Here is a 113,764-nt window from a genome sequence, read left to right as displayed (position 1 = left end):
ACGCTAGCGGCAAGCGGCCAATTTTAGAAGACGGGGAATTTTGCCCTTTCCCGTATCTCCCCGCATTTTCCCTCACGCGAGCGCTATTTCGTTTCCGCCGCGCGCGACCTCTGCTATCACCCGCACCATGGTGAAAGACACATCGAAATCGACGGCTGCGGACAAGGATACCGATGCCGACCCGGACGCGGACAAGGGCGAGCGCATCGCCAAGGTGATGGCGCGCGCAGGGCTTTGCTCGCGGCGCGAGGCGGAAGGCTGGATCGCCGCCGGCCGCGTCGAACTCAACGGACGCACCCTCACCACCCCCGCCGTCACCGTGACCGCGCGGGACACTGTGATGGTGGACGGCAAGGCCCTGCCGACGCGCGAGCGCACGCGGTTGTGGCTCTTCAACAAGCCCAAGGGCTTCGTCACCACATCGCGCGATCCGGAAGGCCGGCCGACCGTTTTCCAGCGGCTGCCGAAGGATCTGCCGCGCGTCATTTCCGTCGGCCGGCTCGACATCAACACCGAAGGCCTGCTGCTGCTGACCAACGACGGCGGGCTTGCCCGCGTTCTGGAACTTCCCGCAACAGGCTGGCTGCGCCGCTACCGCGTGCGCGCCCACGGCAAGGTGACCCAGGCGGATCTCGACGCGCTGAAGAATGGCATCGCCATCGACGGCGTCTTCTACGGCGCGATCGAGGCCGAGGTCGACCGCGAGCAGGGCTCCAACATGTGGCTGACGCTGGGCCTGCGCGAGGGCAAGAACCGCGAGGTCAAGCGCGTTCTGGAACATCTCGGGCTCTCGGTGAACCGCCTCATCCGCATTTCCTTCGGCCCCTTCCAGCTCGCTGACTTGCCGGAAGGCACGGTGCGCGAGATCCGCGGACGCGTGCTGCGCGACCAGCTCGGCGACAAGCTCGCGCGCGAGGCAGGCGCCGACTTCGAAGCGCCGGTCAACCAGCGCGCACAGGACCAGAAGAAACAGGCCGCCGGCGCGAAGACCGCGAAGAAGGCCGGCGGCAAGCCGCGCAAGACCGAGCCCGGCTGGATCAGCGCCAAACAGGGCGAGCAGGCGCACGCCAAGGCCCATCCGAAGCACAAGGCAGCCGGAACGAAGCCCGCTCTCCGCTCGAAACCTGAAACCGAAACGGCGGCGTCTGCGAAGGGGCAAGGGGCCGGCAGCCGGCTTCCTGCAAATGCGCGGCCCGGTGGCACTGGCGGACGCGGACCGACCGGAAGGGGGCCGGCACGCGAGGGATCTGCCGGCAAGGGCACCGGATCGCGTGGGGCGGGAAGCCCGAAACCGGGAAGCCGGGGACCGCGTTCGCGGCCGCCGAAATCGTAAGGCCGACGTCCCATGCGCATCGTTTCGGGCCGCTTTCGCGGCACCCATCTCGCAACGCCCAAGGGCGAGGGCACACGCCCAACGTCCGACCGGCTGCGCGAGACCATCTTCAACATTCTCGCCCACGGCCACGATGACGCCGTGGTCGACGCCCGCGTGCTCGATCTCTTCGCCGGCACCGGCGCGCTCGGGCTGGAAGCGCTGAGCCGCGGGGCGCGGGCCTGTGTGTTCATCGAGGATGCGGTGGAGCCGCGCGGCCTTATCCGGCGCAACGTGGAGACGATGGGGCTGACCGGCGTCACCAAGATCTTCCGTCGCGACGCGACCAGGCTCGGCGATGCCGGCACGATCGAGCCGTTCGATCTCGTCTTTCTCGATCCTCCCTATCGCAAGGGGCTGGGCGAGAAGGCGCTGGCAAGCGCGAAGGCCGGCGGATGGCTGAAGCCCGGCGCCTTGTGCGTGCTGGAGGAGGCCGCCGACGCGGTTGTGGAGACCCCGTCCGGATTTACGCCGCTCGACGAACGCGCGGCCGGCGACAGCAAGGTCCTGTTCCTGCGCCTTGCCAGCGAATAACGGACCCGTTGTTCCAGAATTGTCGGGCCGGTCCTTGCCTTTCGAAACGACAACCCCAAATGTGCCCTGACGACACGGGGTAATCCGACTGGACACCCCGATTGAGCGCCCCGTGCCCGCACATTCCCGACCCCACCCAAGGCATCCATGGTTCCGATCCTTAAGATTTCCGGGCTTTCCAAGGTCTATGACAGCGGCTTCACGGCGCTGAAGTCGGTCGACCTCGAAATCGCGAAGGGCGAGATTTTCGCGCTTCTCGGTCCCAACGGCGCCGGCAAGACGACGCTGATCTCCATCATCTGCGGCCTGGTCAACCCGACCGGCGGCACGGTCGTCGCCGCCGGACACGACGTCATCCGCGATTACCGTACGGCGCGTTCGATGATCGGGCTGGTGCCGCAGGAGCTCACCACCGATGCCTTCGAGACCGTGTGGGCGACGGTAAGCTTCTCGCGCGGGCTCTTCGGCAAGCCGAAGAACCCGGCCCATATCGAGAAGGTGCTGAAGGCACTCAGCCTCTACGACAAGCGCAATTCCAAGGTGATGACGCTGTCGGGCGGCATGAAGCGGCGCGTGCTGATCGCCAAGGCGCTTGCGCACGAGCCGGAGATCCTGTTCCTCGACGAGCCGACGGCTGGCGTCGACGTGGAGCTCAGGCGCGACATGTGGAACGTGGTGCGCGAGCTACGTGACGGTGGCGTGACCATCATCCTGACCACCCACTACATCGAGGAAGCCGAGGAGATGGCCGACCGGGTCGGCATCATCAGCAAGGGCGAACTGATGCTGGTGGAGGACAAGAACGAGCTGATGCGCAAGCTCGGCCGCAAGCAGCTCCGCCTCACGCTGGCCGAACCGCTCGCCGCGCTACCGGAAGCTCTCACCGGCCGCGGTCTGGAACTGGAGGAAGACGGATGCGAACTCGTCTACACCTATGACAGCCAGGGCGAGCGCACCGGCATCACTGGACTTCTCGCCGACCTGTCGCAAAACGGCATCCGCTTCAAGGATCTCGACACCAGCCAGAGTTCGCTGGAGGAGATCTTCGTCAATCTGGTGAGGGATCAGCAATGAACTTTTACGCCGTGCGCGCGATCTACACCTATGAGATGGCCCGCGCCTTCCGCACGCTGCTGCAAAGCGTCGTCTCGCCGGTCATCTCCACATCGCTGTACTTCGTCGTCTTCGGCGCGGCGATCGGTTCGCGTATCGACGAGATCAACGGCGTCTCCTACGGCGCCTTCATCGTGCCGGGCCTGATCATGCTCTCGCTGCTGACCCAGAGCCTGACCAACGCCGCCTTCGGCATCTATTTCCCGAAGTTCGTCGGCACCATCTACGAGGTGCTGTCGGCCCCCGTCTCGTTTGTCGAGGTGGTGATCGCCTATGTGGGAGCAGCTGCAACCAAGTCGATCATGCTGGGGCTGATCATCCTGGCGACGGCTAGCCTGTTCGTTCCGCTCAGGATCGAGCACCCCTTCGTCATGCTCACCTTCCTGGTCCTGACCGCCGTGACGTTCTCGCTCTTCGGCTTCATCATCGGCATCTGGGCCGACAACTTCGAGAAGCTGCAGCTCGTGCCGCTTCTGATCGTGACGCCACTCACCTTTCTCGGCGGCAGCTTCTATTCCATCGACATGCTGCCGCCCTTCTGGCGCACCGCGACGCTGTTCAATCCGGTCGTGTATCTGGTGTCCGGCTTCCGCTGGAGCTTCTACGGGGTGGCCGACGTCTCGGTCTGGATCTCGCTTACCATGACTGGCGTATTCCTCGCGATCTGCCTGACCGCAATCTGGTGGATCTTTCACACCGGCTGGCGCCTTAAAGCATAGATAAAAAACAACATTGTTATTTTTTTCGATTGAAATTATAGTATTTTCTTTGTTGACGTTAGGTTCACTTTATTCAATATTGAAAGAAAGATGCGATCTTCTTTGTATCAAAATCACATGAGAAATCCGCCGCGACATGGAATGTGTTTTTTGTCGCGGAATACGGGGGGATAGCTCGGATATGCTACCCGCAAAAAAAGAATTTATTGATCAAAACAAGGTCATGATCGTCGATGACGATGAAGATGACATCTATCTGATGAAGAAAGCACTCGTCAGGTTACAGGAATCTGCGCGGGTCAATCTTGACCTTACCTTCATCCTGTCCGGTTCGGAGGCGCTCGGGGAAATTGATCGTGGTCTCATGGACAATGCCCTGCCCGACAAGATCTTTCTCGATCTCAACATGCCGGGCGTCAATGGGCTGGATGTGCTGCAATATTGCATGGCGCAGGAGATCCTCGACAAGGTCGAGGTCGTCGTGATCACCACCGCGTCTGATCCCGACACCCATCAGGCGGCTCTGGCGCGGGGTGCGAAGTCCGTGTGCGTCAAGCCGAACAGCTTGCAGGAAATGTCGGATCTCGTCTCCCGCCTGCTGAACATAAGCTGACGATCGCCTGCCCCAAGCGGGTTCTCAGGCGGAATGAGGGCAACGCCGGCCGACAGGTGCGGTGGCGCTTGCGAAAGCGTCGGCAGCAAATCGGGTCGCAAACGATGCCAGGCGCCTGTCGCGGTCCTGAAAAATCCTGAACAATCCTGAGCGCAACAGGCATCAGGTTTGTGAACCCTCGTGTCCATTGCCTCAGACGGCGGGACTTTGGAATCTCCCCTTATCGACACGCGGCCGTTTGCGCGGATACACTCCCATCATCGGAATATGAGCGGACACGTTTGCGGCTCGGGCGGCAACAGCATTGCCGATCGGGCTCACCGTGCATGCTCTGACCACTTTCTGTCTTCGGGCCGTCATCCCCGGACAAACCGTGATCCGGCCGCAATACGGATCACCTCACGCAGCATGTCATGGCGTGCCGAACATCGTGCAGGTCGTGCGGGGGATGCAGTGTCGCGATACGGCGGACGGAGACCGGCGGAGGAGGAGCCGCGGTCATGCTTGGCAACTTGGAGAATTTCTTCCAGACCACATCGTTCATGGCGCATGGCTACTGCCTTACCTGGCGCGGTGACCTGATCGCCCTGCACGCGCTGTCCGACGGACTGACATTCCTCAGTTACGTTCTGATTCCCGTTGGCATGGTCTACTTCGTGAAGAAGCGCAGGGACCTGGCCCACAAGGGCATCTTCAGCCTGTTCGCAGCCTTCATTCTCGCCTGCGGGGCAACCCATCTGCTCGCGATGATCACCCTGTGGGACCCCATCTACGGACTGGAAGGACTGGTGAAGGCGCTGAACGCCCTCATCTCCATGGCAACTGTCGTCGCCCTCTATTTCGTCATTCCGCGGGCGCTGCAACTGCCCAGTCCCGCAATGCTGCGCGAAGCGAACCTCCAGCTCGTCGACGAGGTGGAACGCCACAGCCGCACCAATCGCGATCTGATCCGGCTGCAGGACCAGTTGCGCGAGCACATGAAGGCCCGTGCCCAGGAAATGGAGGCCAAGGCCGGCGAACTGGAGCAAGCCAACGAAAGCCTGCGCCGCTTCGCCCACATCGCCTCGCACGACCTGCAGGAACCGTTGCGCAAGATCGCGGTCTACACTGACGTTCTGGAACAGGCCGTCGCGAAGGACGACAGGGAGGAAACGCTGCGCACCTCGCAGCGCCTGCAGGCAATGTCCGCGCGCGCCCGCACGATGGTGGGCGACCTTCTGCGCTTTTCCAAGATGAGCCAGTACGAACCCGCCCGGACGCCTTTGGACATGGTGGCCGCGGTGCAGGAAGTGGCGGAGCTTTTCGAGCAACAGATCGCGGCGCGCGCCGGCACGCTCGACATCGAGGTTGAGGGACTGACCGCACATGCGGACCCGCTACTGGTGCGCCAGATCTTTCAGAACATCATCGGCAACGCGGTCAAATACGTGCCGCAGAGCCGAAGCCCGGCGATACGGGTAACATCGCAGTCGAGCCCCGAGGGACGGACGATCACCGTGGCCGACAACGGTCTCGGCTTCGACCCGGAACTGAAGTCGAGGATTTTCGAGCCCTTCACCCGGCTGCACGGGCGCGACGTGGCGGACGGAACCGGGATCGGCCTTGCGATCGTCGCGCGCGCCGTCCAGAGCATGAACTGGAAGATCGACGTCGACACCGAGCCCGAGGTCGGTACGCGCTTCACCCTCTTCATCCCGCGGAAGGACATCATCGGCAAGGCGTGAGCCCCCAGCCGGTCGCACGGCCTATTTCAGCCCAACGATCGGCAGAGACCAAAAGAGGCGCCCGAAGGCGCCTCTTGTCGAAATCTGGCGTATCGTCCGCCCGAAGGTTCAGCCGTGCCGCGCGCGACGCGTCGCCTCAATGGCACGGTTGAGATACATGTCGCGGTCATAGACGTCGGCATAGTACTTGACCACGCCGGTCTTGGCGTCCGGCCAGGCCGTGAAATACGCCACGTAGACCGGAATATCGGCGCTCACCGCTTCGGACTCGTTCTTGCCCTGGGCGATGCGGTCTTCGACATAGGTCTTGTCCTTGCCGAGCACCGCCGCCGCCATCGCCTGCGGGTCCTGCAGGCGCACGCAGCCGTGGCTGAAGGCCCGGTCCGTGCGCTGGAACAGCGACTTGGCCGGCGTGTCGTGCATGTAGATGTGGTGCTTGTTCGGGAACAGGATCTTCAGTTTGCCGAGCGCGTTTGAGCGCCCGGGAAGCTGACGCACGTTGATGCTCTGCTTCTTGGCCGCAACGGCCCGCCAGTCGACGGAAGCCGAGGAGACCTGCCGACCGTTCACGGTCGTCACCTCATACCCGGAATCGTCGAGGTAATACGGGTTGTTGTTCAGCTTCGGGATCATCTCGTTGACGATGATCGAATAGGGCACACCCCAGTAGGGATTGTATTCCACCGTCTTGATGCGATCGTAGAAGAAGTTGGTCTGGTTCGACTTCTTGCCGACGACGACGCGCATCGACAGCGGGTCCCTTCCCGGCTGCGTATAGGTCACCTTGAAGGCGGGCTGGTTGATGAACACGCGCCGCTCGCCGAGATCGCGCGGCAGCCAGCGCAGCCGCTCCATCGCGAGCTTCACCTTGTCGATCTTGGAATCGAGCGACATCCCGACCATCGTGCGCACCGTGTTCGGGCCCACGACGCCATCGGCGGAAAGACCGGCCTCGCGCTGGTAGTCCTTCACCAGCGACACCAGCTCCGGCGTGTAGGTTTCGCCGCCATCATAGGTGTCGAACGTGTCGGCGTGATCCGTCTTCAGGTCTTCGGAGGCCTTCAGACTGATCGCCTTGACGACATTCGCCATTTCCGGATTGCTCTGGCCCGGCTTGATCAGCGTGCCGGGCGCGATGGAGACAGGGGCCTCATCGCTCTGGGTCTTCAGCGTGGCCAGGGTGGCGACGAGTTCCTTGAACTCCCGGGACGAGGGATTGCGCGCCTCCAGATAGGCGGCAACATCGTCGCTTGCGGCAAGGCTCGCCATGGTCTTGCCGAGGTCGACCTCGTGACGCGGCAGATCGTGGTAGCCGGAAATGCGGTCGGGATCGACGCGGCCACGCTGGGCATCGAGGGCGTAGGTGAGAGTTGCGGCCGAAAGCTCCATCTCGAAGCGCATAAGTTCGCGCTCATGGGCACGCGCCTGCATGCCCGGCGACGAAATGCCGGCATCGCTGACGATCCCGGAGCCGGTCGCCTCGTTGCTGGCCACCTCGACGTCGGAGGCGCGCATCGCGACCGTCTCCTGCGGCAGCTCCACCGCATAGTCGGCAGGCTCGAGCCCGACCTTGCCGGCATCGGCCAGAACCTTCATGGCCGCGCGGGCCTTGTCGGACACCTTGCCATCCTTCACCCAGACGAAAGCGGGCTTCCTGGCGTAATAGGTCTCGATCGCATCGATGACGGACGGCAGCGCACGCAGCTGCAAGCCGGCGAGCGTCGGGGCATCGCGCTCGAACGGCGTGGGCGTCGCCGGGTTCGCGGCAGGCGCATCCGCAGTCGCGGGGTCCGCGGTGGCCATCTCCGTCTCCGCAACGGGCGTCTCGGCGGAAGTGGTGTCAGCAGCCGTCGTGTCCGTTTCCGGCGCGGAGGCGGCAGCGGTTGCCGCCTCGCTGGTCGCGGCATCGCCGTTCGCCACATCACCGGTCGCACCAGTGTCGGTCGCAGCAGTGTCGGTCGCCGCTTCGGCTTCCGTCCCCGCCGCCGTCGAATCGGCCGGGCTGTCGCCGTAGGCGGCAATGGAACCGGTCATGCGAACGTCGCCGGCGCGCTCGGGCGACTGGTCGGTCGCTGCGGCCTGAGCGTGGGCCTGAGCTTGGGCGGCGGCGGCTTCCTGCTGGCGCTTGGCGGCAGCCTCGGCGACGGCGCGCGACAATGCGTCCAGCGAAACGGTCTTCAGCTCGTCCGGCTGGTAGGTATAGTATTTCGGGCTGGAAACGTGGGCCTTGACCGGCTCGGGGTCGTAGCGGTCGTAATCTTCGTCCTGGCCCTGGGAGCCCCAGCCGCCCCAGCCGAAGAAGCCGCTGCCCCGCGATTCCCGACGCGGTTCGCGGTAGCCGCGCGGCGCGCGCTCGGCGCGGGGATCGCGATAGTCGCGCCCATCCGACTGCATGCGCATGCGCTCGACGCTGCGCGCGCCGGCCAATCGGTCCGCCATGTCGGCGAAGGCCGGTTGACTTGTCGTCACCACCGCACTTGCAAGAAGGGCGGAAACAAAGGCCGCCCGGTGGCCGCGCATCCTGAACGTCATTAGGAACCTACCAGATTTCTTCGCCGTCATTCAGGGATCAGAATCGCCTGAACAATGTTAACCAAACACTACACCGGTCACGATCGGGGATCACATATGAGCGAGGTCGGTTTCCCGTTTTTTCGCCGCCTCGCCCGCCCGGCCGTCCCATAGATCGGGATGGCCCGCTTATGCGCCTGTAACTTGGACTAAAATGCAGCAAATGCGTTGGAGTTCCGGTGATTTACATCACTGTTTGCACCATCGCCACCCCCGTGAAAACCTGCAGGCGCCCGCCGGTCGCAGATTTCCGCCACGCGGGCGTTGTCGTTCACGATGCCGTGCGTAGCTTTCGCCAGGCATGTGTCACCCACGCCACACGCCCGATCGGCTCTCCATTCATCAGCGCCGACCGAACAGCTTTTCGATGTCGGCGAGCTTCAGTTCGATCCAGGTCGGCCGGCCGTGGTTGCACTGGCCTGAAAGCGGCGTCGCCTCCATTTCGCGCAGGAGCGCGTTCATCTCCTCCGGCCTGAGCCTGCGGCCCGAGCGCACCGAACCGTGGCAGGCCATGGTCGCGGCGACATGGTCGAGCCGCTCGCGCAAACGCGTCGCCTCACTCATGTCGGCGATGTCGTCGGCGATATCGCGCACCAGGCCCCTGATATCGGTATCCCCCAGAAGCGCCGGCGTTTCGCGCACCGCCACGGCGCCCGGCCCGAAGCCCTCCAGCACCAGTCCGCATTCGGCCAGTTCGTCGGCCCGGTCGAGCAGACGCTCCACATCCTCCTGCGCCAGCTCCACCACTTCAGGGATCAGCAGCATCTGGCTCGCCACGCCCTTGGCTGCCAGCGCCTCCTTGAGGCGTTCGTAGACGAGCCGTTCGTGGGCTGCGTGCTGGTCGACGATGACGAGACCGTCCTCGGTCTGGGCGACGATGTAATTGGCATGAAGCTGCGCCCGGGCCGCTCCCAGAGGGCGCGCCTGCAAACCGAGATCGACAGGGGCAGCATCGGCGCGCGTATCGGCGGACGTCGCATCGAAGCCGGCGAACGGCGCCTGAGCCTCGGCGAAGCCCGATGCGGCCATGTCCGGCGCGGCGCGTTCCAGTATGCCCACTGACGAACCATCCTGATCTTGAAGCGGTCGGAAGGCCGAAAGCCGCCAGTCCTGCGCATCCCCCGAAGGCCTGCCGGAGACGGGGCGTGCTGCCGTATATCCGCCGGGCCAGGATCCGGCTGGCGCCGCCGGGGCATTGCCGCCCTGCCAGCCGCCCTGCCCGGCTCCAGTCCGAGGATCGACCCCGTTCGGCCGGGCGAAATCGAGCGCCTCTCTGGCACCGGTGGACGATGCCCTGTGCCCGGCCTCCACCAGCGCGCGTTTGATGGCACCGACCATTAGCCCGCGCACGAGCTGGCTGTCGCGAAAGCGCACGTCGGCCTTGGCGGGATGCACGTTGACGTCGACCTGATGCGGGTCGAGATCGAGATCGAGCACGACGATGGGGTGTCGGTCGCGTGCCAATACGTCCGCATAGGCGCCGCGCAGCGCGCCCAGAAGCAGCTTGTCGCGCACCGGCCGGCCGTTGACGAAGAAGAACTGCTGCAGCGCGTTCGCCCGGTGATAGGTAGGAAGCCCGGCAAAGCCCGTCAGCCGCACGCCCTCGCGTTCCGCGTCGATCGCCATGGCATTGTCGACGAAGTCGGCGCCGATGACCTGGCCGATGCGGGCAAGGCGCGCATCCGGGCCGGTTGCGGCAGGCAGGTCGAGCGGCTGGCGCCGATCGGGGCCCGCCAGAGAAAAGCGCACATGCGGGTGGGCGAGCGCGATTCGCTTGACGACCTCGGTGATCGCGGCGGTCTCGGCGCGGTCGGTTTTCAGGAATTTCAGCCGGGCGGGCGTTGCGAAGAAAAGATCGCGCACCTCCACCCGCGTGCCGCGATTGAGAGCGGAGGGCGTGACGTCCCCCTTCTCGCCACCGTCAACCGTAATCTCCCAGCCGTGCGGCTCGGCCGCATTGCGGGTGGCGATGGTCAGACGTGCCACAGCGCCGATGGAGGGCAGCGCCTCGCCGCGAAACCCGAGCGTGCGGATATCCATCAGGTCATTTTCGGCCAGTTTCGAGGTGCAGTGGCGTTCGACCGCGAGGGCAAGGTCAGCCGCCGTCATGCCCGCACCGTCGTCGGAGACGCGCATGAGCGTCTTGCCGCCGGCCGCCGTCACCACCTCGATGCGCGAGGCGCCGGCATCGAGCGCGTTCTCCACCAGTTCCTTCACCACCGAGGCCGGTCGCTCGATCACCTCGCCGGCGGCGATGCGGTTGATGACCGTTTCTGAAAGCTGCCTGACTGCCACGCCCTGTTCCTGTGGAGTTCCTGCCGGTTTGCCTGCCGGTGATCGCCGTGCCGGCCGCCATAGCCTGCCGGGAATTGAGGGCTTGCGGGGGCCGGTCGTTCGACTATGGTGCGGCCGCACGCCGCTTGAAATGCCACCCTCACGAAACGGGGGACGCCCAAACCGGCGCGCGAATCCTTATCCGTTTCATTCTATCAGATGCGAGACCCGATGACCGCCGACAGCCTGCTTCTTCCCGGACTTTCGATGATCGCATCCGACTACGACGGCATCCTGTGCGACGTGTGGGGTGTCGTGCACAACGGCGTGCGCGTCAATCCGGGCGCGAGCGAGGCGCTGTCGCGGTTTCGTGAACAGGGCGGCCGCGTAGTGCTGATCACCAATGCGCCGCGCCCGTCCGCCCCCATCTACGACCAGCTCGACAGTCTCGGCTGCCCGCGCGACGCCTACGACACCATCGTCACCTCCGGCGATGTGACCCACGGACTGCTCAAGGCCTACGAGGGCGACACGGTCGTCCATATCGGGCCGGAGCGCGACTATACGCTCTACGAGGGAACAGGCCTTGCCGCGGTCGAGGACGATACGCGCGCGCCCGACGGTGGACTGATCGTCTGCACCGGCCTCTACGACGACGTCGACGAGACGCCGGAGGATTACCACGACAGGTTCAGATCGCTGATTTCGCGCGGTTTCTCGATGGTCTGCGCCAATCCTGACGTGGTCGTGGAGCGCGGCAACACGCTGATCTGGTGCGCGGGCGCGCTGGCGCGCGACTATGCGGCGCTTGGCGGCAAGGTGCAGATCCTCGGCAAGCCCTACAAGCCGATCTACGACCGCGCCATCGGCGAGCTGGAACGGCTCTCCGGCCGACCGCAGGACCGGGCGAAGGTGCTGGCCATCGGCGATGGCCTGCCGACCGACATCAAGGGCGCCTGCGGACAGGGGCTCGATGTTCTCTTCATCACCGCCGGCATCCACGCCGCCGATTTCGGCGCGGCGGAGATGCCCGACGGCGGACTGGTGAAGGACCGGCTGGAAAGTGAAGGACTGTCTGCGCGCGCGGCGATGCCGCGTCTCGTCTGGTAGACACGTTCGCGCCCAACCTTCCCCCGCACATCAAAAAGGCCCCGGGCGATACCGCCTCGGGGCCTTTTTGATCTGTCTGCTGCGAGGGGCATGACACCCCGGAGAACAACAGGCCGGGCAAGCGTCCGGCTGCGCGTCAGTCGAAGAGTTTGTCGATATCCGCCTGATCGGCTCCGCCGAGCATGGCATCGATCTCGTCCTGCGAGACGCCCTCGCCGGCATGCTGGGGACCGTGCAGGATGAGTTCGCGACGCCGGCGCTCTTCGTCGGTTTCCTCGATGTCGCTTTCGTCGGTCTCCATGATCCGCAGGCGCTCGACGAAGTTCGAGACGCGCTCGTCGATGTAGGACAACGTCTTGACGACCTTGGAAATCCGCTGACCCGTGATGTCCTGGAAGGCACAGGCCTCGAAGATCTCGATCATCTTGTCGCCGACCATCGTCTGATAGGCGGTCGCATCGGACGTGTCGGCGGCCATGATCTCTTCAGCCGCGGCCATGATGGTCTGTGTCGCCTCTTCGGTCGCCTCGACGATGGCGTCGAGTTCGCGGCCGGCCTGCGGAATGCGGTTGTGCTTCATGTCGGAGGCGCGCAGCTGCACGACCTCCTGCTTCATCCGCGCGATTTCCTTGGCGATATCCTCGAATTCCTGGCGCATCGAAGGCGCGTAGGAATGGAGGAAGCCCTTGAAATCGCCGGCCATCACTTCCGCCAGACGCATGACGTCGTTCAGCGAAACCTCATCGCCGCGTGCCTTGTTGTCCTCGAGGAACTTGATCACGCCCGAGAGGTCGTGCTTTGTCATCGGCACCATGGCATTTGTCCTGTCTACCGCGCGCGTCGATACCGTTTCGGCCCCGCGCGGGCTGTTTTCATTGTTTCCGTCGGCGGCTGCGTTTCCGGCCGCCGGTTGCGAAACCGCGACAGGTCCCGGCTCGTCGGATGCCGAAACCTGGTTAGCCGGTTCGTCTTCTTGTGTTACGGCGGGCGGCGGCGCGTGCCGGGTCCCGTCTGACCGATTGCGCATGCCCTTGAAGCCGGTCGCTAGTCGTTGAAGACCGCGTCGATCTTGCCCTTCAGCGTCTGCGCATTGAACGGCTTCACGATGTAGTTGTTCACGCCGGCCTTCTTCGCGGCGATGACGTTCTCCGTCTTGGATTCCGCCGTCACCATGATGAAGGGCGTCTTGCAAAGACCCGAATCGGAACGAACCTGCTTCAGCAGCTCGTATCCGGTCATCGGTTCCATGTTCCAGTCAGAGATCACAAGACCGTACTTGCGCTGTTTCATCTTCTCCAGCGCCTCGGTGCCATCGGCCGCGTCATCGATATCACTGAAGCCGAGCTGCTTCAGCAGGTTGCGAATGATGCGGATCATCGTCTTGTAATCGTCAACCACAAGAACCGGCATCGAAAGATCAAGGGCCATATTTTACTCCATGCACTCACCTGAACAGCCATGGCCATCGCGGCCGCACAGCGTTGTGACGATCCAGGAAAGAGATCTGCCGGTTCCCCGGCTCCCCACGCGTGGCGCCACAATAGGCAGAGGGGACTGAAAAGAGAGTTAAGATTCGAGGATAGACATATACCCCCTATGCGAATGCTCCAAAAGCAGAATTGAGGCCGAGCATCCCGGAGCCTAACCTGTAGCCTCCACCGGCGCTTTTTTGGATCGAGACGATGTCCCTCCCCCCTCTGCGTACGCTCTATTTCGAAGACCTGGAAATCGGGATGAGCGAGAGCCTGAAGAAGACCGTCCGCAGTGATGACGTCGTCGGATTTGCCGAGGTCTCCGGCGACCGCAACCCGATCCATCTCTCCGAGCACTTCGCCGCCCGCACGCCGTTCCGCACCCGCATCGCGCACGGGCTTTATACCGCGAGCCTGATTTCCGCGCTGCTGGGTACCCGCTTGCCCGGCCCCGGCGCGATCTATCTGTCGCAGACGCTCAACTTCAAGGCGCCGGTGAAGATCGACGACGAACTTACTGTCACGATCACGGTCGCCGAGCTGGTGGAGCGCGGCCGGAAGGCTCGCCTTGCCTGTCTGGCCATGGTGGGAGAAACCGTCGTTCTGGAAGGCGAAGCCGTGGTGAAGGTGCCCGCCAGAGACACGTCCGGCGGGGTCGCGTAAGGGACATCCCGCCCCATTCGGCTCTTTCCTCCCTGTATTCCTTCTTCCTCCTTGTATTCCGTCGAACTCCTCCGCCCCTTTCCGTCTCACGAGCCCTTCGCGGGCGCGCACCGGGCACCGTGAGACACCTTGCCCGGTCCGTGCGCGTCGTTTCCACGCTTGACCTTTGCAAGTTAAGTCGGCACGGTCCGGCCCGCTTCTCCCAACCATCGGGATCCGTCCTTATGCCGAATGCCGCCGCACCGGCGCCGAAAGCGTTCCACGCCGCCTATTCCCTCGATGCCTTTCCCGACGCACTGAAGGGCGGGGTCGTCGGCATCGGCAATTTCGACGGCGTGCACCGCGGCCACCAGTCAGTGCTGGAACGGGTGCAGGAGGAAGCCGGCAAGCTCGGTGTTCCCGGCTACGTCATGACGTTCGAGCCGCACCCCAGAGCTGTCTTCACTCCGCAAAAGCTGTTGTTCCGGCTGACCCCGCCGCACGCGAAGGCGGAGATCGTGCGCGCCTTCGGTCTCGACGGGCTGCTCGTCCTGCCCTTCGATGCCTCCTTCGCGCTGCGCGAAGCGTCGGATTTCGTGGAGCGCATTCTGGTCAAGCGGCTTGGCATCGTGCATGCGGTCACCGGCTACGACTTCCATTTCGGCCGGGCGCGCGCGGGTACGCCGGACTACCTGCGCCAGTCGGGCGAGAAGCACGGTTTCGGCGTCTCCATCGTCGATCGCGTGCATGACGAGGGCGGCGAGACGATCTCGTCCAGCCGCATCCGCGAGGCACTCACCGCCGGCGAGATCACGCTCGCAAACGCGCTGCTGGGCTATCGCTGGTTTGCGGAAGGCACCGTGCGCGACGGCGACAAGCGCGGCCGCACGATCGGCTATCCGACCGCCAACATCGCGCTCGATCCCGATTGCACGCTCGCCCACGGCATCTATGCGGTGCGCACCGTGATCGACGGCGTGCTGCATGACGGGGTGGCGAACTTCGGCCGCCGGCCGACCTTCGACAACGGCGCGCCGCTGCTGGAGGTCCACGTCTTCGACTTTTCCGGCGATCTTTATGGCAAGACGCTGAAGGTCTCGTTCGTCTCCTTCCTGCGCAGCGAGGAAAAGTTCGACAGCGTGGAAGCGCTGGTCGCGCAGATGGATCGCGACAGCGAGGAGGCGCGCGCCGCGATCGCCTCGCTCGCGCCGCTGTCGCCGCTCGATCTCGCGCTCTACGACATTCCGCTGGCGGGCTGATCTGCGCCCGCTGCCTTCGCCCGTGCAAGGCCGAGCGCCAGCACAATCGCGACGAGGAGCGGGGCGACGGGCAGGCCGAGATAGAGGCCGATGCCGCCCGTCGCGGCGCCGAGGATGACAACCAGCGCAAGGCCCGTCACCTCCCAGGGCAGGAAGCCCCGCCGCAATCCGTCGCGGACGAGGAAGGCGACCGGCACCAGCAGCACCGTCAGATCGTAGGTGAGCGCGAACGGCGTCGCCAGCAGGCCCGCGGCGATCAGCACGCAGGCGCGGGCGGTGAAATCGCGGACGTGCCGCCACACCACCGCCACCGCAACGACCGCGGCAACGGATGCCGCGCCCTGACAGACCCAGGCCTCCGGGCTGGAAAACCCGAGCACCCGGGCGGCGCCATAGACCGACACCATCTTTCCCCATTCGACCCAGCCGTTTTCGAGGATTTCGGTTCCAAGGTGAGCCTGCGCGAGAAAGGCGAACCATGGCTCGATGCCGAAGGCCGCCCAGCTTGCCAGTGCGAAGAGGATCGCGCTGACTGCGGCACCGAAGATCGCGCGCCAGTCCCCGGCCGCGAGCAGGGCGACGGGAATCAGCAGGCCGAGCTGCGGCTTGTAGGTCAGCAGCCCGATAAGAAGGCCGGCGAGAAAATGACGCCGCCGTTCCATGGCCGACAGCGCGAGGCCGAGAAGGCCGGCAGAGATAAGCGCGTTCTGGCCGTGGAGCAGCGTGTTGATCACCATCGGTGCCGCCAGCATCGCGACGGCGTGACGCCAGGTTCCGATGATCACGCGCATGGCCGGCAGAAACAGCGCGAGGCCCGCGAGGGAAAAGCCGACGAAGGCCGGCACGAATCCCGTCGTTCCGAACGGCAGCACCAGAAGCAGAAAGGTGGGCGGATAGAGGAAGGAGAAAAATGTCGCCGGATCGCCGCTGAGGCTTGTCTGATAGGCTTGGAAGGCCGCCGTGTCATAGGGGGCCGCCGGCATGCCGGCGAGCGCTTCACGCGCTGCGGCCCAGAAACTCAGGAAATCGGTGAGCAGCACGGTCCCGGTCGGGGCGTGATAGGCATTGGGAACAAGGATCACCGCGATGAAGGCCAGCACGTAGGCGGCGAGCGCGAGCTTTACCGCGAAGCTTACGAGATCGGGCCGGATCCACGTACCCTCGCGCATTTTCGTCATGATACCCGACATTCCCGCCCCTTGCGTCACGTTCCCGCCTCTCGCGTCACGCTCCTGACGGCCTCGGGATCGGCACAACAACGTATGTCGATAATTTCAAGAAAACCTTGCCCGGAAGAGATTTCGGCTTTCCCAGTCCCGGGCGCGGCGAAATCCGTCACCGCGCCCTTCTGGAAGAAATGCTCGAAAGACATCTGCAAGATCAGGCACCAGCAAGATCGCTACAGGGCCGACCTCACCGCGCCATGCACGTGACCTCCACCGGCACAGAGGCCTTTGCGAGCCGGCGGCCGATCTCCCAGGGCTTGGGATGCTTGTTTGCCTTGCGCCGGCATCCCATCACGACGGAGACCTTGTTGACGACCTTATAGGTCCATTCGCGATCGAGAATGGCCGCGTTGGACCAGCCATCCGCCTTCAGTTTCGCACGCTGGTGCTCGCAATAGGCCTGCGGGCTCTTGAGGCCGGCCAGATAGACCGCCGACATAGGCACCTGCTTGGAGGCGATGCGCTTGAACGTGCGCTGATCCTTGCCGTTGAAGGAAAAGATCTCCGGCCGCCCTTCATAGCTTGCGTGCTCCATCAGCGGCCCGCTCGGCACGCCGACCATCGCCCGGACATCGGTAATTCGGTTGCCCTTCTTGCAAGCACCTTCCGTTCTGACGACGAACGTATAGGAGTTGCCCGGCGACACGTATTTGTCGCCCTGCACCTTCACCTTGATCGGAAACGGCAGTTGATGCTTTTCGATATTCAAGGATTGGGGCTTTCCCTCGGGTTTCGCATACACTTGCGTTGACATAAATCCAACGACAAACGCCGCTCCAACGAGAAACAATTTCGTTTTCATTTAAGTTTTCCATCATGAAATTCATCTGATGGAGCGTTTCTATAATTTTCGCAAAATGAATACTGTTGTCCAGATCACATCCAGGAGACTTGTGGCGATGGCGTCCGGTTGGCCGGGACGCGGCGACACGGTCATCGGGGCGTGCGCCATAAACACTTTATTCGACGGCCTTTCGCTGATATCAGAACCGGCATGATGCGCTCGTTTTCCCCTCGGCGGTGTTCGCCGGCTCCGCACCACATACGAATTACCGGCCCGGCCTTCGGCTGAGGCGGCATGCCGCCGAGCCTGAGGGACCGGGACGAAGGTGCCTGCATGACAGCCGGCCGCTCCACTCTTTCCTTTCGCGTTCGCGCCGACGCGAGGCCCCGCGTGATCACGCCGCCGCCCGCGCTTCGGCTCCAGGACCAGCAGACCGATCGATGACCGAAACACGCGACTATTCGAAAACCCTCTTCCTGCCCCAGACCGATTTTCCCATGCGCGCCGGGCTCCCCAAGAAGGAGCCTGAAATCCTCGCACGCTGGAAGGCGATGGATCTCTACAAGCGTCTGCGCGACGACGCGCACGGCAAGAAGAAGTTCCTGCTGCACGACGGCCCTCCCTATGCCAACGGCAATGTCCATATCGGCACCGCACTGAACAAGACGCTGAAGGACATCATCACCCGCTCCATGCAGATGACGGGGTGGGACAGCAACTACGTGCCCGGCTGGGACTGCCACGGCCTGCCGATCGAATGGAAGGTCGAGGAGGAGAACTACCGCTCCAAGGGCAAGCCGAAGCCCGATCTCACCGACCCGGACGCGATGGTCGCCTTCCGTCAGGAATGCCGCGCCTATGCGGAACACTGGATCGGCGTGCAGCGCGAGGAGTTCAAGCGCCTCGGCATCGAGGGCGACTGGGACAATCCGTACCTGACGATGCGCTACGAATCCGAGGCCGTCATCGCCTCGGAGCTGATGAAGTTCGCGCGCACCGGCCAGCTCTATCGCGGCTCCAAGCCGATCATGTGGTCGGTGGTCGAAAAGACCGCGCTCGCGGAAGCCGAGATCGAATACTATGATTACGAGTCCGACACGATCTGGGTGAAGTTCCCGGTGACGGAAGCCGGCGGCACGAACGAGGCCGCCGCTGAGGAACTGCTCGATGCCGCCGTCGTCATCTGGACGACGACACCGTGGACGATGCCGGGCAACCGTGCTGTCTGCTTCTCCTCGCACATTTCCTATGGCCTTTACGAGGTGACGACGGCCGAGAACGATTTCGGCCCGCAACCCGGCGAGAAGCTGATCTTCGCCGATACGCTTGCCGCCGAATGCGCCGCCAAGGCCAAGGTGACCTTCAAGCGCCTGCGCGACGTTACCGCCGACGAACTCGCCGCCCTGACGCTCGCCCATCCGCTCCGCGAACTCGGCTACGATTTCGACGTTCCCCTTCTCGATGGCGACCATGTCACCGACGATGCGGGCACGGGCTTCGTGCACACGGCACCCAGCCACGGCGCGGACGACTTCGAGATCTGGATGGCAAAGCGTGCCGAGATCGAGGCGCGCGGCATCTCCTCCAACATCCCCTTCACGGTGGACGACGCCGGTTACTACACGGCCGACGCGCCGGGCTTCGGACCGGATTCGGAAGGCGGCCCGGCCCAGGTCATCACCGCAAAGGGCGAGAAGGGCGACGCCAACAAGCGCGTGATCGCGGCGCTGATCGCGGCGGACGCACTTTTCGCGCGCGGTCGCCTGAAGCACCAGTATCCGCATTCCTGGCGCTCCAAGAAGCCGATCATCTTCCGCAACACGCCGCAGTGGTTCGTCTACATGGACAAGGAGCTGTCCGACGGCTCCACCTTGCGCGCACGTGCGCTGAACGCCATCGACGGAACCCGTTTCGTGCCCGCGTCGGGCCAGAACCGCCTTCGCTCGATGATCGAGCACCGGCCGGACTGGGTGCTGTCGCGCCAGCGCGCATGGGGCGTGCCCATCACCGTATTCCGTCATGAGGACGGACGGGTAGCGCCGGGCCCCGATTTCGACAAGTCCGACGACCTCATCGCCCGCATCGCCGACGCCTTCACGGCCGAAGGCGCGGATGCCTGGTACAAGGAAGGCGCCAAAGAGCGGTTCCTCGGCGGTCTGGTCGAAGATATGGAGAACTGGACCCAGGTCACCGACATTCTCGACGTGTGGTTCGACTCAGGCTCCACCCATGCCTTCTGTCTGGAAAAGCGCCCCGACCTGAGCCCCAAGCGCACGGTCGACGGCGGCGAGGACTATGTCCTCTATCTGGAAGGCTCCGACCAGCATCGCGGCTGGTTCCATTCCTCGCTGCTGGAAAGCTGCGGCACGCGCGGCCGGGCTCCCTACGATGCGGTCGTCACCCACGGCTTCACCATGGCCGAGGACGGGCGCAAGATGTCGAAGTCGCTCGGCAATCAGACCTTCCCGCAGGACGTCATCAAGCAGTACGGCGCCGATATCCTGCGGCTGTGGGTGGCGGCGGGCGACTATACCGACGACCAGCGCATTGGCGCGGAAATCCTCAAGACCAACGCGGACGCGTATCGCAAGATGCGCAACACCATCCGCTGGATGCTGGGCTCTCTGGCACATGCCACCGGCGAAGACGTGGCCTACAAGGACATGCCGGAGTTGGAGCGGCTGATGCTGAACCGGCTCGTCGAGCTCGACGGTGTGGTGCGCGCCGCCTACGACGCCTTCGACTTCAAGCGCGTCTTCTCGCAGGTCTTCAACTTCATGACCGTGGACCTGTCGGCCTTCTATTTCGACATCCGCAAGGACACGCTCTACTGCGATCCGATTTCCTCCACGCGGCGCAAGGCGGCGCTGTGGGTGATCGAGAAGCTGTTCGACGCGGTCGTGACCTGGCTCGCCCCCATCCTGCCCTTCACGATGGAGGAAAGCTGGATGTCGCGCCATGGCGAGGAGGCAGGCTCCGTGCACATGAGGCAGTTCCCGAGCTTCCCGGCCGAATGGCGTGACGGGGATCTGGCCGCACGCTGGGAGAAGATCCGCGACGTGCGCCGGGTCGTGACCGGCGCGCTGGAGCTGGAGCGCGCGGAAAAGCGTATCGGCTCTTCGCTGGAGGCGCATCCGACCGTCTACATCGCCGATCCGGAGTTGCTGGCCTCGCTGGAAGGTCGCGACATGGAAGACATCTGCATCACCAGCCAGCTGACCACCGTGGCGGGCGATGCGCCGGCGGGCGCCTTCACGCTCGATGACGTTCCCGGCGTCGGCGTGGTGCCGGGGCTGGCGCAAGGCACGAAGTGCGCCCGCTCGTGGAAAGTGCTTCCGCAGGTCGGCTCCGACCCCGACTATCCGGACGTGACCCCGCGCGATGCCCAGGCGCTGCGCGAATTCGATGCCCTCGCATCGACGACGGCCTGAGCGAACAAAGGGATGAGCGCGATGACCCCCTGGGGACGCCACAGCGGCATGGTCGCGCTCATCGCCATCGTCGGGCTCATGCTCGACCAGGCGACGAAGCTCTGGCTGCTCTATGGTTTTGATCTCGGCGCGGCGGGCCCCGTCGCGCTGACGTCCTTTCTCGACATCGTGCTGGTCTGGAACCGCGGCATTTCCTACGGCCTCTTCCAGCAGGACGGCGACATCGGGCGCTGGCTGCTGGCGGGTTTCACGCTCGTTGCCGGGGTGGCGATCTGGATCTGGGCCGCCAACGCCCGCCGCTTCGTCACCGGTCTCGCGCTCGGCCTGATCCTGGCGGGTGCCATCGGCAACGGTATCGACCGGCTGGTCTTTGGCGCCGTGGTCGATTTCGTGCATTTCCACGTGGGTTCGTTTTCGTGGTATGTGTTCAACGTGGCGGACGTCTGGATCGTTGCGGGCGTGATCGGCCTTCTGTATGACTGGGCGACCGATCGTGGCGGAAGCGCCGCAAAATAGGCGTTATTGCTGGCTAACCGCACGGGCAGAGAGGAATTTCATCTGCGGATGAGATCCATGCCGAGCAGGCCAGCAGAGAATCTGAGGACAACAGCCGTGCCGAGTACCCGACAGCGTTCGATCGTCCGTCTCGCCGTGGTGGCCACCGTGGGCCTCGGCCTTGCCGGCTGCATGTCCAATTCCGACGGCATGTACGGTTCCGACGGCGATGCGCCCGACGTGGCTCTGGTGAAGGGGCTGATGAAGTCCATCGGCGCCGTCGATCCGAACGAGAAGCCGATCGAATATCAGCCACGCGCGCCGCTCGCCATGCCGAGCGACGACAAGGATCTGCCCGCTCCGGAGACGGCCTCCACCGCGCCGGCCGACTGGCCGCGCGACAAGGATGCGGAGCTTGCCGCCATCCAGCGGGCGAACGACCGTCGCGATGCGGCAGGCAACATCAATATCGAGAAGACGGACCATCGCCTCGGCATCGAGGAGATCAAGAAGGGCACTCTTGGCGCCGGCAATGACCGGCTTAAGGATGGCCCGGGTTCGATTCGCGAGGATGGCGCCTGGGAGAAAAGCCAAAACCGCCTGACGATCGAAGAGATGAAGGGCCAGAAGATGGTCAAGCCGGAAGACACGGCCAAGCTCTTCGATGCAAACGGCAAGCCGCAGCGCAACTACCTGATCGAACCGCCGGTGGAATATTCCACCCCGGCCGCGACCGCCGCCCTTCCCGATGTCGAGAGCATCAAGAAGGAAAAGGTGAAGCCCGTGACCGACGCGATCGACGATTACGATCCCGTCCTCGACAAGACGCGCTAGAGCATATTCCGATCGGATTGAAGCAATCTGATCGATAAGAAACCGCGCCAGAGAGCTTCGGGTTGGACGGACGCATGTCGCCGATCCTTCGAGACGGCCTTGTCCGGCCTCCTCAGGACGACGCGATACGTGTCGCTGGTTCTTTCGATGCAGGCATCACCATACTCGACGCCATCCTGAGAGACCGGCCCGGAAATGGTATCGGGTTGAGCGTTTTCGCGCCATTCCCCCTTATGCCCCTCCGCCGGGTGATGACGATGGAGGGGCATGAAGGCGCGTGGAATTCGGGGCGAAGAACCAACTAACACTTTCGAGTCTGCCTCTCAGGAGGCGCCCAGCGGGCGTCTCGAAGGATCGGCCGCAGTTCCGATCTCCGCGATCCGGCACACCACAGGGCCCGCCCGTCACGCATAGCCTGCGTTTTCAGCGCTCCGAAGATGCAAGATCTTTCTCATCGCCCATGATGAAAAGGCCTCCCGCGCCGAGCGGACAAGTATCGTCAAACCGCCAGAAAACGCCGCGTATCCTGCGGTTTTCCCGTACTCTTCCGTAGCGATCCCCACGCATCCTTACGGATAATTCATTCGCCCCGGCGCCCGCAAACGGCCTATATCCTTCGCGAGAGTGCGCACGCGACCAGCGAAGGAGCCTCAATCCGTGTCTTTAACGAAAAGCCGGTTCATGCGGGCGGCGTTTTCCGCCGCCCTTTCCGTGTCCGTTCTTGCCGGCGGCGTTCTTGCCGCCACCGGGCCCGGCCGGGCCGAGACCACGCCGCCGCCCCAGGAAAGCACGTTCGCCGATGTGAAGATCGGCGCCGACGTTTCCACCTTCACCCTCGACAACGGCCTACAGGTGGTGGTCATTCCCGACCACCGCGCGCCCGTCGTCACCCAGATGATCTGGTACAAGGTGGGTGCGGCCGATGAGAGCCCGGGCAAATCCGGCATCGCCCATTTCCTCGAGCACCTGATGTTCAAGGGCACCAAGACCCACCCGCAGGGCGAATTCTCCGCCGTCGTCGCCGAACTCGGCGGCCAGGAAAACGCCTTCACCTCCTCCGACTACACCGCCTATTTCCAGCGCGTGGCCAAGGAACACCTGAAGACGGTGATGTCCTTTGAGGCGGACCGGATGGAGAACCTGGTGCTCACCGACGACGTGGTGGCGCCCGAACGCAAGGTCATCCTGGAAGAGCGGTCCATGCGCGTCGACAACGACCCGGGCTCGCGGCTTTCGGAAACGGTCAACTCGGTGCTCTACGCCAACAACAGCGGCTATGCGATTCCCGTCATCGGCTGGCGGGCGGAGATGGAGAAGCTGTCGGCCAAGGACGCCATCGACTTCTACAACCGCTTCTACACGCCCAACAACGCGGTGCTGGTGATCGCCGGCGACGTGACGGAGGCCGAGGTGAAGACGCTGGCTGAGGAAACCTACGGCAAGGTCGCGCGCCGGGCCGATCCGCCGGCCCGCATCCGCGCGGCCGAGCCTCCGCTGCCCGGCCACCGCATCGTGACGCTTGCCGATGTGCGCGTGAAGCAGCCGAGCATTCGCGACGTCTGGATCGTACCGAGCGACACCACCGCGAAGAACGGCCAGGCCGAGGCGCTCGACGTTCTGGCCGACGTTCTGGGCGGCGGCGCGACCAGCCGGCTTTACCGCCAGCTCGTCGTTACCGACGAGATCGCCACCAGCGCCGGCAGCTACTATTCCAGTACCCAGCTCGGCCCCACCGACTTCACCGTCTACGCGGTGCCGCGCGACGGAGTGAGCCTTGATGACCTCAGGACGGCCTGGACCAAGGTGATCGCCGACATCGCCAAGAACGGCATCACCGACGAGGAGCTCGCCCGCGCCAAGCGCAAGGTGCTGGCCAACGCGATCTACGCCCAGGACAGCCAGCAGATGCTGGCGCGCATTTTCGGAAGCACGCTGACCACGGGCGGCACCATCAAGGACGTGCAGGAATGGCCCGCGCGGATCTCCAGGGTCACGGCCGATCAGGTCAAGGCAGCCGCCGCGGCCTATCTCGGCGAGAACACGTCCGTGACCGCCTATCTCACCGGCAAGCCGATTGAGGACGGGAACAAATCCTGATGACCCATCATACTTCTGGAACACCGCGCGCGACGGCAAGGGCCGCGGTGCGGGCCGAGACCACCGCCGCGCGCCGCGGGCTCGCCGCGCTGGTAACACTCGCCGTCCTCATGACGCTGATCCTGCTTGCGCGGCCGGCAGGCGCGACCGAGATCCAGCGCGTCGTCAGCCCGGGCGGTATCGAGGCGTGGCTCGTTGAAAACAACACCATTCCACTGATCTCGGTCGACTTCGCCTTCCAGGGCGGGGCGACGCAGGATCCGGCCGGAAAGGAAGGCCTCGCCAACCTGATGTCGACGCTGCTCGACGAGGGCGCGGGCGATCTGACCTCGCAAGCCTACCAGACGAAGCTGGAGGACCTGTCCGTCGAGCTCGGCTTCAGTGCCGGGCGCGACACGTTCTCCGGCAGCATGAAGACGCTGACCGCCAACCGCGATGCCGCATTCGACATGCTGCGGCTCGCGATCACCGATCCGCGTTTCGACAAGGACGCGATCGACCGCATGCGCACCCGGCTCGTCGCCGGCATCCGAAACGACAGCCGCGATCCGGATTCGGTGGCGATCGACCACTGGTACGCCGCAGCCTTTCCCGGCCACCCCTATGGCCGCCGGACGGAAGGCACGGAAAAGACCCTCGCCGCCATCACCCGCGAGGATCTGGTGGCGCTGCACAAGCACCTGATGGCGCGCGACAACCTGAAGATCGCCGTCGTCGGCGCGATCGACGCCAAGACGCTCGCCCCCCTGCTCGACAAGACCTTCGGCAAGCTTCCCGCCAAGGCGGATCTCATCAAGGTGCCCGACGTGACGATGAAAACCGGCGTGGTGGAGAACGTCGACATGGACGTGCCGCAGGCCGTCATCCGTCTCGGCCTGCCGGGGCTGAAGAGGGCTGACCCGGATTTCATTCCGGCCTACGTGATGAACTACATCCTTGGCGGCGGCAGCTTCTCCTCCAGGCTCTACGAGGAAGTGCGCGAAAAGCGCGGGCTCGCCTATTCGGTGTGGTCCTACCTCGCGCCTTACGACCATACCGGCATCCTGATGGCGGGAACCGGCACGAAGGCGCAAAGCGCGGGCGAGACGCTGAAGATCATGGAGGAGCAGATCGCACGCATGGCCAAGGACGGGCCAACGGCGGACGAGCTGAAGAAGGCCAAGAGCTATCTCACCGGCTCCTATGCCCTGCGCTTCGATACCTCCGGCAAGATCGCCGACCAGCTCGTCGGCATCCAGATGGAGAACCTCGGCATCGACTACATCAACAAGCGCAACGACCTGATCGAGGCGGTGACGCTGGACGACGTGAAACGCGTCGCCAGGGAACTTCTGGCCGGCAAGAAGCCGACGATCGTCACGGTGGGCCGCGCAGCCTCCTGAGGCCACCGGCAGGACCGGAAAGATCGGGCGGGACGGCAGGCAGCCGCCCCGCCCTTTTTCTTTGCCGATGCGGCTTTCCGCAACCTTGCGCAAGCGCCTTTTCGGCCGCGCGAGGGCGGCATGAGCGCCCCACTTCTCACCCTGCGGAATTACGTACAAATCGCCGCGCCAAAACCGCGCAGGCGACATGACGCCGCTCGTCCGAAATCACAATCCTTTGGCATAATCCAAGAAAATCAGCGAGTTATGACGCCATTGCGACCCTGCCATGCATTGGTTTGAATCCACAGTTCTGCCGCTTTTTTAACACATTTCAGCCATGATTGAAGCCTAGCTCGCCGGTGTCTGTTTTCTGACTGAAGGTTCAAAAAAATGAGTCAAGGCGTTGCAATGGGCATCGGGCTCGGCATCGGTGCCGCGGTCGGTGCGTCTTTCGTCAGCTCCGCGCTCGGTCTGCTGGTCGCGGTTGCCGTGGGCATCTTCGCAAGCGGTTTCTTCTACACCGTCCAGGGTGCGACCGAGGACGAATAGGCGTTGTCCGGCCCCCTCAGGGGCCGTGGATGGCTGGCGGCGTCGAGCCCGACGCGCGACCCATCCTCCGAGACGCCGTCCGCTCCGGCTCCTCATGGTGAGCCCGCCGCCCTTCCGACCGCCCTGCGGGGCATGGACGGGGCGGGTTCATCAAGAGGAGCCAGGCGGGGACCGGAGCGTCTCGCAGGATGGGCCGCAGGGCCCGCCGGAAAGCCGTCCAGGCCGATCCGACATGTCGGCACGCGCACGAGCCGTTCACCCCACGGGCGATGGGTGGGATACATCGCTTGCGAGCGATACCGCGATCGCGGTCCGTGCCAGCTCCTCGGTAATACGAAAAATCGGAAAATGAACGGCCCGCCGGAGCGTCAGTCGCTCCAGGCGGCGTTGTGTGATCGGCAGGAAGCCGCTCTGGATCGCTTCGTAGTCTGGCGGAAACAGAGTGCGCGTTTTCGCATTGTGGTCGATCCGTCGAAACGACGCTGTCAGGCCGTCTCAGAGGCTGGCCCGAAAATAGTATCGGGTTGTGCGCCTTCGACCATCTCCCTCATGCCTCACCGCCGTCATTGCCCGGCGAAGTTCGGGCAATCCATCGCCAGCTTGCAGTATTTGGGGCACGCGCTGGATCACCCGGACTTCGCCGGGTGATGACGATGGAGGGATATGAAGGCGCATAGAACCCGAGGCGAAGAACCAACTACCACTTTCGGGCCAGCCTCTGAGGAGGCGCGACAGCGCCGTCTCGAAGGATCGGCCACTCGGCCTTCCGCCTGACGACAGAACGCCCTAGCCGACCGCGCGGCGGCGCTCGTTGCCTGCCAGCGGGCCGCCCTGCAGCACGTCGGCGCGGACCGGCCGCGGAGGCGAGAACAGGAAGCCCTGGCCGAAGCCGATTCCGTATTCCAGGATCTCCAGCACCTGCGCTTCCGTCTCGATGTGATCGGCGACCAGCTCGATGCCGTAGCGCACCAGAAGATCGGCGAAGTCGTGCGGATGGATATCGCCGGCGACGGCCGGCGCGCGGCCCATCAGCCGGTCGGCTGCGATCTTTGCGAACGAAAAACCACGACGGCTGAGCCCCCGGAAATCCGCGCCCATGTCGGTGATCTGGTCGACGGAGAAGCGGAAGCCCATGTCGTGCAGCGCCGAAAGGGTCTCGAACTCCAGCGGCCCCATCGCCTCCACGCCGGCCTGGGTGAATTCCAGCACGATCAGTTCGGCGAGCTGGCGGTTCTTGTCCATGTAATCCATGAACCCGGGGAAGAACTTCTCGTCGGCGAGCGTCAGCGGCGAGATGTTGCAGAACAGCGCCACCGCCTTGTTGCGCGATGAAAGCCGTCGCAGCACCTGTACCGAGCGCAGCAGCAGCACGTTGTCCACCGCGGGAATGATGCCGAGGGTTTCCGCGATCGGCACCGTGTGCAGCGGCAGCAGCACCTCGCCGTCCTCGGTGCGCAGGCGCGTCAGCGCCTCGTAAAAGCGCACCTGGCGCTGCGGCAGCGTGACGACGGGCTGCAGGTAGAGATCGATGCGGCTCGCCTCGATGGCCCGTGCGACCGCATCGCGCAGCGCCGGGTCGTCCACGCCGCCGCCGGCGCTCCAAAGCGCGCTGCCCGGATCCTGCCACGACTGGCCGTACTGGTCGGACTGGCCGTACTGGTCGGAGCGACCCTGCCCGCCGTAGCCGTTAGAGATCGCCCGCGGCGGCGGGGCGAGCCCTGCCGGCGGAGGCGCGACGTAGCCGCCGCCGGCACGCGCGTTCATCAGCGCCGGCATTTCCGTCACCCGGGTCTCCAGATCGGCCACGGCCTCGGCGATCTGCTTGACCAGCGTGCCCAGCACCTCCACCTCGACGAAGACGGGCTCGATCTCGTCGCGGGCGCGAGCGGGAAAGCCGGTCTCGAAAGCGGCAAGCCGGTTCTCGAGGTTCTGCACTTCCTCATTGATCTGGACGACGCCGCGACTGACCATGTCGACCTGTCGCTGGGTGCGGTTCCTGTCGCGCGTGCGCATGACCTGCAGATTGACGAGATACAGCGCCACGAGGATGGCGGTTCCCACGATCGACGCATCGCTCAGGCTCGTTCCGAACAGGAAATACAGGACGGCGCTCGCCGAGCCGGCGATCACCACCATGCAAATCCCGATAAATAACGCCGATACCCAGGCCATGTCCGCGTCAGCCGCCGTCGCAGGTCGAATCAATCACAATTTCCGGCAATTCTGCCCGAAAGCCGCAACATAGCCCAATGCTCCCCTGTCGTCGGCAGCGGAAAAACGTAAATACGCGTTAAGAATTGCGATCTCCCCCATTATCACCCCTCGGGCAGGCCCTAAAATAACTGCCCGTGCCATTTCGGCACACATCCATCCCGTCGGCCGGCGCGACATTTTGGCCGTTGACCTTCCAGTTACAGCAAGGTCCATGCTCCGGATCAACGCTGAACGCGCTCCCAATGCAACCAAGCGGAGAAGACGATGATTGTCCTGAACGTCGAAGGTATGTCCTGCGATCACTGCAAGAAGGCGGTCGCCAATGCGGTGTCCGGCGCCGACCCGAAAGCGCAGTACTCGATCGACCTGGAAAGCGGCCGCGTCGAGGTGACGTCGGAACTGCCGGCCAAGACCTTCGCGGATGCGATCGAGGAAGCCGGTTACGACATCACCGGTACCGAGACCGCCTGACAGGCCAGATCTTACAGCCGGGCCTGCCAGTCAAGGCCATATAGTCGAGACCTGATCGATCCGGCATTTGGAGGGGCGGCACGCCGCCCTTGCGAGTGCTCTTTCGCGTCCGTTTGCATTCCTCCCCTGCCTTCCCGCCTATCGGTCGAAAGCGGCATATTCCGTAAGGGCCGATTTGCCGTATCCTTGCGGGCACAACAACAGGCGGCGGCGCTTGCCGCGCTGCCGACCTGTCGCCGATGCAAGGCACCTTTGGGAGGAGACCGTGAGCGCCACGAGCGCCGGGAGCAAGGGCGGGGGCGACGCCACGGACGGTTGCGGCGCGCAGGCCATCCGCCACCACCTCACGCTGATCCTGGCAAGCCCGGCATTCGTCGCCTCGCCGCAATTGCGCGCGTTCCTTAGCTACGTGGTCGAACGGCGTCTCGACGGCGAACCGGACCGGATCAAGGGCTATACCATCGCCACCGAGGCGCTTGGCCGCCCCTCGTCCTTCGATCCTTCGGCCGATCCGATCGTGCGCGTGGAGGCCGCCCGTCTCAGGCGCCTGCTCTCCGATTATTATGGGAGCGAAGGCGCCAATGCCCCCCTCCGTATCGACATCCCCAAAGGCGGCTACGTTCCGCGCTTCAGCCGTCAGGCCGGCGCGGCGGCCAGCGGGGAAGCGCCCAGTGGAGAGGCGGTCGAAGCGGAGCCGACGCGTCCCCGAATCCGGAATTTGCGGATGGCAGGAGCCGTGGCGGCGGTCGTCGTGATCGCACTCGCCGTCCCGCTCGTCTACCAGCCCGCGCCCGTCGACCGTTCCGGCCCCCCCTCCGCCGAGATGGCGGTCGCAAGGATTGCCGAACCGGGCATGGCGAAGCCGGCCGGATACAAGGGGCCCCTGCCGGCCGTCCATGTCGCCGCGATCACCGAGGACCCCGCCACCGCCCTGCCCGCCGGCTTTTCGAGCCTCGCGCTGCACGACAAGCTCGCCCGTGCGCTGGCCCGCTTCGACGAGATCGGGGTGAGCGAGCGCCCGGAAGCGGCCGACTACCGGCTGGAAGGCCACATCGCGGTCGATCAGGGCCGGCTTTTCCTCAATTTCAGACTGCTCTACCAGGCAAGCGGCGAGGTCGTCTGGTCATCCCTCTTCGATGTGGCAAGCGATGGCGAGCCGGCGGATCTGCTTGAGGAGCGGGTGGCCCGCAACGCCGCGACCGCCATCGCCCAGCCCTACGGCGTGATCTTCAACCACGCGGCCGCAAATGCGGGCGGGACGAACGAGGCAGGAGCGGCACCGGGCAAGGAGCCGAGCGGGTTTGCCTGCGTTCTGCGCACTTTCACCGCGCAGCGGCGTTTCACGCCCGACATGAACGCCCGCAGCCGCGCCTGTCTCGCAAGCCTGGCGGCCAGGACCCAAGCACCGGCGGCCGTTCACGCCCTGCTGCCGCTCGCCTATGTCGACGACGCCCGCTCGGGCCGCGATCCGGGCCGCAGAAGCGCCGATCTCGACAAGGCGCTGGAGCTTGCCCGCCGGGCGGTGGCCCTGTCGCCGCAAAGCGGGCGTGCCCATCAGGCGCTGGAAGCCGTGCTTCTTCTTCTGGGCCGCCACGCGGAGGCGCTGGAAGCCGGCCGCCGGGCGCTGGAGCTCAACCCCAACGACCCCGACATCATCGCCACCCATGGCGGAGCGCTGGTGATGAGTGGCGACAGCGAGAAGGGGCTGACGCTTCTGGTGCATGCCGGCCGGCTCAGCCCCGATCACCCAGAGTGGTACACGGTCATGACCGTGTTCGGCGCGCTGGGCACCGGCCGGATGGTGCTTGCGCAGACGGAAGCGGAAAGCCTTGACGGCTCGACCGCGCTGTCGGCCCTGCTGGCGCGTCTTCTCGTCGCGCACAAGGCCGGGGACACGACCGCCTCCCGCACCGTGCTTACCGAGCTTGAGACTGAATTCCCCTCGTTTGCAGACGATCCGGAAGCGATCTTGCGCTCCGCGCTGCCCTCGCCCGCGCTGCAGGCAAGCCTTCTCGCCGCGGTTCGAGAGGCACAGGACCGCGGGCGCTGAGCCGGCGAAGCGCATGGCGCTCGTTCCGGCTTCGAAACGTCCCTTGTTAACGGTGCCTTCGCCGAGATGCCGTTGCGTGTTGAGCATTTCCTGCGTCCGGTCTATAGCGGGCGGACGAGATGGTTTCGACTTCTTGACGGGGGACCGAGAAGACATGAGCAATCCGACCGCCTTGGGCCGACTGGCGAAAGCAAGCGCACTCGCCGTCGCAATGCTGCCGGGCATGGTGTCGTTGCCGGGCCATGCGGAAACGCCGGTGCTGTCGGGCGAGCTTACCAGCGCTCGCGAGAACCTTGCCACCGCTTGGTCGCACGCGGCCCTGAGCTTCACCGTCGCCACCTTTACCGACGGCAAGGCCGAAGGCTATGGCCGCTACACCCCCAAGGCAGAACCCGTCTTTGCCCCCAACGAAACGATGCAGGTCTATGCCGAACCCGTTGCCTATGGCTTCGGCAGCGGGGACGGTCTCGTTACGGTTGACCTCGCCGCCAGTTTCGAACTTCGCACGACGAGCGGGCAGGTCCTCGCCTCCGGCAACGAATTCGCCCATCTTACGGCGCAGGCGCGTCACCCGATCCGCGAGTTCCCCGCGACCCTCACCTACCGCTTCGACGGGCTTTCTCCCGGCGACTACGTTCTGGTGACGCGGCTCGTCGACGCCAATTCCGACAAGTCGGGCGCCTTCTCGCTGCCGTTCACGGTAAAGGCCCCCTGAGGCCTCTTGCGCCGCCTTGCATACATGCGTAAACGCCCGCCCTTCGCAATCGAAGGACGGGCGCCAACCGGATGTCGCACTGGGTCCGCCCCACCACGCCGCCCTGGCCTCACGGGCGGCGGGATCGTTCTTAGCGCGACACCCTCAAGCGGGTGATCTCCTTGGCGATGTTGGAGAAGGCCAGCGTCAGTTCCGTATTGGAGTCCGACTTGTAGGCCATGCTCGGCTTGGTCGCGCAGTCCTCCAGCATGTCCAGCGTGCTCTGATCGGAAACCTGGAACGCGATCGTGTAGATCTCCACCCCGCCCTGGCTCTTGGCGTTGGCGCAGGTTTCCGCCGTGCGCGCATTCATGGTGTTGTGCACCACCCATGAGCTGTCGGTCGTTTCCGCGCGCCCTTCGGTGACATAGCCATAAGCGTTGTACTTGGAGGCGTTGGGGTTCTTGTCGTACCACTCGTAGGTGTTCGCACCGTCCGTCATCAGGATCATGATGCGACGGTGTCCCGGATAGGCCGGATCGTCGAGCGCGCGACCGCCGGTGAAGGGTTCGCCCGGCGAAAGTGCCCGCCAGCCCCATGCCACGCCCTGCTGGATGTTGGTATAGCCATCGGCGACCATCGCCGTCACGGCGTTGTCCAGCGTCGTGCGGCTGGTCGTCAGCGGCGTGATCGGCTGGGTCTTGCACGAGTAGTTGGGGCCCCTGGTGACGCCGTTGCTCGATGTGCTCAGCGCCGCCCCGTCATACTTGCAGAGCCGCTTCTGCTTCAGGTTGTGACCGTCGGTGCCGATTTCCTCGATACTCTCGGTGCAGGAGCCGCCGTCGTCGTCGATCCAGTTGTTGGAATAGCGGTAGGACCGCCAGTTGCCGTAGGAATAGTAGCCGCCCTCGTCCGGCTCATCGGGCGCGAACTCCGGAACGTAGAGGCTCGCCGGAGTGGCATCGCTCGCCGGGTCGTCGTTGACGTCATAGGGATAGGGCCGCGCCTCCACGCATCCCTGCCAGGAAACGCCGCTGATCTGGTTGAAAAGCGCGAAACGCGAGACGCCGGTCGTCTCCATGTTGTTGGCATTGAGCGGCGACAGGCCGTTCACGTCCATCCACGACGCATTCTTGTTTTCCGCCCCGACATTGACGAAGGCGGTAAAGGGGACGATGCCGATCTTGACGCGGTCGGCCATGCCGCCGGTGGCGTTGGCCGCAAGCAGGGTGGCCGTCAGATCCTTGGCCGAGGTCTTCAGGGTCGAGATCTTCGTTCCGTCCATTGAACCGGAATTGTCCAGCACCATGACCACGTCGAAGCTCGCCTCGCCCACCCGCGTCTCCGCCGCGATCTTGAAATTGAACTCCTCGATGCCGAGAAGAGGAGCGAAGGAGGTGGGTACGCTCACATCGGCGGAAACCGTCACCGTGCCGTCGCCATCGGGAACCGCGGAGAAATTGGCGATGGACGCGGACCCACCGACGAAATTGGCGTCAAACGCGGCGCGGGCACGGGCGGCGACCTGTTCGGTGGTGAGACCGAGCGTCTTGGTGTTGGCGGCGAGCGCGGCGGCATCCATCGCGATCTGGGCACGCTGCTTGGCCGCCACGACATCGGCCATGTCGATCCCTGCCCCCACTGCAAAAACGACGGGGACTGCCGTCAGTCCGAACAGCATGGCGACATTGCCACGCCGGTCCTTCATGAATCTGCGGATCATTGCACATTCCTCGCAAGGAGGCCTCACCGGGCCCCACGACATGGCGACCGCCGCCTATATTTGGGCGAATGCGCATCGAAACTTGATGCGATACAGACTGCGCCACCCTTGTCGAAATATTTCCAATTCTTTTCAGAATTATTTCCCGCGATTATTTATTTATTGAAATTTTTAGGATGATTTTATACGTAGGTTATTTGAAGTTATGCTTCACCGGAAAGCCGTCGCATTTTCCCTGTATTCTCCCACATCATACTGGTCTCCCCCATTCAGGGCGTGCGGATACGGTTGAATACGCAGGCGGGCGGACGGATTGTCGCGGCGTGCAAATTGGCAATCGCAGGGCCGGCCAGGGACGAGGGTTAAGGTTTCGTCAACCATTCCCGAAATCGGGGTTATCGCGCAGCATTGGGGAGCCAGCGCCATGAGGCGCGGCAACGCCTGCAAGACAAAGCCCGGCACGGGTCCGCACCCGTCCGCCGATGCCAAAAAACACCTACCCATCCAATTGACAGCGGCGAGACGGCAACCTACATGGGGATCGGCCGTTAGCACTCTTCATTGTTGAGTGCTAACAGGCGCAGGATCCAGGCGCAAAGCATGGCCTGCTGAAATCAGTCTTCAAGGCATCATTGAGGAGCGCTGCTCATGGGGAGGGCGCTCCGAGAGAGGAAAGAGCCAGACAATGACTTTTCGTCCTTTGCATGACCGCGTCGTCGTCCGTCGCGTCGACTCCGAGGAAAAGACGGCCGGCGGCATCATCATCCCCGACACTGCCAAGGAAAAGCCGCAGGAAGGCGAGGTCGTTTCCGTCGGCCCCGGTGCGCGCGATGACAGCGGCAAGGTCGTGGCTCTCGACGTCAAGGCCGGCGATCGCGTGCTGTTTGGCAAGTGGTCCGGCACCGAGGTGAAGATCGACGGCGAAGACCTGCTGATCATGAAGGAAACCGACATCATGGGCGTGATCGCCTAACCGGCGCAGCCCTTCGATATCGACATCCCCTTTCAACCCTATTCGCGAGATAAGACACGATGAGTGCCAAAGACGTTAAGTTTTCCACGGATGCGCGCGACCGCATGCTGCGCGGCGTCGACATCCTCGCCAATGCCGTGAAGGTTACGCTCGGCCCCAAGGGCCGCAACGTCGTCATCGACAAGGCCTTCGGCGCGCCCCGCATCACCAAGGACGGCGTCACCGTCGCCAAGGAAATCGAGCTTGAGGACAAGTTCGAGAACATGGGCGCGCAGATGGTGCGCGAAGTCGCTTCCAAGACCAACGACCTGGCTGGCGACGGCACCACCACCGCGACCGTCCTGGCCCAGGCCATCGTTCGCGAAGGCGCCAAGTCGGTTGCCGCCGGCATGAACCCGATGGACCTGAAGCGCGGCATCGATCTGGCCACCGCCGAGGTCGTCAAGGACCTGACCGCCCGCTCCAAGAAGATCAACACCTCCGGTGAAGTCGCGCAGGTCGGCACCATCTCCGCCAACGGCGAGAAGGAAATCGGCGACATGATCGCCGAGGCCATGCAGAAGGTCGGCAACGAGGGTGTCATCACCGTCGAGGAAGCCAAGACCGCCGAGACCGAACTCGAGGTCGTCGAGGGCATGCAGTTCGATCGCGGCTACCTGTCGCCGTACTTCGTGACCAACGCCGAGAAGATGCTCGCCGATCTGGAGAAGCCCTACATTCTCCTGCACGAGAAGAAGCTCTCCAACCTGCAGGCGATGCTTCCGATCCTCGAGGCCGTCGTCCAGTCCTCGCGTCCGCTGCTCATCATCGCGGAAGACGTGGAAGGCGAGGCTCTGGCCACGCTCGTGGTCAACAAGCTGCGCGGCGGCCTGAAGATCGCCGCGGTCAAGGCTCCGGGCTTCGGCGACCGCCGCAAGGCCATGCTCGAGGACATCGCGATCCTCACCGGTGGCACGGTCATCTCCGAAGATCTCGGCATCAAGCTTGAGAACGTCACACTCGACATGCTCGGCACCGCCGAGAAGGTGACGATCACCAAGGAGAACACCACGATCGTCGACGGCGCCGGCTCCAAGGACGACATCCAGGGCCGCGTTGCGCAGATCAAGGCGCAGATCGAGGAGACCACCTCCGACTACGACCGCGAGAAGCTCCAGGAGCGTCTTGCCAAGCTCGCCGGCGGCGTTGCCGTCCTGCGCGTCGGCGGTGCGACCGAGATCGAGGTGAAGGAGAAGAAGGACCGCGTCGACGACGCCCTCAACGCGACCCGCGCGGCCGTGGAAGAAGGCATCGTGACGGGCGGCGGCACCGCGCTTCTGCGCGCCAAGGCCGCCGTGGAGAAGCTCTCCTCCGACAACCAGGATATCGAGGCCGGCATCAAGATCGTGCTGCGCGCCCTTGAGGCCCCGATCCGCCAGATCGCCGAGAACGCCGGCGTGGAAGGCTCCATCGTGGTCGGCAAGCTGCTGGAGAGCGATGCGTCCATGGGCTTCGACGCCCAGAACGAGAAGTACGTCAACATGGTGGAAGCCGGCATCATCGACCCGACCAAGGTCGTGCGCACGGCGATCCAGGACGCGGCCTCCGTCGCCGGCCTGCTGATCACCACCGAGGCGATGGTCGCCGAGCTGCCCAAGAAGGAAGCCCCCGCGATGCCGGGCGGCGGCATGGGCGGCATGGGCGGCATGGACTTCTAAGAAGTCCATAAAGCCGCCCATCAGGGCGAAAGCTGAAGTCGGAAAGGGCGGTCTTCGGGCCGCCCTTTTTGCTTGCCCATGGTTCTTGGCCAGCGAAGTCGGAACACCCGAATTCACATGGGCCACGCGGCAAGATCCCCCTTTCGCCAGCCTCCCCGACGCACTACATCTCGCGACGAACCGTTGAGCCAAGGAGCGTTCCATGTCCGATGATCTCGACACCCGCATCGCCGATCTGGAAGCCCACATCGCCCATCAGGAGAAGCGGATCGACGATCTCGATGCCGTCGTCACCCGCCAGGCCGGCGAAATCGAACATCTGCAGCGTCATCTGAGGGCGCTGGCGGGCCTCGTCGCGGAGCTTGAGGAGGCGAGCGAAGTGCCGATCACCAAGCCGCCGCATTACTGAAATCGCGCCGCCCGCGAAAAAACCGCGACTGCACGCTTGACTTAGAGCGCGCTCAAAGCCGTAGGTTCCTGCGCGTCGTGACGAAGACAGGCGTTATTCCATGAAGATCGGCGATCTGGCGAAGCGAAGCGGACTTTCCGCCCACACCTTGCGCTACTACGAACGCATCGGGCTTCTGCCCTATGCCGACCGCGACCGTTCGGGACAACGCGATTATGACGCGTCGATCCTCGAATGGATCGAATTCCTCCGCCGTCTGAAGACGACGGGGATGCCCATCCGCGACATGCTGCGCTACGCGCAGATGCGTGCAGATGGCGATGAGACGTTCGCCGAACGCGGCGCGCTTCTGCGCGAACACCGCGAACGCGTGCGCACTCATCTGGCCGATCTGGAAGCCTGCCTTCGTTCCCTTGACAAGAAAATCGCCTTTTACGGAAAGGCGAAGCAAAGGAAAGACGCAGATGACGGCCTCCCAAAAAACGACGATGAAGACACGGCGCCTCGGCCAGGGGCTTGAGGTCAGCGCCATCGGCCTCGGCTGCATGGGAATGACATGGGCCTACGGGGCCACGCCGGACGATCGCGGCGAGGCGATCGCCACCATCCGCCATGCCCTCGATGCCGGCCTGACGCTGCTGGATACGGCCGACGTCTATGGCCCGCACACCAACGAGGAACTCGTCGGCGAAGCGATTGCCGGCCGGCGCGACGAGGTGGTTCTGGCCACCAAATTCGGCATCCTGCGCGGCCTGACGACAGAACCGGGATCGTCTGCCCAGACGGTCAACGGCCGGCCCGAGTACGTGAAAGCATCCTGCGAGGGATCTCTGAAGCGGCTCGGTGTCGATCACATCGATCTGTACTATCTCCACCGCGTGGATCCAAACACGCCGATCGAGGACACGGTGGGCGCGATGGCCGATCTGGTGAAGGCCGGCAAGGTGCGCCACATCGGCCTGTCGGAAGCCAACCCCGACACCATCCGCCGGGCGCAAGCGGTCCATCCGCTGACCGCCGTCCAGAGCGAGTATTCGCTGTGGACGCGGGACCCGGAGGACAGCGTCCTCCAGACCTTGCGCGAACTGGGCATCGGGCTCGTCGCCTATTCGCCGCTTGGACGCGGCTTCCTGTCGGGCGCCATCCGCTCCCTCGACGATCTGGCGCCGGACGACTATCGCCGCCGATCTCCGCGCTTCATGGGCGAGAATTTCGCCCGCAATCTGGAGCTGGTTTCGGTGATCGAGGGGCTGGCGCGTGACAAGGGCGTCACGCCGGCGCAGCTGGCGCTGGCCTGGGTGCTCGCCCAGGGCGAGGATATCGTGCCCATCCCCGGCACCCGGCGCAGAACGCGGCTCGACGAGAACCTTGCCGCCGTCGATATCGCGCTCAGCGATAGCGAGCGCAAGACCATCGCCGACGCGCTGCCGGCGGCCGTTGGCGAACGCTACCCGGCCTCCACGATCGGCGAAGTGAACCGCTAGGAAGTGGAGCGAATGCGCCCGGGCTCATAGCCCCGGCGCATTCGCCGGCGCGGCCGACCGCCACATCGCACATGTCCGATTAATACGCCTTGCGTTTTCCCGTATACGGAATATTTTCTCTCATATGAGAGATATGAGCACTCCCCTTCTGGATATCCGCATTGCCGAGCGCCTGAAATCCCTGCGCAGCGAACGCGGCTGGTCACTCGATGCCCTGAGCGCGTTTTCCGGCGTCTCGCGGGCCACGCTGTCGCGGCTGGAAAACGGCGAGGTCAGCCCCACGACAGCCATCCTCGCGCGGCTCTGCGCCGCCCACAGCATGACCCTGTCGCGGCTGATGCTGATGGCGGAGGAAACGTTCGCCCCCCTGGTGCCGCGCGCCGAACAGCCTGAGTGGGAGGATGCCGGGGCCGGGTTCCGCCGCCGCTCGGTCTCCCCTCCGGCCACCGCTCTGTCGGGCGAGGTGCTGGAATGCCGCCTTGCGCCCGGTGCCGACATCGCCTACGACGCGCCGCCACGCGAAGGACTGGAGCATCATCTGGTGCTCATTGAGGGCGCGCTTGCCGTCACCGTGGACGGCGAGACCCACCATCTTTCCCCCGGCGACTGCCTGCGCTACCGGCTCGTCCGGGAGAGCCGCTTCGAAACCGCGGACGTGTCCGCCGGCTACTTCCTGTTCATGGTGTAACCGACCTATGACCCGACGCGCCGTTTCCCTCGCCTCTTCGCATCCCGTCATCTCCAGCCTGCCGGCCGCAGCCATGGAAGCCCGCCTCGGCGCATTTGCGGAACTCATCAAGGCCTGCGTGGACGCGGGGGCGAGCGTCAACTTCATCATGCCGTTCAGCGTCGAGGAGGCGTCGACCTACTGGCGCGGCAAGATCCTGCCGGGCGTTGCCGCCGGCAAGCGCATCATGCTGGCCGCCGATGTGGAAGGCCGGCTGGCCGGCACGGTCAATCTCGATCTCGACACGCCCCCGAACCAGACACACCGGGCCGATGTCAGCAAGCTGCTGGTCCACCCGGCGTTCCGCCGCCGTGGCATCGCGCGCATGCTCATGGAAGCGCTTGAAGATCACGCGCGGCAGGCGGGCCGCACGCTGCTGACGCTCGACACCCGGACCGGCGATGCCGCCGAGCCGCTTTACACCTCGATGGGCTACGTGACCGTCGGCGTCATTCCCGATTACTGCCGCGATGCGGACGGCAAGGGGCTGAGCGGCACCACGATCATGTACAAGAGGCTTGCACCGCCCTCCTCCTAGAGTGCTTTCCGTTCAGACAGAATCGTCTGAATGATAAAAAATCGCTCAAGATCAACGCCTTGAGCATATCCCGATCAGATTGAACTAATCTGCTCGGGATATGCTCAAGGGCATGGACGGGAACGCCTTCGATAGCATCGTCCGGTGGATGCGCGAGGTCCTGACGCGTAGCCGTCGGTCGTCGTCGCGCTTCATATCTTAAAAATCAAGTAAATCCATACTATCTATTGATGTATCAATTATTTATGTTAAGCAAATATTTTTCACATTTCAATTATTGTTTTATATTGATTCGGATATGGCTCTTGAATTACATTATGAACTGCAAATGCCTTTTGATCGAAAATATAATTCAAGTATTAAAGAGGAGGAAATCATGTCGGATTTTGATATTGCACGCGGCGACCAGGTCATCATCCATGTCCCGCCGGGAGCCGGCAAGGATGTGAAGATCGTCGAGACCGAGCCGAAGGGCCGCGGTCAGGACATCACGATTCAGGTCAGCCGGGAACGCAAGGTGCAGGTATCACCGGCGATCGGCGTCATCGTCAAGTGAGCCGCTGCGGACAAGCCGTGCCGTGCTGAACGTCCCGGCTTGTCCGTCGGTTCAGGCAAAGTTGCCCCGGCACATCCCGCACCTCTTGGACAGGCCACGCTTCGAGTGTCCATCAGACCGTACAGTTGAGCCATGGAGCAAGCGTTTCCCGCCACAGGAAGGGGCAGGCGAGCCGCGGCGGATAGCGTGTTTCGTGAGCTGTTTTTCTCCCGCAGCGGGAGCTTTTCGGGGACTTTGCCGAGAAAAGGCGCCTTCTGCAAACACGGCATCGGAACGCGGGCGCATGCTCCCTTCTCGGGATCGGCCGCGTGCGAACCAGTGCCGGGCAGATAGGGGCCCACCAGCCGGGCAGATGACTGCGCATCCGCCCGGTTCACGTCGACGCCCGGGTCGCGTCGCCGATCGATTTCCTGCGTCGTCCTGCCGGGCGGGAAGTCCGACCGGCGCGATAGCGCGCTCGCCGTTTCAAGCAGTCCTCTCACCCCGCCATCTCAACGCGGCCCGAATTGCGAAACGGGCCGCCACAGGAACGGGCCCTTTTCGTCATGACCGATATCGCACAATCCTATTGTCTGAGCTTTCCAACGAACATCGACCACGCCAAGAAGAGCCTGGTCCTATCCAACTATGAAGAACGGATCCGGATCGAGGGGATTCCGCCTTCGCTGGGCGTCGCCCTGCTCAAGCGCATCAACGACGGCGGGACGATCAATGATGCCGGGAAGGGCGGCGATGACCGGGAAGTGGCCGACACAGCCGCCGCAATATCGGCCGCGGACGACAGCATATCCGGTCTGGAAGGTGCCGCCGCCGAAAGGTTCCTGCGCACGCTCGTGCAAGAGAAAATCGCGGCCAGGCCGACGCGTTCGACCTGTACCGGGCACGAGTTGCGCGTGATCCTCGACGACCATTTCGCGGCCTGGAACACCGCCCTCTTCTCCCACAGCCTCTGGACGTCGCTTGCCGAGGGCAGCGCGCGCCCCGCCGTGGTCGACGGGTGGCTCATCGAATCCTACCATTTCATTCGCGGCGCGAACGCACGGCTTTCCTACGCGGCCTCCCTGTGCCCCGATCCCCGCATAAAGGCGATCTTCGCCCATCATTATGTCGAGGAATACGATCACTACGAATTCTTCGCGCAGAGCCTGCGCGCCCGCGCGATCGACGTGGATGACGTCGACAGGCAGGGACCGTTGGCGGCCACCCGCGCGGTGCTGAACATGGCGCGCAAGGCCGCGCGGACCGATCCCATCGCCTATGCGGCCTGCTCCGGCCTGATGGAGTCCACCGGCAGCGATGCCGACCGGGCGCGGACATTCTACGGCAAGGTGGCGGAGCATTTCGACAAGAGCGGGAGCGGTTTCGTCCGGCCGATGATCGCCCACGTCAATCTCGACGAGAAATTCGAGCACGGCAGCGTCATGGCCGATGTTCTCGATCCCATCCCCGTGTTGACGGTGGAACACGCGAACCGGGTGCTGCAGACCGTCTTCCAGTTCAAGGAGACGCTGATGATGTGGTTCTCCGAGGTCCAGACCCACTACCATCGAAATCCGTTCAAGGGCCGCGCGCTCTACCGGCACGGCCGCGGCAATCCGCCCGAATAGGGAAAGGGGGATCCACGATGCTCATTCGCAGTCCCGACGTCACCTTTTCGACCCTGGGGGATAGCAGCATCCTCGAGAATTCGGAAACCCGGCTGACGTTCACCGGCGCCAGCTCCCGGCTATGCACCGCGATCTGGTCGCAACTCGACCTCCGTGAGAGCGTCGAAGAGATTGCCGGGCAGACCGGCTATTCCGCCCGGTCGGTGAGCGACTTTCTCGCCGTGCTGTCCGAGGATCACTTCGCGCTCGACACCGGCTGCGATGCGCTGCTCGATGCCGATGCGGCGCTCGCTCTGACGCGCCGGTGCGCGGCGTTCTGGAACCGGCACGTCATGACGCAGCCGTTTCCCCGGCTCCTGTTCTCCGGCCAGGCCACGCCAAGCCACGTTCTGGGCTGGGGAATCGAGTTCCACATCTTCGTCAAGGCCGCGCGCGACTACATGGCGCGCGGGGCGAGCCGCATCGACGGTCCCACGCCCGCCTTGCGCGGACTTTGGGATCACTTCGTCGACGAGGCGTTCCACGATGCGATCTTTCGCGAGGGGCTGATCGGCTGCGGCGTGCCTGCGGGCAACATCGACAACCGCATACCGCTGCCCTCAACGACCGCTCTCCTCAACCACCTGTGGGAGGCCGCCGAGGACGGGGACCTTGCCTATGCGAGCGTTTTCGCGCTCATGCAGCCGCTGACCGAGCCCCCGAGCGAGGAAAACGTGCGCGCCCGCTACGCCTTTCTCAAAGAGGTCTATCCGGATGCGGCCCCGCTCTTCGACGCCTTCGAGCAGCATGACCTGATCGACGCCAGCCTCGAACACGCCTCGCTGACGATCGAACCGCTGCTGCGCGCACGCGGAGGCGTCTCGCGCCACGAGATGACCCTGATCACGCAGACCATCCAGCGCACGGCCGACTGTTTCGACCTGTTCTTCGCCGGCATCCAGTCGCACTATCGCAACAGGCTTACGATCGACTATCGCCAGATCCCGCGCATCGACGCCATGCTCCCCGCCGAGGCTTGAAGCATTCGTCGCTGCCGGCGAGCCCCCTTAAACCGGGCATTTTTTTCGGAGCGCGGGGATGTCGCCTGTGTGCGGGGCGCCCTACCCCGCCACCGGGCGCGGCTTGCCGTTTGCATCCACCGCGACATAGGTGAACTCGGCCTGGATCACCTTCTCGCGCACCTGGCTCAGCGCGCGCAGCGCCCAGGCTTCCACCTGCACCTTCATCGAGGTGCGGCCAACCTTGACGACCTCTGTATAGACGCAAAGAACGTCGCCGACCTTGACCGGCCGGATGAAGTGCATGGCATCCACCGCCACCGTCACCACCCGCCCGTGCGAGGTCTGGTTGGCGGCAAGTCCCCCGGCGATGTCCATCTGGGACATGACCCAGCCGCCGAAGATGTCGCCGGACGGATTGGTATCGCTCGGCATGGCGAGCGTCCGAGTTGTCAGTTCGCCACGCGGGCTTTCGTTGTCGTCCGCCATTTTCTGCCGCTCTCCAGTTGTTTCGACGAGGGACCTTCCGATCCCGAAAGGCATCCGTTTACCGGCCCTTGCCGGCCGCTGGCAACCGCCATTCGCGCATGGCGGCCAAGCCTTTGGTGCGCTACAAGCGGACGCGACGCCGGCGCTGCGACAACCGGGACATTCAGGCAGAGAACATCATGGCCGTTTCGCCGCAATTCCGTGATTTCGTGCTCGACCAGTTGAACGCGCTCGGGCCGCTGGAGACGAAGAGGCTGTTCGGCGGCCTGTCCGTGCGATGCGAGGGGCTGCATTTCGGTGCGCTTTTGTCGGGAAACATGTTCTATCTCGTGGCCGATCCCGCGCTCAGGAGCGATCTGGAGGCGTTGGGCGGTGCGATCTTCAGCTATGCGCGCGGCGAGAAGGTGATCGAGGTGCCGCGTTTCGTTTCCGTGCCGGAGGAGATCCTGGAGGATGTGGACGAACTCCTGCCGCTCGCGCGCCGCGCGCTCGACATCGCGCGTCGCGACCCGCGACGACGCCAGGCTTGATTTCAGCCCCGTATCATGTCAGAAGGCGAGGAACATCAAGAGAAGGGCTGGCGCCCTCGCCAACCTGCCCATCCGCGGCAAGGTGGTACCCGACGATAAGGGATGTGGCCCGGCGACTTGGTCGACCAGGCAACCCAGCGGTCTTCGCCAGTCCTCCTCGGCATCATGCTGACGGAGGAATTTTTATGTCTGCTCTTCGCATTGCCCTGAACGCCCAACCGCGCGCCCTGTCTCACGCCTTCTCCGAGGCCGAGGTCAACAGCAGCCTCGACAGCGCGCTCGCCTTCCCCGCCGAGCTTTCCGGCGAACCGGCCGGGCTGGTCTTCGATCTGCTACTCGCGGTCGCCGCTCGCGATGCCCGCTGCCTCCGGTGTCCGGCCGTTCTCCTGCCCGACGAGGAACGCGACCAGCGCCGCTCGGCCCTCATCCGGCTCTGGCAGGGCTGCTCCTCGCGCATCATCGACGAAAGCCTCGTCGCCGATCTCGTCGCCAGGCGCGGGCCGGGTTTCCTGGCGCTTGCCGCCCCCCGGCCGAAATGGCGGAAAGACTGACCGGATCTAGCCTCTCCCCCGCGTATCTTCCACTTCCTGCGGAACCCTCCTGCCCTTCCGTCGTTTCCTTGCCGACGAAACGAACCGGTAGCGGGCGCCGCCTGCGCACCTTGATGCCGCGGCGGCTTCAGGGTCTACTGGCGCAATGAGGAGGTTGAGGGGATCGGACGTTTCGGCACTGGCTCTCGTGGTGCTTGTCGCCTTCGCCCCGGCCGCGGCAGGGGCAGATTGCAAGCCGCCCGAAAAGCCGGCACCACCCGATTGCCGCATCAAGGGCAACATCAATCGGGACGGCGAGCGCATCTATCACGTGCCCGGCAAGAGCCGGTGGTATACGCGCACCTGCATCAACCGGCCCGGCGAACGCTGGTTCTGCAGCGAGGCTGAGGCGCGAGCCGCCGGCTGGCGTCCGCCGCGTCGCTGAGAAACGGCGTCGCTCCCCCTCAGCCGATGATCTTTCGATCGCCCCAAGAAAAGCCAACACGCCGGAAGACGGAGCAGCCATGGAAGACCAGATCCTACAGACCCGCGACCTGATCGAGCTGCAGCTCGCAAGCCTCATGCGCCTCATGGCCGTGTACGGCCTCAACGTGATCTACGCGATCATCATCCTGTTCGTCGGCTGGTGGGCGGCGAGCAAGATCGCGGGGTCGGTGCGCCGCGCCTGCGAACGCTCCAGGCACGTGGACGAGACCATCACGGGCTTTGCCTCCTCGATCACGCGCTACGCCATCATCGCGCTGGTCATCATCACGGTGCTGCAGCTCTTCGGCTTCCAGACGACATCACTGGTCGCGGTCATCGGTGCCGCTTCGCTGGCCATCGGCCTTGCGCTGCAGGGCACGCTTTCAAATCTGGCTGCGGGCGTGATGTTGCTGTTCTTCAGGCCCTTCAAGGTGGGTGACTATGTGGAGCTCGCCGGCAATGCCGGAACGGTGAAGAACCTCACCATGTTCTTCACCGAACTCGCCACCGCCGACAACGTGATGATCATCATCCCCAACGGCGATGTGTGGGGTTCCGCGGTCACCAACTATTCCGCGCACCCGACCCGGCGCTGCGACATCACCGTCGGCATCTCCTACGACGACGACATGGACACGGCCAAGGAGGTCTTCCACAAGGTGATCGCTGAGGAAAGTAGGATCCTTGCCGACCCGGAACCCTTCGTGGAGATCACCAATCTGGGCGACAGCTCCGTCGACGTCACGTTGCGGGTGTGGACGCTGTCGTCCGACCTGTGGGCCGTGCGCTGGTTCCTGATCAAGCGCCTGAAGGAGGCGCTGGACGAGGCCGGCATCTCCATCCCCTACCCGCACATGCAGGTGGTGGGACAGGCTCCGGTCGGCGCTGAGCAGGCCGGGCGCTAGGACGCGTTCCCCTCCCAGGTCAGCCCTTGGAGAAAAAGCCGCCCATCCTTCGAGACGCCCGCGGATGCGGGCTCCTCAGGATGACGTTGAACTTGTTGCTGATTTGGAACGAGCCATCGACACGGACAACGTCATCCTGAGGAGGCGCGAAGCGCCGTCTCGAAGGATGGGCCGCACCTCGTAGCAAGGCCCCCTCAGCAGGCCCCCCATCCCCCGGCGACCGCTCACATGCTGGCTGCATCCTCCAGCTTTTCCATCTTCTCGATGCAGTAGTAGCCCGAGATCTGGCTGATCGTGCCGGCCCGCTTCCATTCGTTGAGGACGCGCGAGACGTTCTCGCGCGCCGCGCCCGCCATGTTGGCGATGTCGGCCTGCGAGAGCTTGTAGTGGATGAGCGTGCGGCCCTTCTCCACCTCCTTGCCGAAACTGTCGGCCAGAAGCAGCAGGGTCTTGGCGACGCGGCCCGGCAGCGGCAGGAACGAGCGGGCGGCCAGCACGTCGTTGGCGAGCCTGAGCCGTCCGCCGACGATACGCAGCATGTGCCGGTAGATTTCCGGGTTGTCCTCCGCAAAGCGGTCGAAGGCCTGCTTGTCGAAAAAGGCGAGCCGGGCGGGTTTCAGTGCGGTGACCGTGGCCGAGCGCGGCTGACCGTCGAGAAGCGCCATCTCGCCGACGAGCTGGCCGGGGCCCAGCACCGCGAGAAGCTGCTCGTCGCCCTCAGCCGACAGGAGCGACACCCGAAGCGAACCCTCCAGCACCGCATAGCAGCCGTTGCCGGGATCTCCGGCCTCGAACAGGATCGTGCCGGCCTTGAGTTTCATCGGCCGCGCCAGCGCTTCCAGCCCCGCCGCCAGATCCGGCGCAAGTCCACCCAGCGAGAAGCTGTTTTCGAGCAAGTCATCGATCTGCGCCACGCACCTGTCTCCCCGATACGGTCCTGCACGGGCTGCAAAGTTGCGGAAACGGCAAACCGCATGGAACCTGCACCCTCCACGCACGTTTACCGACCGAGCAAGACGAAGACGGCTCGCAATCCTGAAAAGGGCAAACGACGCCCGCCCGCCGGATCCGTTCCGACGCCCCGTCAAGACTGCGGCCTTCGCTGTTCAGGGTAACGCATCGATCTGTGACGGTCATCACGGATGATGTCGCCAGGACAGCGTAATGATGATGCGGACATATCTTTCCGCCTCGCTCCGGCGGCGAGAGCGTCCGCAAGCAGATCGCCGGTCGCGCCCTCGGGATACGGTCGGCAACCATATCAAAGCAGGAGGCCCTTCCAGCCGGACATCCAGGAAGGTCTCAACTGCCGTTCGCAAATACCGTCGGTCTCCCCACCGGCAGGATAGTCGAGACCCGCTCCCCGCCGGTCTCCCCCCAGGCCGGAACCGCCTCCCCCGAGCGGTTCTGGCAGTCCGACCGGCATTTCACCGGTCGCACCGCGAAGCGCCTCCCTGACCCCCGCAGGGAGGCGTTTTGCGTTTCCCGCCGCCCCCAAATTTTCGCATAGCGGCCCGCATTGTGCCGCATCGCTGGAGGCGGAGCCTCGTTATATAAGGGATAATCGCCCCAGAGCATGCTCCGGCCGGACACCAGCGATCCGGCAGATCGGGATGCAAGAGAGATATTGATCTGGAGCGGTTGGTTGTCGTGCAGGCGCAAGACGCCGGCGCACAGGGCACTGCCGGAGCACATGCCGGGCGTTGCGCCCAGGCGGAGTTGCGGTGCGAAGGACATATCTCGAAGGTGCGGACCGATGGATCCCTACGAACACATCTATGATGGCGGTGACGGCGATGACGCCACGACGCTCGTACTCCTCCACGGCACGGGCGGCGATGCGGCCCATTTCATGCGGCTCGGGCGCGTAGCCGCACCGGGAGCTGCCCTGATCGCGCTGGAGGGAAACGTGGACGAGCAAGGGCTCGCCCGCTTCTACCGCAGGGTATCGGCCGACATTCCGGATTTCGAGGATCTGGAGAAAAGATCGCGCGATCTCGCCGCCTTTCTCACCGATGCGCTCACGCGCCATGGCCGGGATCCGGCGCAGGCGGTCGGCGTGGGCTATTCGAACGGCGCCAACATTCTGGCGAACCTGCTCTTCAACCAGCCCCGCGTGCTGGCCGGCTACGCACTGATGCACCCGTCCATTCTCTATCGGCCATGCTCGAACAAGGCGATCGCCGGGCGCAAGGTGCTGATCACGGCAGGTGCGGAAGATGCCGTGGCGCCTGAAAGCGAGGCCCGCAAGCTGCGCGCCTGGCTGCAGAAGCAGGGCGCATCGGTGGATCTGATGGTCCATGACGGCGATCAGGAACTGCGTGAGGAGGAGGCCGACCGCCTGAAGGCGTGGCTTGCCGATTTCCGCGCCGCACACGCCTGCACCGCCATGGCCGACAGCGTCTGAAGTCCGGGTTGCCCCGGGAACCGGCACACCATCTGACAAATGTCGTGCGCTTCGTTCGAGACGAGGCACGAGCGTTATGGCGTAAGTTCGTCCCCTCTCCCATGGGGAGAGGGTTAGGGGTGAGGGGATGGGATGTCAGTGGGATACGGAAAGCCCGACACCCCTCACCCGACGCTGCGCGTCGACCTCTCCCCATGGGAGAGGTGATCTGAGCAAGGACGCTGATCCGTCCGCGATCAACGCGCCCAACAGACATCCCCTCAGAACAGGAAAATATCCTTCTCCGTCAGCGCCAGCAGGAAGTCCGGGCTGTCGAGATAGGCGAACTGGGTCTCGCGCGCCTCGATCTCGCTTCGGGCGGCAAGACTGCGCAGGTGCTCGTCGGCCTGGGCGGGGCTGCACCAGACGGTCGTGCCGTCGCTGCGGCCTTCAAGCCCACGCCAGAAGAACCGGTGCAACTCCTTGGGGTCGTTCGTCATCGGCAGGCTGACCGCCTCGCGATTGACGTCGCCGCCGAACTTGCGGATGCGGCGCGCGAGTAGGCGGCTGCGCAGGCGTTCGGGCTGGGTGAACAGGAATTCCGGCCAGTCCTCGCGATAGCGCTCCGCCATCACCTCCACCACCAGCTTGACGATACCGGCATTGCGGTCGAGCCCGTCGGCCAGCGCGACGAAAGACGGCTGGCGGCCGTAATAGTCCTGAAACCGCTGGAACTGCGCCTCGATCTCCGCCTTCAGCGCCATGCTCGGCAGCAGACCGAGCGGTGCGCGCAGAGAATAATAGCGCGGGGCGGGAAAACGGGGACCGAGGGCCTCGCGGGCGGGATCAGAGACAGGCGCGTAGGGCCGGGCGAGCGCGAGCGTCAGGCCGACGCGGGTGCGCCGGGCGACCGTTTCCACCTGATCGCGCAGCGGCAGATATTCGCGCGGCCAGCGATCCGAGGCCGCCACGCAGCCCACCGCCGTCAACCGGTTGTCGGCCAGAAGCGCGCGGATCGCCCTGTCGACGCCGAAGGCGGTGCCGTAGTCGAGCGCGGTCAGGACAATGCGTTTCATGTTCTTCGGACCCGTTTCGCAGGCAGGACACCAATGCCTGAAGGCCGGCTGCGGTCGAATCGCCGCTCATTCCCTTAACCGGATACGCTACTCGGCGGCTTGCGAAAAGACTGCCCCGGCGCCACCGCGCACGCCCGCGATCCGATAGATGCGAATCCGTTCCAGCGCCACCCCCTTCACCTGCCGCGTGACGGTGGCAAGAAGCTCCACCTGCGCAAAGCGCCCGGCGAGATCGTCGGAGCGGTCGCGCCGGGTCACGGCGACATAGAGCGCCGGGCGCACCAGCAGCGCCGGATCGGGAGCGGGCTCCATGGCATAGCGGATGCGCTCGTCGAGCTGAAAGACGGGGAGCGCCGAGCCAGCCTCATGAAGCGCGAAGGCGAGCTGGCCCGTCATGCCGTAGGCCGATGTGGCGATCCAGGCCGCATTCTCGCGCTTTGCCAGATCCTCGATCTCGCGTGCGATCGCCGGCCAGCCGCGCAGCTGGAAGGTCGGGTCCTTGCGGGCAAACGTGCCGGTGAGCGGGGAGACGGCGTGCACGTAGATCACCAGCGAGACGGCGACGCCGAGGGGCACGGCGATCGCACGCAGGATCTTCAGCACCCGCGCCCTCAGGTCCGATCGCGTGTCGATGTCGGCGGCGACGAAGGCGGCCATCAGCACCAGTGCGGGAAACAGTGGCGCCGGCCAGTTCGCCTGCACCCGGTTATGGAGGGAATGGAACAGCAGATAGGCGAAGAACGGCAGGCTTGTGAGGAGCGGCAGCGCCCAGGCGGCATTGCGCCGGCGTACCGTCCGCGCGACCGCGACGCCGATGCCCACAAGCGCGATGACCGCAATGGCCGGATTGAGCAAGCCCAGCTCCGCGCCGATGAATTCTCCGATAAAGCGACCGGTCCAGCCATGCGGCACGGCGCGGCCGAACTGCTTGACGAAGGACGCCCATTCATGGGCCGCGTTCCACCGGATCACCGGCACGGTGATGAGAAGGGCAACAACGCCGCCCACCCACAATTGCCATTTGGCGAAAGCGGCGCGGGCCCGCGGCATCGCGACGAGCCACAAGATGATGCCCGTGCCCAGAAACAGCACCGAATATTTCGAGATCAGCCCCAGACCGGCGAAGAGACCGACGGCGAGAAACCAGTTGGCGTTCGCCGTCTCGCCGGGCTTCAGCCATTCCGCCAGCGCCCATAGCGTGAGCCCCCAGAACAGCACCGAGGGCGTGTCGGGGGTGGCGATCAGGCTGCCGATGCCGATGAGGAGGGTGGCATTGAAGAAGAGGACGGCCCAGCCGGCGGCGCGGCGGCCGTGCAGCAGCACGCCCGTGCGCCACAGCGCCAGCGATCCCAGCGCCGTCGCCAGAATGCCGACGAGACGGACGGCGAGCGCGTTGTCGCCGACGAGCGCCTGGCCCGCCGCGATCCACCAGCCGATCATCGGAGGGTGATCGTAATAGCCGGCGGCCGGGTTGAGGCCCCACAGCCGGTAATAAGCCTCGTCCTCCGACAACCACGCATGCCCGCCCGCCCACAGGCGAACGGCGGTGAGCGCAAGGACGAAGACGATCAGCGCCGGCGGCCGCAGCCACCAGCCGGGCATCTCGCCGCGCGCGCTCTCAGCCGCAGCCGCAGACGGAGCCGGCATGGCTCAGGCCTTTCGCCAGGTGAGGACGGAGCTTGCGGCATAGTTCCACACCGCGCCCATGGCGGCACCGGCCGTGCCCGCCAGCCACCACGAGGAATCCATGCCGTAGATCCAGTCCGCCACGCCGACATTGGCGACGACGCCGACCGAACAGACGATGTAGAAGCTGATCAGCCCCTTCACCGCCGCGATGCCCTTGAGCCGCCGGTCGCGATAGGTCAGGTGGTTGTTGAGGAAGAAATTCCACGTCATGGCGACGAAAGTCGCCAGAAGCTGCGAATAGTCGAATGGCAGCGCGACGAGGGCCGCACGCAGGCTCGTCAGGTGTACCACCACGCCCGAGGCGCCGACGAGCCCGAACATCAGGAACCGCACGGAGACGAGATCGCGGGTGAGCTTGGAGACGAGCAGGCCGAGATATTCCATCGTCACCAGCGTATCGAGCTTGCTCTCGCCGTGAAGGCGCTCGCGGAAGACGAAGGGAAGCTCGCGCACCCGCAAGGTGCCCTTCGCGGAAGCCGCGATGTCGAGCATGATCTTGAAGCCCTGGCTGGAAAGCTTCGGCGCCACCGCGTCGACCTTCTCGCGACGGATGGCGAAAAAGCCGCTCATGGGGTCGGAAAGCTCCACGCCCAGAAGCGTGCGCGCGAGCCCGTTGGCGACGCCCGAGCCCCAGGCACGCGTTGCCGAGAGCCCCTCGCCCACCGTGCCGCCTTCCACGAAACGGCTGGCGACGACGAGATCGGCCTCATCCGCCTTCAGCAGACCCAGCATGCGCGGCAGCAGGCTCTCGTCGTGCTGGAGATCGGCGTCCATGACCGCGACGAAGGGCGCGGCGGATGCAAGCATCCCTTCCACGCAGGCGCCCGAAAGCCCGCGCCGGCCGACCCGCTTGATGCAGCGGATGCGCGGATCGCGGCGCGAGATCTCCTTGGCCACCTCGGCCGTGCCGTCGGGCGAATTGTCGTCGACGAAGATCGCCTCCCACCGGATGCCCGCGAGTGCCGCGTCGAGCTTTTCCACGATGAGGGGAACGTTCGCGCTCTCGTTGTAGGTCGGCAGCACGACGGTCAGCTCCGCCGGCTCGAAAGGAACGGGCTGGCTCTCCGCCTCGTTCAAGGCTGTCTCGGTCAATTGCATGAAACGTCCGTTGGTGACGGCGCGCGCCCGTCAGGCGCCCCGCCTTCGATGCCCGGCGCCCCACGTCGCACGGGCACCCCAAGTCGCGCGGACCATAGCCAAACATCGGACATTTGCAAGGCAGGGAACGGCCGGATGCCTGATGGTCGCGCGCATCGCACACAGCGGGCGGGACAACGGGTGCGGCACTCCGTAACGGCACCCCGACTGGCCAAGCCCGAGCCTGCCCGCTATATGCCGCATCAGGAGCCCGCGACGAACCACCTCGAAAGGCTGTCCGGAACCGCCATGACCGAGCTCGACATCCGCCCCGCCGTATCCCGCACACCCGCCCACCCCTCGATCACGCGGGCGCAGATTTCCGCGCTGGTCGATACCTTCTACGGCCGCATTCAGGCCGACGAGCGGCTTGGGCCGGTGTTTGCCGGACGCATCGCGGACTGGGGCCCGCATCTTGCCAAGATGAAACACTTCTGGGCCTCGGTGCTCTTGAAGACCGGCGAATACAAGGGCAAGCCGGTGCCGACGCATTTCGTGATGAAGGAGGTGGAGGCGGAGGATTTCGGCATCTGGCTCACCCATTTCCGCGCCGTCGCCCGCGAGATTTTCGAGCCGGAGGCGGCCCCCATCGTCATCAACCATGCCGAGCGCATCGCCACGAGCCTCTGGATGGCGATGTTCGCCACGCCCTTCGACAAGGCGCCGGATTATTTGCGGAGCTGAGAGGGAAAGCCCGGCACGATCGCTGATATCGGCCCATCCTTCGAGACGGCCTGCGGCCTCCTCAGGATGACGTTGTATCCATTGCGCCTTTTGCGCGTCCCCACACCACGATAACGTCATCCTGAGGAGCACTCGTCAGAGTGCGTCTCGAAGGATGGGCCACTTGTTGCTTGCCACCCTCGGCATACGCCTCTCCTTGCCCTTACCCCCGCTTTCGTCTAGGAAACCGCTGCCCGCAACGCGCGCGGACATCCTCGAATTTTGCCCCCGATTCAGAACGCGTTTTCCCGGAAAGCCTCAGGCGATGGCCAAGACCAAGAAGCCCCAGAAACTCAAAGCCCGCCTGCCGCGCGGTTTCATCGACCGCTCGCCCGCCGACATCCGCGCAACCGACGCGATGATGGCGAAGATCCGCGAGGTCTATGAGCGCTACGGCTTCGATCCGGTCGAGACGCCGATGTTCGAATACACCGACGCGCTGGGAAAATTCCTGCCCGATCAGGACCGGCCGAACGAGGGCGTGTTCTCGCTGCAGGACGACGACGAGCAGTGGCTCTCCTTGCGCTACGACCTGACGGCGCCTCTCGCCCGTCACGTGGCCGAAAACATCAACGAGATCCAGCTTCCCTTCCGCAGCTATCGCGCGGGCTGGGTTTTCCGCAACGAAAAGCCCGGCCCCGGCCGCTTCCGCCAGTTCATGCAGTTCGACGCCGATACGGTCGGCGCGCCGTCGGTGCAGGCGGACGCGGAAATGTGCATGATGATGGCTGACGCGATGGAAGCCGTCGGGATCAAGCGCGGCGACTACGTCATCCGGGTCAACAACCGGAAGGTGCTGGATGGGGTGCTGGAAGCGATTGGGCTTGGTGGTGAGGAGAATGCCGGACGACGTCTGACCGTGCTCAGAGCTATCGACAAGCTCGATAAATTTGGCCCCGACGGCGTCCGTCTGCTTTTGGGCGAAGGTCGAAAGGATGAGAGCGGAGACTTTACGAAAGGCGCCGGCCTAGGGACCGAACAGATCGACCGCCTTGAGAAGCTTTACGCCGTTCAAAGAGAAGATCGCCGCGACTTCTTCACCTTCATGCCGATGAGTGAGATCATTGATGGGGATGTTGTCGTCGAATGGCAGGAGGTTATGGGGAATAAGATCGGCGGCCTTGTTTTCGGCGGACCTCACTCGACCGAGCTTTTAAAAGATGTCTTCCCCGAGTCAGACCTCGTTGCTGAAGGAATCAACGAACTCCTTTCTATTTCTAAGTCTGTAAGAACCGCCGGCTATGCGACCGACCGCATTAGGCTCGATGTCTCCATCGTCCGCGGCCTCGAATACTACACCGGCCCGGTCTACGAGGCGGAACTCCTCTTCGACGTGACCAACGAGAAGGGCGAGAAGGTGCAGTTCGGCTCGGTCGGCGGCGGCGGGCGGTATGATGGGCTCGTCAAGCGCTTCACGGGGCAGGACGTGCCGGCGACCGGCTTCTCCATCGGCGTCTCGCGACTGATGACCGCTCTGAAGAACCTCGGCAAGCTCGAGGCCGACACCGTGCTCGCCCCCGTGCTCGTCACCGTCATGGACGGCAACGATGCGGATGCGCAGGCGAAATACCAGAGCTTCGTCCAGCAGCTGCGCACCGCCGGCATTCGCGCGGAACTCTATCAGGGCAACTGGAAGAAGTTCGGCAACCAGCTGAAATACGCCGACAAGCGCGGCTGCCCACTCGCCATCATCCAGGGCTCGGAAGAGCGCGGCAACGGCGAGATCCAGATTAAGGATCTGATCGAGGGCAAGCGCATGTCGGAGGAAATCTCGGACAACGCCGCTTGGCGCGAGGCGCGGCCCGCGCAGGTGACCGTCGCCGAGGCCGATCTCGTCGCAACGGTAAAGAAGATGCTCGACGACCAGAAGGCGGACCGCGAACGCGGCAACCCGTCCGGGAACTAGAACGCGAATGAGGAAGACGATGGCCGATAACCGCTTCGACGCCCTGGCACCGCTGTTTCAGGCCGGCGGCTATCACCATATCGCCCCGCCGATCCTGCAACCGGCGGACGTCTTCCTCGATCTCGCGGGCGAGGACATCCGCCGCCGGCTTTTTCTGACCTCCGGACAGGACGGGCTCGACCTCTGCCTGCGCCCCGATTTCACCATTCCCGTGGCGCGCACCCACCTGTCAGGTGGGCCGGCGGCGCGGGCCGGGGCCTATTGCTATTCCGGCCTCGTCTTCCGCCAGCGCGCGGGCGAGCTCGGCGAGATCCAGCAGGTCGGCGCGGAGAACATCGGCCGTACCGACAGGCTCGCGGCGGATGCCGACATGCTGGCGCTGGCGGTCGAGGCAGTTGAAAAGCTCGGCGGCAAGGCGCCCTCCATCCGCATCGGCGACGAGGCGCTGTTCACCGGCGTCGTCGAAGCCCTCGGCCTGCCCACCGTCTGGCGCCGCCGCTTGCGCGATCTCTTCGGCGAGCGCGATCGCCTCGACCATGCCATTGCCCGCATGGCCGGCAGTCAGGGTGCGGAGAAGGATGCCCGCATCGGTTTTCTCGCAGCCCTTGAAGGCGCCAACCCCGACGCCGCGCACGCGGTGGTGGAAGATCTTCTCTCCATCGCCGGCATCGAGGCGGTCGGCGGGCGCACGGCCGGCGAGATCGCCGAGCGCTTTCTTGAGCAGGCGGCCCTTGCGTCGGGCGCCGGCATCGGACCGGAGACGGCCGCCACGCTGACCCGCTTTCTCGACATTTCCGGCAATCCGGAAGAGGCCGGCGATGCGCTGACCCTCTTCGCGCACGAGGCGGGGCTCGACCTCTCCCAGCCGATCGCCGATTTCCGCGAGCGCGCAAGGCTCATTTCCGAGCGCGGCCTGCCGACGGACGCCATCACCTTTGCCGCAGATTTCGGTCGCCGCCTCGACTACTACACCGGCTTCGTGTTCGAGCTGCACGATGCGACCGGGGTCAGGGGCCGCCCGCCGATTGCCGGCGGCGGGCGCTACGACAAGCTGCTGGCGCTTCTGGGCGCCGGCGAGGACGTTCCCGCCGTCGGCTTTTCCATCTGGCTTGAACGCATCGCAGGCGCCGAAGGCGCTTTGGAAGGAGCCGGCCAATGAGCGACACTCTCATCATCGCCATTCCCTCCAAGGGCCGGCTTCAGGAAAACACCCACGCCTTCTTCGCGCGCGCCGGGCTCACCATCCAGCGCCCCGGCGGCGACCGCAACTATCGCGGCCGCATCAAGGGGCTGGACGATGTCGAGATCGCCTTTCTTTCCGCATCCGAAATCGCGCGAGAGATCGCGGCCGGCACCGTCCACATGGGCATCACCGGGCTCGATCTGGTGCACGAGAGCATCGACCGGCCGGCGGAGCTGACCCATCTCGTCGCCTCGCTCGGCTTCGGGGCTGCCGATGTGGTCGTCGCCGTGCCCAAGGCCTGGATCGACGTTGCCACCATGGCGGATCTTTCCGATGTCGCCTCCGATTTCCGGGGCCGGCATGGCCGGCGGCTCAGGATCGCGACCAAGTACGTGAACCTGACGCGCGGCTTCTTCGCCGCGAACGGCATCATCGACTACCGCATCGTGGAATCTGCCGGCGCCACCGAGGGCGCGCCGGCGGCGGGCGCGGCGGAACTGATCGTCGACATCACGACCACAGGCTCCACGCTTGCCGCAAACGACCTGAAGATCCTTGACGACGGCGTCATCCTGAAGAGCACGGCGCACCTCGTCGCCTCCATGACCGCAAGTTGGTCCGGCGAGGCGCTCGCCGCCGCCCGCACCATCCTCGACCGCGTGGCGGCGGAGGAGAAGGCACGCTCGGTCAAGGAAATCCGCGCGCTCGTCGCCGACCCGGAGGAAGCGGCGGGAGTTGCGGCCGACAGCTACGGCGCGACCGCGCCCTTCGGCACGGCGGACGGCCAACCGCTGGTGCTGCACTGCCCGACGTCGGAAGTCGCGGCCTGTGCGGGCTACCTGCGCGATGCCGGCGCCGCCTCGGTCTCCGTTTCCACGCTCGACTACGTGTTCGAAACCACCAACCCGCTCTACGACCCGCTCGCAGCGCGCATCCAAGGATAATCGTCGATGGATATCAGCGCGCTCGGCGCCCGGGACCTTTCCGCCCTCATCCAGTCCCGGGAAATTTCCTGCGCCGAGGTGATGGAGGCGACGCTTGCGCGCATCGCCCGGCTCAATCCGGCGATCAACGCCATCGTAAGCCTGCGCGACGGCGAGGCGCTGATGGCGGAGGCGCGGACATGCGACGAGGAACTCGCGGCCGGCCGTTCGCGCGGCTGGCTGCACGGCATCCCGCAGGCCGTGAAGGATCTCGCCGCCACGAAGGGGCTCACCACCACGCAGGGCTCGCCGATCTTCGCGCATTTCGTGCCGCAGGAGGATTGCATCCACGTCGCGCGCCTGCGCGCGGCCGGCCCGATCATCATCGGCAAGACGAACACGCCGGAATTCGGCCTCGGCTCGCACAGCTACAATCCGGTCTTCGGCGTGACCCGCAATCCGTGGGACACGAGCCGGACGGCCGGCGGCTCGTCGGGCGGTGCGGGCGCGGCGCTCGCCATGCGGCTCGTCAGCGTTGCCGACGGCTCCGACATGATGGGCTCGCTGCGCAATCCGGCCGCCTTCAACAACATCGTTTCTCTCAGGCCGAGTTTCGGCGTGGTGCCGGCCGGCCCCGCGCCCAACGTCTTCACGGCCGGCCTTTCCACCGAAGGTCCGATGGGCCGTTCGGTGGCGGATATCGCGGCCCTTCTGGCGACGCAAGCCGGATACGATCCCCGCAGCCCGCAATCGCTGCCCGGTGACGGCTCGCAATTCGCGGAAATCGCGCCCTCCGAGCCCACCGGCATCCGTATCGGGTGGCTGGGCGATCTCGGCGGCTATCTGCCGTTCGAGGCGGACATTCTCGACATTTGCCGCGATGCGCTCACGGTCTTTCAGGACATGGGCTGCGTCGTGGAGGATACCGCGCCCGGCTTTGCCATGGAGCGGGTCTGGCAAGCCTGGAAAACCCAGCGCCACGCGGTCGTCGCCTCCAATCTCAAGGCGCTCTACGACGATCCGAAAAAACGCGAGCTGCTGAAGCCGGAGGCGATCTGGGAGATCGAGAACGGGCTGGCACTGTCGGCCACCGATTTCTTCGCGGCGTCTGCCGAGCGCAGCGCCTGGCACCGGGCGGCGCTCCGGCTTTTCGAGAAATACGATTACCTCGTGCTGCCGAGTGCGCAGGTCTTCCCCTTCCCGGCCGAATGGGCCTGGCCGAAGGAGATCGCCGGCCACGCGATGGACACCTACCACCGCTGGATGGAGGTGGTGGTGCCGGCCGGCCTTCTCGGCCTGCCGGTGCTGGCATTGCCGGCGGGCTTCGGGCCTCAGGGCCTGCCCATGGGCTTCCAGCTCATCGGCCGCCCGCGCTCCGACCGCGAGCTCCTGGCCTTCGGCGCACTCTACGAAGAGGCGACCGGCTGGCTCGGAATGGCGCCGGAAGCAGCGGAATAGGGCAAGGGCCGCTGCCTTCGCCGCATTTTTTTTTGCGGAGGGCGTTATTTTTGAAGTGCGACCCCCGCACGCCCCTCGCCTACCGCCGCGCCAGTGGCCTTGTCACATACCCCAGCACGAGCATCGGGATCGTCGCCGCCGCCACGAGGCCCCAGTCGAAAAGCGTCAGCGGGACTGTGGAGAACCAGTCGTTGAAAAGCGGCACGTGCACCACGGCGACCTGCAACGACAGCGCCAGCGCGATCGCGACCAGCAGCCACGGATTGCGCTTCAATCCGGCAAACGGCCCGTCATCGAGATGGCGGAAGTTGAAGGCGTTGGCCTTTTCGAGAACCACGAAGGCGGTGAAGGCGAGCGTCTGGGCGTGAAGCACCGTGCCGCCCGTCGCCAGAACCTCCTGAAAGAGCACCATCGCCACCAGCGCGATGTAGGAGCCGAGGATCGCCACCCGGATCCCGTCGCCACGCCCCAGCAACCGGCTGCCGGGCTTTCTGGGCGGGCGCCGCATCACCGCGGCCTCCGCCGGTTCCGCGCCCAGTGCCAGAGCGGTCGGCCCGTCGGTGACAAGGTTCATCCAGATGATGTGGATCGGCAGCAGCAGCAAGGGCCAGCCGAGCAGCACCGCCAGAAAAATGCCGATCACCTCGCCGGCGTTCGACGACAAGAGGTAGCCGACGAACTTGCGGATGTTGTCGTATTGCCGCCGCCCCTCCTCCACCGCGCCGATGATGGAGGCGAAATTGTCGTCGGTCAGCACCATGTCGGAGGCCCCGCGCGCCACATCCGTGCCGCGAATGCCCATGGCGATGCCGACATCGGCCTGCCTCAGCGCCGGCGCGTCGTTGACGCCGTCGCCCGTCATCGCCACCACGTGACCGGTGGCCTGTAGCGCCTCCACAATGCGGATCTTGTCCTGCGGCCGGGCCCGCGCGAAGACCGCCCCCTGCTCCAACGCCCGAGCAAGCTCGGCATCGTCCATCGCGTCGATGTCCGCTTCCGTCACCGTGCGCGCGGCATCAAGCCCGATGGATCGCGCGATGGCGGTCGCCGTGGGCGCGGCATCGCCGGTGATCATGACGACCCGCATCCCGGCCCGGCGGGCAAGCTTCATCGCGTCGGCCACTTCACCGCGCGGCGGATCGATGATGCCGACGAGACCCAGCAGCGTCAGGTCCTTCTCCAGCGCCTCGCCGATGACATCGGGCATGCCCGTCAGCTTGCGCCGCGCGACCGCCAGCACCCGCATCCCGCCTTCGGCAAGCGCCTGGAATGTCGCCGCGATCTCCGTCCGGTCCGCTTCATCGAGGTCTCGTTCGCCGTCGGCCCCCATGACCCGGGTGGCAAGCCCCAGCACAACTTCCGGCGCGCCCTTCACATGCAGGGTAACGGCGCCGTCCGCCTCGCGCACAAGCACGCTCATGCGCTTTCTGGCGGAGGAAAACGACACCTCGCCGCAGATCCGGCCCCGATCGACGGCCAGCCCCGCCTTGCCGCCAGCCACCAGGAAGGCCGCCTCCGTCGCCTCGCCGAGCGGGCGCGGGCCGCCCCCGTCCTCGATCATCCGCGTGGCGTTGCACCACAGCCCCGTTTCCAGAAGCGCGCTCAGACGCGGCTCGGCCGCCGGATCGATAGGCGCGCCGCCCACAAGGAACCGGCCTTCCGGCAGGTAGCCGGAGCCTTCCACCTCCACCGATTGTCCCACCGGGCGCCCCGGCAGTTCGATGCGGGTGATGGTCATCTCGTTGCGGGTCAGCGTGCCGGTCTTGTCGGTGCAGATGACGCTGGCGGCGCCCAGCGTTTCCGCCGCCACCAGCCGGCGCATCAGCGCGCGCCGCCGCGCCATGGCGGCAACGCCGATGGCGAGCGTCACCGTCACGACCGCCGGCAGCCCCTCCGGCACGGCGGCCACCGCCAGCGACACGCCGAACAGCAGCATCTCGTCGAACGGATAGCCGCGCAGCAAGCCCATGACCGCGACGAGTGCGGCAAGCGCCAGCGCCACGGCGCCGAGCGTGCGGCCGAGCTGGCCAAGCTCGCGCTGAAGTGGCGTCTCCTCCCGGTCGATCGATTGCGCAAGCGCGGCGATCCGGCCGAATTCGGTGCGCATGCCGGTGGCGACGACCAGCCCGCTCGCATGGCCGTTGGTGATCACAGTTCCCATGAAGGCGCACGGGGAGCGTTCGGCAAGCGGCGTCTCAGCCGGCACCGGTGGCAGGGCCTTGGCAACGGCGGCGGACTCGCCCGTGAGCGCGGATTCATCGACGGAGAGATCCGTCGCCGAGACCAGCCGCACGTCGGCCGGCACAGTGTCGCCGGAGCCCAGCAGCACCAGATCGCCCGGAACCAGCGTTTCCGCCGAGATGCGAAGCGGATGGCCGTCGCGCATCACGTGGGCCCGGGGCGCCAGCATCCGCGTCAGCGCTTCCAGCGCGCGCTCGGCACGGGCCTCCTGCAGAAAACCGAGCGCGCCGTTGACGACGACGATGGCGAGTATCACCACCATGTCGGCCATCTCGCCGACCACCGCCGACAGGATGGCGGCGGCGACGAGCACGCCGATCAGCGCGGATTTGAACTGACGCGCCAACAACACCCAGCTGGAGGCGCGACCGACCTCGGCCAGCCGATTGGGGCCCGCCTCGACGAGCCGCCTTTCCGCCGCCTCCGCGCTCAGCCCACGTTGCGGCGCAGCCTTCAGCGCCGCCGCCGTTTCCGCAACCGACAGCGCATGCCAGTCGGCACCTTTACGGGGCTCTTGTTCGTTCATGTCTCTCCCAGTCGAACCGGCTCCGCCCAAAGGCACGGCCCTCGTTCGCGCATCGCTCGCTCCCCCGATCGTCATCCTATTCCAATGCCGGGATGTGACACGCCCGTAAATGGTCGCGTGCCAAGGGGACACGAGGCGCCGCTCTCACGCGGCACTCATCACCTTGTTATTTGACGTAAGGGTAAAGAGCACGAAGATCAGCCCCCAAGGAACCTTGTTTTTTCAGGAGGGCATGCACATGACCGCGATGCCGGCGCGCGCAGGCGCCAACACGCTGTTTCCGCCGCTGATCGTCTCGACGCTGGCGACCGCCGTCATCGCCGGCATCGCCGCCGATATCGCCTGGGAGATCTGGGCGCGCGGCATCACGCCGTTCTGGGTGGGCGGCCCGCTGGAACCGGCGGCGCTGGTTCAGGGCGTGTTCGGTCTTTCCAGCCGGTTCGCGGCCGAACTCATCCACCTCTTCGTCGGCGTGGTGGCCTATCCGCTCGGATATCTGTTCATCGCCCGGCCTCTCGCGCGCAGTGTTACGCCGTTCCTGCCGTGGTGGATCGTCGGCCTCGGCTTCGGCGTCGGGCTCTGGGTCTTCGCGCTCTATGTCATGGCGCATTTCTTCGCCGGACAGCCGCCCTTCCTCGGCTTCATCCCGCTGACCTGGGCCTCGCTCGTCGGTCACCTGATTTTCGGCGTGGTGTGCGCGGCGACAGTGCGGTGGCGGGAGGCGTGAGACTGAAGGGCCATTCGGCGCGGGCGTGAGGGTGGGCGGCAATTCGGAATTGCTCACCCGCTCAATAGCCAAGTTTCGGCACCGCCCCCCCCTCACTCGCGTCGGTCGAAATACCGCTGCTCTTCCTCATAATAAGCATCGAAGCCGACGTGCCGCCGCAAATCGGCAAACGGCAGCAGCGTGCCGTCCGGGTGCCGGCCGGCCTTCATCTCGCTGAGCGCTTCCGTCATGGCACGGGTCGCAACCGAGAGAAGCGTCAGCGGATAGGCGACGATGCGGTAGCCGATGGCTTCCAGTTCCGCCGGCACCAGGGCGGGCGTCTCGCCGCCTTCCACGATGTTGGCCATGTGCCAACCCGGCACCTCGCGGCAGATCCGCTCCATCTCGTCGCGCGATTTCGGCGCCTCAACGAACAGGATGTCGGCTCCTGCCGCCTTGAACGCGGCGGCGCGCTCCAGCGCCTCGTCGAGCCCGTGGCCATGGCGGGCATCCGTGCGCGCCATGATCAGGATGTCGGCGCCGTCTTCGCGCGCATCCACCGCGGCGCGGACGCGGTTGATGGCCTCTGCCCGGTCCACCACCAGCTTGCCCTTCGTGTGGCCGCAACGCTTGGGCGCGACCTGATCCTCGATCATCACGGCCGCGAGCCCGGCCTGGGCGTAGCCCTTGACCGTGCGCTTGACGTTGAGCGCGTTGCCGTAGCCGGTATCGCCGTCGCCGATGACCGGAATGGAGGTTGCGGCGGCGATGTTGCGGGCGGTATCGACCATCTCGCCGTAGGAGATGAGCCCGGTATCGGGCGCCCCGATGCGCGCGGCGGAGACCGCGAAGCCCGACATGAAGGTGAGATCGAACCCGGCCGCACCGATGAGCCGCGCCGACAGTCCGTCGAAACAGCACGGCATGACGCGGATCTTCGGTTCGGCCAGAAGGGTGCGCAGGCGCTGGGCGGGAGACTGGTGCATGAAACGAAAGACCTTTCGAAAGAGAGACGGCAGGCCGCGCCGGGAAAGCGCGCACCTCACATCTTGAACGGGATCCAGAGCGCGATGTCCGGCCAGATGAAGATGGCGGCGACGGCCACCAGCATCAGCGCCAGAAACGGCACCACCCCGACGGAAATCTCCCCGAGCCCCGCCTTGCCGACCGCCTGAATGACATAGAGGTTGAGCCCCACCGGCGGGGTGATCAGCGCGCATTCGACCATGATCACGAAGAACACGCCGAACCAGATCGGATCGATGCCGAGGACGGCGAGCGAACCGGCCAGCACCGGCACCATGATCAGCATCATGGACAGCGTTTCCATGACGAGGCCCATCAGCAGCAGGACGCCGGCCACCAGCAGGACGAAAAGGCCCGTTGAGTCCACCGAAGAGGCGATCGTCATCGAGATCTCCTGCGGGATGCGGTAGAGCGTGATCGCCTTGCCGAAGACCTTGGCGCCGGCGACGATCAGCAGGATCGCGACCGAGGTCGTCATCGCCTCCACGATCGCTTCCCACAGCTTTCTCCATGTCAGCGTGCGCAGCACGGCGCCGGTGACGATGAGCGCGCCGATGAGGCCGATGGCCGAGGCCTCAGTCGGCGTGAACGAGCCGTCGTAGATGCCGGAGATGATGTAGAAGGCGAGAAAGGCCGTGGGCAGCGCGCGCAGCGCTGTCCAGCCGCGCGTCGGCCAGTCGGCTTTCGGGCTCGGCCGGTAATCGGCGGAAAAGCGCGCATAGAGCATGGCGAAGGCGATGAAGAGTCCCATCAGCAGAAGACCCGGGCCGACGCCGGCCAGAAACAGGTTGATGACCGATTCTTCCGTGATCACGCCGTAGACGATCATCGGGATCGAGGGCGGGATGAGAATGCCGAGCGTGCCGCCGGCCGCCAGCAGGCCAAGGACGAATTTGCGCGGATAGCCGCGCGCGGTCATTTCCGGGATAGCGACCGTGCCGATGGTGGCGGCCGTTGCGACCGAGGAGCCGGAGATCGCGGCGAAGATCCCGCACGAGACGATGGTGGCGACCGCGAGCCCGCCCGGCCAGTGGCCGACCCAGGCCTGCACGGCGGCGAAGAGATCGCGCCCGACCCCGCCCTTCAGCAGCACGTTCGACATCAGGATGAACAGCGGCACGGCGATCAGCACGAAGCTGTCGACCGACGACAGCAGCCCCTGCGGCACCATCAGCGGCGAAAAACCGCCGACGATCAGCAACAGCAGGCCGAGCCCGCCGAGTGCGAAGGCGACCGGAATGCCGGCAAGCAGCAGCGCGAAGAGGCAGACGAGAATGAGAACCGTGGTCAATGGATGCCCTCCGCCTCGGAGCCTGCGTGACCGGGAACGGACGGACCGTGAAGCGCGGTGCGCAACGCCTCGGCGAGCGCCTGCAGGCACAGCAGCGCGCAGCCGAGCGGAACGGCCATTTCCGACCAGACGATCGGGATATCGAGCATCGATCCGGTGGTCCGCCCGCGCGCGAAACTGTCATAGGCGAGCGGCGCGCCGTACCACGTCACGGCCGCCGCGAAGCCTGCGATAAAGAGCAGGACGGCGACTTCCTGAAGCCGGCGCAGTGGCGGCGGCAGATGGTCGGTCAGAAGGGTGATGCGGATGTGCTGGCGCTTGTGCAGCAGCCAGGCGGCGGCAAGCCACGTCCCCCACACGAGGCAGAGCTGCGACAGCTCTGCCGCCCAGATGGTGGGCGCGATGAAGACGTAGCGCATGAAGACTTCCCAGGCGAGCATCAGGCCGGTGGCGAAATAGGCCAGTGCCGCCACCCGGCCTAGGCCTGCCGAAAGTCGGTCGATCATGGAGAGCATGGGGATCCTGACAGTCGCGGAACAAGGAGCAGGAAGGTGTGCGAGACCGGGTTTCGCGCAGAGCGCGATCCGCCGATTTTCAGGGGCCGATACGGGAGCGGTGCGCGGGCCATCGGAAGGGATTGGTGCGGAGGCCCATCCTTCGAGACGGCCGCTTCGCAGCCTCCTCAGGATGACGTTGTATTTGTTGATGAATCGAAGGAACCAACAACACGATAACGTCATCCTGAGGAGCCGTCGAAAGACGGCGTCTCGAAGGATGGGCCTCCGCACAAATCCCTTCCAACGGCCCCCGAACGAGCCGCCTCGCCTGCCGCCCTAATCGCGCAAGGAAAGCGCGGCGTCGTAGACCTGCTTGCCGAGATCGCCGGAGGCGGCGAGATAGTCGTCGAACACCGGCTGCGCGGCGGCCTTCCAGGCCTCCAGGTCTTCCGGCGTCGGCTCATAGACCGTCATGCCGTTCTTGGTCGCCTCGGCGTAAGCCTCCTGCTCGATTTCGGACATGGCATCGCGCACGTTCTTTTCGGCAAAGAGCGCCGCCTCGCGGATCCATTCGCGGTGCTGTTCGGGCAGGCCCTGCCAGAACGTGTCGTTGACCACGACAATGAACTCGATGTCGGCGTTGTTGGTCGCGGTGATGGTGTCCATCACCTCCCAGAGCCTGCGCGCCTTGACGCCGGAGACACCGGTCATGCCGACATCGACAGTGCCGCGCTGGTAGGCAAGGTATTGTTCCGAGCCGGAAATCAGCGTCGGCGCGCCGCCCGCGGCCTCGATCCAGCGGCCCAGCGTCTTGCCGAAGACGCGGACCTTCTTGTCCTTCAGGTCGGCCGGCGTGGCGATCGGGCCGCCGTTGGACAGCAGCACGCAGCCGCCATAGGCCTGCCACCACAGGACGCGCGCGCCGGTCTTCAGGATCGCATCGTCGAGCGGCTGGCGCACCGGGCTTCCCGGAGCGGTGGCCTTGCGCACCAGTTCCTCGGAATTGAAAGTGAAGGGCGTATAGAAGATGTCGACGGCCGGCACGTCGCCGACATAGCGGGTGAGCGAGGCGACCCCCATTTCGATGGCGCCGGAGCCGACGGCCTGGGGGACCTCGTTGTCCTTGTAGAGCTGGGCGGAATCGTAGATCTCGACGGAGATGTCCCCGCCGGAAATCTCCTCCACCTTGTCCTTGAAGACGGCGAGGTTCTGGCCGAGGTGCGACTTCATCGGAAGCTGCAAGGTGATGCGCAGCGTGGTTTTTTCCGCCATCGCGCTCGTTGCGGCGAGCGGCAGCGAGAGCGCAAGCGCGGCGGCGCCGGCAAGCGCCAGGCGTGCAAAGGTCATCGATTTCTCCTCCCAAGATCCACGGACCGTTTCCCGGTCCCGTCACGATGGCCGCCCCTCCCAAGGCGGCCCCGCGCGCTTGTCCAGTAAAGCCTCAGATTAGGTAACTTGACAATCGCTTATCCCGGAAGGCCCCAAATCCGTTTCCCCTATACAGGCCGCGTGAAGGTGGCGCGCTCGGCTTCCACCTCGTCGCGGCAGCAGCAGCCCTCCAGGTGATCGTTGACGAGCCCCATGGCCTGCATGAAGGCGTAGACGGTCGTCGGGCCGACAAAGGTCCAGCCGCGTTTTTTCAAGTCTTTCGAGAGCCTTACGGATACCGGCGTGGTCGGGTTGGCGACCAGCGCCGCCTTGGTGCACCGTTCGGGACGCTCCTCCGGGCCCGGCTCGTGCGCCCAGAAATAGGCCGCCAGAGAACCATATTCCTCCACCATTTCAAGCGCCCGGGCGGCGTTGTTGATGGTGGAAACGATCTTGCCGCGATGGCGGATGATGCCGGCGTCCTTCACCAGGCGCTCCACGTCGCCGTCGGTGAAACGGGCGACGTCCGCGAACTCGAAGTTGTTGAAAGCATTGCGGAAATTCTCGCGCTTGCGGAGAATCGTCAGCCACGACAGGCCCGCCTGGAAGCCCTCCAGGCAGATCTTCTCGAAAAGCCGGCGGTCGTCGGCGACGGGGCGGCCCCATTCGCGGTCGTGATAGGTCTGATAGTCGGGCAACCCGCCGTGCCACCAGCAGCGGCAACGCCCGTCCGTGCCCTCCATCAGCCCCTCGGCCAGTTCGACTGCAAGCGGTGCCTTATCCCCGTGCTGCTCCGTCATCAGCTTATCCCCGTGCGCGCAAAATCGTTTCTGTTTTGTTCCTATCAGCTTCGCGGCGGACTGACCATAGGGCACACGCACAAGGCGCGAGAAACGGCAAAAATCAGGGAAAAAGGGCAGCCTTCGGACTGCCCCGCCGCCCCGCGGGCGGCAGGTGGGCGGGCGTGGCGGACGCGCTTTTGAATCGTATTAATCGATTCATCGAATATCGTTCGAATTTCATCGAATCCGCCTCGCATTTCTCGAAAATGCGAAAAAAGGCGGCGCGGGATGCCTGCGGGCGGGGACAAGTGGCTATTGCATCGCCGCGAGGGCGCACGAGGCGGGGATTAAGTGGCCGCGCGGAAGGATCACGGCATGGATGGCCGCGGCATGTGCGCAGCCCGCTGGATCACCCGGACGAAGCCGGGTGATGACGACGGAGAGCACGTCGCGAAGGATGGGCGATGCGCTTGTTACGAGAACAGCGCGTCGATGTCGTCCTGGGAGGCGACGTCCACGTCGATGTCGAGGGCCGGGCCGTTGAGGAGCGCGGCGTCGCCCTCGCGGGTCTGGCGGGCGTCGACTTCCATGTCCTTGAAGGTGTCGACACCACCCCAGATCTCCATCATCCGGATGATGCGGTCCTCGATGAAGGACAGCGTCTTGACCACCTTGGTGATGCGCTGGCCGGTGAGGTCCTGGAAGTTGCAGGCCTCGAAGATCGTGAGCACCCGCTCCTGGATCTCCTGGGCGTGGGTCTCGTCGTCGCCGGTCAGATGCCGTGCGAGCGTGGAGGCCGTCTCGTCGATGAACTCGGCCGCCGCCAGGATCTGTTCCGTCGCCCCTTCGGTGCCGACGACGACCGCGTCGAGCTCGTTGGTGACGCGCTTCATCTCCTCGCCCTCGAAGCCGGAGTGATGCAGCGTCGCGATCTCGTGCTTGGTGCGGTTGATGGCCTCGTAGATGTCGTCGAGCTCGGCCTTCAGCTTCAGCGCGGCGGAGTGCTCGCGCTTGTATTCCTCAAGCACGGTCTCGCTGACCTGCTGGGTCGGCTGCAACAGCGTGCGCAGCGATGCCAGTTGGTCGAGCAACTCCTTGTGACGCTCCCTCGCCATGAAATCGTCGCGTACACCACCGCTCGCGTCGGCGGTCTTGAAAGCGGTCTCGACGCGGAACGGTTTTCTCACTCTACTCATCAATCGGTCCGGCTGGTTGGCGTCACAATTGGCCGCAATCTACCCGCCGCCGATTAAGGAATTGTTCCCTCTCATCCCGAATCCGGAACGAAAAGCGGATCAAATCCATCACGTTGACACCCCTACGGGTTTGCGCGAATTTCGTGCGCCGGCGCCGGGTCGGCAATTCATACAAGGGATGCGTCGGTGCCCTCTTCTCGTTCTTCCGCGCCTGCCCGGCGCCCAGCCGCCGCCGCGATGGGCCCCGCAACGGCGCTTGCGACGGCGCTCCTGACGGCGCTCGTTTTGGCATTGACCTTGCCGGATGCCGCCCGGGCCCAGGTTCCGCCAATGCGGCCCGCGGCGATCAAGGCGGCCCACAGCGGGCCCGGCCCCGTCTCGCTCACCGCCGCCCGGTTCAGCGACAAGGAACTGACCGACGGCTTCATGTGGACGGTCTTCGGTCTGGAATACCGCACCTGGTCGTGGAAACCCTATCAGGTCAAGAAATACGAGGGGCCGGTGCTTTTCCGGCTGACCAACCTTGCGCGCCGCGACCGCACCCGGGACGTGCGCCGGTTCATAAATGGCCTGACGAAGGAAGTGCGCGGCCTGAACGCCCGCCTTGCCAGAGATACGGAAAGCGCGAACTTCCACCTCTTTATCGTCGATCGGGCGCAATACGTGGAGACGGTGCGCCGGGAGGTCTACCGCGATTCAAGCGCGCGCGCGCCGGGGCGCTGCCTGGTGCGGGTGGAGGCCGAGCGAAAGGGCATCACCCGTTCGACGGCCGTCATCGTCGCCGACGAGGGCGATCACCTGTTCCGGCGCTGCCTGGTGGAGGAAACGCTGCAGGGCCTCGGCCCGATGAACGACGACGACCGGCTGGTCCACTCGGTCTTCAACGACAGCTCCGACCACGACACGTTCACCGTTTTCGACCGGCTGATCATGAACATGCTCTACGACCCGCGCATCAAGCCGGGCATGACCGCCGCCATGGTCAAGCCGCTGCTGCCGCAGGTCATCCGGGATGCGCGGCGCGTCGTGCGGTAGCCGGTGAACTTTCCACCGCCGGCCACGTTGGACGACAGATGCTCTCAACACCGGCACGGGGCCCGCTTGATGGAACGTTTCGCCGCAACCACCAGGACAAACGTTCGACGCCTGATCGCGGGTATCCGCGACGACCGGCAGACATTGCTGGCGGTGGTGCTCATCGCGGTGCTGGCGTTTTCCGGCTGGGCGTTCATCAACATCGCCGATGAAATGAGCGAGGGCGAGCTCGACCACATCGACCATGTGCTGTTCCTGTCCCTGCGCGAGCCCGGCAACCCGCAGCAGCTCCTTGGCCCGCCCTGGCTGGAGGAGGCCGCGCTGGAGATCACCGCACTCGGCGGGTTTCCGGTCATCATCCTGCTGACGACGATGGTCTGCGGCGGGCTGCTGGCGGCACGGCGGCCCGCCACCTCCGCTTTCGTGGCGCTGTCGGTGGCGGGCGGGGCCGCACTTTCCACCGGCCTGAAGATGCTGTTCGAGCGGCCGCGACCCGACCTCGTGAAACATCTCGACATCATCCACACGGCGAGCTTTCCCTCCGGCCATGCCACCATCTCCACCCTCACCTATCTGACGCTCGCCGCCCTGATCGCCCGCGTCGTCACGCGCCGGCGCGTGCGGGTCTATCTCATCGCCTGCGCGCTGATACTGGCCGTCATGATCGGGCTCAGCCGGATCTATCTCGGCGTTCACTGGCCGAGTGACGTGGCGGCGGGGTGGGCGCTCGGCACCGCGTGGGCCGCACTGTCCTTCATCGTGCTGGCGGGGATCGACATCCTGAGGCGGCGACGAAAGCCACTGCCGGGCGATGACGCGGAAAGCGGGCCGGAATGATGCGCATGCGCGAAAGCCGATCGCGCGGCGCCAAGGTTTCGTTAACCGGTTTCGCCAACCGGACGCTAACCAGAATTCGCGATTCACGCTCCGCATTGCTGCGGATTCACCATTTCCCGAGGCATTTTCGGCAAGTTCGATGAAAATGATCCGCAAAGGACTTTCACGACGACCGTCCGCCCGCTGCCGCAAGGCCGGCCGGGGACAGGACAGGTATCATCTGACGAAGGGCAGTGAGGAATGTCGAAAAACCGTTTTCTCGTTCATCTTGCGGCCGTCGGCATGATCGTGGCGGCGATCGTTCCCGCCGGTGCGCAATCGCGGGCGGCACCGCCGCCTTATGCGGCGAGCCCCGATCTTCCCGATGGCTGGGGCTACAACAGTTTCGAACGCTCGCGCGCCGTGGCACCCTCTGCCGGTCGGGCGGACAACCGGCCGATCTGGCGCAACCGCGGGCTGTTTTCTTCCTCCAGCGCGCGGCCCGAGGCGGATGCCTATCCGCGCTGGGACCGGCCGATGGAGCCGCGCCGCTCGACCGTTCGCCCGCCCGCCGCCCGCGCGCCGGCCGTGCGCCGGGCCTATGCGCCGGCCGCGCCGCAGCGCCAGACCGCCAGGCGGCCGAAGCGCGAATTCGATCCCGCCTTCCTGCCGACGGAGGTGGCCTATGACGGAACGGAGGCGCCGGGCACGATCATCATCGATACGCCCTCGCGCTACCTCTACCTGGTGGAGCCCGGCGGCACCGCGCGGCGCTACGGGGTGGGGGTCGGCCGGCCGGGCTTCCAGTGGGCGGGCGAGCACAGGGTGACCCGCAAGGCGGAATGGCCGGAATGGCGCCCGCCGGCGGAGATGCGCAAGCGCCAGCCGGGTCTGCCGACCATGATGCCCGGCGGCCCGCGCAACCCGCTCGGCGCACGAGCGCTCTATCTCGGCTCCACGCTCTACCGCATCCACGGTTCCAACGAGCCCTGGACCATCGGCCACGCCGTTTCCTCCGGCTGCATCCGCATGCGCAACCAGGATGTGGAGGATCTCTACGCCCGGGTCGACGTGGGCACAAAGGTCATCGTCAACTGAGACGACAAGCGGATCACCGGAGAAGATCCGGGGCTCGCCCGAGACGGCGCCCGTGACGATACGCCGCGACCGGCAAACCGGTCCGGACAAAAACGAGGCCGAACAAGAGGGGAGAAGGCGTGGCCGGTGCCGCGCCTTCTCCCCTTTTTCGTCCGCTCGGGCCGGCCTTGCTCCCCTGCATCGGGGCGCGCATCGGCGAATGGAGCCGCGACGCTTGACGCATTGCCCCCGGCCCGGCAACCTTTGGTGGTTTTCTATCAAGCATTTGACGGCCACACGCCCCCAAGCAGCCACCGCGCTCGCCCTGCCCCGCCCTCCGGAAGACATTGGAAAGATTGACATGCCTTTCCAATCCTATTACCTCAATTTGTACGGCCAAGTGGGTGTATTCGCTTTTTGCAAAGGGCTCGGATCCGCTGCCGCTGGAGACTTGACCGCGCCGAAAAGCCGCGCTCCGGTGCAAGGACGGTCCCGCTGACTGGAGCATTTTTGACATGACAGAGCGTCGAGAAGCCGGATCCGAACTCGACGACGTCTCGATAAGAGCGACACTCGAAAGGATCCTCACCTCCGACACGTTTTCCCGTTCGCCGAAGGTCAGCCGCCTGCTCGCCTATCTGGTGGATCGCCGTCTTGCCGGCGCGGAGGAGGACCTGAAGGAAGCCAGCATTGCCCGCCACGTCTTCAGCCAGCCGGACGAATTCAACCCGCGCTCCAACCCGATCGTGCGGGTAAACGCCTCGCGGCTGCGCAACCTGCTGCGGCTTTACTATGCCGGGCCGGGCGCCGGCGACACCCAGCGCATCCTGCTGCCCGACGTGGGCTACCGCCCCGACTTTCCCAACAGCAAGCCCCGCACGGCCCGAACCGCGCGTGCGCAAGCGGCAGAGGAGCCCGGCGCACCGGTGGCGGCGGGGGGAACGGATGCGCCTGTCGCCGACACGACGCACAGCGGCGGTACGAGCAACGGCGCGACGGCGACGATCGTCCAGCCACGGCCGACGGACCAGCCCGCGCAAGGAGTGGACGCGACGGCAAACCCGGCCGGAACCGCGACGACCGGTCAGCCCGCGAGCGGGGACGGCATCGCCGCCGCCCCGGGCGGCCTTGGCATGCAGCTCGCGGCGGGCAGACGCCGCCGACCGTGGATCTTCGACCGTCAGCCGGTGATCGCGCTCCTGGTCGCCAACCTCGTGCTGGCCGGCGCTTTCGTCATCATGGCGGTGCGCCCGCAGACCGAGAGCATCCGCCACGTGCTGTCCCTGCCCGCACGGGCGGCGGAGAACACAAAGACGGCGCCGATGTTCATGCTGTGCGACCCTGACGGCCTGTCTTCCCGCTCCCTGGAGGGCGGCTATCCGGTCGCCATCGGCACCGCGACGTTCCGCTGCTGGCCGGTCCAGCTTCGCCAGGCCGACATTTCCACCGACCCGATCTGACGCGGGAGAGCCGGCACCAAAGAGCTGACGTCGAAGCCTCCGGCGTAAGACGGCCGCCGGGGCTTTGCGCAAGCGTCGGGCTCGGACATGCCGCCCCCTTGGCACCATTCCCGCAACTTCTCCTTGCAAATTGTCGCGGTCTGCGCGCTTGACCTTCCCGTCACTGGAAGCCGGAAAAGTTCCGTGAGCCTTTCGCCAGGACGGGCGCGAGGGACGAAATGCGGAGAGATTTCCTGATGCGTGCATTCATTCTGCTTGCGGCCGGCGCCGCACTGGGACTGGTCGGGGCATGGCTGACCCTTGGCGGGGGATCCGGTGGCGAGGCAGGCGGGCGCGCGGTCGCGGCGGATCCCGTCATTCCGCAGCTGAGCGCCTACCAGAGCGCGGGCAGGAAGCTGTTCAACGACAATTGCGCCGCCTGCCACGGCGAGAACGCCACGGGCACCGATCAGGGGCCGCCGTTCCTGAACCCGATCTACAAGCCCTCCCACCACGGCGACATGTCGTTCTACATGGCCGCGCAGCGCGGCGTGCGCGCCCACCACTGGCGCTTCGGCGACATGCCCGCCCAGACGCAGATCACCCAGGAAGAGGTGCGCCCGATCATCGCCTATGTGCGGGCCTTGCAGCGGGCGAACGGCATCGACTGACGGTATCCCCCTTCCCTTTTCGGGCGGAACCCGCCTCCTACGCCCGGGCGCGGGCCTCGGCGATGCGGCCGGCGAGTTCGGCGGTCGCGGCCTGCGGATCGTCGGCCATGCAGATGGCGGAGACGACGGCGACCCCGTCCGCCCCCGCCGCGATCAGCTCGCCCACATGTTCCGCCTTGATGCCGCCGATGGCGACCGCCGGCAGGTCGATCTTCTCGCGCACCGTCTTGAAGCCGGACAGGCCGATGGCGTTGCCGGCGTCCGTCTTCGTGGCGGTGCCGCGATAGGGGCCGATGCCGACATAATCGATCGCGCCGAGATCGGAAGCCGCCAGTTCCTCCAGCGAGCCGACGGATAGGCCCAGAAAGACATCGGGACCGATGAGCGCGCGGGCATCGCGCGGGGTCATGTCCTTCTGCCCGATGTGGACGCCCGGCGCCTTCGAGGCGAGCGCCACGTCGATGCGGTCGTTGATGACGAGCGGCACGGAAAACGGTTCCAGCGCCGCCTTCAGCGCGCGGGCAAGCTCGACCAGTTCCCGCGTCTTGGCGAAAGGATCGCGCAGCTGCACGAGCGTCGCCCCGCCGCGTGCCGCCGCCGCCGCCGTTTCCACCACCCCGCGCGCCCCGCATTGCGGCGTGTCGGTGACGAGATAGAGCGAGAGATCGAAGGCGGGACGGGGCATGGCGATACCTTGAGGCTGGGGTACGGGAAGGCTCGGGCGTGAGGGCTCAGACGTGACGCCTCAGGCGGGGCGGATCGTGGCGTTGGCGCGCAGGTCCTCGCCGTCCATCCGGTGGAGTGCGTTGCACAGTCTTGCGGGAATGTCGCCGGGGCCGCCTGAACCGCGCGCGGCGATGCTGCCGGCCGCGCCGTAGACCGCGAGCGCGGCCACGGCGGCCGCGAAGGGATCGGGCGTGACCGCCGCATAGGCGCCGACAAGCCCGCTCAGCGCGCAGCCGACGCCGGTGGACAGCGGCATCAGCTCGTCGCCGCCCTCGATCGCAGCGGTGCGGGTGGCATCGACCACGAAATCGACCTCGCCGGTAATCGCGATGACCGCGCCGGTCGCCTGGGCGAGCGCGCGGCCCGGCCCGACGGCGGCCTGCGAGGAGACCGCGCTGTCCACCCCCTTGGGTGCCGCGCCCGATGCGCCGGCGAGCGCGATGATTTCGGACGCGTTACCGCGGATGACGGCGGGCTTCAGGGAGGCGAGCCTGCGCGCCGTCTCTGTGCGGTAGGGGGTGGCGCCACAGCCCACCGGATCGAGCACCCAGGGCTTGCCGCCTTCCCCTGCCGCTTCGGCCGCGATGACCATGGCGGAGACCCAGGAGGGCGACAGCGTGCCGATGTTGACGACGAGGGCGGAGGCGATCTTGACGAAATCGGCCACCTCCTCTTCCGCGTGCACCATCGCGGGCGAGGCGCCGGCGGCCAGCAGCACGTTGGCCGAAAGCGTCATGGCGACATAGTTGGTGATGTTCTGGACGAGCGGCCCCTGGCTGCGCACCGCATCGCGCAGGCGGCCGGCTTCGTCGAGGGTCGGCAGAGCGGTGTCTGTCATCTGGTCTTTCCCCGTGGGCTTTTCCGGCGGATGGATCTTCCGGGAGGGGAACGCGCGCGACGTGGGCCGCAAATAGCCCTGCCCGACGCTTGCCCTCAATCCCTCCGCCGGCATGATCCGGATCAGGTTCGACGGGTTGGCGAATGCCTCTCAGCCGGCCCCGTGGCAGGCGCGAAACGTTGCGCGGGACGGGACGGCACCCCGTTGAGTCGCACCGGAGTTTAGGCCAACGCGGCGCAAGGGCAAGGGGCAGAAGGGGAAAACGACGGACACCCCCTGCGGACGCCCGCGCCGGCGCGGGCGGGAATTGGGGCTGGCCTCCCGCGCTGCGCTATTCTAAACAGAACCGGTCAGGCCCCGATGCGCGCCTTGCCGGGAAGGCGGCCCCGGGCGCCGACACCGGACAAGCCCCTCTCCGGACACACTGACGATGGATCCCTCCTCAACGACGCAAGCCGACATTGCCAGCCTGTTCGACCGGCTGTCGCGCTCCACCTTCCGCTCCCGCTTCACGCTGAACGCGAAGGACCGCGCCTATGCGCGGGCGAAGGGCCGCGAGACAATCGCGCGCCATGCCGCCGATTTCATCGAAAAGCGCCTTGCCCCGGCCAGGCCCGCCAACGACGGCAAGCAGACGCCGATGCGGGGCCACCCGGTCTTCGTTGCCCAGCACGCAACGGCCACCTGCTGCCGGGGTTGCCTGATGAAGTGGCACGGGATCGAGAAAGGCCGGCCGCTGAGCGAGGCCGAACAGGCCCATGTGGTGGAGGTGGTGATGACCTGGATCATCCGGGACATGAACGACAACACGAACAGGAAGACGAACCGTTGAGCACCGGCACCCCCGCAACCCAGATGCTGAAAAAGGCGAAGGTCGCCTTTCGCACGCACGAATACGATTTTGTGGCCGGCCAGCACCAGATCGGCCTGCACGCGGCAGAGGCCGTGGGCCTGCCGCCGGAACGCGTTCTGAAGACGCTGATGATCGAGGTGGACGGGCGGCCTGCCTGCGCGGTCATCCCGTCGAATGCCAGCCTGTCGATGAAAAGGATAGCGGCGGCGCTGGGCGGCAAGTCGGCCGCGATGATGGACACGGCCAAGGCGGAACGGCTGACCGGCTACCACAAGGGCGGCATCAGCCCCTTCGGCCAGCGAAAGCGCCACCCGACCGTGATCGAGGAAGCGGCGATGGCGCACGAGGAAGTCGTCATCAACGGCGGCAAACGCGGGCTGATGGTGATGCTGGCGCCGAAGGATGCGGTGGAGGTGGTGGGCGCGACGGTGGCGGGGGTTTGTGCGGAGGAGTGAGGGGGGGACGGCCGAGCGCCTTGCCGGCCGGATCTGCGTCCACATCTCCCTTTCCGGGATCACGCCCCGCAGATCCGCGCCGGATCAGTTGTTCTCCGGCGCCGTTTCCGCGTCGAAAGCAAGCAGGGCCACTTTCACGCACGCCCAGAGCGCCGGTGGCAGCACAAGAGCCGTGAGAATCGCAAACAGTAAAAACGAAAATCTGAAATACCCGCCGACGCTCCAGACCAGGAAACTTGACGTCGACAGAATTATCGTATCGACCAAAAGTGTCACTGAAACAAAGGACAGGGTCGATTTCAGATTCAGCACACGAACTGTAGGAACCTGGGATACGGGCGCGTTTCGCTCGCTCATTTTCGTCCCCATGGCAGCCGAAGTCGCTCGGAGAATGCACGCCGGATATGCCCTGCCCTCCTGTCGCTGCGCGGCGCGCCGGATCGGGTCGGGGCCCTCGATAGATAAATACGGCCAGACGCCGGCACCATTGGACGAAAAATATTATTATATGGGCCAAAGCCGTCCAAAATCCGCCCTCTTCGAGTAGAAACGCGCGTTTGTGGCCAGATCTGTTCGACGTGCGACGTGGTCTACTTGACTTGCCACAGCCTGACGAAAGAACGGCAATTCTGCAAAACAGAGTGACTTTGTGGCGGCAAGTCGGCCGCGATGATGGACACGGCCAAGGCGGAGCGGCTGACCGGCTACCACAAGGGCGGCATCAGCCCCTTCGGCCAGCGAAAGCGCCACCCGACCGTGATCGAGGAAGCGGCGATGGCGCACGAGGAGGTCGTCATCAACGGCGGCAAACGCGGGCTGATGGTGATGCTGGCGCCGAAGGATGCGGTGGATGTGATAGGGGCGACGGTGGCGGGGGTTTGTGCGGAGGAGTGAGGTGGGGAGGCTCCAGTAGATAAAAATTACCAATAACTAATATATCTAGATATATTCAAATACCTTCTTCCTCGTTTTTCGACTTTTTCCGTTGCATATTTAAAGTATATCTTATATATTTATCTTAAGATAATTTAAACATGAGAATTTCTATTATGTCAGACAATAATACAGATGGTTTAGACAATTTTGGCGAGAGCCAGCCTCCTGTTTCTGGCGGTTTTATGAAATTCTATGGTTTATACTGGAAAAAAGAATACGTATATGTTGGGAAGAAACTTCTGCCAGGCCTGCCCACAGGTTGGATTGGTGGAGGACGATTTAAGTCGGACTTCGACAAGAACAAGTTTTGGATAAATTTTTGGGATCAGAAAGGCGTGTACATTCTGTATGACGATCAGCTTTCTCCCGTATACGCTGGTCAAGCCGGCCTGACCCGCAAAGGTCGAAATGCAAATGAAAGCGGCGGAACGCTTGGAACCAGGCTTTCAAATCATATTGAAGGAAAATATAGAAACGGCTGGAGCCACTTTTCTTGGTTTGGCTTTCTCGATAGCGAAGATGTCAAATCTCTTCGTAAAAAAATGAAAAATTCAGAGTTGGAGAAACGTAATAACCCAAAGTGGGATTTTTTAGAATCCAGCACATCCGAGAGGACCCTTAATCTTCTTCTAGATTCTTTCGAAGCAATTCTGATTGAGGCATTTACACCAAGGTTTAACGCACGCGGTGGCAATCTGAAAGATGCAGTCTATGTAAATCAGTTCGAAAGCGTACCGAGCTAACTTAATAATGGATTATTTTATATTATATATTCGTAATATTTAATATTTTTATGTAGCCGAAAACGAGCAAATGCGATGAGGTTTGATGAAATCGCCATTAACAACGGCAAGCGCGGGCCGATGGTGATGCTATCGTCACAAGACGCGGTGTCGGCGCGAAGCTGACGGGGGTTTGTGGATGAGTGTGGGGAAGCCAGCATAGCCTCCAGTTACGCGTACCATGCGCGAAATTTACGCCCTGACGATTTCCATCAAGGGTTCGAACATGTAGAGCGCGCCGCGGCGGCCGCTGGCGGGTTTCAGTTCGCGCAGCAGGCCCGCTTCGTGCAGGAGCTTCGTGATCCGCACCGCCGTGTGCTTCGGCATTTCGGTGCGTCTCGTGAGCTGGCTGTTCTTGAAGACCGGGTTTTCGAACATGAAATCCTGCGCCACGCCATGCCATTTGGAGCCGGAAATCTCGCGGAACGGCTCCTTCATTTCTTCATAAAGCGCGGTGATGCGGCTCGCGGTCCGCAGGTTGGCGTCGGCCTGTTCGGCGATGGCGGTGAGGAAAAAGACGACCCAGTCGGACCAAGCGTCATCGCGCGAAACGGCGCGCATGAGTTCGATGTAGTCTTCCTTGTGAGCCTCGAAATACGCGCTGACATAGAAGTACGGCTTATGGATCAGCCCGAATTTCCACAAAAGCAGCGTGATCAACAAACGGCCGATGCGTCCGTTGCCGTCGTTGAAGGGGTGGAGAGCTTCGAATTCCACGTGGGCGAGCGCCACCTTGAAGAGATGAAGCTGCGGCGAGGTCTCGATGAAATCGAGCAGCCCGTGCATCGCGGGCTGCAGGTGCAGCGGGCTTATCGGCTTGAAATAGATCTTCTTTCGCCGGTCATCGCCAACATAGTTCTGTTCGACCTTGTATTGTCCCGGTGACTTGCTCGCGCCGCGACCGAAGCTGAGGAGAATGCGGTGGGCATTGCGGATCAGCCCTTCATTGATCGGCTCTCCATCGGCCACGGCCCTCTGCGCGCGCCGCAGGACGGCACTGTAGAGCGCGACCTCAACCACGTCGTCGCGCACGACACCGGCACCCCCTTCGCCGTCCCCTTCGTTTTCCGCCTCGTAGATCATGACCTCGTCGACCGTCGAGATCGTGCCCTCCATGCGCGACGAGATGACGGCCTCGTTCTGACGCATCGGGGCCAACAGCAACTCGCGGTTGGGAAGCGACAGGAGCATCTGATCGTAGCGCGATATGGCGTCCTGCGCCCGCGCCAGAGGCCCCACGAGCTTGCCGAAGTCGAGTTCGCGCGGCGGGAACCGCCCATAATGATAGTCGACCATCTCACTCAGGTCGTAGGCGTCCAGATTGGCCGGCATGTCCACTCCCGGGCGCGGGTTCATCGTTTGTGTAACAAATCTCGCGGGTTTCGCACCGCAAGGCCTTTTGCGTTCCGTTTTTATCGCACAAGAAACTTTGTGTCAGAAATTCGAGCGAATTTCTATCACAACATATTTTGTGGCATACCAGAGCGCCACAAATCGGCTCGTGGAACAAATTTGGAGAAGGATGCAACACAAAAGTCCATTTGCCCCCCTCACCCCACCGCCATCACCTCCCCCGTATCGTGCCGCTTGACGTAATCTACCCTCGCACCATCCCAGTGATAGGAAAAATGCGCGCCCTGGACCGGGATCGGCACCACGTCGGGCCAGAAGAGGCCGATGCAGGCGCCCGTGTCATGGCGCACGCTTTGCCAGGTCACGCCGTCGCTGCCCGCCTCGCGCAAGTGCGCGCCCGCCTCTTGCGCACACGTGTAGTCGGCCGGATCGAGCGCGCCGGGGACGGCGTTGACGTCGTGCAGGACGCGGTCGATGGCGCCGACCAGCGCGCGGAAATCGGAGGTCCAGCCGGGGGCTTCCGCCGTCGCGGCCATGAATTGCGCGTGGTGGTGGATGGTCTCGGCCAGCGCCGTCTCCTCGCTGTCGGCGGCATACCAGACGCCGTAGCTGCCATCGGAAAAGCGGCTGGGGCGGAGCTTGGAACAATGCACGAAGGGCGCCATGACGAGGCTCGCGCCGGGGCCCGAAACACGGCGCGCCGCCGGCACCTTGCCGAGATCGCCGATCTCGTTGCGCACGCGCGGGTTGGTCTTGGCCTCCACGGCGGCCAGCGCCTCCCAGTCGCGCGGGTCGGCGATGTCCTCGAAAAGGTCTATGGGCGGAAAGATGGAGCGGATGATGCGGAAGGTCTTCGGCCAGGCGACGCGGCGCAAAATGGCTCCGCTCACCACGCGCCGCGCTCCGCATCAAGCCATTCGCGCAGGAGCGCGAGATCGGAGATTTCGCCGCGCAGTATCAGATCGAGAGCCGAGTGCCCGCCAAAGGCGGCGTTGGGCTTGCGGATCCAGGCATAGCCGCGCGAAGGCTCGCGGAAGAGATAGCGCAGGCCCTTGTGGATGCCCATCAGGTGGGCCATGCGCATGCGCAGGTCCCGGTCGATGCGGCCGATATCGCCTTCCTTCCACCTGGCCCAGGTGCGTGCCGCCATGTCGCCCAGAAGCGTGCGCGCCTCGCTGTCGGAAAGCTTCCACGCCGCGAAGAGATTGACCACCGTGCGCGCCAGAGCGCGGGCCTCCTCGTCCGAAATGCGCGGGTTTTCCGTGTGGCCGGTGATGTCGACAGGCTGAAGCTGCATGCCGATGGCTCCCTGACGGGCGCCCTTGCGGAGACACCCTCGAATATGCGCCCTCGCATACTCGCCATTTGGCATTGATATATGGTTTATACGCCAAAAGGCAAGCGCCAGACCGCGCAGGCGGAATGGCGGGGCCGATTGCGTGGGGTGCATCGGGGCGGAGGCAACAGGCCAGAGGCTACGGGGCAGAGGCGACGGGACGACGGTGGGAGCTATCGTGCCGAGGGGCCCGAGGGCACTTCGGGCACCATCGACGCAGCCCTGGCGGCGCGCTTGCCCAAACCCGGGTCCTTGACCCGGTCCGCCATTCCCGCCAGTCCGATCGTCGTCAGGACCACATCGGCGAGATCGAACATCTCGTTGCAGTAGACGCTCTTCCTGTTGAAGGTCCGGCCGGCATCGCTGTAGCGCGTGCCGGGATGGCTGGCCCGGCAGATCGTGCGGACCCGGCAGTCGGCGCAGTCGTCCGGCAGGCGGGCAAGACCACGTTCGGCAATCAGCCCGCGCAACCGGTCGGAAGCGAGATCGAAGCTGAATCCGTCGTCATGGACGTTGCAGCCAAGGCCGTATTGCGCGGCAATCCCGTAGCGGTCGAGCTGGCCGTACTCCTCATCCAGGCAGATCGTCCCGTCAGTCTCCAGGATCACGTAGTTCGAAAGCGCGTCGAGCGACGGCCCGGTATAGGCATAGTCGTTGGGACGGCCGAAGGCGTTCAGGACGAGCGCCTCGAACAGATCGACCGGAACGCGTGGCGCATCGAGATCGAGCCATTGCAGATAGGCCTCGCGCAGGAACCGGCCGATCCCGGCGAAATCGAGGGCTTGCGCCTTTCCCGCATCGCGCAGCGCGTGGTTTGAAATCGGCAGCAGGAACTCCACCGAGCCGACTCCGAGCCGGTTGAGGAACCGCATCGTTTCCGCGCCCGAGCCGCTGCCGTCGACGACCGCAAGCACGCCGACCTCGATACCGCCATTGCGCAGCAGCCGGATCGCGCGCATGGCCTCAAAAAAGCTGCCGCGGCCGTTCGCCTTCCTGCGGTGCCTGTCGTGCGCCTCGCGCAGACCGTCCAGACTGACGCCGACGGAGATCGCATGCCTGCGGAAAAACTCGATCCAGGCGGCGTCCACGAGGGAGCCGTTGGTCTGGACCTTGTTGGCCACGGCGCCCTCGTCGAAATGGGCCCGCTGCATCGACAGCAACCGCTCGAAGCGCTCCGGCCCGAGCATGAGCGGCTCGCCCCCGTGCCAGACGAGCTCGACCGGCCTGCCGCGCGCGTGTCGGCTCAGCGTCTCGTACAGCCTCTCGACCGTGCCGTCCGCGATCACCCTGCCGTATTCCTGCGTCTCGTCGTTGATGTAGTAGCAGTAGTCGCAACGCAGATTGCAGGCGCGGATCGCCTTGATCACGATACACTCAATCAAATGCCGTTTCCTGAAACCGTCCCGTCAGCCAAATTCGCTGCCAAAGGTGTAGTCGTAGCACCACGTCCTCTGGGCATCCTCTTCCTCGTAGCAGATCACGATGGTGATCGAGGCGCGCGCCCCGTCACCGCCGGGCGTGGCGAAGACCCCGGAAATGTCCCGCCCGCCGATATCGATGCTTTCGGGCAACGGCTTCATCGCGATGATCACCTTGTGTAACCGATCGACCGGGAGCGACTGGGAGATGTCCATCTCGAGGTTCTGCTCCGCGATCCGTCGCAGCCGCTCCTCGATGGTGTCCTCGGCGACGTGCCGCTTGAATTCGTCGATGACGAGCCGGTCGACCTCCAGTGCGATCTTCCGCTTCTTCTCGCCGACATCCACCTGGATCTTCGAGCGCAAGGCGATTTCCGGCTCCGCCTCCTCCGCGGCAACCAGCAAGGTCGTCTCGATATCGCGCGAATAGACGTCGCTGCGGGGCTCCCCATTGCTCGTGAAATTGGATTTCACGCGGCAGAAGATGCTCTTCTTGTGCCCGCCGAGATAACTCGGATCGGAATTGATGGTGCTCTGGAGGATACTCTCAAGGACATCGGAGTACTTGTTGAACGAGCGTATGGTCGTCGGATACATTCGCCGACGCAGATCCGCCAGCTGCTTTTCGTCGAGCCCCTGCGTATCGACCTCAATTTCGATCCCCGCGTTACTAGCGATATTAAGTTTCGAATCGAGAAAAAGATCTCCGACCTTCACGCGCCTGGCTTTCATGACGAACCTCAAAAATCAAAAATCACCAGAAAGAAATAACCACCGCTCATATCGCAAATTAGTTATACTTAATTATAATTAATCAAGCAATCTACCTCTACGTCATATGCGCAAATGGGACGTGCGGGACGGCTGCCGCCGAGCCCCCCCCTATTCGCTCCCTTACTCCAGCGCCGCCGGCACCGGCCCGCCTGTCGCCCAGTCGAGCAGTTCGGCGGTGTGGACGACCGGGATGTCCGTGCCTGAGGCAAGCTGGGTCATGCAGCCGATGTTGCCGGTGGCGATGAGGTCGGGCCGCAGCTTTTCGATGTTGGAAAGCTTGCGGTCGCGAAGGCGGGTGGCAAGCTCCGGCTGGAGGATGTTGTAGGTGCCGGCCGACCCGCAGCACAGGTGACCTTCGGGCACATCGCGCACCTGGAAGCCGGCCATGGCGAGCAGGGTCTTCGGCTCCTCGCGGATGCCCTGGCCGTGCTGCATCGAGCAGGCCGAATGATAGGCGACGACAAGCGGCCGATCTCCGGCCTTGTGGGGGGCGGAGGCGGTCGGGGCCCCGAATTCCAGCTTCATCACGTATTCGGTGATGTCGCGCGCGAGGCCGGAGACGGTTTTGGCCCTCTCCGCATAGGCCGGATCGCCCCGCAGCATGTGGCCGTAATCCTTGATCGTCGTGCCGCAGCCCGATGCGGTGACGAGGATGGCGTCGAGCCCCTCGCCCGCAATCTCCGCCCACCAGGCATCGACATTTGCGCGCGCGGCGGCAAGCGCATCGGCCTCGCGGCCCATGTGGTGGACGAGCGCGCCGCAGCAGCCCTCGCCCGCCGGCAGCACAACTTCAACGCCCGCGCGGTTCAGCAGACGGATCGTCGCCTCGTTGATGGAGGGCGCCAGCACCGATTGCGCGCAACCGGAAAGAAGCGCGACGCGGGCCTTTTGCCCGGCGGGGGGCAAGGCTTCCTGCGGCGCGAAGGTCGCGGGGCCGGACATGTGGCCGCCATGCGCGGCGCGGGCAGGCGCCAGCGACAGAAGCGCCGCCAGCCGGCGCCCGGTCGCCCCCAGATGCCGCAGCACCGGCGCCAGCGGCTTTGCCCAGAAGGCGGCGGCAACGGCTGCGCGGAAACGGCCGGGATGGGGCAGCACGAAGGCCAGCACGCGCCTCAGCGCCCGGTCGGCCGCCGGGCGGCGGTAGGTCTGCTCGATATAGCCGCGCGCGTGGTCGATCAGGTGCATGTAGTTCACGCCGGAGGGGCACGTCGTCATGCAGGACAGGCACGAGAGGCAGCGGTCGATGTGCTTCACCGTGCGGGCATCGGCCGGGCGGTCGTTTTCCAGCATGTCCTTGATCAGGTAGATGCGGCCGCGCGGACTGTCGAGCTCGTCGCCGAGCAGCTGGAAGGTCGGGCACGTCGCCGTGCAGAAACCGCAATGGACGCACTTGCGCAGGATCTGTTCCGATTCCGCGATGCCCGCGTCGGCGAGCTGGGCGAGGGTGAAGTTGGTCTGCATGGGCCTGGCGCTTGTGGTGTTAGAATGCGTGGGTGACGGCAACGGCGTCGTATCTGCGAATTCGAGCTTGATGGCGCGACCGCCGTATCGCCTCACCCGCGCGTCTCGTGATCGTCATCCCCCGGCGAAGTCCGGGGGATCCATGACGCTCTGCGCGAACCAAGCGCCGGGCATGGATTGCCCGGACTTCGCCGGGCAATGACGGCGGAAGGCACGGAGTGAGACGAGGAGCCGGAAGCTGGCGGACATGCCCTCCCCCCCTCACACCAGCCACGTCTGCGGGTCGGCGATCGGCTCGCGGCGGCTGGCGGCCTGCAGGCCCTTGATGCAGCGGATGATCACCCACACCGCCACCAGGAACATCAGCAGGAAGCCGATGGCGATGATGGCCAGCACCATGCAGACCAGCGAATAGAGGATGCCGATCCAGAAGGTGCGGATCTGGTAGGTGTAGTGGGTATCGGCCCAGGCCGCGCCCTTGCCGCGGTTGAGATAGGCGAAGACCACGCCGACGATGCTGGCGAGCCCGCCGGTGATGAAGGACACCAGATAGAGGATGTAGACCAGCATGATGTTGTTGCCGCCGGGCTGGAGGTAGCTTTCCGCGCCGCCGTTTTCCTGCATGCTCATTGTGATCGCTCCTGACGTTTGCGGTTCCGGTTTCTCAGGCCCCGGCGACCATGCGGCCGGGATTGAGGATGCCGACGGGGTCGAACTGCGTCTTGAGCCGCCGGGAAAGGGCGGCGAGCGCGGACGCCTGCGGCTGGAACACGGCGAGATGGGCGCGGGTCGCCGCATCGGCGCGCACCAGCATGGCGTGACCGCCGCCGACGGCCTCGACGCCCGCGCGGACGTCCGCATCGTGCGGGGCGCCATCGGGCATGGACAGCCAGACGAGCCCGCCCGACCAGTCGTAAAAGGCATCGGCCGGGCACCGTTCGCGCAAGATCTCGACGAATTCCGGCCCCGCGGACGGCGCGACCGAGACGCGCCACACCGGCACCGTATCGCCGCAGAAGGGACGCACGTCGCGGACCCCGCGCCACAGCGCGCGCGAGTGCGCGGCGTCGATACGGGTGACAGGGCCGAGCGGCGCCATCACCTTCGCCAGCTGCTCGAAGCGGTAGTCGACCGAGGGCGCGAAGCCTTCCAGGCGGATGAGGGTTGCGGGACCATCGAGCGCCAATCCCTCGACCGCCATGCGCGAGGCTAAGCCTGCCGGCAGATGCGCGGCGGAGGCGACCTCGGCCGGGGTTGCCATGGCGACACACAGCGCGTCGACCGCGCGCCGGTCATCGAGCCCCTCGACAAGCACGGTGGCTTCGGTTTCCGGCGCCGGCAGCACCTTCAGCGACAGCGACGTGGTGACCGCCAGCGTGCCCCAGGAGCCGGCCAGCCCGCGCGAGAGATCGTAGCCAGTGACGTTCTTCACCACCGTGCCGCCGGACTTGAACACCTCGCCCCGCCCGGAGACGGCGTGGATGCCAAGCACATGGTCGCGCGTGGCGCCATGCTTCAGCCGCTTGGGGCCGGAGAGGTTCATGGCCAGCATGCCGCCCAGCGTGCCGCGTCCGGGCTCAAGCCCGAGAAGCGGGCCGTAATCCATCGGCTCGAAGGCGAATTCCTGGTTTGCGGCCGCCAGCAGCGCCTCCACCTCGGCGATCGGCGTGGCGGCCTTCGCGGTGATGACGAGTTCGGCCGGCTCGTAAGCCTCCACGCCGGAAAGGACTGCGAGATCGAGCACATGGGCGGCCTGCACGGGGCGGCCGAGCGCGCGTCTGGAGCCGGAGCCGATCACTTCCAGCGGCTGGCTCTCGGCTGCCGCCCAGGCCACGACCTCGCGCACGCCGTCGGCATCAAGGGGGCGGAAATGACGGTCGTCGGCGATATCGGGGATCGGGTTGGTCATTGGCGGGCGCCTCTTTCGAGCGGCAATGCGTGTTCGAGGCGAAGGGGCCCCCCACCCCTAACCCCTCCCCTCAGGGGGGAGGGGGACGGAGGCGGCATGCTCGGTGTGTCGCGGCAGGGTTTGAAGGGAAAACAGGAAAAGAGATTGGCACCACGGCCCACCTCCCCCTTGAGGGGAGGTCGAGCGGCCTCTTCGGCCGTTCGGGTGGGGGTAAAGGCGGCAGGTTCGGAGCAAGCAAGGGTACCCCCACCCCTAACCCCTCCCCTCAAGGGGGAGGGGGACGGAGGCGGCGGGCGGCGGTAGCAGGCGGGTGGCCCATATCCCTGAAGCCCCAACCCGATAACGTCATCCTGAGGAGCCGTCGCAGACGGCGTCTCGAAGGATGGGCGGCTTGCTCCACGCACCCGGCGGCATTCGCGGATCGCGAGACGGGCTCGCATCGTGCGGTCCCCCATCGCTAGAACCTCGGAATATCGGGAAACGGCAGGGCGCCGGCATGCACGTGCATGCGGCCAAGCTCGGCGCAGCGGTGCAGTTGCGGAAAGACCTTGCCCGGGTTCAAAAGGTGCCGCTCGTCGAAGGCGCATTTCACGCGCATCTGGTGGGCGAGATCGGTCTCGTCGAACATCTCGCCCATCAGGTCGCGCTTTTCCACGCCCACCCCGTGCTCGCCGGTCAGAACGCCGCCGACGCGCACGCAGAGCTTGAGGATATCGGCGCCGAAAGCCTCCGCCGCCTCCAGTTCTCCGGGCTTGTTGGCGTCATACAGAATGAGCGGATGCAGGTTGCCGTCGCCGGCGTGGAAGACGTTGGCGACGCGCAGGCCGTGCTTTTTCGACAGATCCTGCATGCCGGAGAGCACCTCAGGCAGCGCCTTGCGCGGGATCGTGCCGTCCATGCAGAGGTAATCGGGCGAGATGCGGCCGACGGCGGGAAAGGCCGCCTTGCGGCCGGCCCAGAAGGTGGCGCGCTCGGCCTCCGAGGTGGAGGTGCGCGAGGAGGTGCAGCCGTTGCGCCGGGCAATCGCCGCGACCTCGCCCAGAAGGTGATCGACTTCGGCCTCCGGGCCGTCGAGCTCGACGATCAGCAGCGCCTCCGCCTCAAGCGGATAGTTGGCGTGGACGAAATCCTCGGCCGCGTGGATGGCGGGCTTGTCCATCATTTCCATGCCGGCGGGGATGATCCCGGCGCCAATGATCTCGGCCACGCACTGGCCCGCACTTTCGGACGAGGCGAAGCCGACCAGCACGGCGCGCGCCGTCTCCGGCTTTTGCAGGATGCGCACGGTGACCTCGGTGACGACGGCAAGCAGCCCCTCCGAGCCCGTCATCAGGCCCAGCATGTCGTAGCCTTCGCTGTCCATGTGCTTGCCGCCGAGGCGGATCACCTCGCCGGTGATCAGCACCATTTCCAGACCCAGCACGTTGTTGGTGGTGAGCCCGTATTTGAGCGAATGAACGCCGCCGGAATTCTCCGCGATGTTGCCGCCGATGGAGCACGCGATCTGCGAGGAGGGATCCGGCGCATAATAGAAGCCCGCATGCTCTACCGCGCGGGTGATGCCGAGATTGGTGACGCCGGGCTGGGTGACGACGGCGCGGTTTCGATAATCGATGTCGAGGATGCGGTTGAACTTCATCATCGACAGGAGAACGCCGTCCTCAAGCGGCAGCGCACCGCCCGACAGCGAGGTGCCGGCCCCGCGCGGCACGACCTTGATGGCGTTGTCGTGGCAATAGCTGAGCACCCGCGAGACCTGCTCCACCGTTTCCGGCAGCACCACGACGAGCGGCATCTGGCGATAGGCGGTGAGCGCGTCGGTCTCGTAGGCGCGCATTTCCATCTCGGCGTCGATGACGCCCTCGCCCGGCACGATGGCGCGCAACGCCGACACGATCTCGGCGCGGCGCGACAGCACCGCCCCATCGGCCTCGGGCATCTTCAGTCCCGACATGGCATCCTCCCTTGCTCCGTAAAGGCCTGCTTCCCAAGGCGGCCTTCGAACGGAGCTCCCGATTGCTTCTCTTTCAATACAGCTTCGGCCCGAACATGTGTACCGGTACGGCAGCGCCGATACGCATTTTCATATGTTCCGTGTCGTTGAAAATCGGCCGAAGCGCCGGCTCCTGCCTTCCGTCATTGCCCGGCTTTGTCCGGGCAATCCAGTTTCGGCCGCGGCATGTGGGGGACTCGCTGGATCACCCGGACGGAGCCGGGTGATGACGTGGAGGGATCTGTCTCCCGTTTCCCACGGGTTCGCAAAACCGGGTCCACGACCCGGAGGACGCCCGAAAGACCGCAGACAAGAGGCGCGCGGTGCGCTTATTCTTTCCCGAGAATTGAAAATGAGGCCGATTGCAAACGCGAGCGGCCTTTTGGGGGACGCAGGCGGAGGGGCATGAACGATTTCGCGGATATGGAGATCTTCGCGCGGGTGGTGACGGCGGGCAGCATGTCGGCGGCCGGACGCGAGATGGGGCTTTCGCCGGCCGTTGTCTCCAAGCGGCTGCGACGGCTGGAAGACCGGCTCGGCACGAGGCTTCTGCAACGAACGACCCGGCAGATCGCGCTGACCGAGGCCGGCCAGGGCTATTTCGAGCGGGTGACGGCGATCCTCGCGCAGGTGGAAGAGGCCGATGCCTTCGTCACGCGGCGTTCGGGCCTTGCCCGCGGCCGGCTGAAGGTGGCGGCCCCCACCTCGTTCGGGCGCAAGCACATCGCGCCGCATCTGCTGGCCTTTCTCGATGCCAACCCGGATCTTTCCCTCGATCTGGAGCTTTCCGACGACTTCGTCGACATCGTCGGCGAGGGCTACGATCTGGCCGTGCGGATCGCGGAGCTTTCGGATTCAAGCCTCGTCGCCCGCCGGCTGGCGCGCAACCACCGTGTGCTATGCGCAGCCCCCGCCTATCTGGAACGCCACGGCGAGCCGGAAAGCATCGCTGAACTCGCCCGCCACACCTGCCTTGCCGCCGCCAACCAGGACCCGTGGCGGCTCGACGGGCCGCAGGGCCCCGTTATCGTGCGCGCGCAAGGGCGGCTCCAGACCAATTCCTCGGAGGTGGTGTTGCAGGCGGTGCGCGCAGGCGTGGGCGTGGCGCTGCGCTCCACCTGGGACGTGGGCGAAGACCTGCGCTCGGGCCGGCTGAAGGTTGTGCTGCCGGCTTATCGCGCCTCCCGGCACGTGGCGATCTACGCCGTCTACCCCTCGCGCCAGTTCCTGCCGGCCAAGGTGCGGGTGTTCATCGATTATCTGGCCGGACTCTACGGGCCGGAGCCCTATTGGGATGCGGGGCTTGCCGGGCTCCTGCCACAGGAAGGCGCGCCGGCGGCCGAGTAACGGAAACCCGATACGCTGCGGCAGGGACCGCAAATCCCCCGGTTCCATTTGGCGCGAACATCCGATACCTTTCCCCGCGGCCGGCGACGGCCGGTGACGATCGCAACCGGGCTTTTGACCCGTGCTTCAGTACCATTGTTCCGCGACATATCGTCTGGTTTGATCTGTCGCGGTCTGGCGGCGTCGTGCCGTTGATCTGCGCCCGACGCGGTAAAAGGCTGTCGGATTGCGTCCCGCAAGTGACTTGGAACAAGTCTAGGCGCTTGACGGTTATCAAGTCATCCGGGAGAAATAGATCTCGTGTGACCGGGACGCGGCTCCAGAGGGAACGCATTCCACAGGGAACGAAGGCACCGGGGCTTTCCGCATTCGGCGGATGCGGAACCAAGGCTCCGAAACCGAGAAAACGAGCGGTTTTCGCGCGGCGGGTCGGTTTACCCGAGCGCACCGCCGCTCAAGCAACGAAACGGGAGAGTTACATGAAACGTTTGATTGTCATCGCTGGCGCGGCGCTGCTGGCCACGGCCACCGCAGCATTCGCTGACGGCGATCCGGCAAAGGGCGAGAAGGTCTTCAAGAAGTGCGGCGCCTGCCACATGATCGGCCCCGACGCGAAGAACCGGGTCGGTCCGGAGCTGAACGGCATCATCGGCCGCAAGATCGCCACCGCCCCCGACTACAAGTATTCCAAGGGCATGAAGGAATTCGGCGAGACGCACGACGTGTGGACGGCGGAACTGCTGCACGAGTACCTGCCCAAGCCGCGCGATCTGGTGAAGGGCACCAAGATGGCGTTCGCCGGCCTGAAGAAGGACGAGGACATCACCAACCTCGTCGCCTATCTCTCGCAGTTCAACGAGGACGGCTCGACGAAGTAGGCCTTCGCCGCGACGGAGAATTGGAGAAAGCCGGGCCTGGATACCTCCAGCGCCCGGCTTTTTCATTTTGCGCCATTGGAGGCAGAACGCGTGGCCCCGCCGCGGCCCACTCTTCAAGACGGCCCTGACCTGCTCTAACTGGCATCTTCGGGCATTCGCTCGGCGGGACGGGCATGGCGGCGCAGCCTTGCGGCAAGCGCCGGCGCATCCGCCTCCAGCCGGCGGGCCGTGCGCTCGATTGCCGCCAGCGTCGCGACCGAGGCGCCCGCATCGCGGGCAAGGCGGGCAAGCGCCACCTCCGCCGCCCTGAGGCAACCCACCGAAAGCCCCGCCCGGTGGCGCAAGCCGCGCAGCAGATAGACCGCCTGGCCGAGACCGAGCACGGCGAAGCCTTCCCCCAGCACGGCGTTGCGCTGCGCCGTCGCCTTGCCGCTCCAGCGCACGAGCTTCAGGAGCCGGGTGCAGTAGCGCCGCCGCCACAAAAGCGCGTTGCCGACCACGTTGCGCGCCGAGGCCATGGCCCTGAGCTCGCCGCGCATGACCTCGACGAGCCCGTTCATCCGCCGCTCGGCCGTGGTCGGATAGATGACGAGATAGGCGCAATAGGCGATGACCGGGCCCGCCACGACGGCGAGGCTCTGTTCCAGCGTGACCACGAAGCCGGCGGTGAAGGGATAGCGCGGCTGCGATATCAGCAGGAGCACCATCGCATAGTCCATGGAACCGACGGTGGTGCGGCGATGGCTCATCAGGGGCACCACCACGAGCAGGACCGGCACGATCCACAACACCGTTTCCAGCGGCGAGCCGGACATCGGCCAGAGCACGAATTTCAGGAACAGCGAGGCCGCCGCCCCCCAGACCTGCCAGAACAGCAGGCGCGCCATGATCCAGGCCGGATCATCGAAGGTGGAGAACACCGAGATCATCACCGAGCCGCCGAGCATCAGATAGGGCCCCGCCTGCCAGCCGGTGCCGGCCCACATGGCGCCAATGCCGAGGAGCACGCAAAAGGCACGCAAGGCCGCCTGGCGGGCGCCGGTCCAGTCCCAGTGCTGCGCCACGACGCTTTCTCCCCTGCCGGCCCCGCCCGGTTCGGCGGCAACCGCGTCGGCCAGTCCCGCCAAAGCCTCGCGCAGGGCCGGATCGGCGGCCCCGTCCGCCGCCTCCCGGATCTCGCCGGGCAGGTCCTGCGGATTGGCCTTCAGGTGGATGTGCCGGGCGATGGCTTCGAGGCGATCGGCCGTCGCCGGATCTGGTTCGCAGACGCCGGCAGCAGCGAGCGCGAGCGTCTCGGTGACGGCGATCAGGCGCCGGTGAAGCACGGCGGCGCGCCGACGCGCCCGCAGGGAACCGGCCGCATAGGCCGAGAGCGTGTCGTCGATCTGCGCGGCGGCGGCGAGCAGGTAGGCGGTATCGGCCGCCTCCCCGCGCAAGCTCGCGGCGGCGGCCGCCAGCATGTCGGCCCCGAGCCGCCTGAGGCCGCTCACGGTCTCGTTCTCCGAGATCGACGGCGTTGCCAGATATCCGAGCACCATGGCGGCGATCACGCCGACCAGCACGGTCAGCACCCGGTCAAGGCCGAGGGCCAGCGGCGAATAGACATGGGCCTGGGCGAGCAGCGCCACCATGGCGGTGGAAAAGCCCGCCAGGATCGCGCCATAGGAAAGATAGCCGCGGAAGAGGTTCCCGGCCCCCACGCAAAGCGCGATCCACAGGCTGAGGCCGACGACGAGGACCCAGGCGTTGCCGCCGGCGCCGAAGAGCAGGACAAGCCCGGCCAGCGCGCCGACGAGCGTGCCGAGAAAGCGGAAGAGCCCCTTTTCCAGAACCTGGCCACGGGTGGGTTGGGCGGCGGCGAAGACCGTCATGGCCGCCCATTGCGGATGTTCGAGCCCGACGAGGAAGGCGATGAGCAGCGCCAGACAGGCGGCAAGGGCGGTGCGCAGCGTGAAGCGCAGCTTCGGCACGTCGAAGCCCCAGACGATGAGGCGATGAGCGAGGCGATGGGCAACGAGACGCAAGCCGCGTGCGGCGGGATCAGTCTTCATTCGGGCGGAGGCCTTCGGGTGTCTGAAGCTTGGAAATGCGGCGCGCGAGGCGATCGAAGCCGGCAAGCAGCGCGGAAAGCTCGTCGTCGGAGAAATCGGCGAGCAGCTCGAACTCGGCCGAGGCGAGTTTCTCGCGAATGGCCCGCGTCGCCTGCCGTCCGGCCGGCGTCAGGTGGATCCGCCGCAACCGGCGGTCACGCGGATCGATCCGGCGCTCGATGAGCCCCTGCCCGGCCAGATGATCGAGCGTGCGCACGAGCGAGGAGCCATCGAGGCCGATGCGTTCGGCAAGCTCCTTCTGGGGGATGCCGTCGCCGCTCTCGGCGAGGTGGACGAGCGGGGTCCAGCTGGCATCGGACAGGCCGCGCGCCGCCAGCCTCTGATCGACGACGCCCCGCCACCGGCGCGCAAGAAGCACAAGCTCGAGGCCGAACCTCAAGCGCGGAGAAAGGGATGAATCTGACATGATGTCGCACATGAAGCATATTATTTGGATGCAATCAATTTGAATTCCAACGGCCGGGGAATGTTCGATGGCGGGTGGATAGGGGCCGTGAGAGGGATTGGCGGCGCGGAGATGGCGGCGGTGCGAGGAATCGCGACGCAGCCTCGGGGCGTGCTTGGCGGAGCGGGAGATGGTGGCGCGGGCTGGGGCGGAGTTGCCTGTGTGAGGGGGCGAGGATGCGTCCGCATGGCCGCCCCGGCGGCAAGGTGCCGGTCAGGAGAGCCCGTCGCGGCCGGACAGATGCAGGCCGCCCATCCTTCGAGACGGCCTTTCAGGCCTCCTCAGGATGACGTTATCGAGTTGTTTTTTCGATGAAACTCGCAACGCACACGACGTCATCCTGAGGAGCCCGCGTGAGCGGGCGTCTCGAAGGATGGGCCGCAGGACAAGTCCCAGCGATCCGCCTTCTGCCAGATCACGATACGATGCGGGCAGGGAGGCGCACCGGATGCCCCTTCAGAGAGCGCGCACGCCTTCGCCTATTCCGTATCGGAATGATGGGCGCGGATGCGGCGGACAAGGTACCAGATCACCAGCACCACCACCGGCACCGAGACGGCCTTGGCAAGCCCCGGCGACAGCGGCACGCCGGCCTTTTCCGCCCCTTCGAACAGATGGCCGACCAGCCCCACCACGTAGTAGCTGATCGCCGCCACCGACAGGCCCTCTACCGTCTGCTGCAGGCGCAGTTGAAGGCGGGCGCGACGGTTCATCGCTTCCAGCAGGTTGCGGTTCTGGCTTTCCAGCTCCACGTCCACCCGGGTGCGCAGCAGCGTGGCGGCACGCGCCAGCTTGCGCGACAGGTTGCCTTGACGCTCAACCGTCGTCTCGCAGGTGCGCATGGCCGGGCGCAGCCGGCGCGCGAGGAAGTTCGCCCAGGTGGAGCGCCCGGCAAGCGCCCGCTCGCCCAGCGCCGCAAGCCGCTGGCTGACGATCTCGTCATAGGCGCGGCTGGCGCCGAAGCGATAGGCGGACGCCGCCGCTCCCGCCTCCAGCTCCGCCGCCAACTGGGTGAGACGCTGCAACAGCGCCTCGTTGGCATCGAGCCCGGCGCTGGTGCGCATCTCCGCCGTGATCTCCGACAACCCCGTCTCGATGCGGCGGATCAGAGGCGCCTGGCATTGCGCCTCCGGAAGGCCGAGAAGCGCCAGCATGCGGTAGGTTTCCACCTCCAGCAGCCGCTGGCAGGCAGCCCCGGCATTTTGCGGCGTCTCGCCCCGGTTGACCACGAGGATGCGGGTCAGGCCGTCGCCGTCGCTGCGGAAGTCGGTCGCCGCAATCAGGCCACCGCCGATGATCTCGGAGGCGACAAGGCTCGCCGCATCGAACAGCTCATCGAAGCTGCAGCCCCCGTCCGCGTCCACCAGATCGAGCCGCGTGGCGACGATGAGCGGGCCGGGCGCGCGGAAATCGCGTCCGAAGGGCGAGCCCTCTCGCCGATGCGCGAAGGGCGCGCCGACCGGCGACGGGGCGCGGCCGTCCCAGGTGTAGGTGGTGAATTCCGCGTGGCTTTCCCAGCGCAGCGCACCGCCGCCGAAGGCCAGCACATGATGGCGCGTCTCCGCATTGGGTCCGGCCGACCCATGCGCGCGACAGAACTCGGCGAACCACGCCCGGTCGGCGGCCGCAGCCTCCTCGTCGGTGGTGAAGCCGTAATGCAGGAAGGTGCGCGGCGTCTCCACGGGCAGGAAGGGGCGGGCATGCAACTCGCCCAGAAGCGCCCGGCGCAGGGGATGCGGAGCAAAGCCCGCAGTGTCGTCAGGTTCGGCCACCGCCTGCCCTTCTCGCGATCATCAACAAAAGTGCCGCAATAATGGTCGCTCGGGAACCAACTGTCATCCGGTACGTTGTTACGCGAAGAACAAATGCCAGAGCCCGCCATGCCCGCCGCCCGCATTCCAGCCCCGCCAGCAGTCCCCCCGAGCACAACCCCTTGTCGCCGCGAAGGCAACTGCCTCGCTCCACCTTAGAAAAAAAATAATTTTGAAAAGACCGCGAAAATTGCGGTAAGACGCAAGCCAGCAAGCGTCAAATTGTCGCGCAGCCAGCATACCATCGCCTTGGGAATTCCATGCACGTTTCCAGGTAATTGGCCTGCCAATTACTGCGCCATGACGCGTCTTTGAATGACGTCTCACAGCCGAGAGGAAAATGTCCATGGTAGATCTCCCCGGACGCCCATCCCGTCGGAGCTTTCTGAAAGCAACCGTCGCCAGTGCGGCGGTCACTTCGATTCCGATAGGCATGCCGCACGCTAAGGCAGCCGAGCTTCCAAGCCTTGATGCGTACAAGCCGGTCTATTTCGACGCTGCGGAATGGAGCTTCATCCTTGCGGCCTGCGCGCGACTCATCCCTTCCGACGGCGAAGGTCCCGGGGCGATCGAAACGCGTGTCCCGGTCTTCATCGATCTGCAGCTCGCCGGCGATTTCGGCAAGGCCGCGGACTGGTACATGGAAGGCCCGCACACACCCGATGCCAACCCGCTGCTCGGCTTCCAGAGCCCTCTTACGCCGGCCGAGATCTATCGCAAGGCGATCCCCGTCTTCCAGGACTGGTGCAAGACGACCCACGGCGACGCCTTCGAGAAGCTCGATCCGGAAACCCAGGACGCGGCGCTGACGTCGCTTGAGAAGGGCGAGGTCAAGCTCGCGCCGGAGCTGCGCGACTTCTTCTCCTTCCTGCTCCAGAACACCAAGGAAGGCTACTTCGCCGACCCGATGTACGGCGGCAACCACGGCATGCAGGCCTGGGTGCATGTCGGCTTTCCCGGCGCGCGCGGCAGCTACACGGAGTGGGTGCACAACTACAATGCCGAGTATCCGCTCGGCCCCGTTTCCATTTCCGGCGAGAGGGCCTGAGCCATGGCGAGACAAGATCCCAAGAAGGACGTGGTGGTCATCGGGCTCGGCTGGACCGGTTCGATCATGTCGATGGAACTGGCGCAGGAGGGGCTGGAGGTGCTGGCCCTTGAGCGTGGCGACGACCGCAACACGGTGCCCGATTTCCAGTACCCCAACATCATCGACGAGCTGAAATACGGCATCCGCTACGAGTTGATGCAGAAGCCGCGCAAGTCCACGCTGACCATCCGCCACGGCCTTGACGACACGGCGCTTCCCTATCGCCATCTCGGCTCGTTCCTGCCGGGCGACGGCGTGGGCGGTGCGGGCGCGCACTGGAACGGCCAGAACTGGCGGCCGCAGGAGCCGGAATACCGGCTGCGTTCCTATGTCGAGGAGACGTTCGGCGCCGACATCATTCCCGAAGGCATGACGATCCAGGACTGGGGCGTCACCTACGAGGAGCTGGAGCCCTATTTCGACCAGTTCGAGAAGGTCGCCGGCATCTCCGGCAAGGCGGGCAATCTCAATGGCGAGATCATCGAGGGCGGAAACCCGTTCGAGGCGCCGCGTTCCTCGGAATATCCGATGCCGCCCCTGCCGCACACCTATGACGCGGACCTGTTCTCCAAGGCCGCCAAGGCCAAGGGGCTGCATCCCTTCCCCAGGCCTTCGGCCAACGCGTCCGAAGCCTACACCAACCCCTATGGCATGCAGCTCGGCCCCTGCAACTTCTGCGGTTTCTGCGAGCGCTTCGGCTGCCTGAACTACTCCAAGTCCTCGCCGCAGGTGTGCATTCTGGACGCGCTGAAACGCAAGCCGAACTTCTCCTACAAGACCAATTCGGAAGTTCTGAAGATCGAGAAGGCCGACGACGGCAAGACGGTGACGGGCGTCACCTATTTCGACGAGAAGGCGAACGAGGAGGTGTTCCAGCCGGCGGATCTGGTGCTGCTGTGCGCCTATTCACTGCACAACGTGCACCTGCTGCTTCTCTCCGGCATCGGCCAGCCCTACGACCCGGCGACGGGCGAAGGCGTGGTGGGCAAGAACTACGCCTACCAGATGACCGGCGGCACCCGGCTCTATTTCAAGGACAAGCAGTTCAACCCGTTCATCGGAACGGGATCGAACGGCATCTCGATCGACGACTACTCGATCAGCCAGATCGACTTCGCCAAGGAAGGCTTCATCGGCGGCTCCTACATCACCGCCGGGCAGACCAACGGCCGGCCGATCCAGTCGATGCCGCTGCCCCCGGGAACGCCCAAATGGGGCAAGGCGTGGAAGGAGGCGGCGGGCGAATGGTACGGCCGCTCCATGGCCATCGGCTCGCACGGGTCGAACATGTCCTACCGCGACTGCTACCTGGATCTCGACCCGACCTACACCGACCGCCATGGCCGGCCGCTCATGCGCATGACCTTCAACTGGAAGCAAAACGACATCCGCATGACGCAGTTCATGAAGGCGCGCATCGAGGAGATCGCGCAGAGCATGAACCCCGACATGATCGCGTCCGGCTACAAGAAGGAAGGCTCGCAGTACGACGTGCGTCCCTACCAGTCGACCCACAACGTGGGCGGCGCGATCATGGGAGCGGAGCGCAAGACCTCGGTGCTCAACAAGTACCTTCAGCACTGGGACTGCCACAACCTGTTCGTGATGGGCGCTTCCGCCTATCCGCAGAACATCCAGTACAACCCGACAGGCGCGCTCGGCGGCCTCGCCTACTGGTCGGCGGCGGCGATCCGCAAGGATTACCTCGCCAATCCGCGGCCGCTGGTCTGATCGGGAGGTAAGACAGATGAAAACGCTATTCCGTATCGTGGCCGTTCTCGTGGTGATCGGCCTGGCGGCCTTGGCCGCCATCATCTTCGTGCCGGTGCAGCGCACGGAGCCTACCGAAAAACTCGCGGCCGACTGGAAGGCGCCGGAGGGTCTCGGCAAGTACGACGCCCGCATGGCCGACTGCGCGGCCTGCCACACCGAGCCCGGCGGCAAGCCGTTTGCCGGCGGACGCACCATCGAAAGCCCGATGGGTGACATCTACACGCCCAACATCACGCCCGACAAGGAAACCGGCATCGGCACCTGGTCGCTCGCCGACTTCCGCGCCGCCCTGGTGGACGGCGTCGACGACGAGGGCCATCACCTCTATCCGGCGATGCCCTACGAGAACTACCGCCACATGTCGGAAACCGACATCCGCGCCATGTACGACTACTTCATGCATGACGTTGAGCCGGTGAAGAACGAGGTGGCACAGACCAAGCTGCCCTTCCCGTTCAACCAGCGCTGGGGCATCCGGCTGTGGAACTGGGTGACGCTCGGCAAGCCGGGCTTCAAGCCGGCCTCCGAGAAGATCGCGGGCGACGAGCAGCTGTCACGCGGCGCCTATCTGGTACAGGTACTGGGCCATTGCGGCTCGTGTCATTCCCCGCGCAATGCGGTGATGGCACAGGACGGCTCCAACGAGACGGACGCGAAGTTCCTGACCGGCGGCGCCATCGGCGGCTGGTCGGCCCCGGATCTGAGGGGCCCGAAGTCGGCGCCGCAGCAGTGGTCGGCGGACGAGCTGAAAATGTACCTGACCGCCGGGCGCAACGCCCATTCGGCGGTGGCGGGCGAAATGAAGCTCGCGGTGGAGGAATCGCTCCAGTACATGAGCGAGAAGGACGCCGACGCGATGGTCGCCTATCTGCGCGCAATCGGCACAGACGGTCCGGCCCCGGCAGAGGCGCCGGCAAAGCGCGACCAGAACCCGGCCGGCACCGTCGCCCGGATCGACGCGGCCGACGACGCCACGACGGTCAAGCTGAAGAAGGCCGTGGACCTGACCGAAGGCGAGCGGCTCTACATCGACAATTGCGGCGCCTGCCACTTTGCAGACGGGCGCGGCGCGCCGGAGGTGTTCCCCTCGCTTCCGGGCAACGCGGCGGTCGTGGCCAAGGAGACCGGCGGGCTCATTCACACCATTCTCTATGGTGCGGAAATGCCCTCGACCTCCAAGCGTCCGATGAAGCTGCGCATGCCGGGCTTTGCCCCGCGGCTTTCCGATGACGACGTCGCGAAGCTGGCGACGTTCCTGCGCGGTGCGTGGGGCAACGAGGCCGGCCCGGTGACGGCGGCCGAAGTCGCCAAGGAACGCAAGACGCCGACCGAAGCCTCGCACTGAGGCAAGGCGCCGTCCGGCCGAGGCCGGACATGACACCAACAAGCCGGGCCGGTCCTGACGGATCGGCCGGGCTTTTTCGTTGGGAAACGACAGAGAGTCGCGAGGTTACGTGCCGCGGTCCATCCTTTGAGACGCCCGCATGAACGGGCTCCTCAGAGCTTGGCCCGAAAAGGGTATTATAATACGAAAGCTCTGCAATATTGGCGTTTGTCCCTGCAGGAAGCCACAGGCACCATTGTCATCCCCGCGCAGGCGGGGATCCAGTAACCACAAGATTTTATTATGGAATTGAACTGCAGGCCTCACGGGGTGCTGGATCCCCGCCTGCGCGGGGATGACAGTCTGGAGCAAGCTGCGCGCATTTCGGGCCGGACACTGAGGAGCCCGCGAAAGCGCGCGTCTCGAAGGATGCCCCCCGCCCAGCCCCAACCGACATCTACCCCCTGACCAGAACCTTGCCGCCGCGCTTGCCCTTGCCGGCGGCCTCGGCGGCTTTCGCGATGTCGGCGAGGTCGTAGATCCCGTCCACCTGCAGCGTGACGTCGCCCGACGCGATCAGGCCCATCAGTTCGCCGATGAGGCCGGCGACCTTCTCCTTCGGCGCCTCCGGCAGCAGCTTGGCGAGCCAGAAGCCCCTGACCGTGATGTCGCGGAAGATGAGCTGGGCCGGCGGGATCTCCATCGGCTTGCCCGACATCAGCCCGAACGAGACGACGGTCGCGCCCGGCGCGCAGATGGCGCACAGGTCGGCGGCATCCGGTCCGGCGACGCCGTCGATCGCCGCATGGATCGGCGCACCTCCGGCGATATCGGCGACCTGCCGCTTCCAGTCTTCGGACGCCGTGGAGACCGCATTGCCGATCCCGAGCGCCGCAAGCTCGGCCACCGCCTCGTCGCGCCGCACCAGATTGACGACGTTGACGCCCCGCTTTGCCGCCACCTTGGCCAGCACCTTGGCGACCGCCCCCGTCGCCGCGTTCTGGACGATCCAGTCGCCGGGCCGAGCGTGGACGAAATCGAGCAGGAACATCGCGCTCATCGGCATGGCGATGAGTTGGGCGGCGGTCTCGTCGGGGATGGTGTCGGGAAGCGGCACCGCGCCGGCCGCCCGGGCGATGTAGAACTGGGCCCAGGTTCCGCGTCCGGACGCCGCCACCCGCTGGCCGATCTTGAAGCCGGTGACGCCCTCACCCACCGCATCGACCGTGCCCATCGCCTCCGATCCGGCGAGCGCGGGAAGCGGCGGCTTGTAACCGTAGGTGCCCGCCACGGTGAGAAGATCGTGGTTGTGGATCGCCGCGAGCCCCGTCTTCACCCGGATCTCGCCCGCGCCCGGCTCCGGCAGGGGACGCTCCTCCACCTTCAGCACCTTCGAAGGTTCGCCGAATGTTTCGTGAATGGCGCTCAGCATGGCGGAGTCTCTCCTGTTCTCGTTGTCTCTATCGGGCACGGACGGCGCCTTAGGCGGCAGCCGGTCGCGGACCCGGAAAATCGTCGCGCGGCTCAATATGGGGCGCGCCCTGGCCGGCGTCGAGCCCGCACGATCCGCCAGTCGCGAACGCCTGTCGCGCACGCCTGTCGCAAACACTTGCCGTCAAGGCCCGGACACCACGGAAACGAAATTCCTCAAGGACACCCATGCCGCATGAGGACAAGATGACCGCATTCTTACGACATATAACATGTAATTTAAATGAACATACGGTCATCTTATCCACATCGTAAAAAGTGTTATTTCAATCTGTCGCAAGGTAAGGATACTGCAATTGCCGAGATGTCTTGATCGCGGCAGGATCACGTCTACACTGCGGCGAGGCGCGCTCTCGTGGAGGAGCGGACGGTCACCCCGGAAGAAGGCGCAAACAAGCGCCACGCCGGGACGCCGGACGAAAGAAGAGCGGCCACGCAAGGGAGGAACATCGATGTCTATCATCAAGAGGCAAGGTGCCGCCGGCACCGGGCAGGACGGCGTGTCGGCGGATGCGCCCGCCGAGGGCATGCGGCGCGAGGCGGTCGAGGGCGTGGTGGACGCCCAGCGCGAATTTCGGCGGCAAGGCCGGCGCAGTTTCCTGAAAAATTCGCTGCTGGCGGCCGGCGGTGCGGTGGGTGCTGCAACGCTGGGCGCGCCCTATATCGGCACGGCGAAGGCGGCCGGCACCACCTGGAAGATCCAGACCTCGTGGCCCGGCGGCATCGGCCTTCAGATCTTCAAGGACTGGTGCGGCACCATCGCCGAGAAGACCGGCGGCGAACTCGCCTTCCAACCCTTCGGCGCCAATGACGTCGTCGGCGATTTCCAGCTCTACGACGCGGTCAAGAACGGCGTTCTGCACGCGGTGAACCCCTTCACCATCTACGTGCAGGGCATCATCCCGGCCGGCGTGTTTCTGACGTCCTATCCGCTGGGCCTTCGGCACCCGAGCGAATTCGACACCTTCTATTACGGCCTCGGCGGGCTGGAGATGACGCGCGAGCTTTATGCCGCGCAGGGCATGTACTGGATCGGTCCGGTGCATCACGACGCCAACATCATCCATTCCAAGGTGCCGATCCGCTCGGTGGAGGATTTCCGCGGCCGCAAGATGCGCCTTCCCGGCGGCATGGTGGCGGAGGTGTTCCAGGGACTGGGGGCCAAGACGACGGTGCTTCCGGGCTCGGAAATCTTCCCCGCGCTGGAAAAGGGCACGATCGACGTGGCCGACTACACGGGACCGGCGGTCAACTACGCGCTCGGCTTCTCCCAGGTCACCAAATACATCTCCATGGGCCCTCCGGGCTTCATGTCGCTCTACCAGCCGGTGGACATCATGGACATCACCGTCGGCATGGACGCGTGGAACGCTTTGTCGGACGAGATGAAGCAGTTCATGGAAATGGAGACCAAGTCCTACTCCATCGAGCACCACGCCAAGATCCAGAAGGCCAACCAGGAAGCCTGGAAGAAATTCGAAGCCGACGGCACCGAGGTCACCCGGCTTTCGCAGGACGACGTGGCGATCATGACCGAGGTCGCGGTGCCGATCTGGTTCAAGTACGCCAACAAGGACAAGAACGCGGCCCGCGTGTTCAAGACCCAGCTCGACTACATGATGTCCGGCTCGCTCGGCTACGTGACGCCCGACATGATCGAGGGGCTGACGCTCGATCTGTGACGGGCGGGAGGGAGGTCCCGAGGGGGGCCGCCAGCCGGTTTTGCGAAGGGGCCCCACCATTTTTCCGAAGGGAGACCCCCACCCCTAACCCCTCCCCTCAAGGGGGAGGGGGATGGGATTGTGCCCACAACGGTTGGTCGGGGACGCACCTGACCGGCCAAGTTTGCGGAGCAAATCCCCCTCCCCCTTGAGGGGAGGGGTTAGGGGTGGGGGTCTCCCTTCGGAAAAATGGTGGGGCCTCTTCTCAAGAGGATCATCTTCCAAGGCGGCGGCACGATTCACCGAAGGAAAATCCATGTCACCGACGCGCGTCTCTCCACCGGCGATCAGCCGGGCCCGCCGGCTGCGGCGCGAGATGACGAACGGGGAACGGCGGCTGTGGGCGGCGTTGAAGGCGTTCCGCGGACTCTACGGCATTCACGTCCGCAAACAGGTACCGATGGGGCCCTACGTCGCCGATTTCGCGGTGCACTCCGCGCGGCTCGTGATCGAGGTGGACGGGGACATGCATGGAGAGGAGCGGCAGATGGAGCGCGACCGCAGGCGCGATGTCTGGTTCGGCGAAAACGGCTACCGCACGCTGCGCCTGTCCACCGGCGAACTGGCGGAAGCCTTCGAGGGATGCGTGGAGAAGATCCTGCGGGAACTGGGGGTGATGCCGTGAGGTCGATGCTCTTGAAAGAGGGCCGGGGATTGAATGGCAAAGGGGCGTCTTTTGCGAAGGGTGACCCCCACCCCTAGCCCCTCCCCTCAAGGGGGAGGGGGATGAGATCGTGCCTGCAACGGTTGGTCAGGTGAGCACCTCACAGGCCAAGTTTGCGGAGCAAGTCCCCCTCCCCCTTGAGGGGAGGGGTTAGGGGTGGGGGTCACCCTTCAAAGAAAACGCGGTGGGGGGTCTCCTTCGCGGACAAGCAATGAAGCGCCTCCTTTCAAAGGCACGGGAGCCAGCGCCCCCGGCCATCGAAACTGATCTGAAACGTCACGTCCCGGCGATGCGGACCCGAAGAGTCCCCGCTCCGCCGTCCATGTCCGGCTCATCGCGCTTTGGGGGAACCATGCCGAGCCTCACCTTTGTCCTTCCGCACTGGCTCTACTGGGCCGGCCTCTTCGTCTTTCCCGTCTTCGCCATGGTGATGGCGCGGCGCACCAAGGCGCGCGCCAGGGCCGGTGGGGCGCGGCGCGGCTATTCGCTGCCGCTCGCCTACATGATCCTCATCGCCGGCGGCATGCTCGGCCTGCACCGGTTCTACCTGAAGAGCCTGCTGGGCCTCGTGTTCATCCCGGTCTTCATATTCATTCTGGTGGCCAACGGCGAGCAGCGCTCGTACCGCGCGGACTACTCCGACGCCGCCGCGCTGGTGGAAAGTGCTGAAGGCACGATCGCGCGCGAGGGGCCGCGGATAAGGGATCTGGAAGGCCAGTTGCCCGATCTGCGCGCAAAGCTCGCAGAGGAAGAGGAAGGCTCAATCGGCGCAAGGCTCGCGCAGCGCGGGCTGGAGCGGGCGGAAGGCCGCATCGCCTCCTCCAAGGAGCGGCTGGAGCGCGCCAGAACGGATCTGGAAACCGCAAAGCCCGCCGCCGAGGCCGCCGCAGGGGGCCGCGCCTTCTGGCAGGACATGGCGGCCTACGCCTTCTATCTGCTTCTCGCGATGATGGCTGTCGATGCCGCGCTGATGTCCTGGCTGAAGCGCCGGGCGGAGGCGAAGGCGGCGGCCGAGGATGCCCGCCACGCAGCCAGCCAAAGCGATGAGGAACGGGCGGAGGAAGCCCTTCAGGCGGTGGAGGAGGCGGAGCGGATCGGCGATCGGGCCCACCTCACCCCCGGCTGGACCGGCGTGATCGACCGGATGTCCTTCTATGCCGGCGAACTGGTCTCCTACTGGGCGGTGATCGCGGTCTTCGCCTACTACTACGAGGTCATCGCCCGCTACGTCTTCAACTCGCCCACCATCTGGGTGCACGAGGCGATGTACCTGATGTTCGGCATGCAATACCTCATCGCCGGCGCCTACGCGATGCTGACGGAGGCGCATGTGCGCGTCGACGTCTTCTACGCACCGCTGTCGCGCCGTCGCAAGGCCATCGTCGATCTCGCGACCTCCGTCTTCTTCTACATCTTCGCCGGAACGCTGCTGTTCACCAGCCTCATCTTCGCCTGGGACGCCACGGTCGTCGACGAGGTGTCGTTCAACGAATGGCGCATCGCCTACTGGCCGATGAAGTGGGCCATGGTGATCGGCGGCATCCTGCTGGTTCTGCAGGGCATTTCCAAACTGGCGCAGGATGTCCGCGCCGTCGTTGCGACCGCGCGGGGGGCCTGATCCATGGGGCTGGAAATTTCCATCGAGTGGCTGACGCTCATCATGTTCGGCAGCCTGATCGTGCTGCTGATGGCGGGCCTGCCGCTCGCCTTCGTCACCGGCGGGCTGGCCTGCGTTTTCCTGTTCGTCCTGGGTGACAGCTGGCAGGCGCTCAACATCGTGCCGTCGCGCATCTTCCCGTTGATGACCAACTACCAGCTCTCGGCCATACCGCTCTTCATATTCATGGCGGCGATGCTGGAGCGGGCGGGCATCATCAACGACATGTTCGATGTCATCTACAAGGTGCTGGGCGGCGTGCGCGGCGGGCTTGCGGCGGCGACCATCATCGCCTCCACCATTCTGGCCGCCATGGTCGGCGTCATCGGCGCGGCGGTCGTCACCATGGGCATCATCGCGCTTCCGGCCATGCTGAAGCGCAACTACAACCCGGAAATCGCCATGGGCGCGATCATGGCCGGCGGCACGCTCGGCATCCTGATCCCGCCCTCCATCCTCGCCATCATCTATGCGGTGGTGGCCGAACAGTCCGTGGGCGAGCTGTTCATCGGCGCGGTCTTTCCAGGCCTCCTGCTGTCGGGCCTCTACGTGCTCTACGTGGTCGTGCGCTGCACCATCAACCCCGCGCTCGGCCCCGCAGCGCCCGTGGAGGAACGCATTTCCTTCATGGAGAAGGTGCGGGTGCTTTCCAAGATGTCGGCGCCCATCTCGCTCATCGTGGTGGTGCTCGGCGTCATCTTCTCAGGCGTCGCCACCCCGGTGGAGGCCGCCGGCATCGGCACCTTCGGCGCCTTCATCGTTGCCGCCATTCACCGGAAGCTCGACTGGGCGACGGTTCAGGGCGCCTGCGTCACGACGCTGAAGGCGTCCGCCATGGTCATCTGGATCATGTTCGGCGCGACCATCTTCGTCGGGCTCTACGTGCTGCACGGCGGGCAGGAATTCGTCTCCGACATGATGCAGGGGCTCGGCCTCGGGCCCTGGGGCATCCTGATCCTGATGCAGATCATCCTGATCTTTCTCGGCATGTTCCTCGACTGGGTCGGCATTCTTCTGCTGTGCGTGCCGATCTTCGTGCCGATCATCAAGGGGCTGGGCGCGCAGGCCTTCGGCTTCACCGATCCCGACGATCTCGTGCTGTGGTTCGGCGTGCTCTATCTCGTCAACATGCAGATGAGCTTCCTGTCGCCGCCCTTCGGCTACGCGCTGTTCTACCTGCGCGGCGTGGCGCCGGCGGAAATCCCGATGTCGCGCATCTTCAAGGCGGCGATCCCGTTCCTGATGATCCAGATCATAGGCCTCGTGCTGTGCATGGAGTTCCCCGAAATCATCATCTGGCTGCCAAGGCTGGTCTATGGGTGAGTGAGGCGGGAGGGATGGGGATGGGGATACGTAGTCGGGCTTTCGGCCCATCCCTCTCCCCTCGCCTTTCCATTGACCACCACCTTGCGCACTTCTACTGTGTCTTTCAAAGAATATTGATTGCCAGGCGTCATTTCACGCTCGCGCCGTCTTTCAGGAAACGCCTTCCTCATGTCCGATACTCCCAGGGTCGCCCTGTTCGTCACGTGTCTGGCCGATCTCTTCCGCCCGTCGGTGGGGTTTGCCGCCGTCAAGCTGCTGGAGGAGGCCGGTTGCACCGTGGAGGTGCCGCGCGCGCAGACCTGCTGCGGGCAGCCCGCCTACAATTCCGGCGACAAGGCCGATGCGCGCGGGGTGGCGGAGGTCGCCATCCGCGCCTTCGAGGGATACGACTACGTGGTCGCGCCGTCCGGCTCGTGCGCGGCGATGATCAGGAAGCACTATCCGGAACTTTTCGCCGACGATCCCGTGTGGGGGCCGAAGGCGAACGAACTCGCTACCCGCACCTTCGAACTCGTCAGTTTCCTCACCGACGTGCGCGGCATGGAGAAGGTGGTCGCCTCCTTCGACGGCTCCGTCACCTATCACGACAGCTGTTCGGGCCTGCGCGAACTCGGCATCCGCGAGCAGCCGCGCAAGCTTCTCGCTTCGATGGACGGGCTGAAACTTAAGGAGATGGCGGAATCCGACATCTGCTGCGGCTTCGGCGGCACGTTCGCGGTGAAATACGCCGACATCTCCAACAAGATGGTGACCAAGAAGACCGGCCACGTGGAGGAGACGGAGGCCGACCTGCTGGTCGCCGGCGATCTCGGCTGCCTGATGAACATGGCGGGCAAGTTGAAGCGCGAGGGCAAGGCCACCAAGGTGCGCCATGTCGCGGAACTTCTGGCCGGTATGACGGACCAGCCGGCCATCGGTGAAAAAGGGGGCGGCGCGCGCAAGGCCAAGGATCCGGCCCGGTCATGAACGGGACCGTTCTTGAGGCCGTCATCGGCACGACCGGGCTCTCCGTCGTCGTGGCGGATCTGACGACGCTTGCCGTCGATGCCATCGTCAACGCGGCGAATGAAAGCCTGCTCGGCGGGGGCGGCGTGGATGGGGCGATCCACCGCGCGGCCGGGCCGGAACTTCTGGCCGAATGCCGCACGCTCGGCGGCTGCGCGCCGGGAGACGCGAAGATGACGGCCGGCTACGACCTGCCGGCGCGCCACGTGATCCACACGGTCGGCCCGCGCTGGGCGGGCGGGATGCGCGGCGAGGACGAGGTGCTGGCCTCCTGCTACGCGCGCTCGCTGGAACTGGCGGCGGGTGCTGGACTTGCGACCATCGCCTTTCCGGCGATCTCGACCGGGGTGTTCGGCTTTCCGGCCGACCGGGCGGCCGGCGTGGCGCTCAAGGCGGTGCGCTCAAGCCCGCATCTGGGACGGATGGCGGCGGTGATCTTCTGCTGCTTCGATGCCCGGGCGGTCGGGCCTTACGAGGCGGCCTTTGCCGCCGGCGACTTCGATTGACGGCCTGAACGGGAGGAAGGCGGCCATGCAGATGCGATCACCGCGCTTCAGGGAGAATGCGCGCGAGGCGCTGGACAATGCCCAGCTCCAGCGCGCGCTCACCAATGTGGAGACCAATTTCGTCGGCAAGCGGCAGGCGGCGACCGATGCGCTGCCGGAATTCGAGGCGCTGCGCGACAAGGCCCGCGACATCAAGAACCACACGCTGGAGCATCTCGATCTCTATCTGGAGGCCTACGAGAAGAAGGTGAGCGAGGCCGGCGGTCACGTCCACTGGGCGGAGACGGCGGAGGATGCCCGCAACATCATCTTGCGCATCTGCCGGCAGGCGAATGCGAAGACCGTCACCAAGGGCAAGTCGATCGTTTCGGAGGAAATCGGGCTTAACGAGCACCTGAGCGCCAACGGCATCCAGCCGGTGGAGACCGATCTCGGCGAATACATCATCCAGCTTCGCGGCGAGGCCCCCTCCCACATCATCGCGCCGGCCGTTCACGTCAACAAATCCGAGGTGGAGACGGAGTTCCGTCGTGCCCACACCCATCTCGATCCCAACCGCAACCTCGACGAGCCGACGACGCTTTTGAACGAGGCGCGCGCGATCCTCAGGCAGAAGTATTTCGACGCCGAGGTCGGCATCACGGGCGCGAACTTCCTGATCGCCGAGACGGGGTCGTCCGTCATCGTCACCAACGAGGGCAACGGAGACCTGACCCAGACGCTGGGCAAAGTGCATATCGTTCTGGCGACGCTTGAGAAGGTGACGCCGACGCTGGAGGACGTGTCGCAGATCCTGCGCGTGCTGGCGCGCTCGGCGACGGGTCAGGATACTTCGGTCTACACGACCTTTTCCACCGGGCCGCGCCGGCCGGGCGATCCGGACGGGCCGGAGGAATACCACGTCGTGCTGCTCGACAACGGCCGGTCCAGCATGCTGGGCGGCGACTATCAGGACATGCTGCGCTGCATCCGCTGCGGCGCCTGCATGAACCATTGCCCGGTCTATCACGCCATCGGCGGGCATGCCTATGGCTGGGTCTATCCCGGACCGATGGGCGCGGTGCTGACCCCGTCGCTCACCTCCATCGATCAGGCGGGCCACCTGCCCAACGCCTCCACCTTCTGCGGGCGCTGCGAGAGCGTGTGCCCGATGCGCATTCCGCTGCCGAAGATGATGCGGCACTGGCGGGAACGCGAATTCGAACGCCACCTGCAACCGGCCTCCACCCGCTTCGGCCTCGGCCTGTGGGCCTTCTTTGCAAGGCGCCCCGCGCTTTACCGCGCGGCGACGGGTCTGATGATCCGCACGCTTGGCCTTGCCGGGCGAAGGCGCGGACGTTTTGCCGCCATGCCGCTTGCCTCCGGCTGGACGAAATACCGGGATCTGCCGGCCCCGGAGGGCCGGACGTTCCAGCAGATGTGGGCCGAGAGAAAGGACGCGGCATGAGCGGGCGCGAGGCTATTCTCGGCCGACTGAAACGGCGGCTGGCGCGCGAGGGCGATCTGGAAGCGGCACGGGCCGGCGAGGTCATGCGGCGACTGGAGGAGGCGCCGGCCGGGATCGTTCCGGCGCGCGGGCAATTGCCCGACCGCGAACGCGTTGCGCTTTTCGAGCGCATGGCCGAGGCGGTGCAGGCAAGCGTGGAGCATGTGCCGAGGATGGCCGACGTGCCGAAGGCCATCGCCGCCCAGCTCAGGGAGCGCAACCTGCCGGCGGCGGTGCGCATCGGTGCGGACGAGAGCCTCGCCGCCATGCCCTGGGAAAAAGCCGCCCCGATGGAAGTCCGCCACGGGCCTTCCGACGGCAAGGATCTCGCAGCGGTCTCACACGCGCTCGCCGGCATCGCGGAAACCGGCACGCTGGTGCTCGCATCCGGCGCCGACAACCCGACCACCCTCAATTTCCTGCCCGACCTGCATGTCATCGTGATCGAGGCGGCCGATATCGACGGCGACATGGAGGCGGTGCTCGCACGCATTCGCGCCAAATTTGGCAAGGGGTTGATGCCGCGCGCCCTCAACATGGTGGCCGGCCCCTCGCGATCGGCCGACATCGAGCAGACCCTGATCCTCGGCGCGCACGGGCCACGGGCGCTGCACGTGGTGATCGTCGACGGCTGAGATGCCCGCTCCCCCGAGGCACTGGCAAAATCGGCAGGGAGCGATTAGACTGATCAGGGAATATACGTAGCCGATGGTTTATCGGTTATCTTTAAAATCAAATGCGAGCATTTCGCGCAGGATTACATCCTGGCAAGGACTGTTCGCGTACACGATATTTCTTTTTTGCAAAGCGCTGGACTTTCTTCTTCGTAACGATTAACCAGTCCGGCGATTTGCCATCGACCTTAAAGGTCTGCCGTCGTTCGACGCGAAACCATTCAGGGGTAGCGGTGGCTCATTACTTCATCATCCGCAGGCGCAGCACGTTTCCGGGCATTCAATCTTGCCCGCGAGCGAAATGCCTCGTGCGGCGTTCCGCGCCTTTCATCGCCGTATTCGCTGGCGGGGTGGCGACGGATCCGGGGAAGATTGGATAGCCGTGTCATGGAAAGACGTTTGTTGCTGGTCGACGACGAAGTCGAATTCAGCGAGATCATAGAACGCATTGCCAAGAAGCTCGATTTTTCGGTCTGCAAGACGACGCATCCCAGCGAATTCCAGAAGCTTTACGACAAATGCAACCCGACGCATATCGTGCTCGACATGATCATGCCGGAGATGGACGGGATCGAGCTGATGGAATGGCTGGCGCAGCGTGGCTGCACGGCGAAGATCATCATCATTTCCGGCTACAACGCCCACTACGCCAACACCGCCAAGACCGCTGCGGCCAGCACCGGCCTCGACGTTGTGGCGACGCTTTCCAAGCCGTTTTCCGTTTCCGCCGTGCGCTCGATCCTGAGCCTTTAGGGGCGGCACGGCGATGGCACTGCAGAACCGGGTAACCCCGCACGGCACGATCATCGCCACCCCGGCGCGCGGCCTTTTCATGGGAAACCGCGGCGGGCGCATCCACGATCCCGCGACCCGTACGCTGACGAACCGGCGCTTTGCCTCGCGGCGCTGGATCTGCTGTGCGACGTCCTTCAAGGGACGCCTGCGCGCGGTGATGGGCACGGGCTATACGGAACTGTTCTTTCTCGACGAGGTGACCGCGCTTGCCGCCGGCCACCGGCCCTGTTTCGAGTGTCGGCGGGCAGCCGCACGTGAATTCGCCGCGAGCTGGCGGAAGGCGCAGGGGCTCGCCGCCCCACCTTCCGCCGATGAGATGGACCGGATCCTGCACCGCGAACGCCTCGGGCCCCGCCCGCGCGCCGGCCTTGACGGGCTGCCCGACGGGACGGCGGTGCTGACGGGAGAAGGTGCGGAGGAACGCGCGGCCTTCGTGCGCGGCGAGCGGCTGCTCGTGTGGGGCGAGGCCGGCTTTACGGCCGCCGTGGCGCGCCCGAGGGGGATATCGCTGCCGCTGCTGACGGCGCCTGCAATCGTCGCGGTGCTCGAGGCGGGCTACGCCCCCGTATGGCACCCGAGCGCAGGGTGAGATTGCGCGGGGTTCAGCGCAATTCGTGGTTGGATGGAGGCGGGTTGTCCATCCTTCGAGACGGCCTTTCAGGCCTCCTCAGGATGACGTTGAGTGTGTTGATGGCTTTACTGAAATAACAACAGACACAACGTCATCCTGAGGAGCCCGCGCGAGCGGGCGTCTCGAAGGATGGGCCGCGCGCAGAAAGCCCCGCCGCTACATCTGAGCCGAATGGCCACCGTCGACGGGCAGGACGACGCCGTTGACATAGCCCGAGGCCGGCAGGGCGAGGAACATCGCGGCCGAAGTCAGTTCCTCCGGCCGGCCCCAGCGCTTCAGCGGATTGCGCAGGTTGACGAAGGCCGTGACACGCGGATCGCCGACCATCGGCTTGTTGTAATCGGTAGCGAACATGCCCGGGGAGATCGCGTTCACGGTCAGGGTGTCGGAACCGAATTCGACCGCGAGCGAGCGGGTGAGCGCGGAGACGCCGCCCTTCGACGCGGTGTAGGCGGGATCGCCGGGACGCGCCTGGGTGGCGGCGAGCGAGGTGACGAAGATCAGCCGGCCTGCATCGGACTTCGCCAGATGCGCGAGTGCCGCGCACGCCAGCGTGTAGCTCGCCGTCAGGTTGACGTCGAGGATGTGGCGGAAGGCATCCGCATCGATGCTCGCCGTGCCGGCGCGATTGCGGATGGCGGCGGAGTGGATGACGATATCGAGCCCGCCGAGCTTCTCCGCCGCCTGATCGACCACGGCTTCCGCTTCCACCGCGAGATCGCCGCGCACGGTGGCGACCGGCGCGCCGGCCTCTGCCAGCGCCGCTGCCGCAGCCTCCAGACGTTCGGTGCCGGAGCCGTTGATGACGACCTCGGCCCCGAGGCGGACGAAGGCTTCGGCCATGGCCGCCCCGAGCCCGCTGGAGCCCCCGGTGATCAGCGTGCGGCGGCCCTTGAGGGTGAAATTTTCCGGATTGAACATGACGGTCCGATCGTGAAAGCGGAGGGGGCGGGCGGGCAGGATGCCGCCGCCGGATATTGGCTGGACCGTGAAGCTAGAGCAACATGCGTTCATGTGGAATCACATGAACGCATAAAAGTTGCTCGTTCTCAAAGTGCTAGAGCATTCCGCGTTCTCTCGAACGCGGAATGCTCTAGCCGCGCCGCGGGACTGCCGTCAAACCGCTTCTCGTCGCGGGCTGCGAGCTATTCCGCCGCGATCTGCAGCGTCACGTTGCCGATCGCCGCGGCGATGTGATCGTAGAGGGCGTCGTGGATCGGCTCGTGTGCCTTGGGCGCGCGGATGAGGGCGATGTCCACCGGCGGCAGCGCCGGAAAACCGTCGCGCTCGTCGAGAACGCGCAGGCCCGGGCGCATGGCGCTTTCCGGGATCATCGAGATCGCCAGCCCGGCCAGAACCGCATTGATGAGCACGGTGGCGGAGCCGCTGGTATAGGCGACGCGGCCGGTGCGCCCCATGCGGGCCATGGCGTTGATGGCCAGGCCGCGCCAGGCGCAGGTGGTGTGGCCGAGCGCCAGGCGCACGACCTGCTCGTCGTGAATGCAGCGGTCAGCCGGCGCCACCCACAACAGCCGTTCCCGTCGGATGATGTCGCCGAAGCCGTTCAGATCCTCGCACGAGGTGACGATGCCGAGATCCACCTCGTCGCGACGCACCTTTTCCGCCACCGCAACGGAGCCGGTGCATTCCACCACCACCTCCACCGTCGGATTGATGCGGGCGAACCCCGCCAGCACCTGCGGCAGCAGCCGCTCGGCATAGTCGTCCGGCAGTCCCAGCCGGACCTGACCGATCAACTCCGGCTCCGAAAAGGCCGACAGCGTCTCGTCGTTCAGCCGGATCATCCGGCGGGCGTATTCCTGCAGCCGGTGGCCGACCTCGGTCAGACGCGACTGGCGCCCGTCGCGGGTAAAGAGCGCGTGACCGACACGCTCCTCAAGCCGCCGCATCTGCATGGAAACGGCCGACTGGGTCTTGTTCACGGCCTCCGCCGCGCGGGTGAAAGACCCCAGTTCAGCGATTGCGACGAAGGTACGAAGCTGATCGATATCAAGGGCATGGGACATGTCGAGAGGCCTTTCGTGGAGCCTGCTGCGGCGCCGCACACGACGCTTACCGGCCTATTCATCATCACAATCGATGAATAATTATAAAAAACATTCGTTGGATTAATCAATAGCCCGCGTGCATCCTTTCAACTGTCACCAAGACACCCCGCGCCGGTGCCGCCGAAAGGCCCTGCGGACGCGGTCCATAACAACGGGCGCGGGAACCTCCGTGCACCGAACGATGGAGCTTTGCCATGTCCCTGACCGCTTACGACGCCCGTCGCTCGACCTCCGGCCTTGTCGTCGACAAGGCCCGCACCGCCCTGCGTCTGGCCGCATCCCTCGCCATGAACATGGTGCGGGCATACCGGGCCCGGCGGACGCTGAGCATGCTCGCCTCGCAGGAGGACTACATGCTGCGCGATATCGGCGTCAGCCGCAGCGACCTCTACGCCGCCTTGAGCACGCCGGCGACGGAGGATCCCTCGATGGTGCTCGCGCGTCTGGCCGACGAGCGCCAGAAGGCCGAACGCAGCCGCCGCAGGGCGGTTGCCCGCAACCGGAGGACGATGGGATGAGGACGCTCGCTCAGCCGGTGCCACAGCGCCCCGCCAACGGCGCGTTCCAGGCCCGCTCGCATGCAAAGGGCCAGCACACGCTCGCCATGCTGGGCCTGCAGCGCGACACGACGCTGATCGCGGCCTTCGTGCGCGCGCTGCGCCGGCGGCTGGCGCGCTGACAGGTTCCGCGAATGCAGACATCTGTGGAGCAGGCAGGGCCGGCGCGCGTCGCGGTGCCGACCCTCACTCCGCGGCGATCGGCACCGACAGGTTGTCGAGCGAAGAGACGATGTGCTCGGCCAGCGCATCGATGAGGCGGGACTGCTGGTGCCAGGACCGCAGGATCGCGATCTCGCAATGGGGAAGCTTCGGGAAGCCCTCGCGGTCGGAGAGCACGCGCATGCCGGGCCTGAGCGCGGATTCGGGAAGCACCGAGACCGCAAGCCCCGCCATCACAGCCGCCCCCACGCCGGCCGTCGACCAGCTGGAATAGAGAACCCGGTAGTCGCGACCCATCGCCTCCAGCGATTCCACCGCCGCCTTGCGCCAGTCGCAGGTGGCACGGCCCAGCGCCAGCGGCAACGGCGTTTCCTCGTGAACGCAATGACGCGCGGAGGCGACCCAGACAAGCGGCTCGTGCCGCACCACGTCGCCGCCGCGTCCGCGGTCGCGGACGTGGCTGATGATGGCGATATCGAGCCGGTTTGACTTCAGATCCTGCACCAGAAGCGGCGTCGGCGCGCAGGTGACCTCGATCTCCGCGCGCGGATTGGAGCGCGAGAACCGCGCCATGATCTCCGGCAGGAAACGGTCGGCATAATCGTCCGGCGTGCCGAGACGAACGAAGCCGGCAAGCTCCGTCTCGTCGAAGGCCGAGATCGTCTCGTCGTTCAGCTTGATCATCTTGCGGGCATAGTGAAGAAGCCGCTCGCCATCCTCCGTCAGCCGCGACAGGCGCCCATCGCGGGCGAAGATCGGCCGACCGATGCGCTCCTCCAGCCGCCGCATCTGCATGGAAACGGCGGATTGCGTCTTGTTCACGATCGCCGCGGCCTGGGTGAAGCTGCCGGCCTCCGCGATGGCGAGAAACGTGCGCAGCTGATCAAGGTCGAGCATCTGGGACATCGGCTTTCATCACCAACTGTGATCGATACGATGAAAAACATTCGTTGGATTTATCGCTGTTGGCAAGCGAAAGTCTTGTCAGACC

Annotated in this window: 101 protein-coding genes, 3 pseudogenes and 2 riboswitches; of the genes and pseudogenes, 65 read left to right on the top strand and 39 right to left on the bottom strand. The window is 65.2% G+C overall.

The annotated features are described in order from the left end of the window. Positions 1–127: 127 nt before the first annotated feature. The 6 genes and pseudogenes from V2L18_RS14680 to V2L18_RS14655 form a co-directional block, all read left to right on the top strand. Positions 128–949 (top strand): annotated as a pseudogene (locus tag V2L18_RS14680) (pseudouridine synthase); the annotation flags it as partial. Between the two features lie 396 nt (positions 950–1,345). After that, a complete protein-coding gene (gene rsmD, locus V2L18_RS14675) occupies positions 1,346–1,906 on the top strand; it encodes a 16S rRNA (guanine(966)-N(2))-methyltransferase RsmD (RefSeq protein ID WP_336179006.1) in 561 nt (186 codons plus the stop codon). A 147-nt stretch (positions 1,907–2,053) separates the two neighbouring features. After that, positions 2,054–2,980 (top strand): ABC transporter ATP-binding protein, encoded by a 927-nt coding sequence (locus V2L18_RS14670; protein WP_336179005.1) that lies wholly within the window; start codon positions 2,054–2,056, stop codon positions 2,978–2,980. Then, positions 2,977–3,738, top strand: a complete 762-nt coding sequence (locus V2L18_RS14665; RefSeq protein ID WP_336179004.1) for an ABC transporter permease — start codon at positions 2,977–2,979, stop codon at positions 3,736–3,738. The genes V2L18_RS14670 and V2L18_RS14665 overlap by 4 nt, the downstream gene beginning before the upstream one ends. Before the next feature lie 181 nt (positions 3,739–3,919). After that, a complete protein-coding gene (locus V2L18_RS14660; RefSeq protein ID WP_336179003.1) occupies positions 3,920–4,351 on the top strand; it encodes a response regulator in 432 nt (143 codons plus the stop codon). A gap of 500 nt (positions 4,352–4,851) precedes the next feature. Next, entirely contained in the window at positions 4,852–6,075 is a 1,224-nt protein-coding gene (locus tag V2L18_RS14655) for an ATP-binding protein (protein WP_336179002.1), read from the top strand. 108 nt (positions 6,076–6,183) lie between these two features. On the opposite strand, the gene V2L18_RS14650 is transcribed toward V2L18_RS14655, so the two are convergent. Together V2L18_RS14650 and mutL are read right to left on the bottom strand one after the other, a co-directional pair. After that, positions 6,184–8,607: a L,D-transpeptidase family protein gene (locus V2L18_RS14650; protein WP_336179001.1), complete on the bottom strand. Its 2,424-nt coding sequence runs from the start codon at positions 8,605–8,607 to the stop codon at positions 6,184–6,186. A gap of 381 nt (positions 8,608–8,988) precedes the next feature. Further along, complete coding sequence (gene mutL / locus V2L18_RS14645; RefSeq protein ID WP_336179000.1) at positions 8,989–10,941, bottom strand: DNA mismatch repair endonuclease MutL; 1,953 nt, start codon at positions 10,939–10,941, stop codon at positions 8,989–8,991. 210 nt (positions 10,942–11,151) lie between these two features. Here mutL and V2L18_RS14640 point away from each other — a divergent pair, with 210 nt between their 5' ends. Continuing rightward, positions 11,152–12,030 carry a TIGR01459 family HAD-type hydrolase gene (locus V2L18_RS14640; RefSeq protein ID WP_336178999.1) on the top strand — a complete coding sequence of 293 codons (879 nt, stop codon included), beginning with the start codon at positions 11,152–11,154 and terminating at the stop codon, positions 12,028–12,030. A 136-nt stretch (positions 12,031–12,166) separates the two neighbouring features. Here the strand turns inward: V2L18_RS14640 and V2L18_RS14635 are convergent, their stop codons facing one another. Together V2L18_RS14635 and V2L18_RS14630 are read right to left on the bottom strand one after the other, a co-directional pair. Beyond that, positions 12,167–12,844, bottom strand: coding sequence for a protein phosphatase CheZ (locus V2L18_RS14635; protein WP_336178998.1), 678 nt, complete (start codon positions 12,842–12,844; stop codon positions 12,167–12,169). Between the two features lie 230 nt (positions 12,845–13,074). Further along, positions 13,075–13,458 carry a response regulator gene (locus V2L18_RS14630; RefSeq protein ID WP_107987885.1) on the bottom strand — a complete coding sequence of 128 codons (384 nt, stop codon included), beginning with the start codon at positions 13,456–13,458 and terminating at the stop codon, positions 13,075–13,077. A gap of 254 nt (positions 13,459–13,712) precedes the next feature. Here V2L18_RS14630 and V2L18_RS14625 point away from each other — a divergent pair, with 254 nt between their 5' ends. Continuing rightward, positions 13,713–14,165 carry a MaoC family dehydratase gene (locus tag V2L18_RS14625; RefSeq protein WP_336178997.1) on the top strand — a complete coding sequence of 151 codons (453 nt, stop codon included), beginning with the start codon at positions 13,713–13,715 and terminating at the stop codon, positions 14,163–14,165. Positions 14,166–14,389: 224 nt separating this feature from the next. Beyond that, positions 14,390–15,403 (top strand): bifunctional riboflavin kinase/FAD synthetase, encoded by a 1,014-nt coding sequence (locus V2L18_RS14620; RefSeq protein WP_336178996.1) that lies wholly within the window; start codon positions 14,390–14,392, stop codon positions 15,401–15,403. Here V2L18_RS14620 and V2L18_RS14615 read toward each other — a convergent pair. After that, a complete protein-coding gene (locus V2L18_RS14615; RefSeq protein WP_336178995.1) occupies positions 15,379–16,581 on the bottom strand; it encodes a glycosyltransferase family 87 protein in 1,203 nt (400 codons plus the stop codon). The genes V2L18_RS14620 and V2L18_RS14615 overlap by 25 nt on opposite strands. Positions 16,582–16,816: 235 nt before the next feature. Then, a complete protein-coding gene (locus V2L18_RS14610; RefSeq protein ID WP_336178994.1) occupies positions 16,817–17,338 on the bottom strand; it encodes a hypothetical protein in 522 nt (173 codons plus the stop codon). A gap of 515 nt (positions 17,339–17,853) precedes the next feature. Between V2L18_RS14610 and ileS the strand changes: the two genes are divergently transcribed. The 6 genes from ileS (at position 17,854) to V2L18_RS14580 (ending at position 26,183) form a co-directional block, all read left to right on the top strand. Beyond that, positions 17,854–20,844, top strand: coding sequence for an isoleucine--tRNA ligase (gene ileS / locus V2L18_RS14605; RefSeq protein WP_336178993.1), 2,991 nt, complete (start codon positions 17,854–17,856; stop codon positions 20,842–20,844). A 12-nt stretch (positions 20,845–20,856) separates the two neighbouring features. Further along, entirely contained in the window at positions 20,857–21,360 is a 504-nt protein-coding gene (gene lspA, locus V2L18_RS14600) for a signal peptidase II (protein ID WP_336178992.1), read from the top strand. A gap of 96 nt (positions 21,361–21,456) precedes the next feature. Then, entirely contained in the window at positions 21,457–22,173 is a 717-nt protein-coding gene (locus tag V2L18_RS14595; RefSeq protein ID WP_336178991.1) for a hypothetical protein, read from the top strand. Between the two features lie 657 nt (positions 22,174–22,830). After that, positions 22,831–24,270, top strand: coding sequence for a pitrilysin family protein (locus V2L18_RS14590; RefSeq protein ID WP_336178990.1), 1,440 nt, complete (start codon positions 22,831–22,833; stop codon positions 24,268–24,270). Beyond that, entirely contained in the window at positions 24,270–25,652 is a 1,383-nt protein-coding gene (locus V2L18_RS14585; RefSeq protein ID WP_336178989.1) for a pitrilysin family protein, read from the top strand. The genes V2L18_RS14590 and V2L18_RS14585 overlap by 1 nt, the downstream gene beginning before the upstream one ends. Positions 25,653–26,024: 372 nt before the next feature. Beyond that, positions 26,025–26,183 (top strand): hypothetical protein, encoded by a 159-nt coding sequence (locus V2L18_RS14580; RefSeq protein WP_336178988.1) that lies wholly within the window; start codon positions 26,025–26,027, stop codon positions 26,181–26,183. 786 nt (positions 26,184–26,969) lie between these two features. On the opposite strand, the gene V2L18_RS14575 is transcribed toward V2L18_RS14580, so the two are convergent. Then, positions 26,970–28,388 carry an EAL domain-containing protein gene (locus V2L18_RS14575; RefSeq protein WP_336178987.1) on the bottom strand — a complete coding sequence of 473 codons (1,419 nt, stop codon included), beginning with the start codon at positions 28,386–28,388 and terminating at the stop codon, positions 26,970–26,972. A 273-nt stretch (positions 28,389–28,661) separates the two neighbouring features. Between V2L18_RS14575 and V2L18_RS14570 the strand changes: the two genes are divergently transcribed. From V2L18_RS14570 to V2L18_RS14560, 3 genes are all read left to right on the top strand, one after another. Then, positions 28,662–28,868 (top strand): cation transporter, encoded by a 207-nt coding sequence (locus V2L18_RS14570; protein WP_336178986.1) that lies wholly within the window; start codon positions 28,662–28,664, stop codon positions 28,866–28,868. Between the two features lie 265 nt (positions 28,869–29,133). Then, a complete protein-coding gene (locus V2L18_RS14565) occupies positions 29,134–30,918 on the top strand; it encodes a tetratricopeptide repeat protein (RefSeq protein WP_336178985.1) in 1,785 nt (594 codons plus the stop codon). A 154-nt stretch (positions 30,919–31,072) separates the two neighbouring features. Continuing rightward, complete coding sequence (locus V2L18_RS14560; RefSeq protein ID WP_336178984.1) at positions 31,073–31,633, top strand: hypothetical protein; 561 nt, start codon at positions 31,073–31,075, stop codon at positions 31,631–31,633. A gap of 130 nt (positions 31,634–31,763) precedes the next feature. Here the strand turns inward: V2L18_RS14560 and V2L18_RS14555 are convergent, their stop codons facing one another. Further along, positions 31,764–33,335: a pilus assembly protein TadG-related protein gene (locus V2L18_RS14555; protein WP_336178983.1), complete on the bottom strand. Its 1,572-nt coding sequence runs from the start codon at positions 33,333–33,335 to the stop codon at positions 31,764–31,766. A gap of 685 nt (positions 33,336–34,020) precedes the next feature. On the opposite strand from V2L18_RS14555, the gene groES reads away from it, so the two are divergent. The 10 genes from groES to V2L18_RS14505 all read left to right on the top strand — a co-directional run bounded on the left by groES (position 34,021) and on the right by V2L18_RS14505 (position 42,345). Next, positions 34,021–34,308 carry a co-chaperone GroES gene (gene groES, locus V2L18_RS14550; RefSeq protein ID WP_336178982.1) on the top strand — a complete coding sequence of 96 codons (288 nt, stop codon included), beginning with the start codon at positions 34,021–34,023 and terminating at the stop codon, positions 34,306–34,308. A gap of 59 nt (positions 34,309–34,367) precedes the next feature. Next, positions 34,368–36,005 carry a chaperonin GroEL gene (gene groL, locus V2L18_RS14545; RefSeq protein ID WP_336178981.1) on the top strand — a complete coding sequence of 546 codons (1,638 nt, stop codon included), beginning with the start codon at positions 34,368–34,370 and terminating at the stop codon, positions 36,003–36,005. A gap of 202 nt (positions 36,006–36,207) precedes the next feature. Beyond that, the gene (locus tag V2L18_RS14540; RefSeq protein WP_336178980.1) at positions 36,208–36,414 is read left to right on the top strand and encodes a SlyX family protein; all 207 of its coding nucleotides are present in this window, start codon (positions 36,208–36,210) and stop codon (positions 36,412–36,414) included. Positions 36,415–36,514: 100 nt separating this feature from the next. Then, positions 36,515–36,934, top strand: coding sequence for a MerR family transcriptional regulator (locus V2L18_RS14535; protein ID WP_336178979.1), 420 nt, complete (start codon positions 36,515–36,517; stop codon positions 36,932–36,934). Next, positions 36,903–37,898: an aldo/keto reductase gene (locus tag V2L18_RS14530; protein WP_336179138.1), complete on the top strand. Its 996-nt coding sequence runs from the start codon at positions 36,903–36,905 to the stop codon at positions 37,896–37,898. The genes V2L18_RS14535 and V2L18_RS14530 overlap by 32 nt, the downstream gene beginning before the upstream one ends. 133 nt (positions 37,899–38,031) lie before the next feature. Further along, positions 38,032–38,586 (top strand): XRE family transcriptional regulator, encoded by a 555-nt coding sequence (locus V2L18_RS14525; RefSeq protein WP_336178978.1) that lies wholly within the window; start codon positions 38,032–38,034, stop codon positions 38,584–38,586. Between the two features lie 7 nt (positions 38,587–38,593). Next, positions 38,594–39,163, top strand: coding sequence for a GNAT family N-acetyltransferase (locus V2L18_RS14520; protein WP_336178977.1), 570 nt, complete (start codon positions 38,594–38,596; stop codon positions 39,161–39,163). A 298-nt stretch (positions 39,164–39,461) separates the two neighbouring features. Then, positions 39,462–39,719, top strand: a complete 258-nt coding sequence (locus V2L18_RS14515) for a hypothetical protein (protein WP_336178976.1) — start codon at positions 39,462–39,464, stop codon at positions 39,717–39,719. A gap of 545 nt (positions 39,720–40,264) precedes the next feature. Then, positions 40,265–41,326: an iron-containing redox enzyme family protein gene (locus V2L18_RS14510; protein ID WP_336178975.1), complete on the top strand. Its 1,062-nt coding sequence runs from the start codon at positions 40,265–40,267 to the stop codon at positions 41,324–41,326. A 17-nt stretch (positions 41,327–41,343) separates the two neighbouring features. Continuing rightward, positions 41,344–42,345, top strand: a complete 1,002-nt coding sequence (locus V2L18_RS14505; RefSeq protein ID WP_336178974.1) for a hypothetical protein — start codon at positions 41,344–41,346, stop codon at positions 42,343–42,345. 81 nt (positions 42,346–42,426) lie between these two features. Here V2L18_RS14505 and V2L18_RS14500 read toward each other — a convergent pair whose 3' ends face one another. Further along, positions 42,427–42,813, bottom strand: coding sequence for an acyl-CoA thioesterase (locus tag V2L18_RS14500; protein WP_336178973.1), 387 nt, complete (start codon positions 42,811–42,813; stop codon positions 42,427–42,429). A 98-nt stretch (positions 42,814–42,911) separates the two neighbouring features. Here V2L18_RS14500 and V2L18_RS14495 point away from each other — a divergent pair, with 98 nt between their 5' ends. From V2L18_RS14495 to V2L18_RS14480, 4 genes and pseudogenes are all read left to right on the top strand, one after another. Next, positions 42,912–43,343, top strand: coding sequence for a TfoX/Sxy family protein (locus tag V2L18_RS14495; protein ID WP_336178972.1), 432 nt, complete (start codon positions 42,912–42,914; stop codon positions 43,341–43,343). Positions 43,344–43,370: 27 nt separating this feature from the next. Beyond that, a riboswitch (SAM-I-IV-variant riboswitch) is annotated at positions 43,371–43,490 on the top strand. Between the two features lie 38 nt (positions 43,491–43,528). Continuing rightward, a complete protein-coding gene (locus tag V2L18_RS14490) occupies positions 43,529–43,894 on the top strand; it encodes a hypothetical protein (RefSeq protein WP_336178971.1) in 366 nt (121 codons plus the stop codon). Positions 43,895–44,156: 262 nt separating this feature from the next. Next, positions 44,157–44,318: pseudogene (locus V2L18_RS14485) on the top strand (thermonuclease family protein); the annotation flags it as partial. Between the two features lie 79 nt (positions 44,319–44,397). Next, positions 44,398–45,264 (top strand): mechanosensitive ion channel domain-containing protein, encoded by an 867-nt coding sequence (locus V2L18_RS14480; RefSeq protein WP_336178970.1) that lies wholly within the window; start codon positions 44,398–44,400, stop codon positions 45,262–45,264. Between the two features lie 224 nt (positions 45,265–45,488). Here V2L18_RS14480 and V2L18_RS14475 read toward each other — a convergent pair whose 3' ends face one another. Next, entirely contained in the window at positions 45,489–46,178 is a 690-nt protein-coding gene (locus V2L18_RS14475) for a Crp/Fnr family transcriptional regulator (RefSeq protein ID WP_336178969.1), read from the bottom strand. 842 nt (positions 46,179–47,020) lie between these two features. Between V2L18_RS14475 and V2L18_RS14470 the strand changes: the two genes are divergently transcribed. Next, positions 47,021–47,671: an alpha/beta hydrolase gene (locus V2L18_RS14470; RefSeq protein ID WP_336178968.1), complete on the top strand. Its 651-nt coding sequence runs from the start codon at positions 47,021–47,023 to the stop codon at positions 47,669–47,671. 260 nt (positions 47,672–47,931) lie between these two features. Here the strand turns inward: V2L18_RS14470 and V2L18_RS14465 are convergent, their stop codons facing one another. From V2L18_RS14465 to V2L18_RS14455, 3 genes are all read right to left on the bottom strand, one after another. Continuing rightward, a complete protein-coding gene (locus tag V2L18_RS14465; RefSeq protein ID WP_336178967.1) occupies positions 47,932–48,726 on the bottom strand; it encodes a ChbG/HpnK family deacetylase in 795 nt (264 codons plus the stop codon). Between the two features lie 87 nt (positions 48,727–48,813). Continuing rightward, complete coding sequence (locus V2L18_RS14460; protein ID WP_336178966.1) at positions 48,814–50,373, bottom strand: glycosyltransferase family 39 protein; 1,560 nt, start codon at positions 50,371–50,373, stop codon at positions 48,814–48,816. 3 nt (positions 50,374–50,376) lie between these two features. Continuing rightward, positions 50,377–51,513: a glycosyltransferase family 2 protein gene (locus tag V2L18_RS14455; protein WP_336178965.1), complete on the bottom strand. Its 1,137-nt coding sequence runs from the start codon at positions 51,511–51,513 to the stop codon at positions 50,377–50,379. A gap of 288 nt (positions 51,514–51,801) precedes the next feature. On the opposite strand from V2L18_RS14455, the gene V2L18_RS14450 reads away from it, so the two are divergent. The 5 genes from V2L18_RS14450 to V2L18_RS14430 all read left to right on the top strand — a co-directional run bounded on the left by V2L18_RS14450 (position 51,802) and on the right by V2L18_RS14430 (position 57,745). Further along, positions 51,802–52,236: a group III truncated hemoglobin gene (locus V2L18_RS14450; RefSeq protein WP_336178964.1), complete on the top strand. Its 435-nt coding sequence runs from the start codon at positions 51,802–51,804 to the stop codon at positions 52,234–52,236. Between the two features lie 304 nt (positions 52,237–52,540). Further along, positions 52,541–54,181: a histidine--tRNA ligase gene (gene hisS / locus V2L18_RS14445; RefSeq protein WP_336178963.1), complete on the top strand. Its 1,641-nt coding sequence runs from the start codon at positions 52,541–52,543 to the stop codon at positions 54,179–54,181. Between the two features lie 19 nt (positions 54,182–54,200). After that, positions 54,201–55,340 carry an ATP phosphoribosyltransferase regulatory subunit gene (locus V2L18_RS14440; RefSeq protein ID WP_336178962.1) on the top strand — a complete coding sequence of 380 codons (1,140 nt, stop codon included), beginning with the start codon at positions 54,201–54,203 and terminating at the stop codon, positions 55,338–55,340. Beyond that, the gene (gene hisG, locus V2L18_RS14435; RefSeq protein ID WP_336178961.1) at positions 55,337–56,308 is read left to right on the top strand and encodes an ATP phosphoribosyltransferase; all 972 of its coding nucleotides are present in this window, start codon (positions 55,337–55,339) and stop codon (positions 56,306–56,308) included. Before V2L18_RS14440 ends, hisG begins: the two co-directional genes overlap by 4 nt. A gap of 6 nt (positions 56,309–56,314) precedes the next feature. Further along, positions 56,315–57,745, top strand: coding sequence for an amidase (locus V2L18_RS14430; RefSeq protein WP_336178960.1), 1,431 nt, complete (start codon positions 56,315–56,317; stop codon positions 57,743–57,745). A gap of 79 nt (positions 57,746–57,824) precedes the next feature. On the opposite strand, the gene V2L18_RS14425 is transcribed toward V2L18_RS14430, so the two are convergent. Then, on the bottom strand, positions 57,825–60,512 hold the full coding sequence (locus V2L18_RS14425; RefSeq protein ID WP_336178959.1) for an HAD-IC family P-type ATPase: 2,688 nt from the start codon (positions 60,510–60,512) through the stop codon (positions 57,825–57,827). A 247-nt stretch (positions 60,513–60,759) separates the two neighbouring features. On the opposite strand from V2L18_RS14425, the gene V2L18_RS14420 reads away from it, so the two are divergent. Further along, positions 60,760–61,239: a hypothetical protein gene (locus V2L18_RS14420; protein ID WP_336179137.1), complete on the top strand. Its 480-nt coding sequence runs from the start codon at positions 60,760–60,762 to the stop codon at positions 61,237–61,239. A 92-nt stretch (positions 61,240–61,331) separates the two neighbouring features. Here V2L18_RS14420 and V2L18_RS14415 read toward each other — a convergent pair whose 3' ends face one another. The 6 genes from V2L18_RS14415 to V2L18_RS14390 form a co-directional block, all read right to left on the bottom strand. Next, positions 61,332–62,204 carry an isocitrate lyase/PEP mutase family protein gene (locus V2L18_RS14415; protein WP_336178958.1) on the bottom strand — a complete coding sequence of 291 codons (873 nt, stop codon included), beginning with the start codon at positions 62,202–62,204 and terminating at the stop codon, positions 61,332–61,334. 56 nt (positions 62,205–62,260) lie between these two features. Beyond that, complete coding sequence (locus tag V2L18_RS14410; RefSeq protein WP_336178957.1) at positions 62,261–63,535, bottom strand: TRAP transporter large permease; 1,275 nt, start codon at positions 63,533–63,535, stop codon at positions 62,261–62,263. Next, the gene (locus tag V2L18_RS14405; protein WP_336178956.1) at positions 63,532–64,041 is read right to left on the bottom strand and encodes a TRAP transporter small permease; all 510 of its coding nucleotides are present in this window, start codon (positions 64,039–64,041) and stop codon (positions 63,532–63,534) included. The genes V2L18_RS14410 and V2L18_RS14405 overlap by 4 nt, the downstream gene beginning before the upstream one ends. Before the next feature lie 327 nt (positions 64,042–64,368). Beyond that, entirely contained in the window at positions 64,369–65,379 is a 1,011-nt protein-coding gene (gene dctP / locus V2L18_RS14400) for a TRAP transporter substrate-binding protein DctP (protein ID WP_336178955.1), read from the bottom strand. Positions 65,380–65,528: 149 nt separating this feature from the next. After that, positions 65,529–66,200: a DNA-3-methyladenine glycosylase I gene (locus V2L18_RS14395; RefSeq protein WP_336178954.1), complete on the bottom strand. Its 672-nt coding sequence runs from the start codon at positions 66,198–66,200 to the stop codon at positions 65,529–65,531. 455 nt (positions 66,201–66,655) lie between these two features. After that, positions 66,656–67,378, bottom strand: a complete 723-nt coding sequence (locus tag V2L18_RS14390; protein WP_336178953.1) for a protein phosphatase CheZ — start codon at positions 67,376–67,378, stop codon at positions 66,656–66,658. A 186-nt stretch (positions 67,379–67,564) separates the two neighbouring features. Here V2L18_RS14390 and V2L18_RS14385 point away from each other — a divergent pair, with 186 nt between their 5' ends. From V2L18_RS14385 to V2L18_RS14365, 5 genes are all read left to right on the top strand, one after another. Then, positions 67,565–68,413 (top strand): DUF2927 domain-containing protein, encoded by an 849-nt coding sequence (locus tag V2L18_RS14385; RefSeq protein ID WP_336178952.1) that lies wholly within the window; start codon positions 67,565–67,567, stop codon positions 68,411–68,413. Positions 68,414–68,482: 69 nt separating this feature from the next. Continuing rightward, on the top strand, positions 68,483–69,250 hold the full coding sequence (locus tag V2L18_RS14380; protein ID WP_336178951.1) for a phosphatase PAP2 family protein: 768 nt from the start codon (positions 68,483–68,485) through the stop codon (positions 69,248–69,250). A gap of 240 nt (positions 69,251–69,490) precedes the next feature. After that, a complete protein-coding gene (locus V2L18_RS14375) occupies positions 69,491–70,327 on the top strand; it encodes a L,D-transpeptidase (protein ID WP_336178950.1) in 837 nt (278 codons plus the stop codon). Between the two features lie 494 nt (positions 70,328–70,821). Then, a complete protein-coding gene (locus tag V2L18_RS14370; protein WP_336178949.1) occupies positions 70,822–71,766 on the top strand; it encodes a hypothetical protein in 945 nt (314 codons plus the stop codon). Positions 71,767–72,002: 236 nt separating this feature from the next. Continuing rightward, positions 72,003–72,416: a cytochrome c gene (locus V2L18_RS14365; RefSeq protein WP_336178948.1), complete on the top strand. Its 414-nt coding sequence runs from the start codon at positions 72,003–72,005 to the stop codon at positions 72,414–72,416. A 37-nt stretch (positions 72,417–72,453) separates the two neighbouring features. Here the strand turns inward: V2L18_RS14365 and thiE are convergent, their stop codons facing one another. Both thiE and thiM read right to left on the bottom strand, forming a co-directional pair. Beyond that, on the bottom strand, positions 72,454–73,101 hold the full coding sequence (thiE, locus tag V2L18_RS14360) for a thiamine phosphate synthase (protein WP_336178947.1): 648 nt from the start codon (positions 73,099–73,101) through the stop codon (positions 72,454–72,456). 60 nt (positions 73,102–73,161) lie between these two features. Next, positions 73,162–73,980: a hydroxyethylthiazole kinase gene (gene thiM / locus V2L18_RS14355; protein WP_336178946.1), complete on the bottom strand. Its 819-nt coding sequence runs from the start codon at positions 73,978–73,980 to the stop codon at positions 73,162–73,164. 82 nt (positions 73,981–74,062) lie between these two features. After that, a riboswitch (TPP riboswitch) is annotated at positions 74,063–74,194 on the bottom strand. Positions 74,195–74,410: 216 nt separating this feature from the next. Between thiM and V2L18_RS14350 the strand changes: the two genes are divergently transcribed. Both V2L18_RS14350 and ybaK read left to right on the top strand, forming a co-directional pair. After that, a complete protein-coding gene (locus V2L18_RS14350; RefSeq protein WP_336178945.1) occupies positions 74,411–74,812 on the top strand; it encodes a DUF4186 domain-containing protein in 402 nt (133 codons plus the stop codon). Further along, complete coding sequence (gene ybaK / locus V2L18_RS14345) at positions 74,809–75,288, top strand: Cys-tRNA(Pro) deacylase (RefSeq protein WP_336178944.1); 480 nt, start codon at positions 74,809–74,811, stop codon at positions 75,286–75,288. The genes V2L18_RS14350 and ybaK overlap by 4 nt, the downstream gene beginning before the upstream one ends. Before the next feature lie 84 nt (positions 75,289–75,372). Here ybaK and V2L18_RS14340 read toward each other — a convergent pair whose 3' ends face one another. Then, complete coding sequence (locus V2L18_RS14340; RefSeq protein ID WP_336178943.1) at positions 75,373–75,645, bottom strand: hypothetical protein; 273 nt, start codon at positions 75,643–75,645, stop codon at positions 75,373–75,375. Positions 75,646–75,939: 294 nt separating this feature from the next. On the opposite strand from V2L18_RS14340, the pseudogene V2L18_RS14335 reads away from it, so the two are divergent. Both V2L18_RS14335 and V2L18_RS14330 read left to right on the top strand, forming a co-directional pair. After that, a pseudogene (locus V2L18_RS14335) lies at positions 75,940–76,182 on the top strand (YbaK/EbsC family protein); the annotation flags it as partial. Between the two features lie 140 nt (positions 76,183–76,322). Then, a complete protein-coding gene (locus V2L18_RS14330) occupies positions 76,323–76,967 on the top strand; it encodes a hypothetical protein (protein WP_336178942.1) in 645 nt (214 codons plus the stop codon). A gap of 231 nt (positions 76,968–77,198) precedes the next feature. Here the strand turns inward: V2L18_RS14330 and V2L18_RS14325 are convergent, their stop codons facing one another. From V2L18_RS14325 to V2L18_RS14285, 9 genes are all read right to left on the bottom strand, one after another. Then, on the bottom strand, positions 77,199–78,338 hold the full coding sequence (locus tag V2L18_RS14325) for a Fic/DOC family N-terminal domain-containing protein (protein ID WP_336178941.1): 1,140 nt from the start codon (positions 78,336–78,338) through the stop codon (positions 77,199–77,201). Positions 78,339–78,556: 218 nt separating this feature from the next. Further along, the gene (locus V2L18_RS14320) at positions 78,557–79,252 is read right to left on the bottom strand and encodes an RES family NAD+ phosphorylase (protein WP_336178940.1); all 696 of its coding nucleotides are present in this window, start codon (positions 79,250–79,252) and stop codon (positions 78,557–78,559) included. Continuing rightward, on the bottom strand, positions 79,246–79,656 hold the full coding sequence (locus V2L18_RS14315; RefSeq protein WP_336178939.1) for an MbcA/ParS/Xre antitoxin family protein: 411 nt from the start codon (positions 79,654–79,656) through the stop codon (positions 79,246–79,248). The genes V2L18_RS14320 and V2L18_RS14315 overlap by 7 nt, the downstream gene beginning before the upstream one ends. A 212-nt stretch (positions 79,657–79,868) precedes the next feature. After that, positions 79,869–81,077 carry a radical SAM protein gene (locus V2L18_RS14310; RefSeq protein ID WP_336178938.1) on the bottom strand — a complete coding sequence of 403 codons (1,209 nt, stop codon included), beginning with the start codon at positions 81,075–81,077 and terminating at the stop codon, positions 79,869–79,871. Positions 81,078–81,101: 24 nt separating this feature from the next. Then, entirely contained in the window at positions 81,102–81,845 is a 744-nt protein-coding gene (locus tag V2L18_RS14305; protein WP_336178937.1) for a hypothetical protein, read from the bottom strand. A 162-nt stretch (positions 81,846–82,007) separates the two neighbouring features. Continuing rightward, complete coding sequence (gene glcF, locus V2L18_RS14300; protein ID WP_336178936.1) at positions 82,008–83,348, bottom strand: glycolate oxidase subunit GlcF; 1,341 nt, start codon at positions 83,346–83,348, stop codon at positions 82,008–82,010. A gap of 261 nt (positions 83,349–83,609) precedes the next feature. Next, a complete protein-coding gene (locus tag V2L18_RS14295) occupies positions 83,610–83,978 on the bottom strand; it encodes a DUF4870 domain-containing protein (RefSeq protein ID WP_336178935.1) in 369 nt (122 codons plus the stop codon). A gap of 34 nt (positions 83,979–84,012) precedes the next feature. Continuing rightward, entirely contained in the window at positions 84,013–85,257 is a 1,245-nt protein-coding gene (gene glcE / locus V2L18_RS14290) for a glycolate oxidase subunit GlcE (RefSeq protein ID WP_336178934.1), read from the bottom strand. Positions 85,258–85,714: 457 nt separating this feature from the next. After that, the gene (locus tag V2L18_RS14285) at positions 85,715–87,211 is read right to left on the bottom strand and encodes an FAD-linked oxidase C-terminal domain-containing protein (RefSeq protein ID WP_336178933.1); all 1,497 of its coding nucleotides are present in this window, start codon (positions 87,209–87,211) and stop codon (positions 85,715–85,717) included. 444 nt (positions 87,212–87,655) lie between these two features. Between V2L18_RS14285 and V2L18_RS14280 the strand changes: the two genes are divergently transcribed. After that, the gene (locus V2L18_RS14280; protein ID WP_336178932.1) at positions 87,656–88,597 is read left to right on the top strand and encodes a LysR family transcriptional regulator; all 942 of its coding nucleotides are present in this window, start codon (positions 87,656–87,658) and stop codon (positions 88,595–88,597) included. 479 nt (positions 88,598–89,076) lie between these two features. After that, positions 89,077–89,475: a cytochrome c family protein gene (locus tag V2L18_RS14275; protein WP_336178931.1), complete on the top strand. Its 399-nt coding sequence runs from the start codon at positions 89,077–89,079 to the stop codon at positions 89,473–89,475. A gap of 134 nt (positions 89,476–89,609) precedes the next feature. Here the strand turns inward: V2L18_RS14275 and V2L18_RS14270 are convergent, their stop codons facing one another. From V2L18_RS14270 to V2L18_RS14260, 3 genes are all read right to left on the bottom strand, one after another. Next, the gene (locus V2L18_RS14270) at positions 89,610–91,526 is read right to left on the bottom strand and encodes an FUSC family protein (RefSeq protein ID WP_336178930.1); all 1,917 of its coding nucleotides are present in this window, start codon (positions 91,524–91,526) and stop codon (positions 89,610–89,612) included. Further along, a complete protein-coding gene (locus V2L18_RS14265; protein ID WP_336178929.1) occupies positions 91,516–91,992 on the bottom strand; it encodes a MarR family transcriptional regulator in 477 nt (158 codons plus the stop codon). The genes V2L18_RS14270 and V2L18_RS14265 overlap by 11 nt, the downstream gene beginning before the upstream one ends. Before the next feature lie 518 nt (positions 91,993–92,510). Next, positions 92,511–93,803 carry a DUF3422 domain-containing protein gene (locus tag V2L18_RS14260; RefSeq protein WP_336178928.1) on the bottom strand — a complete coding sequence of 431 codons (1,293 nt, stop codon included), beginning with the start codon at positions 93,801–93,803 and terminating at the stop codon, positions 92,511–92,513. Positions 93,804–94,275: 472 nt separating this feature from the next. On the opposite strand from V2L18_RS14260, the gene V2L18_RS14255 reads away from it, so the two are divergent. Genes V2L18_RS14255 through V2L18_RS14245 form a run of 3 tightly spaced genes read left to right on the top strand, consistent with a single transcriptional unit; the run spans position 94,276 to position 98,050 of the window. Beyond that, entirely contained in the window at positions 94,276–94,890 is a 615-nt protein-coding gene (locus V2L18_RS14255; protein WP_336178927.1) for a gluconate 2-dehydrogenase subunit 3 family protein, read from the top strand. A 3-nt stretch (positions 94,891–94,893) separates the two neighbouring features. Beyond that, on the top strand, positions 94,894–96,663 hold the full coding sequence (locus V2L18_RS14250) for a GMC family oxidoreductase (RefSeq protein WP_336178926.1): 1,770 nt from the start codon (positions 94,894–94,896) through the stop codon (positions 96,661–96,663). A gap of 16 nt (positions 96,664–96,679) precedes the next feature. Further along, positions 96,680–98,050 carry a cytochrome c gene (locus tag V2L18_RS14245; RefSeq protein ID WP_336178925.1) on the top strand — a complete coding sequence of 457 codons (1,371 nt, stop codon included), beginning with the start codon at positions 96,680–96,682 and terminating at the stop codon, positions 98,048–98,050. A 436-nt stretch (positions 98,051–98,486) separates the two neighbouring features. Here the strand turns inward: V2L18_RS14245 and V2L18_RS14240 are convergent, their stop codons facing one another. Next, positions 98,487–99,461 carry a zinc-binding dehydrogenase gene (locus V2L18_RS14240; protein ID WP_336178924.1) on the bottom strand — a complete coding sequence of 325 codons (975 nt, stop codon included), beginning with the start codon at positions 99,459–99,461 and terminating at the stop codon, positions 98,487–98,489. A gap of 511 nt (positions 99,462–99,972) precedes the next feature. Between V2L18_RS14240 and dctP (V2L18_RS14235) the strand changes: the two genes are divergently transcribed. From dctP (V2L18_RS14235) to V2L18_RS14190, 10 genes are all read left to right on the top strand, one after another. Then, the gene (gene dctP / locus V2L18_RS14235) at positions 99,973–101,202 is read left to right on the top strand and encodes a TRAP transporter substrate-binding protein DctP (protein WP_336178923.1); all 1,230 of its coding nucleotides are present in this window, start codon (positions 99,973–99,975) and stop codon (positions 101,200–101,202) included. 295 nt (positions 101,203–101,497) lie between these two features. Beyond that, positions 101,498–101,866: an endonuclease domain-containing protein gene (locus tag V2L18_RS14230; RefSeq protein ID WP_336178922.1), complete on the top strand. Its 369-nt coding sequence runs from the start codon at positions 101,498–101,500 to the stop codon at positions 101,864–101,866. A gap of 391 nt (positions 101,867–102,257) precedes the next feature. Beyond that, a complete protein-coding gene (locus tag V2L18_RS14225; RefSeq protein WP_336178921.1) occupies positions 102,258–103,523 on the top strand; it encodes a TRAP transporter small permease subunit in 1,266 nt (421 codons plus the stop codon). A gap of 3 nt (positions 103,524–103,526) precedes the next feature. Then, positions 103,527–104,885 carry a TRAP transporter large permease subunit gene (locus V2L18_RS14220; RefSeq protein WP_336178920.1) on the top strand — a complete coding sequence of 453 codons (1,359 nt, stop codon included), beginning with the start codon at positions 103,527–103,529 and terminating at the stop codon, positions 104,883–104,885. 171 nt (positions 104,886–105,056) lie between these two features. Further along, positions 105,057–105,854, top strand: coding sequence for a (Fe-S)-binding protein (locus tag V2L18_RS14215; RefSeq protein WP_336178919.1), 798 nt, complete (start codon positions 105,057–105,059; stop codon positions 105,852–105,854). After that, a complete protein-coding gene (locus V2L18_RS14210) occupies positions 105,851–106,399 on the top strand; it encodes an O-acetyl-ADP-ribose deacetylase (protein WP_336178918.1) in 549 nt (182 codons plus the stop codon). Before V2L18_RS14215 ends, V2L18_RS14210 begins: the two co-directional genes overlap by 4 nt. 25 nt (positions 106,400–106,424) lie before the next feature. Next, positions 106,425–107,846, top strand: coding sequence for a LutB/LldF family L-lactate oxidation iron-sulfur protein (locus V2L18_RS14205; protein WP_336178917.1), 1,422 nt, complete (start codon positions 106,425–106,427; stop codon positions 107,844–107,846). Next, positions 107,843–108,520 carry an LUD domain-containing protein gene (locus V2L18_RS14200; protein WP_336178916.1) on the top strand — a complete coding sequence of 226 codons (678 nt, stop codon included), beginning with the start codon at positions 107,843–107,845 and terminating at the stop codon, positions 108,518–108,520. Before V2L18_RS14205 ends, V2L18_RS14200 begins: the two co-directional genes overlap by 4 nt. Positions 108,521–108,946: 426 nt before the next feature. Next, positions 108,947–109,312, top strand: coding sequence for a response regulator (locus tag V2L18_RS14195; protein WP_336178915.1), 366 nt, complete (start codon positions 108,947–108,949; stop codon positions 109,310–109,312). A 13-nt stretch (positions 109,313–109,325) separates the two neighbouring features. After that, positions 109,326–109,943: a hypothetical protein gene (locus V2L18_RS14190; protein ID WP_336178914.1), complete on the top strand. Its 618-nt coding sequence runs from the start codon at positions 109,326–109,328 to the stop codon at positions 109,941–109,943. A 198-nt stretch (positions 109,944–110,141) separates the two neighbouring features. Here V2L18_RS14190 and V2L18_RS14185 read toward each other — a convergent pair whose 3' ends face one another. Together V2L18_RS14185 and V2L18_RS14180 are read right to left on the bottom strand one after the other, a co-directional pair. Then, entirely contained in the window at positions 110,142–110,906 is a 765-nt protein-coding gene (locus tag V2L18_RS14185) for an SDR family oxidoreductase (protein ID WP_336178913.1), read from the bottom strand. Between the two features lie 224 nt (positions 110,907–111,130). After that, positions 111,131–112,012, bottom strand: coding sequence for a LysR substrate-binding domain-containing protein (locus tag V2L18_RS14180; protein ID WP_336178912.1), 882 nt, complete (start codon positions 112,010–112,012; stop codon positions 111,131–111,133). A 236-nt stretch (positions 112,013–112,248) separates the two neighbouring features. Here V2L18_RS14180 and V2L18_RS14175 point away from each other — a divergent pair, with 236 nt between their 5' ends. Both V2L18_RS14175 and V2L18_RS14170 read left to right on the top strand, forming a co-directional pair. Continuing rightward, the gene (locus V2L18_RS14175) at positions 112,249–112,572 is read left to right on the top strand and encodes a DUF1127 domain-containing protein (RefSeq protein ID WP_336178911.1); all 324 of its coding nucleotides are present in this window, start codon (positions 112,249–112,251) and stop codon (positions 112,570–112,572) included. Beyond that, positions 112,569–112,733, top strand: coding sequence for a hypothetical protein (locus V2L18_RS14170; RefSeq protein WP_336178910.1), 165 nt, complete (start codon positions 112,569–112,571; stop codon positions 112,731–112,733). The genes V2L18_RS14175 and V2L18_RS14170 overlap by 4 nt, the downstream gene beginning before the upstream one ends. A gap of 64 nt (positions 112,734–112,797) precedes the next feature. Here the strand turns inward: V2L18_RS14170 and V2L18_RS14165 are convergent, their stop codons facing one another. Further along, positions 112,798–113,679 carry a LysR substrate-binding domain-containing protein gene (locus V2L18_RS14165; protein ID WP_336178909.1) on the bottom strand — a complete coding sequence of 294 codons (882 nt, stop codon included), beginning with the start codon at positions 113,677–113,679 and terminating at the stop codon, positions 112,798–112,800. Between the last annotated feature and the right edge of the window lie 85 nt (positions 113,680–113,764).

Origin of the sequence: Breoghania sp. JC706 (assembly GCF_037026715.1) — a bacterium.
Lineage (GTDB): Bacteria > Pseudomonadota > Alphaproteobacteria > Rhizobiales > Stappiaceae > Breoghania.
The sequence above is the reverse complement of the archived record's forward strand: the minus strand, read 5'-3'. Positions and strand labels throughout refer to the sequence as shown.

What these genes read in the sequence shown, in the direction of transcription:
- rsmD (WP_336179006.1), top strand. Translation starts at nt 1,346, where the DNA reads ATGCGCATCGTTTCGGGCCGCTTTCGCGGCACCCATCTCGCAACGCCC.
- V2L18_RS14670 (WP_336179005.1), top strand. Translation starts at nt 2,054, where the DNA reads ATGGTTCCGATCCTTAAGATTTCCGGGCTTTCCAAGGTCTATGACAGC.
- V2L18_RS14665 (WP_336179004.1), top strand. Translation starts at nt 2,977, where the DNA reads ATGAACTTTTACGCCGTGCGCGCGATCTACACCTATGAGATGGCCCGC.
- V2L18_RS14660 (WP_336179003.1), top strand. Translation starts at nt 3,920, where the DNA reads ATGCTACCCGCAAAAAAAGAATTTATTGATCAAAACAAGGTCATGATC.
- V2L18_RS14655 (WP_336179002.1), top strand. Translation starts at nt 4,852, where the DNA reads ATGCTTGGCAACTTGGAGAATTTCTTCCAGACCACATCGTTCATGGCG.
- V2L18_RS14650 (WP_336179001.1), bottom strand. Translation starts at nt 8,607, where the DNA reads ATGACGTTCAGGATGCGCGGCCACCGGGCGGCCTTTGTTTCCGCCCTT.
- V2L18_RS14640 (WP_336178999.1), top strand. Translation starts at nt 11,152, where the DNA reads ATGACCGCCGACAGCCTGCTTCTTCCCGGACTTTCGATGATCGCATCC.
- V2L18_RS14635 (WP_336178998.1), bottom strand. Translation starts at nt 12,844, where the DNA reads ATGGTGCCGATGACAAAGCACGACCTCTCGGGCGTGATCAAGTTCCTC.
- V2L18_RS14630 (WP_107987885.1), bottom strand. Translation starts at nt 13,458, where the DNA reads ATGGCCCTTGATCTTTCGATGCCGGTTCTTGTGGTTGACGATTACAAG.
- V2L18_RS14625 (WP_336178997.1), top strand. Translation starts at nt 13,713, where the DNA reads ATGTCCCTCCCCCCTCTGCGTACGCTCTATTTCGAAGACCTGGAAATC.
- V2L18_RS14620 (WP_336178996.1), top strand. Translation starts at nt 14,390, where the DNA reads ATGCCGAATGCCGCCGCACCGGCGCCGAAAGCGTTCCACGCCGCCTAT.
- V2L18_RS14615 (WP_336178995.1), bottom strand. Translation starts at nt 16,581, where the DNA reads ATGACGAAAATGCGCGAGGGTACGTGGATCCGGCCCGATCTCGTAAGC.
- ileS (WP_336178993.1), top strand. Translation starts at nt 17,854, where the DNA reads ATGACCGAAACACGCGACTATTCGAAAACCCTCTTCCTGCCCCAGACC.
- lspA (WP_336178992.1), top strand. Translation starts at nt 20,857, where the DNA reads ATGAGCGCGATGACCCCCTGGGGACGCCACAGCGGCATGGTCGCGCTC.
- V2L18_RS14585 (WP_336178989.1), top strand. Translation starts at nt 24,270, where the DNA reads ATGACCCATCATACTTCTGGAACACCGCGCGCGACGGCAAGGGCCGCG.
- V2L18_RS14580 (WP_336178988.1), top strand. Translation starts at nt 26,025, where the DNA reads ATGAGTCAAGGCGTTGCAATGGGCATCGGGCTCGGCATCGGTGCCGCG.
- V2L18_RS14570 (WP_336178986.1), top strand. Translation starts at nt 28,662, where the DNA reads ATGATTGTCCTGAACGTCGAAGGTATGTCCTGCGATCACTGCAAGAAG.
- V2L18_RS14560 (WP_336178984.1), top strand. Translation starts at nt 31,073, where the DNA reads ATGAGCAATCCGACCGCCTTGGGCCGACTGGCGAAAGCAAGCGCACTC.
- V2L18_RS14555 (WP_336178983.1), bottom strand. Translation starts at nt 33,335, where the DNA reads ATGATCCGCAGATTCATGAAGGACCGGCGTGGCAATGTCGCCATGCTG.
- groES (WP_336178982.1), top strand. Translation starts at nt 34,021, where the DNA reads ATGACTTTTCGTCCTTTGCATGACCGCGTCGTCGTCCGTCGCGTCGAC.
- groL (WP_336178981.1), top strand. Translation starts at nt 34,368, where the DNA reads ATGAGTGCCAAAGACGTTAAGTTTTCCACGGATGCGCGCGACCGCATG.
- V2L18_RS14540 (WP_336178980.1), top strand. Translation starts at nt 36,208, where the DNA reads ATGTCCGATGATCTCGACACCCGCATCGCCGATCTGGAAGCCCACATC.
- V2L18_RS14535 (WP_336178979.1), top strand. Translation starts at nt 36,515, where the DNA reads ATGAAGATCGGCGATCTGGCGAAGCGAAGCGGACTTTCCGCCCACACC.
- V2L18_RS14530 (WP_336179138.1), top strand. Translation starts at nt 36,903, where the DNA reads ATGAAGACACGGCGCCTCGGCCAGGGGCTTGAGGTCAGCGCCATCGGC.
- V2L18_RS14525 (WP_336178978.1), top strand. Translation starts at nt 38,032, where the DNA reads ATGAGCACTCCCCTTCTGGATATCCGCATTGCCGAGCGCCTGAAATCC.
- V2L18_RS14520 (WP_336178977.1), top strand. Translation starts at nt 38,594, where the DNA reads ATGACCCGACGCGCCGTTTCCCTCGCCTCTTCGCATCCCGTCATCTCC.
- V2L18_RS14515 (WP_336178976.1), top strand. Translation starts at nt 39,462, where the DNA reads ATGGCTCTTGAATTACATTATGAACTGCAAATGCCTTTTGATCGAAAA.
- V2L18_RS14510 (WP_336178975.1), top strand. Translation starts at nt 40,265, where the DNA reads ATGACCGATATCGCACAATCCTATTGTCTGAGCTTTCCAACGAACATC.
- V2L18_RS14505 (WP_336178974.1), top strand. Translation starts at nt 41,344, where the DNA reads ATGCTCATTCGCAGTCCCGACGTCACCTTTTCGACCCTGGGGGATAGC.
- V2L18_RS14500 (WP_336178973.1), bottom strand. Translation starts at nt 42,813, where the DNA reads ATGGCGGACGACAACGAAAGCCCGCGTGGCGAACTGACAACTCGGACG.
- V2L18_RS14495 (WP_336178972.1), top strand. Translation starts at nt 42,912, where the DNA reads ATGGCGGCCAAGCCTTTGGTGCGCTACAAGCGGACGCGACGCCGGCGC.
- V2L18_RS14490 (WP_336178971.1), top strand. Translation starts at nt 43,529, where the DNA reads ATGTCTGCTCTTCGCATTGCCCTGAACGCCCAACCGCGCGCCCTGTCT.
- V2L18_RS14480 (WP_336178970.1), top strand. Translation starts at nt 44,398, where the DNA reads ATGGAAGACCAGATCCTACAGACCCGCGACCTGATCGAGCTGCAGCTC.
- V2L18_RS14470 (WP_336178968.1), top strand. Translation starts at nt 47,021, where the DNA reads ATGGATCCCTACGAACACATCTATGATGGCGGTGACGGCGATGACGCC.
- V2L18_RS14465 (WP_336178967.1), bottom strand. Translation starts at nt 48,726, where the DNA reads ATGAAACGCATTGTCCTGACCGCGCTCGACTACGGCACCGCCTTCGGC.
- V2L18_RS14460 (WP_336178966.1), bottom strand. Translation starts at nt 50,373, where the DNA reads ATGCCGGCTCCGTCTGCGGCTGCGGCTGAGAGCGCGCGCGGCGAGATG.
- V2L18_RS14455 (WP_336178965.1), bottom strand. Translation starts at nt 51,513, where the DNA reads ATGCAATTGACCGAGACAGCCTTGAACGAGGCGGAGAGCCAGCCCGTT.
- V2L18_RS14450 (WP_336178964.1), top strand. Translation starts at nt 51,802, where the DNA reads ATGACCGAGCTCGACATCCGCCCCGCCGTATCCCGCACACCCGCCCAC.
- hisS (WP_336178963.1), top strand. Translation starts at nt 52,541, where the DNA reads ATGGCCAAGACCAAGAAGCCCCAGAAACTCAAAGCCCGCCTGCCGCGC.
- V2L18_RS14440 (WP_336178962.1), top strand. Translation starts at nt 54,201, where the DNA reads ATGGCCGATAACCGCTTCGACGCCCTGGCACCGCTGTTTCAGGCCGGC.
- hisG (WP_336178961.1), top strand. Translation starts at nt 55,337, where the DNA reads ATGAGCGACACTCTCATCATCGCCATTCCCTCCAAGGGCCGGCTTCAG.
- V2L18_RS14430 (WP_336178960.1), top strand. Translation starts at nt 56,315, where the DNA reads ATGGATATCAGCGCGCTCGGCGCCCGGGACCTTTCCGCCCTCATCCAG.
- V2L18_RS14425 (WP_336178959.1), bottom strand. Translation starts at nt 60,512, where the DNA reads ATGAACGAACAAGAGCCCCGTAAAGGTGCCGACTGGCATGCGCTGTCG.
- V2L18_RS14420 (WP_336179137.1), top strand. Translation starts at nt 60,760, where the DNA reads ATGCCGGCGCGCGCAGGCGCCAACACGCTGTTTCCGCCGCTGATCGTC.
- V2L18_RS14415 (WP_336178958.1), bottom strand. Translation starts at nt 62,204, where the DNA reads ATGCACCAGTCTCCCGCCCAGCGCCTGCGCACCCTTCTGGCCGAACCG.
- V2L18_RS14405 (WP_336178956.1), bottom strand. Translation starts at nt 64,041, where the DNA reads ATGATCGACCGACTTTCGGCAGGCCTAGGCCGGGTGGCGGCACTGGCC.
- dctP (WP_336178955.1), bottom strand. Translation starts at nt 65,379, where the DNA reads ATGACCTTTGCACGCCTGGCGCTTGCCGGCGCCGCCGCGCTTGCGCTC.
- V2L18_RS14395 (WP_336178954.1), bottom strand. Translation starts at nt 66,200, where the DNA reads ATGACGGAGCAGCACGGGGATAAGGCACCGCTTGCAGTCGAACTGGCC.
- V2L18_RS14390 (WP_336178953.1), bottom strand. Translation starts at nt 67,378, where the DNA reads ATGAGTAGAGTGAGAAAACCGTTCCGCGTCGAGACCGCTTTCAAGACC.
- V2L18_RS14380 (WP_336178951.1), top strand. Translation starts at nt 68,483, where the DNA reads ATGGAACGTTTCGCCGCAACCACCAGGACAAACGTTCGACGCCTGATC.
- V2L18_RS14375 (WP_336178950.1), top strand. Translation starts at nt 69,491, where the DNA reads ATGTCGAAAAACCGTTTTCTCGTTCATCTTGCGGCCGTCGGCATGATC.
- V2L18_RS14370 (WP_336178949.1), top strand. Translation starts at nt 70,822, where the DNA reads ATGACAGAGCGTCGAGAAGCCGGATCCGAACTCGACGACGTCTCGATA.
- V2L18_RS14365 (WP_336178948.1), top strand. Translation starts at nt 72,003, where the DNA reads ATGCGTGCATTCATTCTGCTTGCGGCCGGCGCCGCACTGGGACTGGTC.
- thiE (WP_336178947.1), bottom strand. Translation starts at nt 73,101, where the DNA reads ATGCCCCGTCCCGCCTTCGATCTCTCGCTCTATCTCGTCACCGACACG.
- thiM (WP_336178946.1), bottom strand. Translation starts at nt 73,980, where the DNA reads ATGACAGACACCGCTCTGCCGACCCTCGACGAAGCCGGCCGCCTGCGC.
- V2L18_RS14350 (WP_336178945.1), top strand. Translation starts at nt 74,411, where the DNA reads ATGGATCCCTCCTCAACGACGCAAGCCGACATTGCCAGCCTGTTCGAC.
- V2L18_RS14340 (WP_336178943.1), bottom strand. Translation starts at nt 75,645, where the DNA reads ATGAGCGAGCGAAACGCGCCCGTATCCCAGGTTCCTACAGTTCGTGTG.
- V2L18_RS14330 (WP_336178942.1), top strand. Translation starts at nt 76,323, where the DNA reads ATGAGAATTTCTATTATGTCAGACAATAATACAGATGGTTTAGACAAT.
- V2L18_RS14325 (WP_336178941.1), bottom strand. Translation starts at nt 78,338, where the DNA reads ATGCCGGCCAATCTGGACGCCTACGACCTGAGTGAGATGGTCGACTAT.
- V2L18_RS14315 (WP_336178939.1), bottom strand. Translation starts at nt 79,656, where the DNA reads ATGCAGCTTCAGCCTGTCGACATCACCGGCCACACGGAAAACCCGCGC.
- V2L18_RS14305 (WP_336178937.1), bottom strand. Translation starts at nt 81,845, where the DNA reads ATGAAAGCCAGGCGCGTGAAGGTCGGAGATCTTTTTCTCGATTCGAAA.
- glcF (WP_336178936.1), bottom strand. Translation starts at nt 83,348, where the DNA reads ATGCAGACCAACTTCACCCTCGCCCAGCTCGCCGACGCGGGCATCGCG.
- V2L18_RS14295 (WP_336178935.1), bottom strand. Translation starts at nt 83,978, where the DNA reads ATGAGCATGCAGGAAAACGGCGGCGCGGAAAGCTACCTCCAGCCCGGC.
- glcE (WP_336178934.1), bottom strand. Translation starts at nt 85,257, where the DNA reads ATGACCAACCCGATCCCCGATATCGCCGACGACCGTCATTTCCGCCCC.
- V2L18_RS14285 (WP_336178933.1), bottom strand. Translation starts at nt 87,211, where the DNA reads ATGTCGGGACTGAAGATGCCCGAGGCCGATGGGGCGGTGCTGTCGCGC.
- V2L18_RS14280 (WP_336178932.1), top strand. Translation starts at nt 87,656, where the DNA reads ATGAACGATTTCGCGGATATGGAGATCTTCGCGCGGGTGGTGACGGCG.
- V2L18_RS14275 (WP_336178931.1), top strand. Translation starts at nt 89,077, where the DNA reads ATGAAACGTTTGATTGTCATCGCTGGCGCGGCGCTGCTGGCCACGGCC.
- V2L18_RS14270 (WP_336178930.1), bottom strand. Translation starts at nt 91,526, where the DNA reads ATGAAGACTGATCCCGCCGCACGCGGCTTGCGTCTCGTTGCCCATCGC.
- V2L18_RS14265 (WP_336178929.1), bottom strand. Translation starts at nt 91,992, where the DNA reads ATGTCAGATTCATCCCTTTCTCCGCGCTTGAGGTTCGGCCTCGAGCTT.
- V2L18_RS14255 (WP_336178927.1), top strand. Translation starts at nt 94,276, where the DNA reads ATGCCGCACGCTAAGGCAGCCGAGCTTCCAAGCCTTGATGCGTACAAG.
- V2L18_RS14250 (WP_336178926.1), top strand. Translation starts at nt 94,894, where the DNA reads ATGGCGAGACAAGATCCCAAGAAGGACGTGGTGGTCATCGGGCTCGGC.
- V2L18_RS14245 (WP_336178925.1), top strand. Translation starts at nt 96,680, where the DNA reads ATGAAAACGCTATTCCGTATCGTGGCCGTTCTCGTGGTGATCGGCCTG.
- V2L18_RS14240 (WP_336178924.1), bottom strand. Translation starts at nt 99,461, where the DNA reads ATGCTGAGCGCCATTCACGAAACATTCGGCGAACCTTCGAAGGTGCTG.
- dctP (WP_336178923.1), top strand. Translation starts at nt 99,973, where the DNA reads ATGTCTATCATCAAGAGGCAAGGTGCCGCCGGCACCGGGCAGGACGGC.
- V2L18_RS14230 (WP_336178922.1), top strand. Translation starts at nt 101,498, where the DNA reads ATGTCACCGACGCGCGTCTCTCCACCGGCGATCAGCCGGGCCCGCCGG.
- V2L18_RS14225 (WP_336178921.1), top strand. Translation starts at nt 102,258, where the DNA reads ATGCCGAGCCTCACCTTTGTCCTTCCGCACTGGCTCTACTGGGCCGGC.
- V2L18_RS14220 (WP_336178920.1), top strand. Translation starts at nt 103,527, where the DNA reads ATGGGGCTGGAAATTTCCATCGAGTGGCTGACGCTCATCATGTTCGGC.
- V2L18_RS14215 (WP_336178919.1), top strand. Translation starts at nt 105,057, where the DNA reads ATGTCCGATACTCCCAGGGTCGCCCTGTTCGTCACGTGTCTGGCCGAT.
- V2L18_RS14210 (WP_336178918.1), top strand. Translation starts at nt 105,851, where the DNA reads ATGAACGGGACCGTTCTTGAGGCCGTCATCGGCACGACCGGGCTCTCC.
- V2L18_RS14205 (WP_336178917.1), top strand. Translation starts at nt 106,425, where the DNA reads ATGCAGATGCGATCACCGCGCTTCAGGGAGAATGCGCGCGAGGCGCTG.
- V2L18_RS14200 (WP_336178916.1), top strand. Translation starts at nt 107,843, where the DNA reads ATGAGCGGGCGCGAGGCTATTCTCGGCCGACTGAAACGGCGGCTGGCG.
- V2L18_RS14195 (WP_336178915.1), top strand. Translation starts at nt 108,947, where the DNA reads ATGGAAAGACGTTTGTTGCTGGTCGACGACGAAGTCGAATTCAGCGAG.
- V2L18_RS14190 (WP_336178914.1), top strand. Translation starts at nt 109,326, where the DNA reads ATGGCACTGCAGAACCGGGTAACCCCGCACGGCACGATCATCGCCACC.
- V2L18_RS14185 (WP_336178913.1), bottom strand. Translation starts at nt 110,906, where the DNA reads ATGTTCAATCCGGAAAATTTCACCCTCAAGGGCCGCCGCACGCTGATC.
- V2L18_RS14180 (WP_336178912.1), bottom strand. Translation starts at nt 112,012, where the DNA reads ATGTCCCATGCCCTTGATATCGATCAGCTTCGTACCTTCGTCGCAATC.
- V2L18_RS14175 (WP_336178911.1), top strand. Translation starts at nt 112,249, where the DNA reads ATGTCCCTGACCGCTTACGACGCCCGTCGCTCGACCTCCGGCCTTGTC.
- V2L18_RS14170 (WP_336178910.1), top strand. Translation starts at nt 112,569, where the DNA reads ATGAGGACGCTCGCTCAGCCGGTGCCACAGCGCCCCGCCAACGGCGCG.
- V2L18_RS14165 (WP_336178909.1), bottom strand. Translation starts at nt 113,679, where the DNA reads ATGTCCCAGATGCTCGACCTTGATCAGCTGCGCACGTTTCTCGCCATC.